The sequence below is a fragment of the Streptomyces sp. NPDC023481 genome (genome assembly GCF_055560195.1).
The window spans coordinates 1-115343 of the sequence record NZ_JBVHJE010000008.1 but is presented as its reverse complement, the minus strand read 5'-3'; the positions used below and the strand labels follow the sequence as shown (position 1 = coordinate 115343).

The 115343-nt window shown below is 71.4% G+C and carries 92 protein-coding genes and 3 pseudogenes (1 of these 95 running past the window's edge); 59 read left to right on the top strand and 36 right to left on the bottom strand.

The window, feature by feature from the left end; genetic code table 11:
* The 6 genes and pseudogenes from ACZ3ZD_RS17910 to ACZ3ZD_RS17885 all read right to left on the bottom strand — a co-directional run.
* On the bottom strand, window positions 1-256 hold the start of the coding sequence (locus ACZ3ZD_RS17910) for an LAETG motif-containing sortase-dependent surface protein (RefSeq protein WP_467398076.1). Its footprint begins 419 nt before the window's first position; only the first 256 of its 675 coding nucleotides appear in the window; its start codon is at window positions 254-256; its stop codon lies off the left edge, out of view.
* Between the two features lie 225 nt (window positions 257-481).
* Entirely contained in the window at window positions 482-889 is a 408-nt protein-coding gene (locus ACZ3ZD_RS17905) for a VOC family protein (protein WP_467398074.1), read from the bottom strand.
* Between the two features lie 1389 nt (window positions 890-2278).
* Window positions 2279-2989, bottom strand: a pseudogene (locus tag ACZ3ZD_RS17900) (hypothetical protein); the annotation flags it as partial.
* Entirely contained in the window at window positions 2971-3711 is a 741-nt protein-coding gene (locus ACZ3ZD_RS17895) for an ABC transporter ATP-binding protein (protein WP_467398071.1), read from the bottom strand. The pseudogene ACZ3ZD_RS17900 and the gene ACZ3ZD_RS17895, both read right to left, overlap by 19 nt.
* Before the next feature lie 189 nt (window positions 3712-3900).
* Window positions 3901-5265 (bottom strand): aspartate aminotransferase family protein, encoded by a 1365-nt coding sequence (locus ACZ3ZD_RS17890; RefSeq protein WP_467398069.1) that lies wholly within the window; start codon window positions 5263-5265, stop codon window positions 3901-3903.
* A gap of 2 nt (window positions 5266-5267) precedes the next feature.
* Window positions 5268-5789 carry an Lrp/AsnC family transcriptional regulator gene (locus tag ACZ3ZD_RS17885; RefSeq protein ID WP_467398067.1) on the bottom strand — a complete coding sequence of 174 codons (522 nt, stop codon included), beginning with the start codon at window positions 5787-5789 and terminating at the stop codon, window positions 5268-5270.
* A 171-nt stretch (window positions 5790-5960) separates the two neighbouring features.
* Between ACZ3ZD_RS17885 and ACZ3ZD_RS17880 the strand changes: the two genes are divergently transcribed.
* Both ACZ3ZD_RS17880 and ACZ3ZD_RS17875 read left to right on the top strand, forming a co-directional pair.
* Window positions 5961-7400: a gamma-aminobutyraldehyde dehydrogenase gene (locus tag ACZ3ZD_RS17880; protein ID WP_467398064.1), complete on the top strand. Its 1440-nt coding sequence runs from the start codon at window positions 5961-5963 to the stop codon at window positions 7398-7400.
* Window positions 7401-7584: 184 nt separating this feature from the next.
* Window positions 7585-8775, top strand: a complete 1191-nt coding sequence (locus ACZ3ZD_RS17875; protein WP_467398062.1) for an ABC transporter substrate-binding protein — start codon at window positions 7585-7587, stop codon at window positions 8773-8775.
* 3 nt (window positions 8776-8778) lie between these two features.
* Here the strand turns inward: ACZ3ZD_RS17875 and ACZ3ZD_RS17870 are convergent, their stop codons facing one another.
* Genes ACZ3ZD_RS17870 through ACZ3ZD_RS17850 form a run of 5 tightly spaced genes read right to left on the bottom strand, consistent with a single transcriptional unit; the run spans window position 8779 to window position 14116 of the window.
* Window positions 8779-9648 (bottom strand): carbohydrate ABC transporter permease, encoded by an 870-nt coding sequence (locus ACZ3ZD_RS17870; RefSeq protein ID WP_467398060.1) that lies wholly within the window; start codon window positions 9646-9648, stop codon window positions 8779-8781.
* A complete protein-coding gene (locus tag ACZ3ZD_RS17865) occupies window positions 9645-10607 on the bottom strand; it encodes a carbohydrate ABC transporter permease (RefSeq protein ID WP_467398058.1) in 963 nt (320 codons plus the stop codon). Before ACZ3ZD_RS17865 ends, ACZ3ZD_RS17870 begins: the two co-directional genes overlap by 4 nt.
* Window positions 10601-11935 (bottom strand): ABC transporter substrate-binding protein, encoded by a 1335-nt coding sequence (locus ACZ3ZD_RS17860; RefSeq protein WP_467398055.1) that lies wholly within the window; start codon window positions 11933-11935, stop codon window positions 10601-10603. The genes ACZ3ZD_RS17865 and ACZ3ZD_RS17860 overlap by 7 nt, the downstream gene beginning before the upstream one ends.
* Window positions 11932-12909, bottom strand: coding sequence for a GNAT family N-acetyltransferase (locus tag ACZ3ZD_RS17855; RefSeq protein ID WP_467398053.1), 978 nt, complete (start codon window positions 12907-12909; stop codon window positions 11932-11934). Before ACZ3ZD_RS17855 ends, ACZ3ZD_RS17860 begins: the two co-directional genes overlap by 4 nt.
* Window positions 12910-12931: 22 nt before the next feature.
* Entirely contained in the window at window positions 12932-14116 is a 1185-nt protein-coding gene (locus tag ACZ3ZD_RS17850; RefSeq protein WP_467398050.1) for an exo-beta-N-acetylmuramidase NamZ family protein, read from the bottom strand.
* 130 nt (window positions 14117-14246) lie between these two features.
* Between ACZ3ZD_RS17850 and ACZ3ZD_RS17845 the strand changes: the two genes are divergently transcribed.
* Window positions 14247-14777: a hypothetical protein gene (locus tag ACZ3ZD_RS17845; protein WP_467398047.1), complete on the top strand. Its 531-nt coding sequence runs from the start codon at window positions 14247-14249 to the stop codon at window positions 14775-14777.
* Between the two features lie 87 nt (window positions 14778-14864).
* On the opposite strand, the gene ACZ3ZD_RS17840 is transcribed toward ACZ3ZD_RS17845, so the two are convergent.
* A complete protein-coding gene (locus ACZ3ZD_RS17840) occupies window positions 14865-16001 on the bottom strand; it encodes a serine hydrolase domain-containing protein (RefSeq protein WP_467398044.1) in 1137 nt (378 codons plus the stop codon).
* Between the two features lie 156 nt (window positions 16002-16157).
* Complete coding sequence (locus ACZ3ZD_RS17835; protein WP_467398042.1) at window positions 16158-16529, bottom strand: winged helix-turn-helix transcriptional regulator; 372 nt, start codon at window positions 16527-16529, stop codon at window positions 16158-16160.
* Between the two features lie 71 nt (window positions 16530-16600).
* Here ACZ3ZD_RS17835 and ACZ3ZD_RS17830 point away from each other — a divergent pair, with 71 nt between their 5' ends.
* Window positions 16601-17197 carry an NADPH-dependent F420 reductase gene (locus tag ACZ3ZD_RS17830; RefSeq protein WP_467398040.1) on the top strand — a complete coding sequence of 199 codons (597 nt, stop codon included), beginning with the start codon at window positions 16601-16603 and terminating at the stop codon, window positions 17195-17197.
* On the opposite strand, the gene ACZ3ZD_RS17825 is transcribed toward ACZ3ZD_RS17830, so the two are convergent.
* Together ACZ3ZD_RS17825 and ACZ3ZD_RS17820 are read right to left on the bottom strand one after the other, a co-directional pair.
* Window positions 17194-17892, bottom strand: a complete 699-nt coding sequence (locus ACZ3ZD_RS17825) for a glycerophosphodiester phosphodiesterase (RefSeq protein ID WP_467398037.1) — start codon at window positions 17890-17892, stop codon at window positions 17194-17196. The two genes, ACZ3ZD_RS17830 and ACZ3ZD_RS17825, sit on opposite strands and share 4 nt — an antisense overlap.
* Before the next feature lie 20 nt (window positions 17893-17912).
* Window positions 17913-19119, bottom strand: a pseudogene (locus ACZ3ZD_RS17820) (adenosine deaminase).
* Window positions 19120-19737: 618 nt separating this feature from the next.
* On the opposite strand from ACZ3ZD_RS17820, the gene ACZ3ZD_RS17815 reads away from it, so the two are divergent.
* The gene (locus ACZ3ZD_RS17815) at window positions 19738-20139 is read left to right on the top strand and encodes a DUF4190 domain-containing protein (protein ID WP_467398035.1); all 402 of its coding nucleotides are present in this window, start codon (window positions 19738-19740) and stop codon (window positions 20137-20139) included.
* 251 nt (window positions 20140-20390) lie between these two features.
* On the opposite strand, the gene ACZ3ZD_RS17810 is transcribed toward ACZ3ZD_RS17815, so the two are convergent.
* Entirely contained in the window at window positions 20391-20948 is a 558-nt protein-coding gene (locus tag ACZ3ZD_RS17810; protein ID WP_467398032.1) for an NADAR family protein, read from the bottom strand.
* A gap of 208 nt (window positions 20949-21156) precedes the next feature.
* Here ACZ3ZD_RS17810 and ACZ3ZD_RS17805 point away from each other — a divergent pair, with 208 nt between their 5' ends.
* From ACZ3ZD_RS17805 to ACZ3ZD_RS17775, 7 genes are all read left to right on the top strand, one after another.
* On the top strand, window positions 21157-22692 hold the full coding sequence (locus ACZ3ZD_RS17805) for a gamma-aminobutyraldehyde dehydrogenase (protein WP_467398030.1): 1536 nt from the start codon (window positions 21157-21159) through the stop codon (window positions 22690-22692).
* A 53-nt stretch (window positions 22693-22745) separates the two neighbouring features.
* The gene (locus ACZ3ZD_RS17800; protein ID WP_467398027.1) at window positions 22746-23993 is read left to right on the top strand and encodes a polyamine ABC transporter substrate-binding protein; all 1248 of its coding nucleotides are present in this window, start codon (window positions 22746-22748) and stop codon (window positions 23991-23993) included.
* Entirely contained in the window at window positions 23990-25150 is a 1161-nt protein-coding gene (locus ACZ3ZD_RS17795; protein ID WP_467398025.1) for an ABC transporter ATP-binding protein, read from the top strand. Before ACZ3ZD_RS17800 ends, ACZ3ZD_RS17795 begins: the two co-directional genes overlap by 4 nt.
* Complete coding sequence (locus ACZ3ZD_RS17790; RefSeq protein ID WP_467398023.1) at window positions 25150-26079, top strand: ABC transporter permease; 930 nt, start codon at window positions 25150-25152, stop codon at window positions 26077-26079. The genes ACZ3ZD_RS17795 and ACZ3ZD_RS17790 overlap by 1 nt, the downstream gene beginning before the upstream one ends.
* Entirely contained in the window at window positions 26080-26880 is an 801-nt protein-coding gene (locus ACZ3ZD_RS17785) for an ABC transporter permease (RefSeq protein WP_467398020.1), read from the top strand.
* A gap of 47 nt (window positions 26881-26927) precedes the next feature.
* Complete coding sequence (locus tag ACZ3ZD_RS17780; RefSeq protein ID WP_467398018.1) at window positions 26928-28358, top strand: NAD(P)/FAD-dependent oxidoreductase; 1431 nt, start codon at window positions 26928-26930, stop codon at window positions 28356-28358.
* 114 nt (window positions 28359-28472) lie between these two features.
* The gene (locus tag ACZ3ZD_RS17775) at window positions 28473-28931 is read left to right on the top strand and encodes a hypothetical protein (RefSeq protein WP_467398015.1); all 459 of its coding nucleotides are present in this window, start codon (window positions 28473-28475) and stop codon (window positions 28929-28931) included.
* 16 nt (window positions 28932-28947) lie between these two features.
* Here ACZ3ZD_RS17775 and ACZ3ZD_RS17770 read toward each other — a convergent pair whose 3' ends face one another.
* Window positions 28948-29508, bottom strand: a complete 561-nt coding sequence (locus ACZ3ZD_RS17770) for a phosphatase PAP2 family protein (protein ID WP_467398440.1) — start codon at window positions 29506-29508, stop codon at window positions 28948-28950.
* A gap of 458 nt (window positions 29509-29966) precedes the next feature.
* Window positions 29967-31301, bottom strand: coding sequence for a 4-aminobutyrate--2-oxoglutarate transaminase (gene gabT / locus ACZ3ZD_RS17765; protein WP_467398013.1), 1335 nt, complete (start codon window positions 31299-31301; stop codon window positions 29967-29969).
* A 291-nt stretch (window positions 31302-31592) separates the two neighbouring features.
* Here gabT and ACZ3ZD_RS17760 point away from each other — a divergent pair, with 291 nt between their 5' ends.
* The 6 genes and pseudogenes from ACZ3ZD_RS17760 to ACZ3ZD_RS17735 form a co-directional block, all read left to right on the top strand.
* Window positions 31593-33731, top strand: coding sequence for an ATP-binding protein (locus ACZ3ZD_RS17760; protein ID WP_467398011.1), 2139 nt, complete (start codon window positions 31593-31595; stop codon window positions 33729-33731).
* A gap of 108 nt (window positions 33732-33839) precedes the next feature.
* A complete protein-coding gene (locus ACZ3ZD_RS17755; RefSeq protein ID WP_467398010.1) occupies window positions 33840-35417 on the top strand; it encodes a PucR family transcriptional regulator in 1578 nt (525 codons plus the stop codon).
* 145 nt (window positions 35418-35562) lie between these two features.
* The gene (locus ACZ3ZD_RS17750; protein ID WP_467398008.1) at window positions 35563-37008 is read left to right on the top strand and encodes an aldehyde dehydrogenase family protein; all 1446 of its coding nucleotides are present in this window, start codon (window positions 35563-35565) and stop codon (window positions 37006-37008) included.
* A gap of 143 nt (window positions 37009-37151) precedes the next feature.
* Complete coding sequence (locus ACZ3ZD_RS17745; RefSeq protein ID WP_467398007.1) at window positions 37152-37427, top strand: hypothetical protein; 276 nt, start codon at window positions 37152-37154, stop codon at window positions 37425-37427.
* A gap of 316 nt (window positions 37428-37743) precedes the next feature.
* Window positions 37744-38439 (top strand): hypothetical protein, encoded by a 696-nt coding sequence (locus ACZ3ZD_RS17740; protein ID WP_467398005.1) that lies wholly within the window; start codon window positions 37744-37746, stop codon window positions 38437-38439.
* 461 nt (window positions 38440-38900) lie between these two features.
* Window positions 38901-39155: pseudogene (locus ACZ3ZD_RS17735) on the top strand (helix-turn-helix domain-containing protein); the annotation flags it as partial.
* A 76-nt stretch (window positions 39156-39231) separates the two neighbouring features.
* On the opposite strand, the gene ACZ3ZD_RS17730 reads toward ACZ3ZD_RS17735, so the two are convergent.
* Complete coding sequence (locus ACZ3ZD_RS17730; protein ID WP_467398004.1) at window positions 39232-42066, bottom strand: glycoside hydrolase family 3 C-terminal domain-containing protein; 2835 nt, start codon at window positions 42064-42066, stop codon at window positions 39232-39234.
* A 322-nt stretch (window positions 42067-42388) separates the two neighbouring features.
* Here ACZ3ZD_RS17730 and ACZ3ZD_RS17725 point away from each other — a divergent pair, with 322 nt between their 5' ends.
* From ACZ3ZD_RS17725 to ACZ3ZD_RS17700, 6 genes are read left to right on the top strand one after another with little or no spacing between them, the layout of a single operon-like run.
* Window positions 42389-44086 carry an extracellular solute-binding protein gene (locus ACZ3ZD_RS17725; RefSeq protein WP_467398003.1) on the top strand — a complete coding sequence of 566 codons (1698 nt, stop codon included), beginning with the start codon at window positions 42389-42391 and terminating at the stop codon, window positions 44084-44086.
* Between the two features lie 27 nt (window positions 44087-44113).
* Entirely contained in the window at window positions 44114-45148 is a 1035-nt protein-coding gene (locus ACZ3ZD_RS17720; RefSeq protein ID WP_467398001.1) for an ABC transporter permease, read from the top strand.
* The gene (locus ACZ3ZD_RS17715) at window positions 45145-46080 is read left to right on the top strand and encodes a carbohydrate ABC transporter permease (RefSeq protein WP_467398000.1); all 936 of its coding nucleotides are present in this window, start codon (window positions 45145-45147) and stop codon (window positions 46078-46080) included. The genes ACZ3ZD_RS17720 and ACZ3ZD_RS17715 overlap by 4 nt, the downstream gene beginning before the upstream one ends.
* Window positions 46077-48056, top strand: coding sequence for a beta-galactosidase (locus ACZ3ZD_RS17710; protein ID WP_467397998.1), 1980 nt, complete (start codon window positions 46077-46079; stop codon window positions 48054-48056). Before ACZ3ZD_RS17715 ends, ACZ3ZD_RS17710 begins: the two co-directional genes overlap by 4 nt.
* The gene (locus ACZ3ZD_RS17705; protein ID WP_467397997.1) at window positions 48053-50248 is read left to right on the top strand and encodes a glycosyl hydrolase family 95 catalytic domain-containing protein; all 2196 of its coding nucleotides are present in this window, start codon (window positions 48053-48055) and stop codon (window positions 50246-50248) included. The genes ACZ3ZD_RS17710 and ACZ3ZD_RS17705 overlap by 4 nt, the downstream gene beginning before the upstream one ends.
* Window positions 50249-50283: 35 nt before the next feature.
* On the top strand, window positions 50284-50997 hold the full coding sequence (locus ACZ3ZD_RS17700; protein WP_467397995.1) for a glycoside hydrolase family 12 protein: 714 nt from the start codon (window positions 50284-50286) through the stop codon (window positions 50995-50997).
* Window positions 50998-51058: 61 nt separating this feature from the next.
* Here ACZ3ZD_RS17700 and ACZ3ZD_RS17695 read toward each other — a convergent pair whose 3' ends face one another.
* Window positions 51059-52072 carry a LacI family DNA-binding transcriptional regulator gene (locus tag ACZ3ZD_RS17695; protein WP_467397994.1) on the bottom strand — a complete coding sequence of 338 codons (1014 nt, stop codon included), beginning with the start codon at window positions 52070-52072 and terminating at the stop codon, window positions 51059-51061.
* A gap of 326 nt (window positions 52073-52398) precedes the next feature.
* Here ACZ3ZD_RS17695 and ACZ3ZD_RS17690 point away from each other — a divergent pair, with 326 nt between their 5' ends.
* From ACZ3ZD_RS17690 to ACZ3ZD_RS17660, 7 genes are all read left to right on the top strand, one after another.
* Window positions 52399-54333, top strand: a complete 1935-nt coding sequence (locus ACZ3ZD_RS17690) for an acyl-CoA dehydrogenase family protein (protein WP_467397992.1) — start codon at window positions 52399-52401, stop codon at window positions 54331-54333.
* Window positions 54334-54571: 238 nt separating this feature from the next.
* A complete protein-coding gene (gene dxr / locus ACZ3ZD_RS17685) occupies window positions 54572-55843 on the top strand; it encodes a 1-deoxy-D-xylulose-5-phosphate reductoisomerase (RefSeq protein WP_467397991.1) in 1272 nt (423 codons plus the stop codon).
* Complete coding sequence (locus tag ACZ3ZD_RS17680) at window positions 55840-57144, top strand: M50 family metallopeptidase (protein WP_467397990.1); 1305 nt, start codon at window positions 55840-55842, stop codon at window positions 57142-57144. Before dxr ends, ACZ3ZD_RS17680 begins: the two co-directional genes overlap by 4 nt.
* 170 nt (window positions 57145-57314) lie before the next feature.
* Window positions 57315-58472: a flavodoxin-dependent (E)-4-hydroxy-3-methylbut-2-enyl-diphosphate synthase gene (ispG, locus tag ACZ3ZD_RS17675; RefSeq protein WP_467397988.1), complete on the top strand. Its 1158-nt coding sequence runs from the start codon at window positions 57315-57317 to the stop codon at window positions 58470-58472.
* A 334-nt stretch (window positions 58473-58806) separates the two neighbouring features.
* Window positions 58807-59655: a GNAT family N-acetyltransferase gene (locus ACZ3ZD_RS17670; RefSeq protein WP_467397986.1), complete on the top strand. Its 849-nt coding sequence runs from the start codon at window positions 58807-58809 to the stop codon at window positions 59653-59655.
* 20 nt (window positions 59656-59675) lie between these two features.
* Window positions 59676-60206, top strand: coding sequence for a GNAT family N-acetyltransferase (locus ACZ3ZD_RS17665; protein ID WP_467397984.1), 531 nt, complete (start codon window positions 59676-59678; stop codon window positions 60204-60206).
* Between the two features lie 73 nt (window positions 60207-60279).
* Complete coding sequence (locus ACZ3ZD_RS17660; protein WP_467397981.1) at window positions 60280-61983, top strand: proline--tRNA ligase; 1704 nt, start codon at window positions 60280-60282, stop codon at window positions 61981-61983.
* A gap of 239 nt (window positions 61984-62222) precedes the next feature.
* Here the strand turns inward: ACZ3ZD_RS17660 and ACZ3ZD_RS17655 are convergent, their stop codons facing one another.
* The 3 genes from ACZ3ZD_RS17655 to ACZ3ZD_RS17645 all read right to left on the bottom strand — a co-directional run bounded on the left by ACZ3ZD_RS17655 (window position 62223) and on the right by ACZ3ZD_RS17645 (window position 64357).
* Window positions 62223-63131, bottom strand: a complete 909-nt coding sequence (locus ACZ3ZD_RS17655) for an aminoglycoside phosphotransferase family protein (RefSeq protein WP_467397979.1) — start codon at window positions 63129-63131, stop codon at window positions 62223-62225.
* Between the two features lie 213 nt (window positions 63132-63344).
* A complete protein-coding gene (locus ACZ3ZD_RS17650) occupies window positions 63345-63827 on the bottom strand; it encodes a ferritin-like domain-containing protein (protein WP_467397977.1) in 483 nt (160 codons plus the stop codon).
* A complete protein-coding gene (locus ACZ3ZD_RS17645; RefSeq protein ID WP_467397974.1) occupies window positions 63824-64357 on the bottom strand; it encodes a hypothetical protein in 534 nt (177 codons plus the stop codon). Before ACZ3ZD_RS17645 ends, ACZ3ZD_RS17650 begins: the two co-directional genes overlap by 4 nt.
* A gap of 254 nt (window positions 64358-64611) precedes the next feature.
* Here ACZ3ZD_RS17645 and rimP point away from each other — a divergent pair, with 254 nt between their 5' ends.
* From rimP to ACZ3ZD_RS17600, 9 genes are all read left to right on the top strand, one after another.
* Window positions 64612-65124 (top strand): ribosome maturation factor RimP, encoded by a 513-nt coding sequence (rimP, locus tag ACZ3ZD_RS17640; protein ID WP_467397972.1) that lies wholly within the window; start codon window positions 64612-64614, stop codon window positions 65122-65124.
* Between the two features lie 2 nt (window positions 65125-65126).
* The gene (gene nusA, locus ACZ3ZD_RS17635) at window positions 65127-66113 is read left to right on the top strand and encodes a transcription termination factor NusA (RefSeq protein WP_467397970.1); all 987 of its coding nucleotides are present in this window, start codon (window positions 65127-65129) and stop codon (window positions 66111-66113) included.
* 89 nt (window positions 66114-66202) lie between these two features.
* On the top strand, window positions 66203-66499 hold the full coding sequence (locus tag ACZ3ZD_RS17630) for a YlxR family protein (protein ID WP_361483065.1): 297 nt from the start codon (window positions 66203-66205) through the stop codon (window positions 66497-66499).
* 144 nt (window positions 66500-66643) lie between these two features.
* On the top strand, window positions 66644-69736 hold the full coding sequence (gene infB, locus ACZ3ZD_RS17625; protein WP_467397966.1) for a translation initiation factor IF-2: 3093 nt from the start codon (window positions 66644-66646) through the stop codon (window positions 69734-69736).
* 193 nt (window positions 69737-69929) lie between these two features.
* On the top strand, window positions 69930-70223 hold the full coding sequence (locus ACZ3ZD_RS17620; RefSeq protein WP_467397963.1) for a DUF503 domain-containing protein: 294 nt from the start codon (window positions 69930-69932) through the stop codon (window positions 70221-70223).
* Window positions 70224-70289: 66 nt separating this feature from the next.
* Window positions 70290-70742, top strand: coding sequence for a 30S ribosome-binding factor RbfA (gene rbfA, locus ACZ3ZD_RS17615; protein ID WP_467397961.1), 453 nt, complete (start codon window positions 70290-70292; stop codon window positions 70740-70742).
* The gene (truB, locus tag ACZ3ZD_RS17610; RefSeq protein WP_467397959.1) at window positions 70739-71644 is read left to right on the top strand and encodes a tRNA pseudouridine(55) synthase TruB; all 906 of its coding nucleotides are present in this window, start codon (window positions 70739-70741) and stop codon (window positions 71642-71644) included. The genes rbfA and truB overlap by 4 nt, the downstream gene beginning before the upstream one ends.
* A 303-nt stretch (window positions 71645-71947) precedes the next feature.
* A complete protein-coding gene (locus ACZ3ZD_RS17605; protein ID WP_467397956.1) occupies window positions 71948-75562 on the top strand; it encodes a trypsin-like peptidase domain-containing protein in 3615 nt (1204 codons plus the stop codon).
* A 130-nt stretch (window positions 75563-75692) separates the two neighbouring features.
* Entirely contained in the window at window positions 75693-76640 is a 948-nt protein-coding gene (locus ACZ3ZD_RS17600; protein WP_467397954.1) for a bifunctional riboflavin kinase/FAD synthetase, read from the top strand.
* Window positions 76641-76758: 118 nt separating this feature from the next.
* On the opposite strand, the gene ACZ3ZD_RS17595 is transcribed toward ACZ3ZD_RS17600, so the two are convergent.
* The 3 genes from ACZ3ZD_RS17595 to eccE all read right to left on the bottom strand — a co-directional run bounded on the left by ACZ3ZD_RS17595 (window position 76759) and on the right by eccE (window position 82325).
* Complete coding sequence (locus tag ACZ3ZD_RS17595) at window positions 76759-79920, bottom strand: SCO5717 family growth-regulating ATPase (RefSeq protein WP_467397951.1); 3162 nt, start codon at window positions 79918-79920, stop codon at window positions 76759-76761.
* A 300-nt stretch (window positions 79921-80220) separates the two neighbouring features.
* Window positions 80221-80970: a hypothetical protein gene (locus ACZ3ZD_RS17590; RefSeq protein WP_467397949.1), complete on the bottom strand. Its 750-nt coding sequence runs from the start codon at window positions 80968-80970 to the stop codon at window positions 80221-80223.
* Window positions 80970-82325, bottom strand: coding sequence for a type VII secretion protein EccE (gene eccE / locus ACZ3ZD_RS17585; RefSeq protein ID WP_467397946.1), 1356 nt, complete (start codon window positions 82323-82325; stop codon window positions 80970-80972). Before eccE ends, ACZ3ZD_RS17590 begins: the two co-directional genes overlap by 1 nt.
* Before the next feature lie 206 nt (window positions 82326-82531).
* Here eccE and eccB point away from each other — a divergent pair, with 206 nt between their 5' ends.
* Both eccB and mycP read left to right on the top strand, forming a co-directional pair.
* On the top strand, window positions 82532-84055 hold the full coding sequence (eccB, locus tag ACZ3ZD_RS17580; RefSeq protein ID WP_467397944.1) for a type VII secretion protein EccB: 1524 nt from the start codon (window positions 82532-82534) through the stop codon (window positions 84053-84055).
* Between the two features lie 24 nt (window positions 84056-84079).
* Complete coding sequence (mycP, locus tag ACZ3ZD_RS17575) at window positions 84080-85357, top strand: type VII secretion-associated serine protease mycosin (protein ID WP_467397941.1); 1278 nt, start codon at window positions 84080-84082, stop codon at window positions 85355-85357.
* A gap of 100 nt (window positions 85358-85457) precedes the next feature.
* Here mycP and ACZ3ZD_RS17570 read toward each other — a convergent pair whose 3' ends face one another.
* The gene (locus tag ACZ3ZD_RS17570) at window positions 85458-85817 is read right to left on the bottom strand and encodes a DUF4333 domain-containing protein (protein WP_467397940.1); all 360 of its coding nucleotides are present in this window, start codon (window positions 85815-85817) and stop codon (window positions 85458-85460) included.
* 320 nt (window positions 85818-86137) lie between these two features.
* On the opposite strand from ACZ3ZD_RS17570, the gene ACZ3ZD_RS17565 reads away from it, so the two are divergent.
* The 3 genes from ACZ3ZD_RS17565 to ACZ3ZD_RS17555 are packed head-to-tail and all read left to right on the top strand — an operon-like array spanning window position 86138 to window position 88312.
* Window positions 86138-86443 (top strand): hypothetical protein, encoded by a 306-nt coding sequence (locus ACZ3ZD_RS17565; RefSeq protein ID WP_467397938.1) that lies wholly within the window; start codon window positions 86138-86140, stop codon window positions 86441-86443.
* 31 nt (window positions 86444-86474) lie between these two features.
* Window positions 86475-87767, top strand: a complete 1293-nt coding sequence (locus ACZ3ZD_RS17560; protein ID WP_467397935.1) for a putative T7SS-secreted protein — start codon at window positions 86475-86477, stop codon at window positions 87765-87767.
* A gap of 32 nt (window positions 87768-87799) precedes the next feature.
* Window positions 87800-88312, top strand: coding sequence for a hypothetical protein (locus ACZ3ZD_RS17555; protein ID WP_467397933.1), 513 nt, complete (start codon window positions 87800-87802; stop codon window positions 88310-88312).
* A 61-nt stretch (window positions 88313-88373) separates the two neighbouring features.
* Here the strand turns inward: ACZ3ZD_RS17555 and ACZ3ZD_RS17550 are convergent, their stop codons facing one another.
* Window positions 88374-89090, bottom strand: coding sequence for a hypothetical protein (locus ACZ3ZD_RS17550; RefSeq protein ID WP_467397931.1), 717 nt, complete (start codon window positions 89088-89090; stop codon window positions 88374-88376).
* Window positions 89091-89750: 660 nt separating this feature from the next.
* Here ACZ3ZD_RS17550 and ACZ3ZD_RS17545 point away from each other — a divergent pair.
* The 5 genes from ACZ3ZD_RS17545 to ACZ3ZD_RS17525 all read left to right on the top strand — a co-directional run bounded on the left by ACZ3ZD_RS17545 (window position 89751) and on the right by ACZ3ZD_RS17525 (window position 94090).
* Window positions 89751-90161 (top strand): hypothetical protein, encoded by a 411-nt coding sequence (locus ACZ3ZD_RS17545; RefSeq protein ID WP_467397928.1) that lies wholly within the window; start codon window positions 89751-89753, stop codon window positions 90159-90161.
* 2 nt (window positions 90162-90163) lie between these two features.
* Window positions 90164-91915: a WXG100 family type VII secretion target gene (locus ACZ3ZD_RS17540; protein WP_467397925.1), complete on the top strand. Its 1752-nt coding sequence runs from the start codon at window positions 90164-90166 to the stop codon at window positions 91913-91915.
* A gap of 90 nt (window positions 91916-92005) precedes the next feature.
* The gene (locus ACZ3ZD_RS17535; RefSeq protein ID WP_467397923.1) at window positions 92006-93244 is read left to right on the top strand and encodes a S8 family serine peptidase; all 1239 of its coding nucleotides are present in this window, start codon (window positions 92006-92008) and stop codon (window positions 93242-93244) included.
* Between the two features lie 126 nt (window positions 93245-93370).
* Complete coding sequence (locus tag ACZ3ZD_RS17530) at window positions 93371-93715, top strand: WXG100 family type VII secretion target (protein WP_467397920.1); 345 nt, start codon at window positions 93371-93373, stop codon at window positions 93713-93715.
* 75 nt (window positions 93716-93790) lie between these two features.
* Window positions 93791-94090: a WXG100 family type VII secretion target gene (locus ACZ3ZD_RS17525; RefSeq protein ID WP_467397917.1), complete on the top strand. Its 300-nt coding sequence runs from the start codon at window positions 93791-93793 to the stop codon at window positions 94088-94090.
* A 188-nt stretch (window positions 94091-94278) separates the two neighbouring features.
* Here ACZ3ZD_RS17525 and ACZ3ZD_RS17520 read toward each other — a convergent pair whose 3' ends face one another.
* The 4 genes from ACZ3ZD_RS17520 to eccCa form a co-directional block, all read right to left on the bottom strand.
* Window positions 94279-94536 (bottom strand): hypothetical protein, encoded by a 258-nt coding sequence (locus tag ACZ3ZD_RS17520; protein ID WP_467397915.1) that lies wholly within the window; start codon window positions 94534-94536, stop codon window positions 94279-94281.
* A gap of 436 nt (window positions 94537-94972) precedes the next feature.
* Window positions 94973-97255 (bottom strand): hypothetical protein, encoded by a 2283-nt coding sequence (locus ACZ3ZD_RS17515; RefSeq protein WP_467397914.1) that lies wholly within the window; start codon window positions 97253-97255, stop codon window positions 94973-94975.
* 4 nt (window positions 97256-97259) lie between these two features.
* The gene (locus ACZ3ZD_RS17510; RefSeq protein WP_467397911.1) at window positions 97260-97709 is read right to left on the bottom strand and encodes a hypothetical protein; all 450 of its coding nucleotides are present in this window, start codon (window positions 97707-97709) and stop codon (window positions 97260-97262) included.
* Between the two features lie 71 nt (window positions 97710-97780).
* Entirely contained in the window at window positions 97781-101752 is a 3972-nt protein-coding gene (eccCa, locus tag ACZ3ZD_RS17505; RefSeq protein ID WP_467397908.1) for a type VII secretion protein EccCa, read from the bottom strand.
* Window positions 101753-102089: 337 nt separating this feature from the next.
* Here eccCa and eccD point away from each other — a divergent pair, with 337 nt between their 5' ends.
* Window positions 102090-103598, top strand: a complete 1509-nt coding sequence (eccD, locus tag ACZ3ZD_RS17500; RefSeq protein ID WP_467398437.1) for a type VII secretion integral membrane protein EccD — start codon at window positions 102090-102092, stop codon at window positions 103596-103598.
* 69 nt (window positions 103599-103667) lie between these two features.
* On the opposite strand, the gene ACZ3ZD_RS17495 is transcribed toward eccD, so the two are convergent.
* Window positions 103668-103961: a DUF397 domain-containing protein gene (locus ACZ3ZD_RS17495; RefSeq protein WP_030992455.1), complete on the bottom strand. Its 294-nt coding sequence runs from the start codon at window positions 103959-103961 to the stop codon at window positions 103668-103670.
* A 266-nt stretch (window positions 103962-104227) separates the two neighbouring features.
* Here ACZ3ZD_RS17495 and rpsO point away from each other — a divergent pair, with 266 nt between their 5' ends.
* The 5 genes from rpsO to ACZ3ZD_RS17470 all read left to right on the top strand — a co-directional run bounded on the left by rpsO (window position 104228) and on the right by ACZ3ZD_RS17470 (window position 109855).
* Complete coding sequence (gene rpsO, locus ACZ3ZD_RS17490; RefSeq protein WP_208034749.1) at window positions 104228-104515, top strand: 30S ribosomal protein S15; 288 nt, start codon at window positions 104228-104230, stop codon at window positions 104513-104515.
* Between the two features lie 501 nt (window positions 104516-105016).
* Window positions 105017-107236 (top strand): polyribonucleotide nucleotidyltransferase, encoded by a 2220-nt coding sequence (locus ACZ3ZD_RS17485; RefSeq protein WP_467397903.1) that lies wholly within the window; start codon window positions 105017-105019, stop codon window positions 107234-107236.
* Window positions 107233-108612 (top strand): M16 family metallopeptidase, encoded by a 1380-nt coding sequence (locus ACZ3ZD_RS17480; protein ID WP_467397901.1) that lies wholly within the window; start codon window positions 107233-107235, stop codon window positions 108610-108612. The genes ACZ3ZD_RS17485 and ACZ3ZD_RS17480 overlap by 4 nt, the downstream gene beginning before the upstream one ends.
* Window positions 108613-108638: 26 nt before the next feature.
* Window positions 108639-109391 (top strand): 4-hydroxy-tetrahydrodipicolinate reductase, encoded by a 753-nt coding sequence (gene dapB, locus ACZ3ZD_RS17475; protein ID WP_467397899.1) that lies wholly within the window; start codon window positions 108639-108641, stop codon window positions 109389-109391.
* Window positions 109392-109402: 11 nt separating this feature from the next.
* Complete coding sequence (locus ACZ3ZD_RS17470; RefSeq protein ID WP_467397897.1) at window positions 109403-109855, top strand: hypothetical protein; 453 nt, start codon at window positions 109403-109405, stop codon at window positions 109853-109855.
* A gap of 415 nt (window positions 109856-110270) precedes the next feature.
* On the opposite strand, the gene ACZ3ZD_RS17465 is transcribed toward ACZ3ZD_RS17470, so the two are convergent.
* Window positions 110271-110825: a hypothetical protein gene (locus tag ACZ3ZD_RS17465; protein ID WP_467397895.1), complete on the bottom strand. Its 555-nt coding sequence runs from the start codon at window positions 110823-110825 to the stop codon at window positions 110271-110273.
* A 90-nt stretch (window positions 110826-110915) separates the two neighbouring features.
* The gene (locus tag ACZ3ZD_RS17460) at window positions 110916-111152 is read right to left on the bottom strand and encodes a hypothetical protein (RefSeq protein ID WP_467397893.1); all 237 of its coding nucleotides are present in this window, start codon (window positions 111150-111152) and stop codon (window positions 110916-110918) included.
* A gap of 175 nt (window positions 111153-111327) precedes the next feature.
* Between ACZ3ZD_RS17460 and thyX the strand changes: the two genes are divergently transcribed.
* Window positions 111328-112077, top strand: coding sequence for an FAD-dependent thymidylate synthase (thyX, locus tag ACZ3ZD_RS17455; RefSeq protein ID WP_467397892.1), 750 nt, complete (start codon window positions 111328-111330; stop codon window positions 112075-112077).
* Between the two features lie 210 nt (window positions 112078-112287).
* Complete coding sequence (gene dapA / locus ACZ3ZD_RS17450; protein ID WP_467397890.1) at window positions 112288-113187, top strand: 4-hydroxy-tetrahydrodipicolinate synthase; 900 nt, start codon at window positions 112288-112290, stop codon at window positions 113185-113187.
* Here dapA and ACZ3ZD_RS17445 read toward each other — a convergent pair whose 3' ends face one another.
* Window positions 113188-113373 (bottom strand): hypothetical protein, encoded by a 186-nt coding sequence (locus tag ACZ3ZD_RS17445; RefSeq protein WP_467397887.1) that lies wholly within the window; start codon window positions 113371-113373, stop codon window positions 113188-113190.
* 41 nt (window positions 113374-113414) lie between these two features.
* Between ACZ3ZD_RS17445 and ACZ3ZD_RS17440 the strand changes: the two genes are divergently transcribed.
* Entirely contained in the window at window positions 113415-115100 is a 1686-nt protein-coding gene (locus ACZ3ZD_RS17440; protein ID WP_467397886.1) for a ribonuclease J, read from the top strand.
* Window positions 115101-115343 lie beyond the last annotated feature (243 nt).

Genomic DNA, 115343 nt, shown 5'->3' with positions numbered 1-115343 from the left:
AGGTGACCTCGACGCCCTTCTTCGAGCCCTTGACCGGCTGCTCGCCGACGTTCGTCTCGACACCGCCGTCGCCCTGGAGGAAGACGCTGACGGTGCCCGGAGTTGCGGAGGCGTCGGTGTCGGTGACGACGATGACACCCTTGGCGCCGTCGCACTTCGCTTCGGCGGAGAAGTCCTTGATGTCGCATGCGAGGGCGGAGCCGGACAGGCCCAGCACCAGCGCCGCCGACCCGGAGGCGACAGCCAGCACGCGCACGGAACGGCGTACGCTACGGCGAGTCTTGGACAACGTTTGTCCTTTTCAGAGAGCAATTGCGGGGGGTGGCGGAGGACTTGCGGCGCCGGATGAGGCGGCGCCCCAGGACCCCCGGGAGGCTCACAGGTTTATAAGTGCCTCGTAAGCAGTGTCAACGCGTCCGCCGTCAACAGCAGTTGACTTTGCCTTCTTATTAACCACCCCGACGTTTGACCGCCCTCCGCGTCAGCCCTGGGCGGCCGCCGGGTCCATCCACATGATCTCCCAGGAGTGGCCGTCGAGGTCGTCGAAGGACCGGCCGTACATGAAGCCGTGGTCCTGGGCCGGGCCGCTCGACGTGCCGCCCGCCGCGATCGCCCTCTCGACCAGTTCGTCCACCTTCTCGCGGCTCTCGGCGCTCAGGCAGAGCAGCACCTCGCTGGTCGTCGTCGCGTCGGCGATCTCCTTCTTGGTGAAGCTCGCGTAGAAGGGCTTCGTCAGGAGCATCGCCACGATGGTGTCGCTGATGACCACCGACGCCGCGTTCTCGTTGCTGAACCGGGGGTTGAGCGAGAAGCCGAGTTCGGTGAAGAACCTCTTCGAGGCGTCGAGGTCGGTCACGGCCAGGTTCACGAAGATCATCTGCTGGTACATGCGGGCTCTCCCGTCCGGGTGGTGTGCGTGGTGCGTGGTGTTCGGGGGTAGACCGGCGGCCCGCGCCGAACTCATCGGCACTCGCACGGGTTTTCGCGGGTTTTTTCGTCAGCGGCTCAGGGGCAGGGCCGACAGCGCGGCGATCACCAGGGTGAGCGGGCCGAACACGGCCAGCAGGGCGGCCGCGCGCAGGACGGCGGCCCCGCGCAGCATCGCGGCGGGGGCGCCGAGGCGGAGCAGCGCGGCCGTGGTGTCGGCGCGGCACTGGCGGGCCTCCACGGCGGCGGTGAGCAGGGTGGCGAGCGTGGAGCCGGCGACGACGAGCGCGCCGAGGGCGGAGAGCGGGCCGAAGGCGGGGGCCGGGCCGCCGCGCAGGGCGGTCAGGGCGTAGCCGGCGGACGCCACCGCGCAGACCACGCCGAGGGGACGGCCGATCCGGGCGGCCTCCGTCATCAGGACCCGCCCCGAGAGCAGCCGCAGCGCCCCCGGGCGGCTGCACTGCAGAAGCCGGCCGCACAGGTGGGTCAGGCCGGGGGAGGCCAGCACGATCCCGGCGGCGGTGAGCAGCCAGCCGAGGAGTACGGCGAGGGAGGGCGCGGGCACGGGCGCGGAACGCCCGGTGTAGGCATGCACGGCCAGCCCGCCGGCGACGAGCGCGACCCCCCACGGCAGGTCGGCGGGGGTCGCGAAAGCGGGCGCGTCCACGACGTCCGGGGCGGAGGTCTCGGTGCCCGCTCCGGTGCCTGGGGCGGAGGTCTCGGTGCCGGCCGGGTTGTCCGGGGTGGTGGGCTCGGTGTTGGTCGCGTTGCCCGCGGCGGTGCGCTCGGTGCTGGTCGCGTTGCCCGGGGTGGAAGTCTCGGCGCCGGACGCCCCGATGCCGCCGTCCCCGTCGACCCGGCCCCACGCCCGGCTCCGCGCCCGCACGGGCAACCCCATCGCCGGGACGGCACGACCGCGCGCGGGGTGCGGGTCGCCTGCGGCTGGTGCGTCGCTGGGGGGTTGCGGTTCCTGCGCGACCGGTGCGCCGTTGGCGGGATGTGGGCCGCCCGTCGCCTGTGCGTCGCTCGCGAGACGCGGATCGCCAGCCGCCCGCGCGCCGCCCGTGGGGTGCGGGTCGGCCTGGGCCACGGCGTCGCTCGCGGACTGCGGGTCGCGCAGGGGCCGTGCGCCGCCCCCGGGAGAGGGATCGCCCGCGTCCAGCGAGCCGCCCGCACCGGCGCTCCCGCTCGGCGAGCCACCCGCACTCGTGGCCACTCCGCCACCGCCACCGCCACCGGCACCCGCGTCCAGCGAGCCACCCGCACCGGCGCTCCCGCTCGGCGAGCCACCCGCACCCGTGGCCACTCCGCCACCGCCACCCGCGTCCAGCGAGCCGCCCGCGCCCCCTCCACCACCCGCACCGGCGCTCCCGCTCGGCGAGCCACCCGGGCGCCCGGCCGGCCCGCGCCCGACACCCGTACCCGCACCGAGCGGGCCGTCCGAGCCCGCGCCCGCGCCCCGTGAGCCACCCCCGCCCCCCGGCCCGCGGCCGAAGCGTGTCCCGAATACTCCCTGCGCCCCGGACGGCTGCCGGGTCGTGGGGTGCTTGGGGTCCTTCGGGCGGAGGTTCAGGGCCACCGTGACCGTGGCCGTGGTGGGGAGGAGGGCGAGCAGGGTCAGGGTGGCCGGGACGGGCAGGGGGCGGTCGGCGGCCAGGGAGCCTGCTGCCGCGCCGTCGAACGGCAGGCCCGTGAGGTCGCCGCGCAGGTGCAGGAAGACCAGCAGGGCGAGCATCGAGCCCAGGGCGGTGGACAGGGCCGTCGTCAGGGCGGAGAAGGCCATGAGGCGGGCCGGGCCCAGGCCCACCGCGGACAGCCCGGGGCGCGGCCGGGTGCCGGGATCGGTGCGGGCCACCGCGACCGCGAGGTACACCGTCGCGGCGAGCGGCAGCACGCACCAGGCCAGCCGCAGCGCGGCGGCGTCCGCGGCCTCGGGGCGGTGGAGGGCGTGGCCGAGGCAGCACAGCAGGAGGAAGCCGGTGCCCGCCGAGGCCCCGGCCACCAGCAGGCGGCGCAGTTGGACGGCGGGCCGGCCGGCGCGGGTCAGACGGAGAGCGAGCACGCGGCCCGGCCTTCCGTGTCGGGGCTGTCCGGCAGGTGCACGGTGTGCACGCGCCGCCCGTCCAGCAGGTGCACCGTGCGGTCGGCGAGGGCGGCGGTGTCGGGGTCGTGCGTGGCGAGGACGACCGTGATGCCGTGCGAGCGGGCCGCCGCGGTGAGCGTGCGCAGGACGTGCGCGCGGTCCGCGCGGTGCAGCGGGGCGGTGGGCTCGTCGGCGAACAGCACCGAGGGCCCCGGGGCGAGCGCCCGGGCGATGGCCACCCGCTGGCGTTCGGCGTGCTGGAGCGCGTGCGGGCGGCTGCGGGCCCGGTCGCCGACGTCCAGGCGCTCCAGCCACTCCAGCGCGGCCACCTTGGCCCGGCGGCGGCCGACGCCGCGCAGCATCAGCGGGAGCGCGGCGTTCTCCCAGACGTTCAGCTCGGGGATCAGGACCGGTTCGGGGTCGATCCAGCCGAAGCGGTCCCGGCGCAGCCGCTCGCGGGCCGCCGGGCCGAGCGTGTGCACGGGGGAGCTGTTGAACCAGACCTCGCCGGAGCGCACCGGCACCAGCCCGGACAGGCAGCGCAGCAGCGTGGTCTTGCCGCTGCCGCGCGGGCCGCCGACGGCGAGGATCTCGCCGTCCCGTACACCGAGCGAGATCCCGGTGAGCCCGGGGGAGCCGTCGCGGTGCGTGAAGTGCAGGGAGCGTGCCCAGAGCACGTCGTTGTCCGGCGGGGCCTCCATGGCGTACACCTCGGTTCTGATCCGTTTTCCCTGGGTCCGTTCCCCCGTCCGGGGGAACGAGAGCTGGGCCGATCGGTCACTGGAACGCTAGGCAGCCGCCCGGGGGAGGCCGGACAGCACACGGCCCCGGGCCGCCGTTCTCACTCGAACGGAGGGCGCCGGGGCCGGGTGGGTCATCCCGTCGGATGGTCAGAGCTTCGTCCACGCCTCCGTGAGGGTGGCCCGCAGGATCTGCTCGATCTCGTCGAAGGTCTCCTGGTTGGAGATCAGCGGCGGGGCGAGCTGGATCACCGGGTCGCCGCGGTCGTCGGCACGGCAGTACAGGCCGTTGTCGAACAGCGCCTTGGAGAGGAAGCCGTACAGGACGCGCTCGGTCTCCTCGTCGTTGAAGGACTCCTTGGTGCTCTTGTCCTTCACCAGCTCGATGCCGTAGAAGAAGCCGTTGCCGCGGACGTCGCCGACGATCGGCAGGTCGTGCAGCTTCTGCAGGGTCGACAGGAACGCGCCCTCGTTGTCCAGGACGTGCTGGGTGAGGTTCTCCCGCTCGAACAGGTCGAGGTTGGCGAGGCCCACCGCGGCCGACACGGGGTGGCCGCCGAAGGTGTAGCCGTGCAGGAAGGTGTTGTCGCCCTTGTAGAACGGCTCGGCGATCCGGTCGGAGACGATGCACGCGCCGATCGGGGAGTAGCCCGAGGTCATGCCCTTGGCGCAGGTGATCATGTCCGGGACGTAGCCGAACTTGTCGCAGGCGAACATCGTGCCGAGGCGGCCGAAGGCGCAGATGACCTCGTCCGACACGAGCAGGACGTCGTACTGGTCGCAGATCTCGCGCACCCGCTGGAAGTAGCCGGGGGGCGGCGGGAAGCAGCCGCCGGCGTTCTGCACCGGCTCCAGGAAGACCGCGGCGACGGTCTCCGGGCCCTCGAAGAGGATCTGCTGCTCGATCTGGTCGGCTGCCCAGCGGCCGAAGGCCTCCGGGTCGTCGCCGTGGATCGGGGCGCGGTAGATGTTGGTGTTCGGGACCTTGTGCGCGCCCGGCACCAGCGGCTCGAAGGGGGCCTTGAGCGCCGGCAGGCCGGTGATCGACAGGGCGCCCTGCGGGGTGCCGTGGTAGGCGACCGCGCGGGAGATGACCTTGTACTTGGTCGGCTTGCCCTGGAGCTTGAAGTACTGCTTGGCGAGCTTCCAGGCGGTCTCCACGGCCTCGCCGCCGCCGGTGGTGAAGAAGACCTTGTTCAGGTCGCCCGGGGCGTGGTCGGCGAGCCGCTCGGCCAGCTCGACGGCCTTCGGGTGGGCGTAGGACCACACCGGGAAGAAGGCCAGCTCCTGGGCCTGCTTGAAGGCGGTCTCGGCGAGTTCCGTGCGGCCGTGACCGGCCTGGACCACGAACAGACCCGCGAGACCGTCCAGGTAGCGCTTGCCCTTGTCGTCGTAGATGTAGGTGCCCTCGCCCCGGACGATGGTCGGGACGGGGGAGTGCTCGTACGAGGACATGCGGGTGAAGTGCATCCACAGGTGGTCGTACGCGGTCTTGCTGAGGTCCTTCTGGCTCACGGTTATCGGGTTCCCCACATGTAGGTCTGCTTCTTCAGCTTCAGGTAGACGAAGCTTTCGGTGGAGCGCACTCCGGGCAGCGCGCGGATGCGTTTGTTGATGACGTCCAGCAGGTGGTCGTCGTCCTCGCAGACGATCTCGGCGAGGATGTCGAACGAGCCCGCGGTCATCACCACGTACTCGACCTCCGACATGTCGGTCAGCGCGTCCGCGATCGACTCGACATCGCCCTCGACGTTGATCCCGACCATCGCCTGCCGGCGGAAGCCCACGGTGAGCGGGTCCGTGACGGCGACGATCTGCATCACGCCCTGGTCCAGCAGCTTCTGCACGCGCTGGCGCACGGCCGCCTCGGACAGGCCGACGGCCTTGCCGATCGCGGCGTAGGGCCGGCGGCCGTCCTCCTGGAGCTGCTGGATGATGGCGAGGGAGACGGCGTCCAGTTGGGGACTGCCGCCGTTCCTGGACTCGCGGGAGGAGTCCCTCTGGTCTGCGCTTCGACTGGCCACGGCCACACTGTGCACGACGTCTCGACAGTTTCGCAAGGCCTGATCGATGAAATTCGTTGTTTACGAGACCTGACCGTGCGGATTTCGCAGAACTGGCGGCGATGGGGGTGTTGAAAACGTGGGTACGGCGACTAGGGTGGGTGTCTCACCGATTGGACAGCAAAGAACCAGATCAGGAGGCCGGCAGTGAGCACCGAGCTGCGTCGTCTGCGCAACTACATCGACGGTGAGTTCCGGGACGCCGCCGACGGACGGACCACCGAGGTGGTCAACCCCGCGACGGGCGAGGCGTACGCGACCGCGCCGCTGTCCGGGCAGGCGGACGTGGACGCCGCGATGGAGGCCGCCGCCCGCGCCTTCCCGGGCTGGCGCGACACCACGCCGGCCGAGCGGCAGAAGGCCCTCCTGAAGATCGCGGACGCCTTCGAGGAGCGAGCCGAGGAGCTGATCGCGGCGGAGGTGGAGAACACCGGCAAGCCGGTCGGGCTCACCCGCTCCGAGGAGATCCCGCCGATGGTCGACCAGATCCGCTTCTTCGCGGGCGCGGCCCGGCTGCTGGAGGGCCGCTCGGCCGGCGAGTACATGGACGGGATGACCTCGATCATCCGCCGCGAGCCGGTCGGCGTCTGTGCCCAGGTCGCCCCGTGGAACTACCCGATGATGATGGCCGTGTGGAAGTTCGCCCCGGCCATCGCCGCGGGCAACACGGTCGTCCTGAAGCCGTCGGACACCACCCCGGCCTCGACCGTCCTCATCGCCGACATCGTCGGCTCGATCCTGCCCAAGGGCGTCTTCAACGTCCTGTGCGGCGACCGTGACACCGGCCGCCTGATGGTCGAGCACGAGATCCCGGCGATGGCCTCCATCACCGGCTCGGTCCGGGCCGGCATCTCGGTCGCCGAGTCCGCCTCCAAGGACATCAAGCGCGTCCACCTGGAGTTGGGCGGCAAGGCCCCGGTCGTGGTCTTCGAGGACACCGACATCGCCAAGGCCGTCGAGGACATCTCGGTGGCGGGCTTCTTCAACGCCGGCCAGGACTGTACGGCCGCGACCCGCGTCCTCGTCCAGGAGTCCATCCACGACGAGTTCGTGGCCGCGCTCGCCAAGGCCGCAGCCGAGACGAAGACCGGGCAGCCGGACGACGAGGACGTCCTCTTCGGCCCGCTGAACAACCCCAACCAGCTCAAGCAGGTCTCCGGCTTCATCGACCGCCTGCCCGCCCACGCCAAGGTCGAGGCGGGCGGCCACCAGGTCGGCGACAAGGGCTACTTCTACGCCCCGACCGTCGTCTCCGGCCTCAAGCAGGACGACGAGATCGTCCAGAACGAGGTCTTCGGCCCGGTCATCACCGTCCAGTCCTTCTCCGACGAGGACCAGGCCGTCCAGTGGGCCAACGGCGTCGAGTACGCCCTGGCGTCCTCGGTGTGGACCAAGGACCACTCCCGCGCGATGCGCATGTCCAAGAAGCTCGACTTCGGCTGCGTGTGGATCAACACCCACATCCCGCTGGTCGCCGAGATGCCCCACGGCGGCTTCAAGAAGTCCGGCTACGGCAAGGACCTGTCGGCGTACGGCTTCGAGGACTACACGCGGATCAAGCACGTGATGACGTCCCTGGACGGCTGACCGCCCGTACCCGGCCCGGCTGGGGCGCGTGGGGACCGGTCACCCGGTTCCCCACGCCCCCTCCGGGCCGGCTGGTCGCCCGGCCGCCCTCCGGGCGGCAGGTCGACAAGGTGTCGGGCCGGCCCGTACGCGCTCGACGCAGCGTCGATTGTCGCCGCACGCGACGGGACGGCACACTTCCCGGGTGCCCCAGACATCCTCCCGGACGACGCTGTCCCGCCGTTCCCTCCTCGCCGCCCTCGGCGGCACCGCCGCGCTCGGTGCCCTGGCCGGCTGCGGGGTGCCCGCCGCCTATGTGGCGCCCGGCGACCGGGCCGTCGCCGACCGGTCCGCCGACGACAAGAAGCTGACCTGGGCGAACTGGCCGCTGTACATCGACACCGACGACGCCGATCCCAACCGGCGGCCCACGCTGGAGGCCTTCGAGAAGCGCACCGGCATCTCCGTCGACTACGTCGAGGAGATCAACGACAACGACGAGTTCTTCGGGAAGATCAGCCCCGCGCTGATGAACCACCAGTCCACCGGCCGCGACCTCATCGTCATCAGCGACTGGATGTGCGCCCGGTACGTCCGCCTGGGCTGGGTGCAGGAGATGGACCGTGCCCGCCAGCCGAACGTGGCCCGGCACCTCGACCCGCTGCTGCGCTCGCCCGCCTTCGACAAGGGCCGCCGCTTCACCGTGCCGTGGCAGTCCGGCATCACCGGCATCGCCTACAACCGCCGCAAGCTCGGCCGCGAGATACGCGCCGTCGCCGACCTGTGGGCACCGGACCTCAAGGGCCGGGTGACCCTGCTGGCCGGCTTGGACGAGGCGTTCGCGCTGCTCATGCAGGGCAACGGCGTGGACATCACCCGCTGGACCCCGGACGACTTCCACCGGATCTGCGAGCAGGTGGAGCGCGAGGTGCGCCGCGGCCAGATCCGCCGCTTCACCGGCAACGACTACACCAAGGACCTCGTCAGCGGGGACGTCCTGGCCTGCCAGGCGTACTCGGGCGACGTCATCCAGCTCCAGGCCGACAACCCCGACATCCGCTTCGTCGTCCCCGAGGAGGGCGCCGAACTGTGGTCGGACTCCCTGATGATCCCGAACCGGGCCGCCCACAAGGCCAACGCCGAGCGCCTGATCGACTTCTACTACGACCCCGCGATCGCCGCCGAGCTGGCCGCCTGGGTCACCTACGTCTGCCCGGTGCCGGCCGCCCGCGAGGTCCTGGCCGCGGCCGGGGACAGGGACACCGCGGCCCTCGCCGACAACCCGCTGATCTTCCCCGACGGCTCCCTGCGCGAACGCCTCGCCGTCGCCCGGGACATCAGGTCCACGGAACGCGTGGAGTTCGCCCGGCGCTGGAACCGGATCGTGGGGCTGTGACCCTCACTTGAGGCCGCTCAGCATGACCCCCCGGATGTAGTGCTTCTGCAGCAGCAGGAAGAGCAGCAGCACCGGCAGGATGCTCAGCACGAGGCCGGCCATGACGACGGGCATGGTGCGGGCCGGGTCGACGTGGTCCTGCAGGAGCTGGATGCCGACCGGCAGCGTCATCACGTCCGGGTTAGCGGTCGAGACGAGCAGCGCCCAGATGTACTCGTTCCAGGCGTCGACGAAGGTCAGCAGGCCGAGCGTCACCACGACCGGCTTGGTCTGCGGGACCACGATCCGCCACCACAGGGCGAACTCCCCGGCCCCGTCGATCCGCGCGGCCTCCAGGACCTCGTCCGGGATCGCCACCATGAACTGGCGCATCAGGAAGATCCCGAACCCGTTGACGAGGAACGGCACGACGAGCGCCACGACGCTGACGGTCAGCCCCGCGCCGCCGCGCCCGAGCAGGTCGTTGCCGCCCGCCAGCGGCCAGTGCACCAGGATCAGGAAGCGCGGGACGAAGAAGAGGAACGGCGGGAACATCATCGTGGCCAGGACCAGCCGGAAGACCAGCTCCCGGCCCGGGAAGCGGAGTTTGGCCAGCGCGTAGCCCGCCAGCGACGACGTCAGCAGGACCGAGCCGGTGATCACGGCGGTGGCGACCACGCTGTTGCGGAAGAGCACCGGCAGGTCCAGCTGGTCGACGGCCGCCCGGTAGTTGGACAGGTCGAACGCCTTCGGCAGGAACCGGTACGGCAGCGTGCCGGCCTCACCGGGCCCCTTGAAGGACGTCATCACCATGTCGAGGAACGGCACCACGGTGAGCACCGCGCCGGCCACGACCACCAGGTACGACAGCCACGGGAAACGGCGGCGCGTCATACGTCCTCCCCTTTGCGCCGGAAGATCCACAACTGGGCCAGGGTGACCGCGAGGACCACCAGGAACAGCACGAAGGCGGCGGCGCTCGCGGCGCCCCAGTCGCCGTAGGAGAAGGCCTGCCGGTACATCTCCAGCGCGGCCACGTCGGTCGCGTCGCCCGGGCCGCCCCTGGTCATCACGATGATCAGCGCGAACGACTGGAGGCCGGTCAGGAACTGGGTGACGCACACGAACAGCAGGGACGGCCGCAGCAGCGGCAGGGTGATCCGGAGGAAGACGGTGACGGGCCCGGCCCCGTCGAGCGCGGCGGCCTCGTGGTACGACCCGGGTACGGCCTTCAGCCCGGCGGTCAGGACGAGGATCGCCGAGCCCAGCGAGGCCCACGCCTGGACGACCACGACCGAGGGCAGCGCGGTGCCGGGGTCCGCGAGGAACGCCACCGAGCCCGCGCCGAGCGCGTTCAGGACGCCGTTGACCAGGCCGCCCGGCTCGTACATGTACTTCCACACGTTGCCGACGGCGACGACGGTCGTCACGATCGGCAGGAAGTACAGCGTGCGCCACAGCCCCTGGAACCGCAGCCGCTCGATGCAGGTGGCCACGAGCAGGGAGCCGGCGAGCGCGAGCGCCACGGTACCGAGGGCGAACAGCAGCGTGTTGGTGAGGACCGGCACCAGGAACGTCGATCCGGCCGAGAACAGGGCCGCGAAGTTGTCCGGGCCGACCGGCTCGATGCCGCCGAGGTCGAAACCGGTCCAGCGGGACATCGACAGCAGCAGCGCGAAGCCGAGCGGCAGGACCAGGAAGACCGCGAAGAACAGCAGGGCCGGTGCCAGGAAGAGGTAGGCGACGACGCTCTGGCGGCGCCCGCGCCGGGCGCGGCCGCCGGTGCCGGGGGCCGCGGGCCGCGCGTCCTGCCCGGTCCGTCCGGTCGGCTCCGGCGCCAGGATGTTCACCACGAGCGCGACACCTCCTGGTCGACCTGGCGGCTGATGGTGCGCAGGGCCTGGTCGACCGACTGCTGACCGGTCCACATCGCCTCGATGTTCGTGCGCAGCACCGACTTGGCCTGCTGCGCGCCCGGCACGTTCGGCTCCGGCACCGCGTACCCGAGCGCGTCCAGGAACGGGCGCAGATTCGGGTCCCGGCCGGTGCCGCCCGCACCCAGCAGGGCCCGCATGTCGTCGGCGCGGCCGGTGAGCGAGCCGACCGACACCTGCAGGGCGCTCATCCGGGTCGCCGTCACACCGTTCACCGTCACCTTCCCGGTGTTCAGCCAGCGCAGGAACTCCCAGGCCTCGCGCGGGTGCCGGCTGGCCGTGTTGACCCCGAGCATGAAACCGGTGCAGAGCGTGGCGGGCCGGTCGCCGGCCCGGGGGACCGGCACCGGCGCGACCCCGACGTCCCGGTAGGCCCGGCCCATCAGCGTCCTCAGGCTGCCCGACCACCAGCCGGCACTGATCACCATGGCGACCTGCCCGGACGCGAACGCCCGGTAGACGTTGACGCCGGGATCGCTCGCCCCCTCGGCCACCAGGCGGTGCTCCAGACCGAACACGGCCCGGCCGGCCGGCGAGTCGATGGCGGTGCCCCGGCCGTCCTCGGAGACGAACGTCCCGCCGGCCGCGTTGAGCAGGGCGAGGGTCTGCCCGACGGTGGTGGAGTCGTCGTACGTCGACAGCCCGAACCCCTGGACCAGCGTGTTGCCGTACCGGTCCCGGCGGGTGGTGCGGTACGCGGTGTCCTCCAGTTCCCGCCAGGTGCGCGGCGGGCCGTCGACGCCGGCCGCGCGCAGCAGCCGCTTGTTGTAGTACAGGGCGTACGTCTGCACCTCCGTCGGATAGCCGTAGACCCGGCCGCCCACCGAGACCGCGCCGACCGCCGCCGGGCCGTAGCCGCGCCGGATCTCCGCGGCGGCCCCGGGCGGTGCGGGCCGCAGGACGCCGGCCCGCACCAGCTGGCCGTTCCACAGGCAGTACGGGTGGAGGATGTCGGCGCCCTGCCCGGCGGCCTGCCGGACCATGAACGTGGTCAGCAGGTCGGAGAACTCGACGGCGACCGGCTCCACCCTGACCCGGTCGTGCGTGGCGTTCCACTCGTCGACCGGGCCCCGCAGCGCCTCCTTCAGCTCCCCGCTCGCGTAGTGGGAGAGCAGGGTGAGGACGATCGGATCCCCGGGCCGCCCGGTGCCCCGGTGCGGTGCGGCGCACCCGGCGGCGAGCAGCGCGGAGGGCAGCGCCAGCGCGAGGTGACGACGGCTCAGGCCGCCGCCGTGGGACGGTCTCATCGGGCGGCCTCCCGGCGCAGCACGCGGAACACCCGGGTCGTACGGAAACCGGCCGCGCGGTACAGGTGGGCCGCGGGGGAGCGCTCGCCGGTCCACAGGAACCACGCGGAGTGCGCGCCGCGCGCCCGCATCCGCTCCAGGACCAGGTGCAGCAGCACCTTGCCGAGCCCGGTGCCGCGCATCTCCTCCAGCACGCCGAACGGGCCGAACCGCTCGTCCGCCGACTCGTACGCGCCGTGCATCGCCCATCCGGCCAGCCGGCCCGAGGGGTCCCGGACGACCACGATCCGGTCGAGCGGCGTCCCCGCGGCCAGGCACGTCCGGATCGCCCGCGCCCAGTCGGCGCCGAAGTGGCCCCCGGCGAGCGCGACGAGGTCCACGAGGTCGTCGTCGGTGGGGGTGGCGAACCGGTGGCCGCTCGCCGTCAGCTCCGCCAGGCGGCGCGCCGCGTCGTCGGGGAGGCGGTAGCCGACCAGGGAGCGGTCCATCGCCGCCGCCTCGTACAGCGTGCGGAAACCCAGCGAGGCGAGGAGCCCGGCCGCCTCCGGGTACGCCTCGGCGTCCAGGCCGGGCAGGACGTAGTGCGGGGTGTACGAGGAGAAGTCCACCCGGGTGCGGCCGTGGCCGTGCAGCCAGTCGAGGGCCTCGGTCAGCAGCCGGCGGCCGAGTCCGCGCCCGCGGGCGGCCGGGTCCACGAAGAAGAACGGGATCCAGCCCTGCTCCGGCTCCAGGTCGGTGCCGGCCATCGGGGTCAGCCGGCGTACCGCGTAGGCGGCGCCGACGACTCGGTCCCCGTCGACGGCGACCCGCAGCCCCTCCGGGTCGAAGTTGGCGTCGAGCAGCACCAGGGAGCGGAAGCGGTCCGCGGTGACGGGGTCGGCCGGCGCGCTCCGGCGCCACGCCTCCACCAGCCGCGGGCCGTCGCCCACGCGGAAGCCACGGATCCCGGCCCGGGATGTCGTGCGAGCGGTCATCGACGGGGTGTCCTTCCCGGTCTCAGGGGTAGAGCAGCGCGTCGTCGCCGGCCCACCGGCCCGGTGGTGCCGGCGGGCCGCACAGCGGCAGCGGGTCCTCGCCCGCGTCGATCGCGCGCCGCAGCCGGTCGGACCCCCACAGCAGGTCGATGAAGTGCCGCTCGCCGGCCTCCGCGGGCCGCAGCCAGGCGAAGTCGTCCCGGTACAGCCGGCGCAGCGTGGCGAGCATCGCGACGGCGGTGCGTACAGGGGAGAAGGCGGCGCGGTCGGTGAGGTGGAGCTGGACCCCGCGCAGCGGCCGGCCGGCGTGCCGGTGAAAGGCCGGTACGAACCGCAGCTCACGGAAGCGCACACCGGGCAGGGCCAGTTCGGCGAGCGCGGGCGCGAACCGGGCGTCCACGTAGGGGGCCCCGACGATCTCGAAGGGCTGTGTGGTGCCCCGGCCCTCGGACAGGTTCGTCCCCTCGAACAGGCAGGTGCCGGGGTAGACGGCGGCCGTGGAGGGTGTCGGCATGTTCGGCGAGGGCGCGACCCACGGCAGACCGGTGGCCTCCGCGGTCGTGTCGCGCCGCCAGCCGGTCGTCTCGACCACGGTCAGTCCGGCCGCGCGCCCGGCGACTTGGGGGACGACGTGGGAGTTGAGCCACCGGGCGAGTTCACCGCAGGTCAGGCCGTGCCGGACGGGGATCGGCGCCCGTCCGACGAAGCTGGCCCACGCCGGGTCGAGCAGCGGGCCCTCGCTGACGAGTCCGCCCAGGGGGTTGGGCCGGTCGGCGACCACGAACCGCACGTCCGTGCGGGCCGCCGACACCATCAGGTCGAACATGGTCCACACGTAGGTGTAGAACCGCGTCCCGACGTCCTGGAGGTCGTACACCAGGGCGTCGACCCCGCTGCCGTTCAGCAGCTTGTCGAGGCGCTCGCCGTCGCGGCGGTAGGTGTCGTGGACGGGCAGCCCGGTGACGGGATCGGTCCGGGCGTCCTCGCTCTCGCCGGCCTGGCCGGTGCCGTGCAGCCCGTGCTCGGGCCCGAACAGGGCGACCAGCCGGGCGCCGGCCTCCAGCAGCGCGGGCGCGGCCGGGCGCAGGTCGGGCAGGACGCCGGTGTGGTTGGTCACCAGCCCGAGCCGTCCGGGCCCGGCGAGCGAGGGGTCCGCGTGCAGCCGTGCGATCCCGGGTGTCACCGCGGCGCGGCCGTCCGTGCCCATGCCCTGCCCCCGTCCGCCGGTACCCAGTCGAAGCGTGGAGGGAATGTACCGACATGTCCGGTAATCCCGCAATGATGACGTGCCGTCACGCAGTTTTGAACATGTTCAATTCCAGGCGTAGGCTCCGTCCATGAACGAAAGAGCCGCCCTGCTCAGGGGCATCCGTGTCTGGCTGGCCCTCTTCGTCGTGTGCCTCGTCCTGAGCGGGGCCACCGCCTTCCCGCTGGTGCACGAAGTGCGCTGGACGGAGGGGGCGTTGCGGGCGCTGTCCGTGCCCGAGTACCTGCCGGGGCTGACTGACTGGATCGCGCGGGTGCGGCAGGGGCTGGACAGCGTCGACACCGCGTACCCCTTCCTCCTGTACGGCACCGACTGGCTGGCCTTCGCGCACCTCGTCATCGCGGTCGCGTTCTACGGCCCGTACCGCGACCCCGTCCGCAACATCTGGGTGGTCGAGTTCGGGATGATCGCCTGCGCCGGCATCGTCCCCCTCGCCCTGGTGTGCGGACCGGTCCGCGGGATCCCGTTCTGGTGGAGCCTGATCGACATGTCCTTCGGCGTCTTCGGGATCGTCCCGCTGTACGTCGTACGCAAGAAGATCAAGCGGCTGGAGGCGCTCGGCGCGCCGACCGCCCCGCCCGCCGTCGCCGTGTCGGGCTGAACCCGGCGTACGGCGCAGCTCCTCGCGGGCGCGGGTGCAGGCCGCGAAGACGATGGTCGCAGTGGCCGGCGCACCGCTCTCCGTGTGTCAGCGGTTGAAGGCGGGGAACGCGAAGCGACGGGCGACGGAGAGGCCGTCGCCCTTCGCGTCCGTCGATTCGACCGAGTAGACCAGGGTGCGGGACAGATTGGGTGTCGCGGCGATCACCGTCGCGTAGCCCGGCCGGCTGCCCGTCTTCCCCCAGATCACCTTGCCGTCGACGTCGAACCGCTCCAGCGCCGCGCCGTACCGCGCCCCGGGCACGTCCGGCAGCGTGAACATCTCCTTCAGCTGCGGCTCGGGCACCACCCGGCCCTCGAACAGCCCCACCAGCAACCGCTCCAGGTCGGCGGTGGTCGAGATGAGATCGCCGGCCGCCCAGCGGTCGGACATGTTCCAGTCGGTCACGTCGACCAGCTTGCCGTCGATCCAGTCGTAGCCCCGGTTGTGCGGCCCGTGGATCCGTGGGTCCGCGCCGGCCGGGAAGGAGCTGTGCCGCATGCCGAGCGGCCGGAAGATCCGCACCGCGGCCTGGTGCGCGTACGAGTCGCCGGTCACCTTCTCGATCAGCATGCCGAGCACGGTGTAGTGGATGTTGCCGTAGCTCTGCTGCGTACCCGGCGGGTACGCCGGGCCCTGCGCGACGGAGGACGCCACGACCTGGCGGGGCGTCAGCGTCTCGAAGCGGTGCGCGTAACCGTCCTCCACGGTGTCGCCGAGGGACGCGCCCGGGCGCAGGCCGCTGGTGTAGTTCAGCAACTGCCGCACGGTGATCGGCGCGAAGTCCTCGCCGAGCAGGCCCGGCAGGTAATGCTGCACGGTGCCGTCCAGGTCGATGCGGCCCTCCGCGGCCAGCTGCAGCACGAGCGACGCGGTCACCACCTTCGTCACCGAACCGGCCCGGAACCGCGCGTCTGGCAGGGCCGGCGCCCCGCTCCGCACGTCGCGCACCCCGGCCGTCCCGCGCCAGGTCCCGTCGCCGCCGACGCGCAGCAGCGCCGCGGTGGCGTCGTGGTCGGGGAGCCCGGCGATCGCGGCGGCGAGGGCCTCGGTGTCGGGGCCCGCCGCGACCGGGGCGGACGCCGGGGCCGCGGGCGCGGCCAACGCGGGAGCGGCCAGCGGGCCGGCGGCCAGCGCGGTGACGACGGCGGTGGTCAGGAGGACGGAACGACGGGTGGGGCGCATGAGGGCTCCTTGCGGACGATCGGGCACCGGAAGACGGTTCGTGATCATCTTCCGGGGCCCGGCGCGGGGTGCGGATCCTCACCGAGGAGGGCGTACGACCCTTGCTCGGCCCCGATCAACCGGCCTCTGAACCCGGGGAGTTGTCCGGAACAGCCCCTACGGGTGAGGCCGGCGGTCGCGGGTGTGGCGCTCCTGCGCGGCCATCACCTCGTCGCCGTGCTCGAACGCCCAGGCACCGAAGGCGTCGATCGGCGCGAGCAACGTCCGGCCCAGCGGGGTCGGTCCGTACTCCACGCGGGGCGGCGAACCGCCGTAGGACCGCCGCTCCACCAGGCCGTTGAACTCCAGCCGGCGCAGGGTCTCGGTCAGCACCTTCTGGCTGATCCCGCCGATCCGCTCCCGCAGCACCCCCGGCCGCAGCGGACCGTCCCTCAGGGCCCACAGCACCACCGGGTTCCAGGTGTTGGCGAGCAGGTCGAAGGCGAGCCGGGCCCGGCAGTCGGCGAGGAAGGCGTGGTCGTCGGTCACGCACCGAATGGTGCCCGAGCGGCTTCCTACTGTCGTGTCCGTATCCAACAGACCCGTGAAGGGGAGACATTGTGCGGATAGGGATTCTCGGCACCGGGGCGATGGCGCGGGCGCTGGGCGAGCAGTGGGAACGGGCCGGGCACACCGTGGTCGCGGGCAGCCGCACGCGGGGTGACGTGCGCGCCGCGGCGGAACACGGCACCGACGCCGTACTACTGGCCGTGCCCCACACGGCGGCCGTGGAACTGGCCACCGGACTCGGCGACGTCCTGCGCGGCCGGGTGCTGATCGACTGCACCAACGCGGTGGGCCCGGGCTTCACCCTGCTCACGGCCGGCGGCCCGGCGATGGCCGAGCGCATCGCCGCCGCCGCGCCCACCGCCCGCGTGGTCAAGGCGTTCAACCTGTGCCACAGCAGCGTCTGGGGGCTCACCCCGCCCGTCTTCGCCGGACGCCCGCTCGCGGTCCCGCTGTGCGGGGACGACGAGCAGGCGCTCACGGTCGTACGACGGCTCGTCCGCGACCTGGGCTGCGTGCCGCTGCACGCCGGGGGGCTGGACCGGGCCGGACTGCTGGAGGCGACGGCCGCGCTGCTGATCGGGCTGTGGGTGGGCGAGGGCGCGGACGCCCAGGCGATCGCACCCCCGCTGGAGCACTCCGGCTGCTAACCGGGCGTCCCGTCCGCGGTGCGCAGGGAGTGCAGGACGTCGACCCGGTTCGTCGTGATCGAGTCGACGCCCAGGTCCAGCAGACGGCTCATGGAGCGGCGGGTGTCCGGGGTCCACACCGACAGCAGGAGGCCGTCGTGGTGGATGCGGGCCGCCAGCTCCCGGGTCACCAGGGGGAAGCGGTAGTTGAGCCAGCGGGGGCGGATCGCGGCCAGTACCGCGGGCCGGGGCGGGGCCAGGGTCGTCCAGGTCAGGGCGATCTCGGCGGCCGGGTCGGCGGTGCGGACGGCGAGCATCGCCTCGGCGTGCGCGCTGTAGTAGACCCGGTCCCGGGCCCCGCTCTGCCGGACCACGTCCAGCGTCCGCTCCACCGTACGGCGGCCGACCGGCCCGCACAGGTCCACCATCACCCTGCTGTCCCCGGTCGCGGCCAGCGCCTCCGCCAGCGTCGGCACCCCGTCCGCCGTGAGCCCGCGCAACTCGTCGGCGGACAGCGCGGCCAGCGGCCGGTCGACGCCCCACAGCCGCCGCAGCGTGTCGTCGTGCAGCAGTACGGGCACGCCGTCACGGGTGAGCCGGACGTCGACCTCGACGGCGTCCGCGCCCCGGTCGAGCGCGGACCGCAGTGAGTCGAGGGTGTTCTCACGGAAACGGTAGGGGTCGCCGCGGTGGGCCACGGCGGTCACGGTCTGCATGGCCCCCATTGTGGTGGGTGTCAGGAGGCGAGCCAGGCGGTGGTGTAGGTGTCGATCTCCGCCGTGATCCGCGCCTTGCCCGCCGGGTCGAGGAAGGAGGCCTCCACCGCGTTCCTCGCCAGGTCCGCCAGGCCCCGCTCGTCCAGGTCCAGCAACCGGGCGGCCACCGCGTACTCGTTGTTCAGGTCGGTGCCGAACATCGGCGGGTCGTCGGAGTTGACCGTGACCAGCACCCCGGCCCGGGCGAACTCTCTGATCGGGTGCTCCTCCAGGGTGCGGACCGCCCGGGTGGCGATGTTGGAGGTCGGGCACACCTCCAGCGGGATGCGGTGCTCGGCGAGGTGGGCGAGCAGCTCGGGGTCCCGCGCCGAGCTTGTGCCGTGCCCGATCCGCTCGGCGCGCAGCTCGGTCAGCGCGTCCCACACCGTCTGCGGGCCGGTGGTCTCCCCGGCGTGCGGGACGGAGCGCAGCCCGGCGGCGATGGCCCGGTCGAAGTACGGCTTGAACTGCGGCCGGGGCACGCCGATCTCCGGCCCGCCGAGCCCGAACGACACCAGGCCCTCCGGGCGGAACCGGTCCTCGGTGGCCAGCCGCGTGGTCTCCTCGGCCGCGTCCAGACCCGCCTCGCCGGGGATGTCGAAGCACCAGCGCAGTACGGTCCCGAACTCGGCCTCCGCCGCCTTGCGGGCGTCCTCGATCGCGTCCATGAACGCCCGCGCGTCGATGCCGCGCCGGGTGGAGGAGAACGGGGTGAGGGTCAGCTCGGCGTACCGCACCTGCTGGCGGGCCATGTCACGGGCCACCTCGTAGGTGAGCAGCCGGACGTCCTCCGGGGTGCGGATCAGGTCCACGACCGACAGGTACACCTCGATGAAGTGCGCGAAGTCGGTGAACGTGAAGTAGTCGACCAGGGCCTCGGGGTCGGTGGGGACCCTGGAGTCGGGGTGGCGGGCGGCCAGTTCCGACACGATGCGGGGGGAGGCGGAGCCGACGTGGTGGACGTGCAGTTCCGCCTTGGGCAGCCCGGCGACGAAGGCGCGCAGATCGCGGTCGGCGGTGCCGGTGGCGGGTACGGAGCTGTCGGTCAAGGGGTCCTCCCCGGGACGGGCGCCCGGGGCGGACACGGTGCGTTGTCCTGCGGTGCGGGCGCGGTGATCGGCTGATCGGTGACGCGGGATCATCGTAGGCCCCGGGCGATCGCGTCCCGCCCTGCCCGTAGCATGACAGGACATCCAGCGAGGGGGCCCTTCCACCATGTCCGACCAGCCGCGCCGGCCCATACCCGCCGACCACGAGGTCCCTGGGCCTCAGGTGTCCCTGTCGAAGGAACAGGCAGGGGTAGGGGGCGGGGGACCGGCGGAGCCGGGGGCGGACCGGGGGCCCGTGCAGCACGCCGTGCCGGATTCCGGCTCCGGCCACGGTCAGGCCGTCCACGACGCCGCTCCGGGCCCTGCCTCCGGCCATGGCCAGGCCGTCCACGACGCCCCTCCGGGCCCTGGCTCCGGCCACGGTCAGGTTCAGGCGCCCGCATCCGGCTCCGTCCACGATCAGCAGACGTTGGTCTCGTGGCCCCCGCCCGTGCCCGCCGACGCCGGTGGCGCGCCCTGGGCCGGCCCGTCCGACGGTTACGCACCCCCGGCCCCCGCACCGACCCCACCACAGCCGAACCCTTTCGCACCCCCGGCCCCCGGGCCCATCGCCCAGCAGCCGAACCCTTTCGCACCCCCGGCCCCCGGGCCCACCGCCCAGCAGCCGAACCCCTTCGCACCGCCCGTCCCGGCGCCGCAGCCGAACCCCTTCGCACCCCCGGCGCATCCCCTGCCCCCGCACGCGGGCACGGAACCGGTGCCTCCGCCGCCCATCGCCCCGGACGGCCCCGGCCAGGTGCCGTACGGCTACCCGGGCACCGCGCCCTCGTACGGCCACCCGGGCCCGCAGCAGACCCCGTACGCGCCCTACCCCGTCGGCACCGGCTACGGCTGGCCGGGTATGCAGGCACCCCCGAGCAACGGCATGGGGACGGCCTCGCTGGTGCTGGGGATCATCTCGGCCGTCGGCTTCATCCTGTGGCCGCTCGCCCTGGTGCTGGGCGTCCTGGCCCTGATCTTCGGCGGGATCGGCCGGGGCAAGGCCCGCCGTGGCGAGGCGACGAACCCGGGCGTGGCCCTGGCCGGCATCATCTGCGGCGCCGCGGGGATCGTCCTGGCGCTGGGCCTGGTGGCCCTGTACATCGCGGTACGCGGCTGAACCGGCGCCGGGCACTCCCGGCACCGCTGCTCCGTAACCGCTGCCGGGGCCGTCCTGCGCCGACCGCAGCGCGGGGGGGGGAGAGAGAGAGAGACCGGCAGCCCAGGCGCGACGGGAAGCACAGGTCGCGACGGCAGCGCAGACGCGGCGGGAAGCACAGGTCGCGACCGGCGACCGCGAACCCTGGCAGCGGGCGCTCCCCCTCAGGACGACCGCAGCCGGCCCCCCGGCAGGACGACCCGCGCCCCGCGCTACCCGCCCCCCAGCCCCTCCCGCGCCGCCATCAGCGCGAAGCCCAGCAGATTCCGCCCCCGCCACCGCTCCGGATCCGCGGCCGCCTCGTCGTCCGCCGGCAGGCCGATGCCCCAGACGCGGTCCACCGGGCTCGCCTCCACCAGAACCCGGTCGCCGGTGCCCCGCAGGAACCGCCCGAGGTCGGCGTGGGCGGTGAACTTGTGCACGCTGCCCTCGGTCACCAGGCGGAACCGCTCCCGCTCCCAGGTCGCCTCGTCGAAGCCCCGCACCAGCCGTCCCGCCGTCTTCGCCTCGGCGGGATGCCTCGCGGCCAGGACTCTCCGCTCCGCCTCCGCGTCCCCGAAGAGCCGGGCCTTGCCGGCCATCATCCAGTGCTCGGCCGTCGCGTACTCCACGCCGTCCACCGTGAACGGTGCGGGCCACCACTGACTCAGGCAGCTCGCGCCGATCCGGCCGTCCGGTCGCGGCCGGTGCCCCCAGAAGTAGAGGTACCTGATCCGGGTCCCCGCCCGGACCTCCCTGATCAGGGACGCCATCCCGTCGATCTTCCCCATGCACGCGAGTCTGGCAGGCACCACTGACACTCCGTCCGCCCTTTTCCGCACCGACTCGACACCTGGTCGACAGATTCCGTCGCGTAACCAAAAGGCAACAACGGAATCACTTGTTCGGACCCCATGCCTCTGCCAGGATCGGCACTCAAATCGAGCTGGAGCTACGCCACCCGCCCCCGGGCCGGGGTGCACGGCGGAGGAGAGCGACATGCAGAACCCGGGCACCGCCACCCCGGAACGATTTCCCGCGCAGGACCGTTTCGCCGAGGGCGCGCAGTTCATCGACGGCCGGCCGGCCAAGGGCACCTCGGGCCGCCGGCACGCCGTGACCGACCCCGCCACCGGCGCGGAGGTGTACACGTACGAGCTGGCCGGCACCGACGACGTCGACGCGGCCGTGGCCGCCGCGCGCGCCGCCTTCCCGGCCTGGGCCGCCGCCACCCCCGGCGAGCGCTCGGACGCCCTGCACCGGTTCGCCGCGGTGCTCGCCGACCGCGCCGAGGACTTCGCCCGCGCGGAGTCGCTCCAGTGCGGCAAGCCGCTGAAGCTCACCCGCGAGTTCGACGTGCCGGGGACCATCGACAACACCGCCTTCTTCGCGGGCGCCGCCCGGCATCTGCAGGGGCAGTCGGCCGGCGAGTACTCGGGCGACCACACGTCGTACATCCGGCGGGAGCCGATCGGTGTCGTCGGGTCCATCGCGCCCTGGAACTATCCCCTTCAGATGGCCGCCTGGAAGATCCTCCCGGCGGTCGCCGCGGGCAACACCGTCGTCCTGAAGCCCGCCGAGCTGACCCCGCTGACCTCGCTGCTGTTCGCCCGGGCCGCCACGGACTCGGGCATCCCGGACGGGGTGATCAACATCGTCACCGGCACCGGGAAGGAGGCCGGTGAGCACCTCGTCGGGCACCCCGACGTCGCCATGACCTCCTTCACGGGCTCCACCGCCGTCGGCAGGCGCGTCGCCGAGATCGCCACCTCCACCGTCAAGCGGCTGCACCTGGAGCTGGGCGGCAAGGCCCCCTTCGTCGTCTTCGACGACGCCGACCTGACGGCCGCCGTGCACGGCGCGGTCGCGGGCGCCCTCATCAACACCGGGCAGGACTGCACGGCCGCCACGCGCGCGTACGTGCAGCGGCCGCTGTACGAGGCGTTCGTGGAGCGGACGGCCGCGCTGATGGAGACGGTCCGGCTCGGCGACCCCTTCGCGCCCGGCACCGATCTCGGTCCGCTGATCTCGCACGCCCAGCGCGACCGGGTCGCCGCCTTCGTGGACCGGGCGCGAGGCTACGCGCGCGTGGTCACCGGCGGCGAGGCTCCCGGGGGCGACCTGAAGGACGGCGCCTACTACCGGCCCACGCTGATCGCCGGCGCGGCCCAGGACAGCGAGATCGTCCAGTCGGAGATCTTCGGTCCCGTACTGGTCGTCCTTCCGTTCGACGGCGATGATGAAGGAATCCGGCTGGCCAACGACACCCCCTACGGCCTCGCCGCCTCCGCGTGGAGCACGAACGTCTACCGCGCCAACCGGGCCACCCGTGAGATCAGGGCGGGCTGCGTCTGGATCAACGACCACATCCCGATCATCAGCGAGATGCCGCACGGCGGTTACCGGGCCTCGGGCTTCGGCAAGGACATGTCGGCCTACTCGTTCGAGGAATACACGCAGGTCAAACACGTCATGTTCGACAACACCGCGGTGGCCGAGAAGGACTGGCACCGCACCGTCTTCGGGGACCGCTAGAGAACGACCAGGCCACCCAGCAGGCCGATCCCTCCCGAAAGGGCACCACGCGCATGGAGCAGTACGAGCCCGACCGCCTCACCCCGCCCCAAGTGGCCGCCATGCGACGCAGTCTGCGCAGCGGCCGGGCCGCCCTCACCCGCCGCTCGCTGCTGCGGGTCACCGCGAGCGGCGCGCTCGCGGCCGGCGGCCTCGGGGCGCTGAGCGGCTGCGGGATCCCCGCGGCGGGCAGAACCCAGGGCGGTACCTCCGCCGAGGACCACTCGGCCCGCGAGAAGGTCGTGAACTTCTCCAACTGGACCGAGTACATCGACGTGGACGCGAGCGGCAAGCGCCACCCCACCCTGGAGACCTTCCACCGGCGGACCGGGATCACGGTCGACTACACCGAGGACATCAACGACAACAACGAGTTCTTCGGCAAGATCAAGCCCCAGCTCGCCGCGGGCCAGGACACCGGCCGGGACATCATCGTCCTCACCGACTGGCTGGCCGCCCGGCTGATCCGCCTCGGCTGGGTGCAGAAGCTCGACCCGTCGAACCTCCCGCACGCCTACGCCAACCTCTCGGCCCAGTTCCGCGACCCCGACTGGGACCCCGGGCGGGCGTACTCGTACCCCTGGCAGGGCATCTCCACCGTGATCGCCTACAACAAGAAGGCGCTCGACGGCATCGAGGTGAGGTCGGTCTCCGACCTGCTCGACAACCCCCGGCTGAAGGGGCGCGTCGGCTTCCTGTCGGAGATGCGGGACTCCGTCGGGATGACCCTGCTCGACATGGGCAAGGACCCGGCGCGGTTCTCCGACGACGACTTCGACGCGGCGATCGCCCGCCTCCAGAAGGCCGTCGACAAGGGCCAGATCCGCCGTTTCACCGGCAACGACTACACCTCCGACCTGACCAAGGGCGACTTCGCGGCCTGCGTGGCCTGGGCGGGCGACGTGGTCCAGCTCAAGGCGGACAGCCCGGACGTCGACTACGTCGTACCGGACAGCGGCTACATGACGTCGACCGACAACATGTGCGTCCCCAACAAGGCACGGCACAAGACGAACGCCGAGCGGCTCATGGACTTCTACTACGAGCCCCCGCAGGCCGCCGCGCTCGCCGCGTACATCAACTACGTGACACCGGTCGACGGCGTGAAGCCCTACCTTGCGAAGATCGACAAGGACGCGGCGGACAACCCGCTGATCGTCCCCGACAAGGCCATGCAGGCGAAGTCCCATGCCTTCCGCTCCCTGAGCCAGAAGGAAGAGACGGCCTACGAAGAGAAGTTCGCGAAGCTCACAGGGGCGTGACGACGATGAAGACGACACCGGACAACAGCGGCGACGTCCGCCTCTCCGGCATCTCCAAGACCTACGGCTCCTTCACCGCCGTACACCCGCTGGACCTGACCGTGCCCGAGGGCTCCTTCTTCGCCCTGCTGGGCGCCTCCGGCTGCGGCAAGACCACCACCCTGCGCATGATCGCCGGCCTGGAGGAACCCTCCTCCGGCACCGTGCGCCTCGGCGACCAGGACGTCACCCACCTGCCGCCGTACAAGCGGCCGGTGAACACGGTCTTCCAGTCCTACGCCCTCTTCCCGCACCTCGACATCTTCGAGAACGTCGCCTTCGGTCTGCGCCGGCGCGGCATCAAGAGCGTGAAGAAGCAGGTCGAGGACATGCTGGAGCTGGTCCAGCTGGGCGAGCAGGCGCGCAAGAAGCCGCACCAGCTCTCCGGCGGCCAGCAGCAGCGGGTCGCCGTGGCCCGCGCGCTGATCAACCACCCGAAGGTGCTCCTGCTGGACGAGCCGCTCGGCGCCCTCGACCTCAAGCTGCGCCGCCAGATGCAGCTGGAGCTCAAGCGCATCCAGACCGAGGTCGGCATCACCTTCGTGCACGTCACGCACGACCAGGAGGAGGCCATGACCATGGCCGACACGGTCGCGGTGATGAACGCGGGCCGCGTCGAGCAGCTCGGCTCCCCGGCCGACCTGTACGAGAACCCGCACACCACGTTCGTCGCGAACTTCCTCGGCACCTCCAACCTCATCGAGGCCGAGGTCGACACGAAGAACGGCGACGACATCGTGCTCAGGGCCGGCGGCGGCAAGCTGGTCCTGCCCGAGGCGCGATGTACGGCGCCGACGACGGCCGGCGGCAAGGTGCTGGTCGGCATCCGCCCCGAGAAGATCTCCCTCACGCACGCCGACGAGTCCGGCGCCATCCCCGAGGGCCGCAACCGCATCACCGGCAGGATCGCCGACGCCAGCTTCATCGGCGTGTCCACGCAGTACGTGATCGACAGCGCGGTGTGCCCCGAGTTCGCGGTCTACGTCCAGAACGTCGAGCGCGACGGCCGGCTGGTCCCCGGCGCCGACGTCGTCCTGCACTGGAGCCCGGCCCACACCTTCGGCCTCGACGCGGACCAGGACATCGACGCGGGCACCGAGGAAGAGGCGGCCGCCTGATGTCGACGCTCACCGAGGCGCCCCCGCCGCTCGCCCCGCCCACCGAGGGGAAGAAGCCCCCGCGCAAGCGCGGCCGGTTCACCCCGTACTGGCTGCTGCTGCCCGGCATGCTCTGGCTGATCGTCTTCTTCGCGCTGCCGATGATCTACCAGGCCTCCACCTCCGTGCAGCAGGGCTCGCTGGAGGAGGGCTACAAGGTCACCTGGCACTTCGCGACCTACTGGAACGCGCTCGCCGAGTACTGGCCGCAGTTCCTGCGGTCGGTGTTCTACGCGGCCGCCGCGACCGTGCTGTGCCTGCTGCTCGGCTATCCGCTGGCCTACCTCATCGCCTTCCGCGCCGGCCGCTGGCGCAACCTGATCATGGTCCTGGTGATCGCGCCGTTCTTCACCAGCTTCCTGATCCGCACCCTGGCCTGGAAGACGATCCTCGCGGACAACGGCCCGGTCGTGCACGCGCTGGGCTCGCTGCACGTCCTGGACCTCACCAACTGGCTCGGCTGGACGGCCGGCGACCGCGTCCTCGCCACCCCGCTCGCGGTGGTGTGCGGGCTGACGTACAACTTCCTGCCGTTCATGATCCTGCCGCTGTACACCTCGCTGGAGCGGATCGACGGACGGCTGCACGAGGCGGCCGGTGACCTCTACGCCAGGCCGTGGACCACCTTCCGCAAGGTCACCTTCCCGCTGTCCATGCCGGGCGTGGTCTCCGGGACGCTGCTCACCTTCATCCCGGCGGCCGGTGACTACGTCAACGCCGAACTCCTCGGCTCCACCGACACCCGCATGATCGGCAACGTCATCCAGACGCAGTTCCTGCGCATCCTGGACTATCCGACGGCCGCGGCCCTGTCCTTCATCCTCATGGCCGCGATCCTGGCCATGGTCACGCTCTACATCCGCCGGTCCGGCACGGAGGATCTGGTCTGAATGCCCTTCGTCAACTGGCTCAAGCGCCGTCTCGTCGTCATCGCCGGACTGCTGACCCTCGGCTATCTCCTGCTGCCGAACGTCATCGTCACGGTGTTCTCGTTCAACAAGCCGAAGGGCCGCTTCAACTACGAGTGGCAGCGGTTCTCCACGGACGCCTGGAAGGACCCGTGCGGCGTCGCCGGCATGTGCGGCTCGCTGTCCCTCAGCCTCCAGATCGCCGTGTGGGCCACGGTCGGCGCCACGATCCTCGGCACGATGATCTCCTTCGCGCTGGTCCGCTACCGCTTCCGCGCCCGCGGCGCCGTCAACTCGCTGATCTTCCTGCCGATGGCGATGCCCGAGGTCGTCATGGCCGCCTCGCTGCTCACCCTGTTCCTCAACATGGGCGCGCAGCTCGGCTTCTGGACGATCCTGATCGCCCACATCATGTTCTGCCTGAGCTTCGTCGTCACCGCGGTCAAGGCGCGCGTGATGTCGATGGACCCGCGCCTGGAGGAGGCCGCCCGGGACCTGTACGCCGGTCCCGTGCAGACCTTCCTGCGGGTCACCCTGCCGATCGCGGCACCCGGGATCGCCGCGGGCGCGCTGCTCTCCTTCGCGCTCTCCTTCGACGACTTCATCATCACCAACTTCAACGCCGGCTCGACCGTCACCTTCCCGATGTTCGTGTGGGGCTCGGCGCAGCGCGGCACGCCCGTGCAGATCAACGTCATCGGTACGGCCATGTTCCTCGTCGCCGTGCTCCTCGTCCTGACCTCGATGGTCGTCAACAACCGCCGCAACAGGCAAAAGGCCTAGCCCTTTTCCGGAACGTCCTCCGTAGGGATCTGTAGGGAGTTGAAATCATGGCCCCAAGCGCCATGAGCCGTGGAAAAGACAACTGGATCGCCTCACTCTCCGAAGCCCAGCCGGTCCCGTACTGGCTGGAAGACCCCGGCAAGCCGCCCGCCGAGCCCGCCCTCACCGGCACCGAGACCTGCGACCTGCTGGTCGTCGGCGGCGGCTACAGCGGACTGTGGACCGCGCTGAACGCCAAGGAGCGCGACCCGCGGCGCGATGTGGTGCTGCTGGAAGGCCGCGAGGTGGGCTGGGCCGCCTCCGGCCGCAACGGCGGCTTCTGCGCCGCCTCCCTCACGCACGGCCTGCCCAACGGCCTGGCCCGCTGGCCGGGCGAGATCCACAAGCTGGAGGAGCTGGGCCGGCGCAACCTCGACGAGATCGAGGCCGCGGTCGCCCGGCACGGCATCGACTGCGACTTCGAACGCACCGGCGAGATCGACGTCGCCACCGCGGCCTACCAGGCCTGGGAACTGCGCGACTGGCACCGGCAGCTGGTGGACAGGGGGCTCGCGGACGGCATCGAGTTCCTGGACGCCGACGCCGTGCGCGAGCAGGTGAACTCGCCCACCTTCGAGGCGGGCCTGTGGGACCGCCGGGGCGTGGCCATGCTGCACCCGGCCAAACTCGCCTGGGGCCTGAAGAAGGCCTGCCTGGAACTCGGGGTGCGGGTGTACGAGCACACCCCCGCCCTCTCCCTGAAGAGCTACGGCGCCGGGATGGCCGTACGCACCCCGTACGGCGCCGTCCGGGCCCGCCGGGTCGCGCTCGGCACCAACATCTTCCCGAGCCTGCTGCGCCGCGTCCGCTCGTACACCGTCCCGGTCTACGACTACGCGCTGATGACCGAGCCCCTGAGCGCCGACCGGCTCGCCTCGATCGGCTGGAAGAACCGGCAGGGCCTCGGGGATTCCGCGAACCAGTTCCACTACTTCCGGCTGTCCGCCGACAACCGCATCCTGTGGGGCGGCTACGACGCCATCTACCCCTACGGCGGCCGGGTCCGCGCCGAGTACGACGACCGGCCCGAGACCTACGCCAAGCTCGCGGGCCACTTCTTCACCTGCTTCCCGCAGTTGGAGGGCGTCCGCTTCACCCACGCCTGGGGCGGCGCGATCGACACCTGCTCCCGCTTCTCGGCGTTCTTCGGCACCGCCCACCAGGGCCGGGTGGCCTACGCCGCGGGCTACACGGGCCTCGGGGTCGGCGCGTCCCGGTTCGGCGCGGACGTGATGCTGGACCTGCTGGACGGGGAGCGCACCGAGCGGACCGAGCTGGAGATGGTCCGCAAGAAGCCGCTGCCGTTCCCGCCGGAGCCGTTCGCCTGGACCGGCATCGCCCTCACCAAGTGGTCCCTGGCCCGCGCGGACGCCCACGGCGGCCGGCGCAACCTGTGGCTGCGCACGATGGACCGGCTGGGGCTCGGCTTCGACAGCTGATGTGAGCCGGTTCACTCCAACGGGGCGGGCGCAGTCGCGTAATGCCCTGCGGAGAACCTCCCTCTCTTCTCCCGGCGCGACCGCGTCACAGGAAGAGGAGAGGGAGGCTCAACGATGACAGGGGCGAAGACAGCGGTCGAATGGCTGGCATCGGTCGCACCGGACCCCGGGGCCTGCCGCTGGGAGTGGGAACGCAATCCCCTCGGGGTCGCCCTGCTGCCCGCCGGCCGGGCGTGGGACGTCCTGATCCTGCCGGGCGACCTGGGCTATCCGACCCTGGACGTGCTCACCCGCGTCCTGGACCGGCTCGGCCCGGTGCTCGTCGACTTCGGCGACAGCCGGGTCGGGTTCTTCGTGCCCCCGGGCACCGCGACCCGCTGGCTCGGCACCGGCATCCGTACCGCCGGGGCCGGCACCTGGATCGTCGTACCGTACCCGGGCCGGGCGACCCGCGGTGTGCGCTGGCTGGTGCCGCCGGACGGCTCGGGCACGCTGACCGACCCGGCGCTGCTGGAACTGGCGATGCACGAGGCCGCCGCGGAGCAGGCCCGGCGCCGGGACGAGGACCGGTAGCGGGCGGACGGTGTGGTCACCCGGGCGTCCGGCGGCCGCTCCGGCCGACGCCCGGCACGAGGGACAGGGCGGTCAGCAGCACGGTGCACAGACACCAGCTGGCCACCACGTCCAGCGGCCAGTGGTAGCCGTGCCGGACCAGACCGTACGACACCCCGAGGACCAGCACCGCGGTGCCGGCCAGCAGCGAGCGGCGGGCGGCGGGGGAGCGGAGCCAGGGGAGCCAGAGCAGGGCCGCCGAGCCGTAGGCGACCGCCGCCGTGGCCGTGTGACCGGAGGGGAAGTAGCCGACGGCCGGGGGCACCACCGGCGTCCCGGGCCGGGCGGTCCAGTCCTTCAGCGGTTCGACGATCGCCGGGACCAGCGCCATCAGCACGGCCGCGGCGAGCGGCGGCAGCCACCACCGCTCGGCCCCGGCGGCCCGGCCCCGCCACAGGACGTGGCCGAGGACGAGCACCAGGACCGGGACGGCGACCTGGATGTTCCCCAGGTCGGACAGGATCTCGGCGAACCGGTCCGGGCGGACCAGGGCCCGGCTCAGCCGGGCGTCCAGGCGCAGCAGCGGGCCGTGCGCCATGACCTGCCAGGTGATCAGCGCGAAGAGGACGGCCGGGAGGGCGAGGAGCGGGGCGCGGCGGACTGCGGTCGACACGGCGCCCAGCTTGGCAGACGTACCCCGGGAGGCGGGGAAGGAGGTCGGCCGCCCCGGAACAGGGGGGGTGGTTCCGGGGCGGCCGTCCGGACCGGAACGTCGCGCGCCCCGGGGGGTTTGGGGCGGCGACCGTCCGATCGGTGAGGAGATCCCGGCGTCAGGCGCCGGTTGTGTGCGCGAGGGCACGACCAGGTCGAAGCTGGGGAGGCCCCGGCCCGGCGTCCGTCCACAGTCCCCTGTGGGCGGGTGTATCTCTCATCTCAGGAGAGAACCTACGGCAGGCCGGGGCGCTTGGGCAGCCGCAACCGGCACCCGCCATCCACCCCGCACACCTTCTTCACACGGCCTGCCGAGGCGCGCTCCGTCGGGCGCGGACCCGCCGCTCAGATGCGCGCGAAGGCCTGCTCGATGATGTCGAGGCCCTCGTTCAGCAGGTCCTCGCCGATGACCAGCGGGGGCAGGAAGCGGAGCACGTTGCCGTAGGTGCCGCAGGTCAGGACCAGCAGGCCCTCGGCGTGGCAGGCCTTGGCGAGCGCGGCGGTGGCCTCCGGGTTCGGCTCCTTGGTGGCGCGGTCCTTGACCAGCTCGACGGCGATCATGGCACCGCGTCCGCGCACGTCGCCGATGATGTCGAACTTCTCGGCCATGGCGGTGAGGCGGCCCTTCATGACCTCCTCGATGCGCTTGGCCTTGCCGTTGAGGTCCAGCTCCTTCATCGTCTCGATGGCACCGAGCGCACCGGCGCAGGCGACGGGGTTGCCGCCGTAGGTGCCGCCGAGACCGCCGGCGTGCGCGGCGTCCATGATCTCCGCGCGCCCGGTGACGGCGGCGAGCGGGAGACCGCCGGCGATGCCCTTGGCGGTGGTGATCAGGTCCGGGACGATCCCCTCGTCCTCGCAGGCGAACCACTGGCCGGTGCGGCAGAAGCCGGACTGGATCTCGTCGGCGACGAAGACGATCCCGTTGTCGTTGGCGAACTTCACGATCTCCGGCAGGAAGCCCTTGGCCGGCTCGATGAAGCCGCCCTCGCCGAGGACCGGCTCGATGATGATCGCGGCCACGTTGTCCGGGCCGACCTGCTTGGTGATCTGGTCGATGGCCTGCTTGGCGGCCTCGGGGCCGGCGTTCTCCGGACCGGTCGGCCAGCGGTAGCCGTAGGCGACCGGGACGCGGTACACCTCGGGCGCGAACGGCCCGAAGCCGTGCTTGTACGGCATGTTCTTCGCCGTCAGCGCCATGGTGAGGTTGGTACGGCCGTGGTAGCCGTGGTCGAACACGACGACGGCCTGCCGCTTGGTGTACGCCCGGGCGATCTTCACGGCGTTCTCGACGGCCTCGGCGCCGGAGTTGAACAGCGCGGACTTCTTGGCGTGGTCACCCGGGGTCAGCTCGGCCAGCGCCTCCGCGACCTCCACGTAGCCCTCGTAGGGGGTGACCATGAAACAGGTGTGGGTGAAGTCGGCGAGCTGGGCGGAGGCCCGGCGCACCACGGCCTCGGCGGAGGCGCCGACGCTCGTCACCGCGATACCGGAACCGAAGTCGATGAGGCGGTTGCCGTCGACGTCCTCGATGATGCCGCCGCCCGCGCGGGTGGTGAACACCGGCAGTACGGAGCCCACGCCCTGCGCGACCACGGCGGTACGGCGGGCCTGCAGCTCCTGCGACTTCGGGCCGGGGATGGCGGTGACGACGCGGCGCTCCTGCGGAAGTGCGGTCATGGGGGGCTCCCTGATGATCTTGCGTACCGGGCGGTCCCGGGCGGTTCCGGGCGGTGCGTTTTCGGACGCATACCTTCTTTTCTCGCAGGCTAAGACCGGTTCCCGGGGGTCGGCATGCTCCATGTGGGCGTTGTCGACGGCCGCCCTTGTCCGCCGTGGACATAGCCCACCCGGGCGGGCCCGGCCCGTTACGGCCACGTAAGCGGTGAACTCCCCTTGCCGGGGCGTTAGATTGACTCGCTGATGACGGACGGAACGGCGGACGGACGCGCTGGTCAGGGGGCAAGGTCGATGGACGGCGACAGCACGCGCATGCCACACGGCACCCACACGAACCCCGTACCACGGCCTGCCGCGCCGCCGGGGGGCGTGGAGATCCCGCCCATGCCGCCCGGGATGCCGCCGGTGCCGCCCGGAGCGCCGCCGAAACCGGACGGCTCCCCCTTCCTCACCTGGCTGCGGACCCCCCGCCCGCAGGCCGCGCCGGGCGTGTGGCGCTTCGGGTACCGCCCCCGGCCCGAGCAGGAGCCCGAGCAGATCCCGGCCCGGCAGCTGATCAGCGGCGCGCTGATCGCCTTCCTCGTGGGCTGGCTGGTGTGGTCCCTGCTGTGGAACGGCTACCTGGGCGGCTGGTGGGTGCTGCCCCTGGAGCTGTTCACGCCCGACTCCTGGCGCCAGGGCAACGACCGCGTCGGCAACGCGCTCCTCTGGTACTCGTACTACACCGTCATCGCCCTCGCCATCGTGCTGGTCGTCGGCCGCCTCGGCCGCTGGGGCGAGGTGTGGCGCCGCTACGGGCCGCCCGCCTGGCGCCCCGCCGCGCCCGTGGCGGCGCCCCCGCCCGCCCCCGACCACGACCCCGCCGAATGGCCCCAGCTGCGGCAGGCCGGGGCGTACGAGGCCGCCGAGCGGCTCGCCGCCGAGGCGAGGGCCGGGCTCATGCGGGACGTGGACCACGCGCGGATCAGCCGGGCCTGGCAGAGCGTACGGTCCGGCCGGCACAGCCTCGCCGGCTTCACCGGCGCCGTGCTCCAGGACGGCGCCGCCGCCTGCCCGCACCCCTCGGGCGACCGCGACCTGCCCGCCCGGTACGCCCGGCACGACCTGCTCACCGGCCAGGTCCGGCTCGGCACCACCGCCGACGACCCCCGCAACCCCTACCACTACCGCGGCGCCGGCCTCGCCCTCGGCCCCGAGCTGCTCGCCACCTCGCTGGTCGCCGTCGGTCCGGCCGGCTCCGGCAAGACCGGCGGCCTGGTCCGGCCGCTCGCCGAGTCCCTGTGCCTGCACGCCCTGGCCGGCCGGGCGGCGGTCGTGGTGGTCGGCGCCGCGGGCGCCGGCCTCGGCCCGGCGGAGGCCTACGACGTCGTCGTCCGCGTCGGCCACCCCGACTCCGCCCACGACCTCGACCTCTACGGCGGCACCACCGACCCCGACGAGGCCGCCGCCATACTCGCCGAGGCCCTCGTCGGCGACCTAGCCGACCCGCACCCGGGCAGCGACAGCCGCCGCTCCACCACCGTCCTCGCCCAGCTGCTCGGCCCCTTCAGCGCCGTCCACGACCGCTTTCCCTCCGTGCCGGAGCTGCGGCAGCTGCTCGACGGCGCCCCCGGCCCGCTGGCCGCGCTGCGCAAGGGGCTGACCGACACCGGGCACGCCTCGCTGCTCAGGGAACTCGACGCCCGGGAGCGGCAGATGGCCCACCCGGGCGACGTCGGCGCCGTCCTCGCCGACCGGATCGCCCTGCTCGACCGGCCCGCCTTCGCCGGCTTCTTCGACACCTCCGGGCAGAGCCGGCCCTTCTCGCTGCGCGCCCTCGACCATCCGGTACGGGTCCGCATCGACCTGCCCCAGCGGGGCCACGCCGACGCCTCCCGGATCCTGGCCCGGCTGGTGCTCGCCCAGTTCACGGCCTCCGTGACGGCACGGGAGGACCGGTCGCTGTTCGCCTGCCTGCTGCTCGACGACGCCACTGGGGTCGTCACGCCGGAGGCCGTGCGCGGCATCCAGCGGCTGCGCAGCGGCAACGCCGGCACGGTGCTCACACTGCGCACCCTGGACGACGTGCCCCGGCCGCTGCGCGGCCCGCTGCTCGGCGCCACGGGCTGCCGGGTGGCGCTGTCCGGGCTCACCCCCTGGGACGGGCAGGACTTCGCCGAGGTGTGGGGCAAGGAGTGGACCGAGACCCGGGACGTCACCGACCGGCAGATCATCGCCGAGACTCCGGCCGGCAAGGCCGTGCACATGCTGCGGCGGGTCATCACCGGGCAGGCGCCCACCGCGCGCGCCGTCACCGTGCGCCAGGTGGAGCGGGAGCGGTGGTCGGCCTCCGAGTTGGCTCACGGGGTGCCGCCGGGGCATGCCGTGGTGTCGTTGACCACCGTGCAGGGCGAGCACGCGCCGCCGTTGCTGGTGGATCTGCGGGGGTGAGCGGCGGGCGGGGGCTCGTACGGTGAGGCAGAATCGGGCTGTGCCGTTCATACACGGCGGCCAAAAGATCACCGGGATCGCCGCGATCTCCCTCACCGTGAAGGCCCCATGCCCCCGACTCTCGCCTCGCTCGTCCACCACTCCGCGCTCAAGCTGGCCGTGCGCGCGGGCGAGGACCGCCTGGACGTACCCGTCCGCTGGGCGCACGTCAGCGAGCTGGCCGACCCCGTGCCCTACATGGAGGGCGGCGAGCTGCTCCTGATCACCGCGCTCAAACTGGACGCGGAGGACCCGGAGGCCATGCGGCGGTACGTACGGCGCCTCGTCGGGGCGGGAGTGGTCGGTCTCGGTTTCGCCGTCGGCGTCAACTACGAGGAGATCCCCGAGGCCCTCGTCGACGCCTGCGCCGAGGAGGGCCTGCCGCTGCTGGAGGTCCCCCGCCGCACCCCCTTCCTCGCCATCAGCAAGGCCGTCTCCGCCGCGATCGCCGCCGACCAGTACCGCGCGGTCACCGCGGGCTTCGCCGTCCAGCGCGAGCTGACCCGGCAGGCGCTGAATGCCGGCCCCGAGGGCGTGCTCGCCGTGCTCGCCACCCAGGTCGACGGCTGGGCGGCGCTGTACGACGCCTCGGGCGCCGTCGTCGCCGCCGCGCCCGACTGGGCCGGCCGCCGCGCCGCCCGGCTCACCGCCGAGGTGGAGCGGCTGCGGGAGCGGCCCGCCCCCGCGTCCTCCGTCGTCGGCGGCCCCGAGCACGAGGACCGGGTGGAGCTGCACAGCCTCGGCACCGGCCGCCGCCCGCGCGCCGCGCTCGCCGTGGGGACGGCCGCCGCGCTCGGCACCGCCGAGCGGTACGCCGTGCACTCGGCCATCGCCCTGCTCACCCTCACCACCGAACGCTCCCGTTCCCTGTACGCGGCCGAACAGCGCCTCGGCACGGCGGTGCTGCGCATGCTCCTGGCGGGCGAGCCCGACCATGCCCGGGCCGTCGCCGGGGACCTGTACGGCGGGCTGCTGGACGCCCCGTTCCGGATGATCGTCGCCGAGTCGGAGCCGGGCGCGCCGGGCGAACCGCTGGGGCAGCTCGCGGAGGCGGTGGAGTCCGCGGCGGCGCGGGCCGGGGAGGCCGTACTGGTCGTTCCGGAGGGGGAGCGGCTGGTGGTGCTGGCCGCCGACGGGGGAGCGGCGGTGGCCGCGTGCGCGGCGTTCGCGGCGTCGCGGGAGGCGGACCGGGCGGTGTCCGAGCAGGGCCGGACGGAGGAGGACGCGCTGGTCGTCGGCCTGTCGGCGCCCGCCGGGCCGATCGCGGCGGCGGCCGCGTACAAGCAGGCCGAGCAGGCGCTGTCGGTGGCGCGGCGGCGTGGCCGGGTGTTCGTGGAGCACGAGCAGCTGGCCGCCGGGTCCGTGCTGCCGCTGCTGGCCGACGACGCGGTGAAGGCCTTCGCCGACGGGCTGCTGCGGGCGCTGCACGAGCATGACGCGACGGGCCGGGGTGACCTGGTCGCCTCGCTGCGCGCGTGGCTGTCACGGCACGGGCAGTGGGACGCGGCCGCTGCCGACCTGGGGGTCCACCGGCACACCCTGCGCTACCGGATGCGGCGCGTCGAGGAGATCCTGGGGCGCAGCCTGGACGACCCGGACGTGCGGATGGAGCTGTGGCTGGCCCTCAAGGCGACCTCCGCCGAGTAGCCCCGCCGGCCGAGTAGTCCAAACAGTAGTGCCCGGTCCGCGCACTGCTACGACTCGGACAAACGCCCCCCGGCGGCCCCCGACCTACCGTGGACCACACAAGCCAAGCAGCACACCCCCAACGCGGAAGGGCCGGGACTCGTACATGACTTCCACCCATGCCTTCTGGCTCGCCGGCCGCCAGGTCACCGGCGAGGACACCTTCGACGTCACCTCCCCGTGGGACGGTCGGCTCGTCGGCAAGGTCGGCGTGCCGACCGATGCCCAGGTCGAGGAGGCCGTGGCCGCCGCGTACGCCGTCCGGGACGAGTTCGCCGCCACCCCGGCGCACGTCCGCGCCGCCGCCCTCGACCACGTCAGCAAGCGGCTGGCCGAGCGCACCGAGGAGATCGCCCGGCTGATCTCCGCCGAGAACGGCAAGCCGGTCAAGTGGGCCCGCGGCGAGGTCGGCCGCGCGGTCTCGGTGTTCCGGTTCGCCGCCGAGGAGGCCCGCCGGTTCAACGGCGGCGAGGCCCAGCGGCTCGACACGGACGCCGGCGGCCAGGGCCGGCTCGCGCTCACCCGCCGCTTCCCGAAGGGGGTCGTGCTCGGCATCGCGCCGTTCAACTTCCCGCTGAACCTGTGCGCCCACAAGGTCGCCCCGGCGATCGCCGCCGGCGCCCCGATCATCCTGAAGCCGGCCCCGGCCACCCCGCTGTCCGGCCTGATCCTCGGTGACCTGCTCGCCGAGACCGACCTGCCGGCCGGGTCGTGGAGCATCCTGCCGGTGCCGAACGACAAGATGCCCGCCCTCGTCCAGGACGAGCGGCTGCCGGTCATCTCCTTCACGGGTTCCGAGAAGGTCGGCTACGCGATCATGGACTCGGTGCCGCGCAAGCACTGCACGCTGGAGCTGGGCGGCAACGGCGCCGCGGTCGTCCTCGGCGACTACGCCTCCGACGCCGACCTGGACTGGGCCGCGACCCGCATCGCGACCTTCTCCAACTACCAGGGCGGCCAGTCCTGCATCTCGGTGCAGCGCGTCATCGCGGACGCCTCCGTCTACGACCGCCTGCTGCCCCGCGTCGTCGCCGCCGTCGAGGCCCAGGTCACCGGCGACCCCACCGACGACAAGACCGACGTCGGCCCGCTGGTCAGCGAGGACGCCGCCCGGCGCGTCGAGGCGTGGGTGAAGGAGGCCGTCGAGGCCGGCGCCACGCTGCTCACCGGCGGCGACCGCGACGGTGCCTCGTACGCGCCGACCGTGCTCACCGACGTACCGGCGGACGCGACGCTCGCCTGCGAGGAGGTCTTCGGACCGGTCCTCACCGTGCAGAAGGTGGACGGCGAGGCCGAGGCGTTCGCCGCGGTCAACGACTCCAAGTACGGCCTCCAGGCGGGCGTGTTCACCCACGACCTCCAGGCCGCCTTCCGCGCCCACCGCGCCCTGGAGGTCGGCGGTGTGGTGATCGGCGACGTCCCGTCCTACCGCGCCGACCAGATGCCGTACGGCGGTGCCAAGCAGTCCGGCGTGGGCCGCGAGGGCGTGCGGTACGCGATGGAGGACTACACCTACGAGCGCGTGCTGGTCCTCACCGGTCTCGCGCTCTGACCTGCCACGGACAGGTCGGAAGACGGAACGGCCGCAGCCCACTGTGCGGGGGCTGCGGCCGTTTCTGTTTCCTCGGCTCTGACCTGTAACGACGCGTCATTTCTGGCTTAATCTCGGAGGCTTACGGGAACACCCCGTTGCTCGTGCAGCCGATCGCGCCCACGGACGTGGCGGATGTCTTCGCCGGGATCGCCACGGGCGCGCCGCAGGGACGTTACCTCGATGTCGCACGCCCCGAGCCGCAGGACTTGGTGGACATGGCCCGGCGAACCGACGACGGGCGCGGCCACGCAGTGAAACGTGTACCGACGTGGTCGTGGGTGCTCGGCGTGGACATGACCGGAGACGTCCTGCTGCCCGGTGAGGGCGCCCGCATCGCGGCGATCACTTTCGACGAGTGGCTCGCGCGGCAGCGGTGAGCGAACGGGCAGAGTCCCCGCCCGGGCCTCGGAGCGCCCAGTCGGCCGGGCACGGCCACCGCTGCACCAGGCTGGCGTACTGCAGTCAGCTTCGCCATCGGCCCCTTCCTCGTCCCTGCGGGAGCCGTCGATCTTCGTTGCACACCGGTGACATCCCCCGAACACCATGGCGACTCAAGACTGAAAGGCTTTGGCCATCGCTCACCACGGAGACGGCCGCAAACGGTGGGGAAACGCCCCGCCAAGGGGAGGCCGACACGATCCGGGGCGATGCAGACCACTGGACAGACCAGCCGTAATACTGGGGGAAATCGACATGCACAAGCGCATCACTTCGCGCATCGCCGCGTCCGCGGCCGCCGCAGCCGTGGCGTTGGGGGCGGCCGCCACGTTGGCGCCCGCCGCCCAGGCAGCCACCCCGGCCGCCCGGACCGCGCACACCTCGCCGTGGCTGTCCGGCGCCGAGCTGCCGCTCGCGTCCACATTCCACTGGAAGGCGGAGCCGAGCACCCGTCAGACCAGCACCGGACCCTGGCAGGCGCTGTATTCCTGCGAATTCAGCGACCCGGAGCAGCTGCACGTCACCTCGGTCACGGGAATGCAGTTCCAGGGCGTGGACCGGCACGTGCAGGCAAGCCAGGCGCTCTTCCACTTCAAGGACAGCGCCACCGCGCGCAAGGCGCTGAGCGCCATCGAGCACGACTACGCCGGGTGCGCCAAGCACCTCAACAGCGGCCACCCGATCGACATCGACTCTGGCAAGCCGGACCACTGGACGCTGACCCGGACCGCGACCCGTGCCGACGGCGCCGCCTACCGCCTGGTCGGCCGCGACTCGGCCGGCAAGCCCGCCTCCGCTCCCGATCTGTCCTCGGACAGCCAGGAGCTCTTCGTCCAGCATGGCGCCACCATCTCCATGCTCGGCCTCTACGCCCTGAACGGGAAGATCGACAACGTCTCCGGAGCCGCGTCGGCGCTGCGTGCCATGTCCTACCGGCTCAGCCACGCCTGATGTCAAAACGGCTCTTCCGTGTCCGGTAGCGACGGCACGGCAGGGCACACCCGGGGTGTGACCGCCGCCAGCGGTCACACCCCGCGGCCCGCACCGACCACCTGCTCGTCGCGGCGTACTGGCGCACCGACTTGAGGGGAGGAGTCCGGTGCGAAGGCGAGATCGTTCCCGACCATCCGGTCGCCGACGGCATGCACTCCGCCGTCGTCCGTGCGGTCGAGCCCGTCGGCGCCCGGGCCGGTTCCACTTCCGCGGACGGCGCCTGTTGCGGCGTCACCGCGTGTTGCAGCCCCACGGAGGAGGCGACGGACCCGTCGACCACCGTGGCGCGGGCCAGGGCCGCTTCGGGATGCGCCTGCCAGAGCTGACCCGCCTCTGCCCGGTTCGTGACGGACGTGAGTGCGCCCCCGGCCGACCTTCCGTTCCAGCGGTCGTTGCAACACCCCAGTTCAAGGGGTGCGATGGACTTCGAGATCCGCAGGGACAGACGTGGTGGGGGCGGCCGTCGACTGACGCGTGAGCGGGAGGTATATCTCCAGCTCATGCAGCAGGGCTACAGCAGCAGAGAGGCGTGCCGCATCGTCGGCATCAACCTGCGGACCGGCAAGCGGTGGCGCAACGGCTGGCACTCTCCGCCGACGGGGAAGCCGAAGCCTCCCATCACCGTGGAGGCTCCGGCTTCCGAGCCGTCGCGGTACCTCCGCGAGGCCGACCGGCCGCCTGCGACCCACAACCGTTGCTGACCGGCAGGAGCGGCCGTAGCCGTTCCCACTCGGCGCTTCTCGCGGGCCCTCAGCCCGAGAAGCCGAGGTGCGCGAGCCGTAGCGGGCCGCGCAGCCGGAGGTGGACGTCGTGGACGCCCTCGGTGACCAGGCGGGCGGTCAGGGTGGTGTACGTGTAGGCGTCCGCAGTGGGGGTGTCCAGGGTGAGGGCCGCCACCACCGGGCCGCCGTCCAGGGCCAGTTCCAGCGTGCCCTCGCCCGCCGCCTCCGCGGTCACCTCGCGCACGCCCGCCCCGAAGTCGCAGGCACGGTAGACCAGTTCGGCCGCCTGGTCCCGGGCCGGGGTCACCGCGTCGCCCGCCGTCCGCGTCCGGTCCACGAGCGCGGCACCGGACTGCTCGTCGAAGTCGGCGCTCGGCAGGCCGCGTTGCAGCACCGCACGGGGCGCCGGGTCCGGACCGTCGAGGTGCACGGTGGTCCGCAGCCGCACGTCCTCGCTGGAGGCGCCCACCAGGAGGTCGTACGGGCCCCGCTCCAGACGCCAGCCGCCCCGTCGTACGTCCCAGAACTCCAGCGCGGTGAGCGGGACTTCGAAGGAGACGGCGGCCGTCTCGCCGGGCGTCAGGGTGATCCGGCGGTGCTCCAGCAGCTCGCGGCGCGGCCGGGGCACCGAGGGGTCCACCGCCCGGCCGTAGAGCTGGACCACCTCGTCCGCCGTCCGCTCTCCGGTGTTCGTGACCGTACAGCTCACCAGCAGCGAGTCGGACCCCACCCGGGTCACCAGACCGGCGTACCGGAAGGACGCGTACGACAGGCCGTGGCCGAACGGGAACAGCGGGGTGCCCTCGAAGTAGAGGTAGGTCTGGCGGCCGCCGATCACGTCGTAGTCGAGCAGGTCGGGCAGGTCGGCGTCGGAGGCGTACCAGGTCTGGGGCAGCCGGCCGGCCGGTGAGACGTCTCCGGCCAGCACCCGGGCCAGGGCCGTGCCCGCCGCCTGGCCGCCGTGCGCGGTCCACAGCGCGGCCGGCACCCGGGCGGTGTCCACCGCGTACGGGTAGGCCGAGACCAGCGCCAGGACGGTGCGCGGGTTGGCGGCGCGGGCCACGCGCAGCAGCCGCTGCTGGTGCTCGGGCAGCAGCAGGGTCGTACGGTCCTCGGTCTCGCGGCCGTTGATGTGCGGGTCGTTGCCCGCCACCACCAGGACGACGTCCGCCGCGGCCGCCGCCCGGGCCACGGCGTCCTCGCCCCGCTCGACCATGACCACCTCGAAGACGTCGCCCGCCTCGGCAACCTTCACCCCGTCGGCGGCGACCCGCACATGGCGGCCCGTGCCCAGATGCCGGAGGAGGTGACCGCCGCGGTGCGGTTCGAGACGGAAGGTCTCCTGGACGACCCAGCCACCGGGCTGGTCGGCGGAGGCGCGCAGGTAGCCGTCCTCGGCGACGGAGAGGTAGCGGCCGTCGGGGGCGCGCAGGGTCAGCACCCCCTCGCCCCAGTCGGCCAGCGCGAACTCGGTGCCGGCCGCGTCGGCGGTCAGCGGCGGCAGATCGGTGCGGCCCGACAGCAGCGCGGGGTCCAGTGCGCCCTCGGCGCCGCGCGCCAGGTCGGGGGCGTCCGCCGCCGGCACGGACAGGTAGGCGCCCGCCGCCGTCCGCAGCCGTACCCGGTCCACGCCCTCCGCGAACTCCACGCCCCGCGCGCCGAACCGCTCGTACAGGCCCTCCAGGGGGGTGGAGCGGTGCAGCAGGGTGCCGCTGTACCAGTCGAGTTTGCACTCGTCGGCGAGCAGGCCGACGACCGCGATCCGGGTGTCCGGGGCGAGCGGCAGCAGGCCGTCGTCGTTCTTCAGCAGCACGATGGCCTGCTCGGCGGCCTCCCGGGCGAGCGCCCGGTGGGCGGGGGTGTCGAACTCACCGGTGGCCGCGTGCGGGTCGTAGCGCGGGTCGAACTCGCCGAGCCGGAAGCGCACGGAGAGCTGGCGGCGGACCGCCGCGTCGAGGTCGGCCTCGGTCAGCAGGCCCTGCTCGACGGCCCCCCGGACCCGCGCGGTGATCAGCGAGGAGTCCGTGCCGTGGTCGGTGAAGCTGTCCACGCCGGCCAGCAGGGCCGCGGCGGTGGCCTCCTCGTGGGTGGCGTAGTAGTGCTCGGCGTCGACCAGGTTGGACGGCGCGCCCGCGTCCGAGCAGACCAGCAGTTCCTCGTCGGTCCAGGTGCGCAGGTGCTCGCGCAGGTAGGGGGAGACGTGGTTGGGGCGGCCGTTGACCAGGTTGTAGGCGGGCATCACCCCGGCCACCGCGCCGGCCTCGACCGTGTCCCGGAAGGCGCGCAGGTCGTACTCGTGCAGCACCCGCGGGCGCACGGAGGCCGACGAGGTGGCCCGGTCGGTCTCGTTGTTGTGCGCCAGCCAGTGCTTGAGCACGGGCGCGGTGCGCCAGTACCGGGGGTGGTCGCCGCGCAGGCCGTGCGTGTACGCCGTGGCGATGGCCGAGGTCAGCTTCGGGTCCTCCGCGTAGCCCTCCTCGTTGCGGCCCCACAGCGGGTGGCGCAGCAGGTTGACCGTCGGCGACCAGACGTTGAGGCCGACCCGCTCGTCCCGGGTGCGCATCGCCCGGATCTCCTTGGACACGGCCTCCCCGATCCGCCGCACCAGGTCCGGGTTCCAGGTCGCGCCCAGGCCGACCGCCTGCGGGAACACGGTCGCCGGGCCCATCCAGGCCACGCCGTGCAGGGCCTCCTGGCCGGTGCGCCAGGCGGCGATGCCGAGCCGCTGCACGGCGGGCGTGTACTGGTGCACGAAGGAGATCTTCTCGTCCAGGGTCAGCCGCGCCAGCAGGTCGTCGACGCGCTTCGCGAACGGCAGGTGCGGATCACGGAACGGCGGGGTGGACGGCGAGTCAACGGTCACGAGTGGTTCCCCTTGCGTGGAGCGGCGCGGCCCTTTCGAAGCGCTTCGATGCTGGTTCGACCGGGGCGCGGTGTCAAGGTCCCCTGCCCGAACGGGAGGGACTCCACCGTTCTCGGACCGGGAGCAACCCACGGCTCCCCGCCCGAGGAATCTTGGGAACGACCCTTGTGCGCCCCCAGGTGTTCACTTAACCTCGCAGCAACATCGAAGCGCTTCGACTGCACTCCTCGCAGACGCGCTTCCGCTCGGCCGGATCCACTGAAGACACCGCAGCCGACGGCCCACCGCCGGGTGTCCTGGTGCGCCATGAAGGGTTGACGCAATGACGCCGAACGCCGCCTCCCCCGCCCCCGCCGGCAGCAGCCGGAGAAGTTTCCTCGCCTCCACCGCGGTCGCCGCCGCGGCGGTCGCGGGCGGGATGCCGCTGCTCTCCGCCTGCGGCGGCGCGGACAACGGCTCGCGGGACGGCACCACCTCGGGAAAGGACGCCAGGAAGATCCTGCCCACCTACGTGGCCAGCGACGTGGTGAAGCCGGACATCCCGTCCAGGAACGGCTCGGCCATGGGCTTCACGGCCAAGCTCGACGTCGAGACCCTCAAGCCCTCGGTGCCCAGGAAGCTCGGCAAGGGCGGCAGGATCACCGTCATGGCGCCGTTCTGGGGCTCGCCGCCGAAGCAGGGCAACCCCTACTACACGTCGATGAACGACCTGATCGGCGTCGACGTCCAGTGGCGCAACCAGGACGGCAACACCTACGACCAGAAGCTCGGCGCGGTCCTGGCCTCCAGCGACGTACCGGACGTGGTCGTCGTCCCCGGCTGGAACATGATGGGCAAGATACCCAGCGCCATCATCAGCAAGTTCGCCGACCTCGGCCCGTACCTGTCCGGGGACAAGGTCAAGGAGTACCCGAACCTCGCGGCGATCCCGTCGGGTGCCTGGCAGCGTTCCATCTTCGGCGGCAGGCTGATGGGCCTGCCGATGCCCGCCCCCACCGTGGGGAACATCGTGCCCCTCTACCGCCAGGACATATTCGACAAGGAGGGCTACGAGGTCCCGCGCTCCGCCGACGAGTTCATGGCGCTGTGCAAGGACATCACCAACGCCCGGGCCAAGCGGTGGGCCTGCGGTGACATGAAGTGGACCGCGATGAACACCTTCGGGGTGCTCGGGGGCGGGGAGAAGCCGCTCGCCTGGAACATGGTCGACGGCAAGCTGATCAACCGCATCGAGACCCCGGAGTACCTGGAAGCCATCGAGTGGACGCGCAAGCTGTTCGCGGCCGGTTACGTCCACCCGGACTTCCGGATGGGCAAGAGCCAGACCACCGACCCCGCACCCAAGTTCGCGGCCGGCGAGTTCCTCATCTGGAACAACGACATCTCCAACTGGTACGGCCAGCAGGCCTCCCAGGCCACCCAGAACCCCGACTTCAAGGTCTGGGGCATGGACATCTGGAACCACGACGGCGGGGATCCGTCGCTGTTCGCCGTCAACCCGGCCGGCATCTTCGCCTTCGTCAACAAGAAGGCCTCCGAGTCCGTCGTCCACGACGTCCTGGCGGTCGCCAACGTCACCGCGGCGCCGTACGGCACCAAGGAGTGGATGATGACGAACTACGGCGTCGAGGGCACCCACTACACGATCAAGAACGGCGTCCCCGTCAAGAACGACCAGGGCAACAACGAGGTCGTCAACGCCTACGTCATGGTGGCGAGCCCCGCCCCGACCATCGCCCACCCGGACATGCCGGACTACACCAAGGGCATGGTCGCGTGGCAGCAGCGGATGGGCGGCTTCACCAGGAAGTCGTCCTTCTGGGGTCTGCAGATCACCGAGCCCTCCCGCTACACCAACCTCTCCAACGACTTCGAGCAGTTGGAGGACGACATCATCCGCGGGCACAAGAAGATCGGCGACATGCAGCAGGCCGTCTCCGACTGGAAGAGCAAGGGCGGCGACAAGCTGCGCGACTGGTACAGGAAGCTTCTCGACGAGAACGGTCCGGCGGCGAGCTGACCCGGCTCCGAGGCAAGGAGAACAGCCGTGTCCCACAGCACGGTGCCTCGGAGCGGTGCCGAGGCCAGCACCCCGGTGAAGACCCCGGTGACGTCCGCCGGCACCACCGGCGCCCGGGAGGAACGACGCTCGCGGAAGCTGGGCTTCCGGCTCAGGTTCAGACGCGACCGCCTGCTGATCCTCATGACGGTACCGGCCCTCGTGCTGGTCCTGGTCTTCAACTACCTGCCGATCCTCGGCAACGTCGTCGCCTTCCAGGACTACGACCCCTACATCAGCGACAACGGCATCGTCTCCATCCTGCACAGCCCGTTCGTGGGCCTGGAGAACTTCCAGCGGATGTTCGAGGACCCGGCGTTCTGGAACGCGGTCGAGAACACCCTGGTGCTGTTCCTCGTCCAGCTCCTGCTGTTCTTCCCGATCCCCGTCCTGCTCGCGCTGCTCATCAACAGCGTGGTCAGGCCCCGGGTGCGGGCGGTCGCGCAGGCCGTGCTCTACCTGCCGCACTTCTTCTCCTGGGTGCTGGTCATCGCCGTCTTCCAGCAGATGTTCGGCGGCGCCGGGATGCTCTCCCAACTGCTGCGGCAGCACGGGTACGACGGCCTCGACATCATGACCGACCCGAACACCTTCCCGTTCCTGATCACCGCGCAGAGCGTGTGGAAGGACGCCGGGTGGGGGATCATCGTCTTCCTCGCCGCGCTGGCCTCGGTGCCGACCGACCTGTACGAGGCCGCCGCGATGGACGGCGCCGGCCGCTGGCGCCGCATGTGGCACGTCACGCTGCCCGCCCTGCGCCCGGTGATCGCGCTCCTCCTCGTGCTGCGCGTCGGTGACGCCCTGACCGTCGGGTTCGAACAGATCCTGCTGCAACGCGACGGCGTCGGCACGAACGCGGGCGAGGTCCTCGACACCTTCGTGTGGTGGAACGGCGTCCGCAACCAGGACTTCGGCTACGCGGCCGCCGCCGGTCTGATCAAGGGCGTGGTCAGCATCGGCCTCGTCCTCGCCGCGAACAAGGTGGCCCATCTCATGGGCGAGCAGGGGGTGTACAAGAAGTGACCGCCGTCATCGACGAACCGGTGGCCGGGCCGCACCGGTGGGCCGCGCCGCCCCGCCCGGCGTGGGAGGAGGAGCCCTCCCGGGCGGGCCTCGCGGGAAAGGGCATCGCCCTGTCGTTCGCCTGCCTGGCCGTCGTCTTCCCGCTGTGGATCGTGATCGTCACCAGTCTCTCCTCGCGCAGCACCATCGACCGGGCGGGCGGCCTGGTGATCGTGCCCAGGGGCGTCACCTTCGTCGCCTACCGGGAGCTGCTGAGCGGCGGCCAGGTCACCCGCGCCGCGGTCATCAGCATCCTCGTCACCCTGGTCGGCACGGTGTTCTCGATGACGGTGTCCGTCCTGTGCGCCTACGGCCTGTCCCGCACCGGCTCGCTCGGCCACCGCTGGATCCTGATGGGGCTGCTGGCGACGATGTTCTTCAGCGCCGGCCTCATCCCCACCTACCTGCTGGTGCAGTCCCTCGGGCTGACCGACAGCTATCTCGCGCTGATCCTGCCGAGCGCGGTGAGCGTCTTCAACATCCTGGTGCTGCGCGGCTTCTTCATGGGCATCTCGCCGGAACTCGTCGACAGCGCGCGCATCGACGGGGCCGGGGACCTGCGGATCCTCTGGCAGATCGTCATGCCGCTGTCCCGGGCGGTCCTCGCGGTGATCACACTGTTCTACGCCGTCGGGTACTGGAGCGCATGGTTCAACGCCTCGCTCTACCTGAACGACCAGGACATGATGCCGTTGCAGAACGTCATGATCCAGCTGGTGCAGAAACAGGAGGCACCGGTCGGCCTCGGCCAGGCCATCAGGACCGGCCAGCTGTCGGGCCTCGCCATCCAGATGGCCGTCATGGTGATGGCCCTGCTGCCCGTCGCCGTGCTGTCGCCGTTCGTCCAGAAGCACTTCAGGAAGGGGATGCTGACGGGGGCGGTGAAGGGATGACCCGCACGCGACCGAGCCTCGCCGACGCCACCCGGGGCCGTGTCCTCTTCGGCGGCGACTACAACCCCGAGCAGTGGCCGGAGGAGACCTGGCAGGACGACGTCCGGCTGATGAAGGACGCCGGCGTCAACTCCGTCACGCTGGGCGTCTTCTCCTGGGCCCGGCTCGAACCGGAGCCGGGCGCCCGCGACTTCGGCTGGCTGGACCGGCTGATGGACCTGATGCACGCCCACGGCATCGGTGTCGTCCTGGCCACGCCCACCAGCTCCCCGCCGCCCTGGATGGGACGGCTGCACCCGGACACCCTGCCCCGGGACGCCGACGGCCGCATCGAGTGGTGGGGCGGCCGGCAGCACTTCTCGCACTCCAGCGCCACCTACCGCCGGTACGCCGCCGCGATCACCGAGGACCTGGCCGCCCGCTACGCCGGCCACCCGGCCCTCACCCTGTGGCACATCAACAACGAGTACTGCACCTTCGACTACGGCGACGAGGCCGCCGCCGCCTTCCGTGAATGGCTGCGCGCGCGGTACGGCACCCTGGACGCCCTCAACGCGGCCTGGGGCACCGCCTTCTGGAGCCAGGGCTACGACACCTGGGACGGCGTCCTGCCCCCGCGCCACGCCCACTACCTGAAGAACCCCGGCCAGGTGCTGGACTTCCGGCGGTTCACCTCCGACATGCTGCTGGAGTGCTACACCGCCGAGCGGGACATCGTCCGCCGGCACACCCCCCACATCCCGGTCACCACCAACTTCATGCCGCTGTGGGTGGGCCAGGACGGCTGGCGCTGGGCCGAGGAGGAGGACGTCGTCTCCGTCGACCTGTATCCCGATCCGCGCGACCCGCTGGGCGGGCAGCGCGGGGCGCTGGTGCAGGACCTCACCCGCTCGCAGGCGCGCGGACCGTGGCTGCTGATGGAACAGGCCGCCGGGCCGGTCAACTGGCGGGGCGTGAACCACCCCAAGCCGCGCGGACTCAACCGCCTGTGGTCCCTCCAGGCCGTCGCCCGAGGCGCCGACGCCGTCTGCTACTTCCAGTGGCGCCAGTCCCGGCAGGGCGCCGAGAAGTTCCACTCCGGGATGGTCGGCCACGCGGGCGAGGAGGGCCGCACCTTCCAGGAGGTCAAGCGGCTGGGCGCCGAACTCGCCGGCCTGGCGCCCGAGGTGACGGGCACGCGGATCACCGCCGACATCGCGGTGCTGCACGACTGGCACTCCTGGTGGGCCGGCGACCACGAGGGCAGGCTGTCGACGCGGGTCGACCTGCCCGAGGTGCTCACCGCCTGGCACCGGGCCCTGTGGGAGGCCCACCTCACCACCGACTTCGCCCACCCGGAACACGACCTGTCCGGCTACCGGCTCGTCGTCGCCCCCCAGCTGTACCTGCTCACCGACGCCGCCATCGCCAACCTCCTCGCCTACGTCCAGGGCGGCGGCACCCTCGTCTGCGGCTTCCACACCGGTGTCGCCGACGAGGACGACCGGGTGCGGGCCGGCGGTATGGACGCCCGGCTGCGCGAGCTGTTCGGCATCCGCACCCTGCACGAGTGGTGGCCGCTGGAGGCGGGGGAGACCGTGGCGTGCGAGGGGTTCGACGGCACGCTGTGGTCGGAGGAGATCGAGCCGGAGCCCGGCGCCGCCGAGGCCGTGCCGTACCGGGGCGGTGAGCTGGACGGCCTGCCCGCCGTGCTGCGCCGGGGCCGCGCCTGGTACCTCTCCACGCTGCCCGAACCGGCGGCCCTGCGCTCCCTGCTGGCCGGCATCGCCGCCGGGGCGGGGGTGCGGCCGGTGCTGGAGGGGCTCCCGGCGGGCGTGGAGGCGGTGCGCCGCGGTGCGCTGCTGTTCCTGCTCAACCACGGGCGGGAGCCGGTCACCGTGCCGGTGCCGGGCACCCACCGTGAGCTGCTCGCCGGCATGGAGGTCACGGACGCGGTCACGCTCGGCCGGTACGGCGTGGCGGTGCTGCGGCCATGAGCGGTACGCCCGTGCACGGCACCTGGGAGCCGGCCCCGGCCGCCCGCTGGGAGGACGCCTTCCTGAGCGGGAACGGCCACCACGGCGCCCTTGTGTTCGGAGATCCGAACGATGAGCGGGTGGTCGTCACCCACCACACCCTGGTCCGCCCCAACGGCGGCGAGCACGCACGGCCGCCCCGGCTGGCCGCCGCCCTCCCCGCGGTGCAGGACCGGCTGCTCGCCGGCGACCTCACCGCCGCCGAGAGCCTCACCGACGGCCGCCCGCTGCAGTGGGTGCAGCCCTTCCACCCCGCCTTCCAGGTCCGCGTGCGCCGGAGCGCGGACGACGGCCGGTACGTCCGCCGGGCCCTGGACTTCACCAGCGGCGAGGCCACGGCGGTCCACGGCGAGGCCCGCGGCCGGGTCTTCGTCTCCCGCGCGGACGACGTGATCGTGCACGAGGTCACCGGCGGCGGCGACCTCGAGATCCGCCTGGACCACCGGCTGCCCGGCGCCCCGGCCGGTCTCCGCGTCGGCCACGGCACGCTGCTCACCCCCGAGGGTGCCCTGCTGAGCCTGCGCGCCCGCTACCCGGACAGCGACCGCGCCTACACCGGCGTGCCCCTGGTCGCCGTCAGCGGCGGCCGGAGCGAACTCGCCCCGCCCGGCGTCCGCGTCACCGGCGCCCGCTCGGTGCTGCTGCTCACCCGGGTGCGCCGGCACACCGGCGAGACGGACGTGGTCGCCGAGACCCGGCTGCTCCAGGACCTGCTCGACGGCACCGACCGGCCCTACGAGAGCCTCCTCGCCCGGCACCTGGACCGGCACCGCCCCGCCTACCTGCGGGTCGGCCTCGACCTCGGCGCCGACCCGGCCGAACGCGCCCTGCCCGGTTCCGCGCTGCTGACCCGCCCGGACAGCCCGGCCCTGCTGGAGCGGCTCTTCGCCGCAGGCCGTTACCACCTGCTCTCCAGCAGCGGCCTCAACCCGCCCCGGCTCACCGGACTGTGGACCGGCGACTGGGACACCGCCTGGTCGGGCGCGTTCACCACGAACGCCAACCTCAACCTCCAGACCGCCGCCGCGCCCGCCGCCGCCCTGCCCGAGGTCACCGAGGCCCTGGCCGCGCTGGTCGAGCGGCAGCTGCCGGACTGGCGGGCCAACGCCCGCGCGATCTTCGGCACCCGGGGCGTGGTCGCGCCCAGCCACACCGACGGTGAGTCCGGGTACACCTACCACTTCGACCGCGCCTACCCCCACCAGCTGTGGACCGCCGGCGCCGACTGGCTGCTCAAACCCCTGGTGGACCACGACGAGATCCGCGGCGAACAGGACCCGCGCACCGCCGCCGCCCTCGCCGAGGCGGCCCTCTTCCAGGAGGACTTCCTCACCCGCACCGACGCCGACGGCCACCTGGTCGTCGTCCCCTCCTACTCGCCCGAGAACCGCCCCGCGGGCGGCAGCTGGGGTGCGCTCAACGCGGCCATGGACCTCTCCGCCGCCCGCCACACCCTGCTCACCGCCTCCCGCTACCACCCCGAACACGCCGAGCGCTGGCGCGCGTTGGCCGACCGGCTGCCCCCCCACCGGATCAACGCCGACGGCGCCCTCGCGGAATGGGCCTGGCCCGGCCTGGAGGACACCTACGAGCACCGCCACCTCAGCCACCTCTACGGCGTCTGGCCCCTGGAGGAGATCACCCCGTACGACACACCGCGCCTGGCCGCCGCCGCCCACCGGGCGCTCGCCCTGCGCGGCGCCGAGAACGACTCCGCCCACGGCCATCTGCACCAGGCCCTGGTCGCCGCCCGCCTGCGGGACCGGGACCACGCCGCACGGGCCCTGCGCCGGGTCCTGGGCGGCGACTTCTTCCACGCCTCCCTGATGAGCGCCCACTACCCGCGGCGGGACGTCTACAACGCGGACGCCGCGCACACCCTGCCCGGCGTGCTCATCGAAATGCTCGTGCAGTCCACCCCGGACCGGCTGGTCCTGCTGCCCGCCGTCCCGGACGGCTGGCCGCGCGGAGAACTGCGCGGGGTGCGCACCCGGTTCGGCGCCGAGGTCGACCTCGCCTGGGACCCGGACGGCGCCCGGGCCGTCGTACGGCCGGGCCGCACCCGCCGCGTCGAACTGCGGACTTCCTCCGGCGCCGAACCGCTCGACCTCGTCGCCGGAGAAGACCGCGTCCTCACCCTGGGGACGCGGTGACCGGAACAACTCCCCCCACCCATGGAAGGGACACCATGGCAGCAAGCACACTCGCCAGGGTCGCCAAGGCCCTGCTCGCCCCCGCCCTCGCCCTCGGCGCCACCGTCGGCCTCGCCTCGGCGCCCGCCTCCGCCGCGGTCTGGAACTCCTGCGACCAGTGGGGCAGCACCAGCCTGAACGGCTACACGCTCTACAACAACATCTGGGGCTCCGGCGCGGGCAGCCAGTGCATCTGGGCCAACTCCGGCACCAACTGGGGCGTCTGGGCGAACCACCCCGCCACCGGCGGGATCAAGGCCTACCCCAACGCCACGAAGGCGATCAACAAGCCGATCACCTCGCTGTCCTCGCTGACCAGCACCTACAACGTCAGCGTCCCGTCGTCCGGCGCGTACAACACGTCGTACGACATCTGGGACACCGCCCACCGGTACGAGATCATGCTCTGGGTCAACAAGACCGGGGCCGTCGGCCCGCTCGGCACCTCGCAGGGCACGGTCACCGTCGGCGGCGCCACCTGGACCGTCTACAAGGGCACCAACGGCTCCAACGACGTCTTCTCCTTCATCCGCAGCTCCAACTCCAGTTCGGGCACGGTGAACATCCTGCAGATCCTGAAGTGGATCAAGGACACCAAGGGCTGGTTCGGCAACGTCACCCTCGGCGACGTCCAGTTCGGCTACGAGATCACGTCGTCCTCGGGCGGCCTGAACTTCACCACCAACAACCTGACCGTCAGCGGAAGCTGAGCACAGGGGCCGGTTCCCCCCGGGGGGCCGGCCCCGTACGCGGGACAGCGGGAGCGGGATGTCAGGACGCGGCCGGTGCCGGGCCCGAACTCGCCCGGACCGTCAGACCGGGCGCGAGCAGCACGACCTCGTCGCCGCCCCGCCCCTCCAGCTTGGCCACCAGGCGCTCCACGGCGTGCCGGCCCATCTCCTGGGCGGGGATGGCGGCCGAGGTCAGCCGCACCGAGGCCTGCACGGCGACCTGGTCCGGGCAGATCGCGACCACGGACACGTCCTCGGGCACCGCCCGGCCCTGCTGACGCAGCAGCGCGAGCAGCGGCTCCACCGCCGACTCGTTCTGGACCACGAACCCGGTCGTGCCCGGCCGCTCGTCGAAGACCCGGGCCAGGGTGAGCGCCATCGCGTCGTACCCGCCCTCGCACGGCCGGTGCAGCAGTCCGAGACCCCGCTCGCGGGCCCGGGAGCGCAGCCCGTCGAGGGTGCGCTCGGCGAAGCCGGTGTGCCGCTCGTAGACCGCCGGGGCCTCGCCGATGACAGCGATGTCACGGTGGCCCAGCTCCGCGAGGTGCTCCACGCACAGCGCGCCGGTCGCCGCCCAGTCCAGGTCCACGCAGGTCAGACCGGTGGTGTCGGCGGGCAGCCCGATGAGCACGGAGGGCTGGTCGGTCCCCCGCAGCAGCGGCAGCCGCTCGTCCTCCAGCTCGACGTCCATCACGATCATCGCGTCGGCCAGCCCGCTGCCGGTGACCCGGCGCACCGCGTCGGGGCCCTCCTCGCCGGTGAGCAGCAGGACGTCGTAGCCGTGCGTGCGGGCCGTGGTGGCCACCGCGATGGCGATCTCCATCATCACCGGCACGTACATGTCGGTGCGCAACGGGATCATCAGCGCGATGATGTTCGACCGTTTGCCGGCCAGGGCGCGGGCGCCCGCGTTCGGGTGGTAACCCAGCTCCCGGATGCTCTGCTCGACCCGCTGCCGGGTGGTGACGGAGATGGACCGCTTGCCGCTGAGGACGTAACTCACCGTGCTCGCCGAGACTCCGGCGTGCTGGGCGACCTCGGCAAGGGTGACCATGCAGCTCTCCAAGCTCTGTGAAGCGCTTCGACACTGCGCGTATCCGAAACGGCGGATTGAGGGTGTTGAGCGACACTATCGCCAGCGGGGGCGGGGTGTCCAGAGGCTGTCGAAGCGCTTCGACAGCGGGCGGGCGAGAAACGGCGGGAGAGGGGAGCGGGGGACACGTCCCATGACGTCCCCCCGGCCACCCGTTCGGCCCAAGTCTCCCGTACCGGGACCCCGAGGGGTGGTGAGGTCGGCCCGTTTCGGGTACCAACGATCCAGTAGCACTGGTCGGTAGCGAACGGTCCCAGACGTCCTCTCTGCGACGAGGTGAGCCTCCCATGACCGCCACCACCCCACGCACCACCGTCACCGAGCGCGAGGCCCGGCGGGTGGCGGAGGCCGCCCGGGAACAGGACTGGCGCAAGCCCAGCTTCGCCAAGGAACTGTTCCTCGGGCGCTTCCGGCTCGACCTCATCCACCCCAGCCCGCTGCCCGATGAGGAGTCCGTCCGGCGCGGCGAGGAGTTCCTCGCGAAACTGCGCGCCTTCTGCGAGACGGAGATCGACTCCGCCCGCATCGAGCGCGAGGCCCGCATCCCCGACGAGGTCGTGGCCGGCCTGAAGGAACTCGGCGCCCTCGGCATGAAGATCGACCCGAAGTACGGCGGTCTCGGCCTCACCCAGCTCTACTACAACAAGGCCCTCGCCCTGGTCGGCTCCGTCAGCCCCGCCGTCGGCGCGCTGCTCTCCGCCCACCAGTCGATCGGCGTCCCGCAGCCGCTGAAGCTGTTCGGCACCCAGGAGCAGAAGGACGCCTTTCTGCCCCGCTGCGCCCGCACGGACATCTCCGCGTTCCTGCTCACCGAGCCGGACGTGGGCTCCGACCCGGCCCGCCTGGCCACCACGGCCGTACCCGAGGGCGACGACTACGTCCTCGACGGCGTGAAGCTGTGGACCACCAACGGCGTGGTCGCCGACCTGCTCGTCGTCATGGCCCGGGTGCCGAAGTCCGAGGGGCACAAGGGCGGCATCACCGCGTTCGTCGTGGAGGCCACCGCCGAGGGCGTCACCGTCGAGAACCGCAACGCCTTCATGGGGCTGCGCGGCATCGAGAACGGCGTCACCCGATTCCACCGGGTCCGGGTCCCCGCCGCGAACCGCATCGGTCCCGAGGGCGCGGGCCTGAAGATCGCGCTGACCACGCTGAACACCGGGCGTCTGTCGCTGCCCGCGATGTGCGCGGGCTCCGGCAAGTGGTGCCTGAAGATAGCCCGCGAGTGGTCGGCGGAGCGCGAGCAGTGGGGCAAGCCGGTCGCGCTGCACGAGGCCGTCGGCTCCAAGATCAGCTTCATCGCGGCCACCACCTTCGCGCTGGAGGCCGTCGTCGACCTGGCCTCGCAGATGGCCGACGAGGACCGCAACGACATCCGCATCGAGGCCGCCCTCGCCAAGCTCTACGGCTCCGAGATGGCCTGGACGATGGCCGACGAGCTGGTCCAGATCCGCGGCGGCCGCGGCTACGAGACGGCCGAGTCGCTGCGGGAGCGCGGCGAACGCCCGGTCCCGGCCGAGCAGATGCTGCGCGACCTGCGCATCAACCGCATCTTCGAGGGCTCCACGGAGATCATGCACCTGCTGATCGCCCGGGAGGCCGTCGACGCCCACCTCTCGGTCGCCGGCGACCTCATCGACCCCGACAAGCCGCTGTCCGCCAAGGCCAGGGCGGGCGCGAACGCGGGCGTCTTCTACGCCAAGTGGCTGCCGAAGCTGGTCGCCGGGCCGGGTCAGCTGCCCACGGCGTACGGCGACTTCAAGCACGGCATCGACCTCTCCGGGCACCTGCGCTACGTCGAGCGCACGGCCCGCAAGCTGGCACGGTCCACCTTCTACGCCATGTCCCGCTGGCAGGGCCGGATGGAGACCAAGCAGGGCTTCCTCGGCCGGATCGTGGACATCGGCGCCGAGCTGTTCGCGATGAGCGCGGCCTGCGTCCGCGCCGAGCGGCTGTGGCGGGAGGGCGAGCACGGCCGCGAGGCCTACCAGCTCGCCGACGCCTTCTGCCGCCAGTCCCGCATCCGGGTGGACGAACTCTTCGGCCGGCTGTGGACCAACACCGACGACCTGGACCGCAAGGTGGTCAGGGGGGTCCTCGCCGGCGCCTACACCTGGCTGGAGGAGGGCGTCCTCGACCCGTCGGGCGAGGGACCGTGGATCGCCGACGCGACCCCCGGCCCCTCGGCCCGCGAGAACGCCCGCCGTCCCTACGGCGGTTAGCGGTACGTGGCGCCCAGGGCTGGCAGTACGTGTCGCCCGGGTCCCGTGTCGTCCAGGAGCCGGTGGCGGCCTTGCCGCCGTTCGCCTTGGCCAGGGCCGCCGTGTCCTTGTCGTTGTTCCAGACGTAGGCACGGCGGTCCCGGTACGGATCTTCACGGTGGCTCCACAACGCCCGGAGAGGCACCCGGCCGAGGGACGCGCTGTCCGAGCCGTCACCGCTTACGGCCACAATGGGGGGATGACCGACAGTCCCGCCCGTCCGGCACCCCTCGCCGACCCGCACCTCGTCTACGACCCCGCACCCGGGGACGGCCCCAAGGACGTGGTGATCCTCGGCTCCACCGGATCCATCGGCACCCAGGCCATCGACCTCGTGCTGCGCAACCCCGACCGCTTCCGGGTCACCGCCCTCTCCGCGAACGGCTCCCGGGTGGCCCTCCTCGCCGAACAGGCCCGCCGGCTACGGGTGCGGACCGTCGCCGTCGCCCGCGAGGACGTCGTACCCGCGCTGCGCGAGGCGCTCGCCGCCGAGTACGGCGGCGGGGAACCGCTGCCCGAGATCCTCGCCGGACCCGACGCGGCCACCCAGGTCGCCGCCTCCGCCTGCCACACCGTGCTCAACGGCATCACCGGCTCCATCGGGCTCGCCCCGACCCTCGCCGCCCTGGAGGCGGGCCGCACCCTCGCGCTCGCCAACAAGGAATCGCTGATCGTCGGAGGCCCGCTGGTCACGGCCCTCGCGAAGCCCGGCCAGATCATCCCGGTCGACTCCGAGCACGCGGCCCTCTTCCAGGCGCTCGCCGCCGGCACCCGCGCCGACGTCCGCAAGCTCGTCGTCACCGCCTCCGGCGGCCCCTTCCGCGGCCGGACCCGGGACGAGCTGGCCCACGTCGGCGTGGCCGACGCCCTCGCCCACCCCACCTGGGCGATGGGCCCGGTGATCACGATCAACTCCGCGACCCTGGTCAACAAGGGCCTGGAGGTCATCGAGGCACACCTGCTCTACGACATTCCCTTCGACCGGATTGAGGTGGTCGTGCATCCGCAGTCGTATGTCCACTCGATGGTCGAGTTCACCGACGGTTCCACGATCGCCCACGCGACGCCCCCCGACATGGGCGGCCCCATCGCGATCGGTCTGGGCTGGCCCGAACGTGTTCCCGACGCGGCGCCGGCGTTCGACTGGAGCAAGGCCTCCACCTGGGAGTTCTTCCCTCTGGACAACGAGGCCTTCCCCTCCGTGGAGCTCGCCCGGCACGTCGGGCGGCTCGCGGGCACGGCCCCGGCGGTGTTCAATGCGGCCAACGAGGAGTGCGTCGCGGCCTTCCTGAGCGGCGCTCTGCCCTTCAACGGCATCATGGAGAACGTCACCCGGGTGGTCGAGGAGCACGGCACCCCGGTGGCGGGAACCCCACTCACCGTGTCGGACGTCCTCGAAGCGGAGACCTGGGCGCGGGCCCGGGCCCGCGAACTCACAGCCACGACGGCGACCGCGGAGGCGCGTGCATGACGACCTTGATGTTCATCCTCGGCATAGTGGTCTTCGCGGTGGGCCTGCTCGTCTCGATCGCGTGGCACGAGCTGGGGCACCTGTCCACGGCCAAGCTCTTCGGCATCCGCGTCCCGCAGTACATGGTCGGCTTCGGCCCGACCATCTGGTCGCGGAAGAAGGGCGAGACCGAGTACGGCATCAAGGCGGTCCCGCTCGGCGGCTACATCCGCATGATCGGGATGTTCCCGCCCGACGACTCCGGCCGGGTCACCGCCCGCTCCACCTCCCCGTGGCGCGGCATGATCGAGGACGCCCGCTCGGCGGCCTTCGAGGAGCTCCAGCCGGGTGACGAGACGCGCATGTTCTACACGCGCACCCCGTGGAAGCGGGTCATCGTCATGTTCGCGGGCCCCTTCATGAACCTGGTGCTGGCGATCGCCCTGTTCCTCACCGTGCTGATGGGCTTCGGGATCCAGCAGCAGACCACCACCGTCGCCTCCGTCTCGCCCTGCGTCATCGCGCAGAGCGAGAACCGCGACACCTGCAAGAAGACCGACCCGGCCTCCCCGGCCGAGGCCGCCGGCATGAAGAAGCGCGACAGGATCGTCTCCTTCGACGGCAAGCCGACCAAGGACTGGAACACCCTGTCGGACCTCATCCGGGTCAGCGCCGGCAAGACCGTGCCGATCGTCGTCGAGCGGGACGGCAGGCAGCTCACCCTGCACGCGAAGATCGCCACCAACATGGTCGCCAAGAAGAACCACGGCGGCGGTTACGTCGAGGGCCAGTACGTCAAGGCCGGCTTCCTCGGCTTCAGCTCCGCCACCGGTGTCGTCAGGCAGGACTTCGGCGACTCCGTGACCTGGATGACCGACCGCGTCGGCGACGCCGTCGACTCCCTCGTCGCCCTGCCCGGCAAGATCCCGGCCCTGTGGGACGCCGCCTTCGGCGACGGCCCGCGCGAACCGGACTCCCCGATGGGCATCGTCGGCGCGGCCCGGGTCACCGGCGAGATCGCCACCCTGGACATCCCCGCCTCGCAGCAGCTGGCGATGTTCGTCTTCGTCCTCGCCGGCTTCAACCTCTCCCTGTTCCTGTTCAACATGCTCCCGCTGCTCCCGCTCGACGGCGGCCACATCGCGGGCGCCCTGTGGGAGTCCCTGCGCCGGAACCTGGCCCGCGTGCTGCGCCGCCCGGACCCCGGCCCGTTCGACGTGGCGAAGCTGATGCCGGTGGCCTACGTGGTGGCCGGGATCTTCGTCTGCTTCACCGTCCTGGTGCTCATCGCCGACGTCGTCAACCCGGTCAAAATCTCCTAGCCACCCGTCGTTCACGGCGGCCCGGAACCCCCGCGGTCCCGGGCCGCCCCCCAACGGGTGGGTTTCCGGGTGGGATGTGCCCGCGCCGAGGCCGGTGCCGTAATCTCGAAGCCCGGGACCCGCCGTTCACGGGACCGGACCTTGATCCACGACTTGGGGTTGCACAGCAGATGACTGCGATTTCTCTCGGCATGCCGTCCGTTCCGACCAAGCTCGCCGAGCGCCGCAAGAGCCGGCAGATCCAGGTCGGAAGCGTGGCGGTCGGTGGAGACGCGCCCGTCTCGGTCCAGTCGATGACCACGACCCGTACGTCCGACATCGGCGCGACGCTCCAGCAGATCGCCGAGCTGACCGCCTCCGGCTGCCAGATCGTCCGGGTGGCCTGCCCCACCCAGGACGACGCCGACGCCCTCGCCACCATCGCGAAGAAGTCCCAGATCCCGGTGATCGCGGACATCCACTTCCAGCCCAAGTACGTCTTCGCCGCCATCGAGGCCGGCTGCGCCGCCGTCCGCGTCAACCCCGGCAACATCAAGCAGTTCGACGACAAGGTCAAGGAGATCGCGCGGGCCGCCAAGGACCACGGCACCCCGATCCGCATCGGCGTCAACGCCGGCTCCCTCGACCGGCGCCTGCTCCAGAAGTACGGCAAGGCCACCCCCGAGGCCCTGGTCGAGTCGGCCCTGTGGGAGGCGTCCCTCTTCGAGGAGCACGACTTCCGGGACATCAAGATCTCGGTCAAGCACAACGACCCGGTCGTCATGATCGAGGCCTACCGCCAGCTCGCCGAGAGCTGCGACTACCCCCTCCACCTCGGCGTCACCGAGGCCGGCCCCGCCTTCCAGGGCACCATCAAGTCCGCCGTCGCCTTCGGCGCCCTGCTCTCCCAGGGCATCGGCGACACCATCCGGGTCTCCCTGAGCGCCCCGCCCGTCGAGGAGGTCAAGGTCGGCCTCCAGATCCTCCAGTCCCTCGGCCTGCGCCAGCGCGGCCTGGAGATCGTCTCCTGCCCGTCCTGCGGCCGCGCCCAGGTCGACGTCTACAAGCTCGCCGAAGAGGTCACGGCGGGCCTGACGGGCATGGAGGTCCCCCTCCGCGTCGCCGTCATGGGCTGCGTCGTCAACGGCCCCGGTGAGGCCCGCGAGGCCGACCTCGGCGTCGCCTCCGGCAACGGCAAGGGCCAGATCTTCGTCAAGGGCGAGGTCATCAAGACCGTCCCCGAGTCCAAGATCGTGGAGACCCTCATCGAGGAGGCCATGAAGCTGGCCGAGCAGATGGAGGCCGAGGGCGCGGAGTCGGGCGAGCCGTCGGTGTCCGTCGCGGGCTGACACACTCCGCTTCCCCGGGTCCCGTCACCGTCCGGTGGCGGGATCCGGCCGTATCTCCGCCCGGACCGACTGGCCCGGCCGCCTCGGCGCGACGCCCCACCTGTCGGCGAGCGCCCCCACCGGCAGCAGCCCGGCTGCGGCTACCGCGCCGCCCCCCAGGGCCGGCCGGGCCACGGCTACCCGGCCGCCCCCGCGGTGGCGCTGTCACGCGGGCACGCACGAGGCGCCGTTCCCCGGGTTCGCCCGGTCGGGGGTGTGACCGTCTCCGAAGCGCTCCACAACACCGCGAGGTACAGTTCCGGGACCAGCAGAACCCCAGGGTGAGGCCCCGCACGTGTTGACCCAGACCACCTCACGGGTGCTCGAACCGAGCGACCTTGACGCCGCGCTCGCCGTCCTCGACCGCGAGCCGGTGGCGAACGCCTTCGTGACCTCCCGGGTGCAGGTCGCGGGCCTGGACCCCTGGCGGCTCGGCGGCGAGATGTGGGGCTGGTACGAGGACGGCATGCTGACGTCGCTGTGCTACGCGGGCGCGAACCTCGTCCCCATCTGTGCCACCCCGCGCGCGGTCCGCGCCTTCGCGGACCGGGCGCGAAGGGCCGGCCGCCGCTGCTCCTCCATCGTCGGGCCCGCCGAGTCCACCGGCGCGCTGTGGCGGCTGCTGGAGCCCCGCTGGGGGCCCGCCCGCGAGGTCCGCGCGCACCAGCCGCTGATGATCGCCGACCGGATGCCGGCCGGTGTCGAGCCGGACCCGTACGTCCGCCGCGTCCGCAAGGACGAGATGGAGACGATCATGCCGGCGTGCGTGGCGATGTTCACCGAGGAGGTCGGCGTCTCCCCGATGGCCGGCGACGGCGGCCTGCTCTACCAGGCCCGGGTCGCCGAACTCGTCGGCGCCGGCCGTTCCTTCGCCCGCCTCGACGAGCACGGCAAGGTCGTCTTCAAGGCGGAGATCGGCGCCGCGACCCGGCACGCCTGCCAGATCCAGGGCGTCTGGGTGGCCCCCGAGTACCGGGGCAGGGGCCTCGCGGCCCCCGGCATGGCGGCGGTGCTGCGCTACGCCCTGGCGGACTTCGCCCCGGTGGTCAGTCTGTACGTGAACGACTTCAACACGGCCGCGCGCCGGACGTACCGCAGGGTGGGCTTCCAAGAGGTGGGAGCCTTCATGAGCGTGCTGTTCTGAGAGCCCTGTACGCTCCCGGCATGGACCTCGTGATCGGCCCCCTGGACCTCACCGCCCACGTGGACGAGGCCCTGGCCGTCCAGGCCCTCGCCTTCGGGCTGGGGCCGGACGAAGTCGCCGTACGCCGGCAGATCGTCCAGCGGCACATGCAGTACCAGGGCGCGCGGGCGCTCGGCGCCACCAGCCGGGGACGGCTGGTCGGATTCGTCTACGGCATGCCCAACAGCCGTACCCACTGGTGGTCCACCGTGGTCGAGCCGTACCTGCGGGCCAACGGCAACGACGGCTGGCTGGACGACTCCTTCGTCATCACCGAGCTGCACGTCCACCCCGGCCACCAGAACCGCGGTATCGGCCGGCGGCTGATCACGGCCATCACCGACACCGCCGCCGAGCCCCGCTCGATCCTCTCCGCGATCGACACCGACAGCCCCGCCCGGGGCCTCTACCACTCCCTTGGCTACACCGACCTCGCCCGCCAGGTGCACTTCCCGAGCGCGATGCGGCCGTACGCCGTGATGGGCGCCCCGCTGCCGCTGCGCAGGCGCTAACCGATTACCACCGGCACGGGCGGCACGGCTAACCTCCATGCCATCACCTTTACCCGGCAGGAGTACGAGAACCATGGCCAACGCACCGGTCCAGCGCATGTCCCAGTTGATGGCGAAGACGCTGCGCGACGACCCGGCGGACGCCGAGGTCCTCAGCCACAAGCTCCTCGTCCGCGCCGGCTACGTCCGCCGCACGGCCGCGGGCATCTGGAGCTGGCTGCCCCTCGGCAAGAAGGTCCTCGCCAACGTGGAGCGGATCGTCCGTGAGGAGATGGACGCCATCGGCGCCCAGGAGGTCACGCTCCCCGCCCTGCTGCCCCGCGAGCCGTACGAGGCCACCGGCCGCTGGGACGAGTACGGCCAGGAGCTGTTCCGGCTCAAGGACCGCAAGGGCGGCGACTACCTCCTCGGCCCCACCCACGAGGAGATCTTCACCCTGCTGGTCAAGGACCAGTGCACGTCCTACAAGGACCTGCCGGTGGTGCTCTACCAGATCCAGACCAAGTTCCGCGACGAGGCCCGCCCCCGCGCCGGCATCCTGCGCGGCCGCGAGTTCCTCATGAAGGACTCGTACTCCTTCGACACCGAGGACGAGGGCCTGGCCCGCTCCTACGCCCTGCACCGCGAGGCCTACCAGCGCATCTTCGAACGCCTCGGCCTCGACTACCGCATCTGCGCGGCCACCGCCGGCGCCATGGGCGGCTCCAGGTCCGAGGAGTTCCTCGCCCCCGCCGAGGCCGGCGAGGACACCTTCGCCGACTGCCCGAACTGCGACTTCGCCGCCAACACGGAGGCGATCACGTACGAGCTGAAGCCGGTCGACGGCTCCGCCGTGCCCGCGCTGGAGGAGATCCCCACCCCGGACACCCCGACCATCGAGACGCTGGCCGCCTCGCTCGGCGTCCCGGCCTCCGCAACGCTGAAGAACCTGCTGGTCAAGGTGGACGGCGAGATCGTCGCCGTGGGCGTGCCCGGTGACCGCGAGGTGGACATGGACAAGGTCGAGGCGCACTTCGCCCCGGCGGCCGTCGAGATGGTCACCGAGGCCGACTTCGCCGAGCGCTCCGACCTGGTCCGCGGCTACGTCGGACCGCAGGGCCTGGGCGAGAAGGTCACCTACATCGCCGACCCGCGCGTGGCCCCCGGCACCTCCTGGATCACCGGCGCCAACAAGGAGCACACGCACGCCCGGAACGTCGTGGCCGGCCGGGACTTCGAGGTCGACGCGTACGTGGACGTCGTCGTCGTGCAGGACGGCGACCCCTGCCCCCGGTGCGGCACCGGTCTGAAGCTGGACCGCGCCATCGAGATCGGCCACATCTTCCAGCTGGGCCGCAAGTACACCGACGCCCTCAAGCTGGACGTCCTCGGCCAGAACGGCAAGCCGGTCCGCGTCACCATGGGCTCCTACGGCATCGGTGTCTCCCGTGCCGTGGCCGCGCTCGCCGAGCAGACCGCCGACGACAAGGGCCTGGTGTGGTCCAAGGAGGTCGCCCCGGCCGACGTGCACGTCGTCGCCGCCGGCAAGGCGCTCCAGACCGAGCTGGCCCTCGACGTCGCCGGGAAGCTCGCCGCCGCCGGTGTCCGCGTCCTGGTGGACGACCGGGCCGGGGTGTCCCCGGGCGTGAAGTTCACCGACGCCGAGCTGATCGGCGTCCCCCAGATCCTGGTGGCGGGCCGCCGCTCGGGCGAGGGCGTGCTGGAGCTGAAGGACCGCAGGACCGGCGAGCGCGAGGAGCTGTCGATCGAGGACGCGATCGCCCGCCTCACGGCCTGACGACGCGGGCGGCGCTCACGACCGTGGGCGCCGCCACGCCTCGCGGGAGAGCGTCCAGTACTCCCGGTCGTGCACGTGACGCGGACAACGGCGCCGCAGCGGGCCCGCGCCCCGGCGACGGCGACCCCGCGGCGCTCCGTCCGGCACCGCCGGTCCAGGGCGGGGGCACGTGCTTCCCGGACGTGAGACACGCCCGCACGGGCCCGGTGGCCCAGGTGTCCGAGGCCGCCGACCCCCGCCTACAGCCAGCTCGCGAACTCCAGCAGCAGCTCCGCGTCCTGTTCGCGGCCGACCCGCCGGGCCCGTACCCCCGACTCCACCGCGCGGAACAGGGTCCAGCCGCGCAGCCGCTCCTGTTCCACCTCCAGCGACTCCGCGAGCCGCTTGATGCGGCGCCGCGTGGTGGCCGGCCCGGACGGAGTGGCGATCAGGTCCTCGACCCGGTCCCGCACCAGCCGGGCCAGGTCGAAGGCGCTCTCGCCGACCACCGGGTCCGGGCCCACCGCGAGCCAGGGCATCCGCTCCCCGCCGAGCACCTTGCTCTGCCGGAACGTGCCGTGCAGCAGCAACCGCTCCGGCGGCGCCGCCAGCAGCTCCTCGCGGGCGGCCAGCGCCGACTCCACCAGGGGCGCCGCCTCCGGGTCGGTCCCGGCGCTCGCGCGCATCGCCGCCGCCTGCCGTCCGGTGCGCTCGGCGACGGTCTCGAAGGTGTGCCCGGCCGGCGGCTCCACCCACAGCCGGCGCAGCGTCCCCGCCGCCTCCAGCAGCGCCTTCGCCTCCGGCAGCGACCGGACCGACACCTCCGGGTGCAGCCGCTCCAGCAGCAGCACCCCGTCCTCCGCGTCGTCCTCGGCGCCGTCCAGCAGCTGTACGGCGCCCAGGCCGCCCCAGTGCGCCAGCGCCGCCCGCTCGCTCTCCGGGCGGGCCCGCGGCGGCGCCAGCTTCAGCACGGCCGGGGTGCCGTCCGGCCGCCGCACCAGCACCACCAGGCTGCTGCGCCCGCCGGGCACCTGCACCCGCTCCACGGTCAACTCGCGCCGGTCGACGGCCCGCTCGGCCACCGCGGGCAGCCGCGCCAGCCAGTCGTCCCCGGCCGGTGCCGTCTCACCGAGCGCCCGCACCAGGCGCTGCGGTGCTTCGAAAGCCATGCGCGAGTCGTTCCTTCCTGTCGCGTGCTGCCGGACCGGCCGTTCTCGTCGTACGCGCCCCGCCGGGGGCCGGCGCGTCACCGGCGCCGAGGGCGAGGGAGCCGTGCCGGCCGCGCCCGTCTGCCCGCCGGAGCGCTCGGCGAGACCTGGGAAGGCTACGCTCTCGCCGCTCCGGCACCCGCGCACCTCCCGCCGCCGAGCTGTCCGCGGCGGCTAGCGCGCCGCCGATGCGGAGGGCGAGGGAGCCGTGCCGGCCGCGCCCGTCTGCCCGCCGGAGCGCTCGGCGAGACCTGGGAAGGCTACGCTCTTCCCGTTCCAGCGCACCGCCCGGACCGCGGCCTCCCGCAGGGCCCCGGCCGCGTCGGCCCGGCGCCCGCCGCCGGCCGCCCGGACCAGGTCCGAGTACACCCCGGCCACCCGCTCCTCCAGCCACGCGGCCAGCCGCAGCGCCGCCGCTCCGTCCTGGACCGGGAACGGCAGCGCGTAGGCGGCGCTCGCGGCGACCGGTGTGCCGCCCAGGTCGCGCACGACACGGACCAGCCCGTCCCGGCGCGCCCGGTGCGCGTCGTAGGCCGCCCGTGCCTCGGCCCGCCGCCGCTCCTCGACGCGCCCGCCGACGACGCCGTACCCGTACACCGCCGCGTGCTCCGCCGCCAGCGCCGCCTGCAGCGCCGTCAGCTCCGTCCCGTCGCTCACCTGGCTCCCTCCGTCAGCAGGTACGCGTGCGCGGCCCCGGCGGCCGCGACCGACGCCAGCAGCCGCGCCAGCTCGCCCGGCACGTCCAGCAGCTCCTTGGCGCGCCGGTCGGCGAGGGCCCGCTCGGCGGCGGCCAGCCCCGCGACGGCGTCCTTCTCGGCGGCCGGCACGGCGACGGCGGACGACGACGCCGTGGCGGACGACGACGCCGTGCCGGCCGCGGTGGCCGTGGCCGTCGCGGTCGCAGTCGCGCCCTCCGCGAAGGCCGCCGCGTGCGCCGCGACCTGGGCCCGCAGCGGACGCAACCGCTCCGCCAGCCCGGGATGCGCGGCGAGCACCGCGTCGTAGTGCCCCAGCAGCCCCCGGCTGTCCCGGGCCGCACGCGCGCGTGCCCGCGCGGTGACCGACGGCCCGGTGCCGTCGTCGGAACCGCCCGAGCAGCCCACGAGGAGCGTGGCCCCGGCGGCCGAGGCGAGCAGGGATCTTCTGCGCGGCCCCGAGGGGATGCGCGACGAAGGGGGGTACGGCACGGCTGACGTCCTCGGGGAGCTCGTACGAACACACGGGCGGGACCCGGCCCGCCGGTGATCACGGTACCCGCGCACCCGCTTGCTTCATGTCACCGGCTCACACAGCCCGCTCCACGGTCACGTGCGGTGATGACATGCGCCTCCGTCGCGTGCCCACTCTTGGAGGGGACAGCAACACCCTCCGCGACCGGATACCCTTTGACCAGACACGCGACCCATCCCACAACAGCACACGCGGCCGAGGAGTCACCCGGATGAGCACCACCCAGAGCGAGAGGCTGCGAGAGCTGCTCGAACCGCTCGTCACCTCCCAGGGGCTGGATCTCGAAGAGATCGCCGTGGACTCCGTCGGACGCAAGCGGGTGCTGCGCGTGGTGGTCGACTCCGACACCGGAGCCGACCTGGACGCCATCGCCGATGTGAGCCGCGCGCTCTCGGCGAAGCTGGACGAGACCAACGCGATGGGCGACGCGGCGTACGACCTGGAGGTCGGAACCCCCGGCGCGGAGCGCCTCCTCACCGAGCACCGGCACTACGTGCGCGCCACCGACCGGCTCGTGCGGTTCCAGCTCACCGAGGGCGGCGAACTGGTCGCCCGGATCCTGAAGGTCGACGACGACGGTCTCGACGTCGAGGTCCCCGGGGTCAAGGGCCGCAGGGCGACCACCCGCAGGCTCGGCTTCCCGGAGATCGACAGGGCGCGCGTGCAGGTCGAGTTCAACCGCAAGGACAGCACGAAGGACATGAAGGAAGAGGAGGAGGCGTAGCCGTGGACATCGACATGAGCGCCCTGCGGGGCTTGGTGCGGGAGAAGGAGATCTCCTTCGACCTGCTGGTCGAGGCGATCGAGTCGGCCCTCCTCATCGCCTACCACCGCACCGAGGGAAGCCGCCGACACGCGCGCGTGGAGCTCAACCGGGAGACCGGGCATGTGACCGTGTGGGCGAAGGAGGACCCCGAGGACCTCGCCGAGGGCCAGGAGGCCCGCGAGTTCGACGACACTCCGTCCGGCTTCGGCCGTATCGCCGCGACCACCGCGAAGCAGGTCATCCTGCAGCGGCTGCGCGACGCCGAGGACGACGCGACGCTCGGCGAGTACGCCGGCCGCGAGGGCGACATCGTCACCGGCGTGGTCCAGCAGGGCCGCGACCCGAAGAACGTGCTCGTGGACATCGGCAAGCTGGAGGCCATCCTGCCGGTGCAGGAGCAGGTGCCCGGCGAGACCTACCAGCACGGCATGCGCCTCCGGTCGTACGTCGTGCGGGTGGCCAAGGGTGTCCGCGGACCCTCCGTGACCCTCTCCCGGACCCACCCCAACCTGGTGAAGAAGCTCTTCGCCCTGGAGGTGCCGGAGATCGCCGACGGCTCGGTGGAGATCGCCGCGATCGCCCGTGAGGCCGGTCACCGTACGAAGATCGCCGTACGGTCCACCCGTTCGGGCCTGAACGCCAAGGGCGCCTGCATCGGCCCCATGGGCGGCCGGGTGCGCAACGTGATGGGCGAGCTGAACGGTGAGAAGATCGACATCGTCGACTGGTCGGACGACCCGGCGGAGATGGTCGCGAACGCCCTGTCACCCGCTCGGGTGAGCAAGGTGGAGGTCGTGGACATGGCCGCCCGCTCCGCGCGGGTGACCGTGCCGGACTACCAGCTGTCGCTGGCGATCGGCAAGGAGGGCCAGAACGCCCGTCTCGCCGCCCGCCTCACCGGCTGGCGGATCGACATCCGGCCCGACACCGAGCAGGCCGGGGAATAGATCCAGGCCGTGCGACGCTGAGATCACGACAACAGCCGTTCGATTTTTGCCCCGAAGGGGTGAGGTCGGTACGGGGAGGTAGACTTACTGTGTCTGGCCGGACGCACACCCGAGCATGCCCTGAACGCACCTGTGTGGGGTGCCGGGAGCGGGCGGCCAAGAACGATCTCCTGCGGATCGTGAGAATCGAGGACGCGTGCGCCCCCGATCCTCGCGGTACGCTGCCCGGCCGGGGTGCATACGTGCACCCCGCCCTGGTCTGTCTCGACCAGGCGGTACGCCGCCGGGCGTTCCCGCGGGCACTGCGCGTCCCGGGACCGCTCGACACAAAGGCGTTGCGCCGATACGTCGAGCAGACAACAGTTGCCGAGCAGGCAACGCCGTAAGACGAGCCGTACGGAACCCCGTGCGGCCTGGTACCTCGCGAGTCGAAAGCAGGTCGAGATTGCGATGAGCACTCGATGAGTACGCGATGAGTACGCCCATGAACTAGCGACGGTCCGGCTTCACCCGGACCTCAAAGGAGCGAAGTGGCTAAGGTCCGGGTCTACGAACTCGCCAAGGAGTTCGGTGTCGAGAGCAAGGTCGTCATGGCCAAGCTCCAGGAACTCGGTGAATTCGTCCGTTCGGCGTCTTCGACCATCGAAGCGCCGGTTGTACGCAAGCTGACCGACGCCTTCCAGGGCGGTGGCAACGGCAAGTCCGCCGGCAAGCCCGCCCCGCGCAAGGCCGCCCCCAAGCCCGCCGCGCCCGCCCCGGCGCAGGCGGCCCGTCCGGCTGCCCCGGCCCCCAGGCCGGCTGCCCCCAAGCCCGCGACGGAGCCCGCTGCCCAGCAGCCGGCCGCCCCGTCGGCCCCCTCGGCGCCCGCGCCGGCCGCTCCCGGCCCGCGTCCGGTGCCGGGTCCCAAGCCCGCGCCGCGCCCGGCCCCGGCCGCCCCGGAGTTCACCGCTCCGCCGGCCGCCCCGGCCGCGCAGACGCCGCAGACCCCGCAGGCTCCGGCCGCCCAGGGTCCGCGTCCCGGTGGGGCCCGTCCCGGCGCCCCGAAGCCCGGTGGCCGTCCGGCCGGCTCCGGCCAGGGCCAGTCGGCCCGTCCGGGCCAGGGTGCTCCGCGCCCCGGTGGCCAGTCCGCGCGTCCCGGCGCCCGTCCGGCCGGTCCGCGCCCGGGTAACAACCCCTTCACCTCCGGTGGCAACGCCGGTATGGCCCGCCCGCAGTCGCCGCGCCCGCAGGGCGGTGCGCGTCCCGGTCCCGGCGGCGCCCCCGGCGCCGGTCCCCGTCCGCAGGCGCCCGGCGCCCAGGGCGGCGGTCCGCGTCCGCAGGCTCCCGGCGGTCCCCGCCCGACCCCGGGCTCGATGCCGCGTCCGCAGGGCGGTCCCCGTCCCGGCGGCGGCCCCGGCGGCCCGCGTCCCAACCCGGGCATGATGCCGCAGCGTCCCGCCGCGGGCCCGCGTCCCGGTGGCGGCCCCGGTGGCCGTGGTCCCGGTGCCGGCGGTCGTCCCGGTGGCGGCGGCGGTCGTCCGGGCGGCGGCGGCTTCGCCGGTCGTCCCGGTGGCGGTGGCGGCGGCTTCGCCGGTCGTCCCGCGGGTCCCGGTGGCGGTGGCGGCGGCTTCGCCGGCCGTCCGGGTGGTCCCGGCGGTGGCGGCGGTGGCCGTCCCGGCTTCGGCGGTCGTCCGGGTGGTCCCGGTGGCCGTGGTGGCACGCAGGGCGCCTTCGGCCGTCCCGGCGGTCCCGCGCGCCGCGGTCGCAAGTCGAAGCGGCAGAGGCGCCAGGAGTACGAGGCCATGCAGGCCCCGAGCGTCGGCGGCGTGATGCTGCCGCGCGGCAACGGCGAGACCATCCGTCTCTCCCGCGGCGCGTCGCTCACCGACTTCGCGGAGAAGATCAACGCCAACCCGGCGTCCCTCGTCGCGGTCATGATGAACCTCGGCGAGATGGTCACGGCCACGCAGTCCGTCTCCGACGAGACCCTGCAGCTCCTCGCCGACGAGATGAACTACACGGTTCAGATCGTCAGCCCCGAGGAGGAGGACCGCGAGCTGCTCGAGTCCTTCGACATCGAGTTCGGCGAGGACGAGGGCTCCGAGGAGGACCTGGTCGTCCGTCCGCCGGTGGTGACCGTCATGGGTCACGTCGACCACGGTAAGACCCGACTGCTCGACGCGATCCGCAAGACGAACGTCATCGCGGGCGAGGCCGGCGGCATCACCCAGCACATCGGTGCCTACCAGGTCGCGACCGAGGTCAACGACGAAGAGCGCAAGATCACCTTCATCGACACCCCGGGTCACGAGGCGTTCACCGCCATGCGTGCCCGTGGTGCGAAGTCGACCGACATCGCGATCCTGGTCGTCGCGGCCAACGACGGCGTCATGCCGCAGACGGTCGAGGCGCTCAACCACGCCAAGGCGGCCGACGTCCCGATCGTCGTCGCGGTCAACAAGATCGACGTCGAGGGCGCCGACCCGACCAAGGTGCGCGGTCAGCTGACCGAGTACGGCCTGGTGGCCGAGGAGTACGGCGGCGACACCATGTTCGTCGACATCTCCGCCAAGCAGGGTCTGCACATCGACTCGCTGCTGGAGGCCGTGATCCTCACGGCCGACGCCTCGCTCGACCTGCGGGCCAACCCGAACCAGGACGCGCAGGGCATCTCGATCGAGTCCCGTCTCGATCGCGGCCGCGGTGCCGTGGCGACGGTCCTCGTCCAGCGAGGCACCCTGCGGGTCGGCGACACGATGGTGGTGGGCGACGCCTACGGCCGCGTGCGCGCCATGCTCGACGACAACGGCAACAACGTCGCCGAGGCGGGCCCGTCGACCCCGGTCCAGGTCCTGGGCCTGACCAACGTCCCGGGTGCGGGCGACAACTTCCTGGTGGTCGACGAGGACCGTACGGCCCGTCAGATCGCCGAGAAGCGCGCCGCCCGCGAGCGGAACGCGGCCTTCGCCAAGCGCACGCGCCGTGTCTCGCTGGAGGACCTGGACAAGGTGCTCAAGGCCGGCGAGGTCCAGCAGCTGAACCTGATCATCAAGGGTGACGCTTCTGGTTCCGTCGAGGCCCTGGAGTCCTCCCTGCTCCAGCTGGACGTCGGCGAAGAGGTCGACATCCGCGTCCTGCACCGCGGTGTCGGTGCGGTCACGGAGTCCGACATCGACCTGGCGATGGGTTCCGACGCCATCGTGATCGGCTTCAACGTCCGCGCGGCCGGCCGCGCGGCGCAGATGGCCGAGCGCGAGGGTGTGGACGTCCGGTACTACTCGGTCATCTACCAGGCGATCGAGGAGATCGAGGCGGCCCTCAAGGGCATGCTCAAGCCGGAGTACGAAGAGGTCGAGCTGGGTACGGCGGAGATCCGCGAGGTCTTCAAGTCGTCCAAGCTGGGCAACATCGCCGGTGTCCTCATCCGCTCCGGCGAGGTGCGCCGCAACACCAAGGCCCGACTCGTCCGCGACGGCAAGGTGGTCGCGGAGAACCTCAACATCGAGGGCCTGCGTCGCTTCAAGGACGACGTCACCGAGATCCGCGAAGGCTACGAGGGCGGTATCAACCTCGGCAACTTCAACGACATCAAGGTCGACGACGTCATCGCGACGTACGAGATGCGGGAGAAGCCCCGGTCGTAACCCGACCGACGGTGTTCCAGGGCTGGCCGGCGGCATACGTGCCGCCGGCCAGCCCGGCCGTTGTCGGGGGCCCCGCCCCCGGCCCCGAAACCCTGTCGAGCCACCGGCGGGCACGCGGTACCGTTCTTGATGTCCCCGGCCACACGGCCCCGGGGCCATCGATCCCGTACCGGCGGGTGAACCGGTTACACACATGTACGTGGGGACTCTGTCCTTCGACCTGCTTCTCGGCGACGTCCACTCGCTGAAGGAGAAGCGCTCCGTCGTCCGCCCGATCGTCGCCGAACTCCAGCGGAAGTACGCCGTGAGCGCGGCCGAGGTGGACCACGCGGACCTCCACCGGCGGTCGGTCATCGGCCTCGCCGTGGTCTCCGGCGACGCGGCGCACGTCACCGACGTACTCGACCGGTGCGAACGGCTGGTCGCGGGCCGCCCCGAGGTGGAACTGCTGTCCGTGCGACGGCGCTTCCACGGCGACGACGACTGACCGCTTCCACGGCGGCGACGACTGACCACGAAACGCAAGCAAGAAGAAAGAACGGGAGACGGACCAGTGGCCGACAACGCGCGGGCTAAAAGGCTGGCGGACCTCATCCGGGAGGTGGTGGCCCAGAAGCTGCAGCGCGGGATCAAGGACCCGCGGCTCGGCTCACACGTCACCATCACGGACACCCGGGTCACGGGTGACCTGCGGGAGGCGACCGTCTTCTACACGGTCTACGGCGACGACGAGGAGCGGCAGGCCGCCGCGGCGGGCCTGGAGAGCGCCAAGGGCGTCCTCCGCTCGGCCGTGGGCGCGGCCGCCGGTGTGAAGTTCACACCGACCCTCACCTTCGTGGCGGACGCCCTGCCCGACACCGCCCGGACCATCGAGGACCTCCTCGACAAGGCTCGCCAGTCCGACGAGAAGGTGCGCGAGGTGTCCACGGGCGCCACGTACGCCGGTGACGCGGACCCGTACCGCAAGCCGGGCGAGGACGACGAGACGGACGACACCGCCGAATGACCAGCAAGCCCACCCCGCCCGACGGCCTCGTCATCGTCGACAAGCCGTCGGGTTTCACCTCGCACGACGTGGTCGCCAAGATGCGCGGGATCGCCAGGACCCGCCGCGTCGGCCACGCCGGCACCCTCGATCCCATGGCGACCGGCGTCCTGGTCCTCGGGGTCGAACGCGCCACCAAGCTCCTCGGGCACCTCGCGCTCACGGAGAAGGAGTACCTGGGCACCATCCGCCTGGGCCAGACCACCCTCACCGACGACGCCGAGGGCGAGATCACCTCGTCCACCGCCGCCGCCAAGGTGACCCGGGACGCCATCGACGCCGGTATCGCCAAGCTCTCCGGTGACATCATGCAGGTGCCGTCCAAGGTCAGCGCCATCAAGATCGACGGCGTACGGTCGTACAAGCGGGCCCGTGAGGGCGAGGACTTCGAGATCCCCGCCCGGCCGGTGACCATCTCCTCCTTCACGGTGTACGACGTCCGGGACGCGGTCGCCGAGGACGGCACGCCCGTGCTCGACCTGATCGTGTCGGTGGTCTGCTCCTCCGGCACCTACATCCGCGCCCTCGCCCGCGACCTGGGCGCCGACCTCGGCGTCGGCGGCCACCTCACCGCGCTGCGCCGGACGCGCGTCGGGCCGTACAAGCTGGACGCGGCCAGGACGCTGGACCAGCTCCAGCAGGAACTGACGGTGATGCCCATCGCCGAGGCCGCCGCCGCGGCGTTCCCCCGCTGGGAGGTCGACGCCAAACGGTCCCGGCTCCTGCTGAACGGCGTCCGCCTGGAGATCCCCGAGGAGTACGCGGGCGCCGGCCCCGTAGCCGTCTACGACCCCGAGGGCCGCTTCCTCGCCCTGGTCGAGGAACAGCGGGGCAAGGCAAAGAGCGTGGCCGTCTTCGCCTGAACGACCCGCCGCGCCAGCAGTCGCCCTTGGCGCGCCGCCGAGCCGCCGCCGGGCCCGCGCCGTCTGCCGTGGAGCGGTGGCCGGACACACCCCCGTGCCCGGCCACCGCTCCACGGGTCCCCCTCGGTTCCCCCACCCCTAGGGTTATCCAGCAGCCACCGCCTATTCACCCGACCGGGCAGGCGCTCGGAGTGAAGTGGGGGAGCGGAAGGGGGCGCGTTCGCTGGGTGATCTGTTCCGCCGATCATCGCGCGCCTACCGTCGAGGAGAGGGCACGGGGAACGCGGCGGGGAGGTACGGCGTATGGCGGGACGGGGCCCGCGCACCGGAGGCGGACGCCGGGAGCAGGAACGGACGTCCGGGGAGCAGCCGTACGGCCAGTGCACGCACGCGTACGGGGACGGCGCCGGCGGACTCGGCGTGGACGACGCGGCCCGGGCCGGCGGTGCCGACGCCGACACCGCCCTCGTACGGATCCGGGACCTGGCCGGGCGCCCGCGCGGGTACGGCTTCCTCGCCGACCACCAGGGCACCCTGCTCACCAGCCACGAGGCCGTCGACGGCCTGCCCCGGCTGGCGCTGCACGCCCCCGGGGACCGCACGTGCGTGGTCACCGCCGACGCGGTCACCCCGCTGCCCGCGCTGGACCTCGCCCTGGTGCGCACCGAGGGCCTCGGCGTGGACCCGCTGCCGCTGACCGTGCGGGAGCGCGTCGCCGCCGGCACCTACGTCCAGGTCGCCGCCGGCTGCTGGCGGGAGGCGCGGGTGCTGGCCGCCACCGAGGCCACGTACACCGCCACCGACGGCTTCCACCTGCTGGACGACGTGCTGGAACTCGCCATCGGCACGGCCGGCCGGGACGCGCTCAGGCTCGGCGGCGGCGCGGCCGGCGGGCCGGTACTGGACGCCGGTACCGGCGCCGTACTGGGCGTCCTCGGCACCGCGCTGCGCACCGCCCAGCGGGACGCCGGCTTCGCGGTGCCGCTGCGGCCCGCCGACGGCGCCCTCGCCGACCTGCTCGCCCGCAACGCGGCCACCGTGCCCGCCTACGGCGCCGACCTCAACCTCGCCGGCATCCTCCAGCTGACCACCACCTCCGTGGCCCAGGACGGCCCCCCGGACGCCCTCACCGGCCACCCGTGCGCCATCGAACCACTCGAACGCGCGGACATCGTCCGGGAGTTGGCCGCCTTCACGGCCGGCGACCGGCCCGTGCTCGGCCTCGTCGGCGCCCCCGGCAGCGGCCGTACGACGGAACTCGCGGCGCTCGCCGCCCGCCGCGCCCGAGGCGAGCGGCCCGCCCCCACGCTGTGGCTGCGCGGCGCCGACCTGGAGGACACCGACGACTCGGTGGCCGACGCCGCCCGGCGCGCCCTGGAACGCGCCGCCCGGATCGTCGCCGCGTCCCGCCGTGTGCGGCCCGAGGACCTCGGCGACATCAGTCCCGAACACCTGGCCCAGCGCGCCGCCCGGGCCGGCCGCCCGCTCCTGCTCCTCCTCGACGGCCCCGAGGAGATGCCCCCCGTCCTCGCCCACCGCCTGGCCGCCTGGACCCGGGGCACGGCCACCTGGCTCGGCGAGACCGGCGCCCGCCTGGCGGTGGCCTGCCGGGAGGAACACTGGGAGCACACCGGCAACGCGTTCCCCAGGGCCCTCCTCCACACCCCGGACACCCCGGTGCCCCCGGCGCGCGATCCGGCCGACGAGGGAGCTTCCTACCCCGCTTCCCCGGCACCCACGGACCCCCTTCCCCCCTGTGTGCGGATCGGGGACTTCGGTGTGGACGAGGGCCGGTCGGCACGGCGTCGGTACGGAATCCCGGACGGGGTGCTGGCCGAGCGGGACGAACGGCATCCGCTGGTGCTGCGGCTGCTGGCGGAGGTGCGGGCAGCCGTACCCGACGCCCCCGCCGCCGACCCCGTCGACCGGGACGACGTGTTCGCGGCCTACCTCGACCTGATGTGCCTGCGCGTCGCGGTCCGCCTCGCCGCGGCCGGCGGCCTGCGCGGTACGGCCGTACGCCGGCTGGCGGCGCGCGTGGCCGGGCAGGTGCACGAGGCCGCTCGGCGCAGCCTCGGTCCGGGCCAGGGCGAGCTGGACCGGGAGTCGTTCGAGGCGGTGTTCCCGTGGGGACCCGCCCCGGCCCGGCTCGGCGGCGGTACCGGCTGGGCCTCCGCCGTCCTCACCGAGGGCCTCCTGGTGCCCGCCGGCGGCGGCTACCGCTTCGCCCACGAGGAACTGGCCGACTGGATCCAGGGCATGCACCTGGACCTGGACGAGGCCCTGCGCGCCCTGGTGCACCACCCCGACGAGCCGCACGACGGCGACCACCCGGTCCCGGTGCCCCACCACCGCGTCGGCCCGGTCGTGCAGGCCCTGCTCCTCGTCGCCCGCCAACAGGGCCCCCGGCAACTGGCCGAGAAGCTGAAGGAGTTGGTGGAGGCGCTGGACCGCGACACCGGCTCCTGGTGGGCCGCCCGGCTGCTCGCCCGTACCCTGCAGCAGGTCCCGGACGCCACGCCGTACACCGAGGTGCTGCGCCTGCTCGCCGACCGCGTCGTCGCCTGGCGGCGCGCCGGGCGGACCGTACCGGCCGACTTCCGCCCCGCCCTGTGGACCGCCCTGCCCGCTCCCGACGCCGAGCGCCTGGACCTGCTGCGCCGGCTCGTGCTGGCCGACCCGGCGCCGCCCACCACCGGGGACCGCTACCTGGACGCCGTGGCCGGCCTGCTCGCCACCGCCCCCGACGTCGTACGGCCCCTGCTCACCTGCTGGTTCACCGACGAGCGGCCGCTGCCCGCGACCCCGCACGCCACCGTGGCCACCGCCGCGCAGGCCCTGCTGCACACGCACCGGCACGGCGCCCTGGACGACCTCACCGAGGTGCTGGTGGCCTGCGCGCACCGGCGCGCCGACGAACTGCTCGCCGTCCTCGCCGAGGACGAGCCGTCGGCCCTCTGCCGGGCGGTCGACCGCTGGGCGCACGACGAACGCCCCGCCCGCCGGGTGGCGGCGGTGGCGTACGGCCTGCGCGCCGCCCCGCACGTCCGCTCGGACACGGACCGCGACCTCCTGCGCCGCACCGCCCTCACCCTGCTCACCCGCCCCGCCGACTGCACCCTGCACGGCGGCGCCCTGGCCCTGCTGGTCCGCGACCCGCACACCCGCGACCCCTACCTGCCCGCCGCCCTGCGCCACTTCGCCGCCGGCGACCCCCAGTTCCCGCCGAGCGCACTGGCCCCGGCCCTGACCACGCACCCGGAACCGGTCCTGGAGGCCTTCCGCACCCGCCTGAGCGCGCCCGACGCCGGCACCCCGGAGACGGCGGCGGTCCTGCACGGCCTCGTCGAGGTCACCACCCCCGCCCTCGCCCCCCGCGTCGCCGCCCTCCTGCGAGGCGCGGTACGGCTGCGTCCGGAGACCACCGGGCACATCGCCGGCCACCTCGACCGCCGCCTCGAACAGGGCCCCACCGCACGCCCGGTCCTGCTGCCCCTGGTCACCGGCCTGCTCCACGACGGCCCCGACCAGCTCCGCGCGGCCCTCGCCACCGTCCTCGCCGCCCCCGGCACGCCCGTCTCCCGCCCGCTCCGCCGCGAGCTGCTGGAGTTCCTGCTGGCGCGGGAGCAGGACCCGGCCGTCCTGGACGCCGTCCTGCACGCGGCGGTGGAACCCGGGCGCGACTGCGCGGACGAGGTCCGCGGCCTCGTCCACCGCACCGGTCTGCTGCTCGTCCGCACACCCGAGGGCGCCACCCGTTTCGACCGCGGCCTGGTCGAGCTGGGCCGGCAGGCGCCCGGATTCGCCGCCCGCATGGCCCGCTGGCTGACCGAGGCCCCGGACGACTGGGCCGCCGTCGTCGGACCCAGCACCCGGCGCATGATCGAGAACCTCGCGGGCGTACGGGTACCGGCCTGACCCGCGCCGGGAACGTGCGCCCGGTCACAGCCTCCATGCCGATGCCGGCCCGGGCCACCCGGCATGGCACCCTTAGACCTGCACAACGAGGTCAGGACAGACACGGACAAGGGTTCGAGGAGCGGTCACAGTGCAGCGCTGGCGTGGCTTGGAGGACATCCCCGAGGACTGGGGGCGCAGCGTCGTCACCATCGGTTCCTACGACGGCGTCCACCGCGGCCACCAGCTGATCATCCGGCACGCCGTCGACCGCGCCCGCGAACTGGGCGTCCCGGCCGTCGTCGTCACCTTCGACCCGCACCCCAGCGAGGTCGTCCGCCCCGGCAGCCACCCGCCGCTGCTCGCCCCGCATCACCGCCGTGCCGAACTGATGGCCGAGCTGGGCGTCGACGCGGTCCTCATCCTCCCCTTCACCACCGAGTTCTCGAAGCTGTCGCCCGCCGACTTCGTGGTGAAGGTCCTGGTGGACAAGCTGCACGCGAGGGCGGTCGTGGAGGGCCCGAACTTCCGCTTCGGCCACAAGGCGGCGGGGAACGTCGAGTTCCTCACCGCGCAGGGCAAGGTGTACGACTTCGAGGTCGAGGTCGTCGACCTGTACGTCACCGGCGAGGCGGGCGGCGGCGAGCCGTTCTCCTCCACGCTGACCCGCCGCCTGGTCGCCGAGGGGGATGTCGCCGGCGCCCGCGAGATCCTGGGCCGCCCGCACCGGGTGGAGGGTGTCGTCGTCCGCGGCGCCCAGCGCGGCCGCGAGCTGGGCTTCCCGACCGCCAATGTCGAGACGCTCCCGCACACCGCGATCCCCGCCGACGGCGTGTACGCCGGTTATCTGCACGCCCAGGGCGAGATCATGCCGGCCGCGATCTCCGTCGGCACGAACCCGCAGTTCGACGGCACCGAGCGCACGGTGGAGGCGTACGCCATCGACCGCGTCGGCCTCGATCTGTACGGCCTGCACGTCGCCGTCGACTTCCTCGCCTACGTGCGCGGTCAGGCGAAGTTCGACACGCTGGAGGATCTGCTGGAGCAGATGGCGGCGGACGTGAAGCGGTGCCGGGAGATCGTGGCGGCGGAGGGGTAGACCCGTGGACCTCGCGGAGTAGTGAGGCGCGAGGAGTGGGGCGCGAAGCCCGAAGGGCGGCCGGTGCGATGAGCACCGGCCGCCCTTCTCCGTTGTCCGGCCTCCGTACTCCGAGGCCCTACTGCTGGGGCGGCGCCTGCGGGGGCTGCGGCTGACCGGGCTGGGGCTGGGGCTGCCCGGGCTGCGGATAGCCCTGCTGCTGCGGGTACGGCTGCTGCTGTGCGGGGGCACCGTACGGCTGACCCGGCGCCTGCGGGTAGGGCTGCCCCGGGGCCTGCGGATACGGCCCACCGGGGTACGGCTGACCAGGGGCCTGCGGGTACGGCTGGCCCGCCCCCTGCGCGTACGGCTGACCCGGCGTCGCCTGGCCCGGCATCGGCGGGGCGGCCACCGGAGGCGGGTTGCCGTCACTCGTCCACAGCCCGTGCGCCTGCTGGTGGCGGGTGAAGTCCTCGGCGATCAGCGCGGCGAGGTTGAAGTACGCCTCGCGCGTCTTCGGCCGCATCATGTCGAGGTCGACCTCGGCACCGGCGGCCAGGTGCTCGTCGAAGGGCACGACGACGACCCCGCGGGTACGGGTCTCGAAGTGCGCCACGATGTCCTCGACCTTGATCATCTTGCCGGTCTCGCGCACCCCGGAGATCACGGTCAGCGACCGCGACACCAGGTCGGCGTACCCGTGCGCCGACAGCCAGTCCAGCGTCGTACTGGCGCTGCTCGCGCCGTCCACGGACGGCGTGGAGATGATGATGAGCTGGTCGGCGAGGTCCAGCACCCCGCGCATGGCGCTGTACAGCAGTCCGGTGCCGGAGTCGGTCAGGATGACCGGGTACTGCCGGCCGAGCACGTCGATCGCGCGCCGGTAGTCCTCGTCGTTGAACGTGGTCGAGACGGCCGGGTCCACGTCGTTGGCGATGATCTCCAGGCCGGAGGGGGCCTGGGAGGTGAACCGCCGGATGTCCATGTACGAGTTGAGGTACGGGATGGCCTGGACCAGGTCACGGATGGTGGCCCCGGTCTCCCGGCGCACCCGCCGCCCGAGCGTACCGGCGTCCGGGTTGGCGTCGATGGCGAGGATCTTGTCCTGCCGCTCGGTGGCGAGGGTGGAGCCCAGCGCGGTGGTCGTCGTGGTCTTCCCGACGCCGCCCTTGAGGCTGATGACCGCGATCCGGTAGCAGGACAGCACCGGCGTACGGATCAGCTCCAGCTTGCGCTGCCGCTCGGCCTCCTCCTTCTTCCCGCCGAGCTTGAACCGGCCGCCCACCGCCGCGGGCCGCCCGCTCTTCGCCTTCTGCCTCTTGTTGTTGAGCAGCCGGTCCGACGACAGCTCCACGGCGGCGGTGTAACCGAGCGGCGCGGCACCGGGGTTGGTCGGCTGCCGCTGATCATGCTGCACGGCCTGCGGCCACGCGGCACCGGAACGGGGATCGACGGGAGCCGGCTGGGCCTGGGCCTGGGGGGAGGCCGGGTCGGGGGCCTGCGGGGACTGGGGGAAGCCGTAGCCGCTGGGCGTGTTGGGGGCCGGCTGGGGCGCCGGGGGCTGCGGGAAGCCGTAACCGGCGGGCTGCGCCGGGGGGTTGTGCGGAAAACCGTAACCAGCCGGCGGGGTGGGGCCGTTGGGCCCCGTCTGGTGGGGCACGGGGTTGGCCTGACCGGCCTGGTGCCACGCGGCGGGCGCGGGCTGCGGTGCCTGGGGCTGGAACGCCGGCTGCTGCCCAGGCACACCGACGGGACCCTGGGCGGCGGCCGACTGAGCCTGCTCACCGGGGGCGGGGCCGGGGTGCTGGGGCGTGGGCTGGTGCGGAGCGGGCTGCGGTCCGGGCTGTTGAGGGGTGGTCGGCTGGGTGCCGGGGTGCTGCGGCGTGGTCGGCTGCGGGCCGGGCTGTACGGGCCACTGGGCGGCGGGGGCCGGGGCAGCGGGCTGGTACGACGGCGGCAGCGGGGGCAGCCCGTTCGGCGCCCCGGGCGGCGGGGCCCAGCCGGGCTGGGGTGCCGGGGGAGCGGGGGATACGGCGGGCGGCCCGGCCTGGGGAGCCGGGGGGTGGGGGAAGCCGTAGCCACCGGGGTGTGCCGGGGGGTTGGGGGCGCCGGGCTGTGCCGGGGCGGTGGGGGTGCCGGGCTGAGGGGCGGCGGCCTCCGGGGTACCGGCCGGCGGGAAGCCGTAGCCGGCGGGCTGTGCCGAGGCGGGCAGGCCGGCCTCGGGGGTGCCGGCCGGCGGGAAGCCGTAGCCGGACTGGGCGGCGGCGGGCTGGGGCACGCCGGCCTCCGGGGTGCCGACCGGCGGGAAGCCGTAGCCGCCGGGGTGCGCAGGGGCGGCCTGGGGGGCGTCCGGCTGCTGGACGGCGTTGTCGGAGGCACGGTCGGCCGGGGTGCCGTCTTCGGACGTGTCCGGCTGCGGCACACTGCCCTCCGCCGAGGCGTCCGCAACGGCCTCAGCGGCACCTTCCGGGGCATCGGAACGCACGGCGTCGGCGCCACCGACCTCCGCAACCGCATCCCCGGCGTCGCCGGAGCCGTCGGCACCAGGCGTGTCCGCCTCGTCGGCGACCACCTGCTCATCCCCGTCGGCCACCGCCCCCGCGCCGACGTCCTGCGGCCCGGCACCGGCCGCAGATGATTCTCCGGCGGAACCCTCCGGGACCGCATCCGGAGCCGCCTCCGCAACCGCCCCCGTACCCTCGTCACCCACCGCAGCCGGGCCCTCAGCGGAGCTGTCGTCGCCCTCGGCCGGGACCGGGACCGGCGTCTCGCTGGATGCCGTGCGGTCGGCGATCTCGGCCATCTGGCGCTTCAGGGCGACGGCGGAGAACCGCATGGTCGCTCCGCTCTCCAGGTCCCCGTTGTCCGTCTCCGGCTCGGCCACGGAGGGGGCGGCAGGCTCGGGCTGCTGCGGCTCGAAGCCGTCGGGCAGCCGCGGCACAGGAACCGGCTCACCGGCAGGCGGCGCGGGCTGTGCGGGCGGGGGAGCGTACGGGGTGCCCTGTGGCGGGGTGGCAGGCGGTGGCGGAGTCGGCCCCGCTACAGGAGAGTTCGCGGGGAACGGCACGCCCGGAGCGGCGGGAGCGGTGGAAGCCCCCGAGTCGCCGGCGCCCCCGGTGAAGCCGCCCGCGCCCCCCACACCGCCCGGGCCCCCGGCCGTACCGGACGCGTTCTGGGTGTACCAGGCGGGAGGAGCGTAGTCGATGGTGAACTCGCCGGTGGTCTCGACGGCCTCCGCGTCGGGCTGGTCATCGCCGGGTGTGTCCCAGCCCCCGCGCATCCCGTCCCGATCGCTGCTCACAGTTCCTCCTGGTGTGGTCGAGCACCCTCATGCCGTGCCGGGGCGACCATGTCGTGTCGTACCGAGTCGTCCGTAGTCGTTCGGGCGGTCCGATGCACCGAACCAACCCCAGGACACCGACGCCCGGCTCACGGGTCCTGCCATCGCGCCCGCTCCCAGCCTAATCACCAAGAGCCACACCTCGGCAGGCCCGTCCACCTCTCCGCGCCCGCCCACCAGGTCACCGCGGGCCCGGAAACGCCCCGCCCGGCCCGCGATGCCGCCACGACAGCCCGAACAAAAGGGGCAGAGAAGGGCAGTTCAGTCCATGCGCCGAGGTGTGCCCAACAATCCGATCTCGGCGTCAGTGGGTTGGGTCAGCACATACTGCCGGTCACGGTCGGTGCACCAGAGGGTGACACCGTCGGGCAGCGCCGGCAGCGACTCCACCTCGGTCCGCGACAGCCCCATGGTGCGCCCGAGTTCGGCAGCCTCGTCCGGCGAGACCCGCTGGATACCGGCGAGCCGCGCCTGCCGCAGCAACCGGGGCGCGACCGGGCTGAGATACGGCAGCAGGGTCAGCACCGACTGCCACGGCCCGGACACCACCCGCCCGCGAGGCGGCCGCATACCGCAGTCCCGCACCACCAGCACCGGCGTCCCCGCGGACGCACCCTGCGGCGGCACCCGCCCCACGTCGTACACGGACAACCCGTTCTGCCCGCCACCCATGGCATGCACCATCTGCATCCACGCCTGCGGCCGCCCGGTCTCCACAGCAACCCGGGCCCCGGTGGCAGCGGACCGCAAGGCCAACACCTGCGCCGTCCACAGACCACCGATCAGCACCACGTCATACGGGGTAGGCCGATTAATCCCCAACACGGCCGGCTGACCCTCGGCGTCGACACCGGCCACCACACCGTCGTCGCCTATGGGCAGCGTCAGCGTGTCCGCTTGTTCCACAGGCAGCGCGTGCCGCGGATGGCGGGGGCCCAGCAGGCCGAAGCCGGTGCGCAGCCGTTCGCCGAGGCCCGGAGCCGAAGGGACATGTGTTGTCGGCGTGGTCATCAGCGGGCACCTCCGAGCGGCAGGGTGGCCAGAACGCCGGGAAGCTGTTCCCGGTCCAGGCGCGCGAGCTCGGCCCGTGCCTGCTGCGCGGCACTCTCCAGATCGCGCCGTGCGTCGGTGAGTTCCTGCTTGCTGCGACCGGTGATCCGCACATGGCCGGTGATCACCACGTCCTGCTGCTCGCCCTTGGCCAGGGTCAGGCTGAACGTCGTCGCCAGCGCGGGAACCGCGGTCAGCCGGGCAACGAGCTCGGCCAGCGAGCCGCCGGATCCGCCGAGCTGAGGCCAGCGACGCACCCAGTAGGTGGTGTGCCGACGGTTGTCGCAGCGCCAGCTGCGGCTCGACTCCTCGGTCCGGCGCTGCGGCGCCTCGCCCCGCCCCGCCTGGGCCGTCACCATCGGGTTGGCACACGCGGACGTGGCGATCGCAGCCGTCAGCTCCTCCTCGGTGAGCACGTTCGCCCGGAAGCCGGCACCGGTCAGCCGGCTCGACAGGTGCACGGCGGAGCGCGCCAGGCACTTCTGCGCCCCCAGCAGCCCGCCGCCGCGCGCGGCCACCGCTTCCGGGCACAGCTCGGGGTCGAGCTTCAGCGCGATCCAGGTGATGCGGACCGCCGGGGAGCCGGTCTGGGCCTGCAGCGGTGCGTAGTTGCTGACCACGACCGACTGCTGGGGCAGGTGTAGTGCGGGCGCGGGCTGGGTGTGTACCACGACCTGCGCCGACTCCAGCCGGATGCCGTCGACTTCGAGGACATCCCGGACCAGAGCTATGGGCAGTGGCCGTCGGCCGTGCTCGGCACGCAGCGCGTCGACGTCCGACTCCACTTGGAGCACGGCGGTCAGGAAGCCCCCGTCACCCACCATTCCGATCGGCCGCTGATCGCGGTCGTCGCCGCGATTGTGGCTGAACGTGCGCAGGGCCGGGTCGCACTCCACGGCCGGCGCGAAGCCGGAGTCGGTGCCCGGCGGCACCGGCGCCGCCCGCCGTATGCGGGCGCGCATGGCCAGCAGGGTGCAGAGCCATTCCGGCAGGGAGCGCCCGCGGCGCCTTATGACGGCGAGCGCCAGGAGGACCACGGCGAAGGGGGTGGCGGCGATCAGCCCGCCCGTGCCGAGCAACCACCCGCACAGCACGAGCGCGCCCGCGATCTCCAGCAGCACCAGCCGCTGCACTGCGAACGAACCGCCGCGGCCCGAACGGGACTCAAGCCGCGGCGTGTAAGCACCCTGGTAGGGCGTGGGCGCCTGCTCTGTGTTGCCCTGCCGGGAGGAAGAGCCGCGGGCACCCGGCCGGCGTACGCCACCCGATCGTGACCCTGATTGCGATCGCGACCGGGCCCGCGTTGCGGAAGCCATCACTTAAAAACCCCCGAACTCTCCTGAAAACCCTTGCGCTCCGGTCCCTTCAAGCCCTGAGCACCCTACCCGTGCCACCAGCACGTCCACGCAACAGGCATAGTAGGGGCCGGGTCTGACAGTCGAGGCACCAGAGGCAACCGAGGGCGGGGGACGGATCTTCACAGGTCCCCCACGGCTCCGCAACGGGGAGAGAGCGGACACAGATGGCATCACGGCGGGACGAACTCAACGCCTACACCTTCGCGAAGCGCCGCACGCTCGCGTCCTTCCTGCAGCCTTCCCCGTCCGGCTCCGAGGAGGGCGCTCCCAAGCCGCTGGGCGCGCTGGTTCCCGGCCTCGTCGTCGGTGTCGTGATTCTCGCGGTGTTCGGCGCGGTCGGCATGTTCAGCCCCACGGCACCCAAGGGCTGGGACACACCTGAAGAACACGTCATCGTCGCCAGCAAGTCGACCACCCGGTACGTCGTCCTGGAGACGGGCAAGCAGAAGCAGCTGCACCCGGTGCTCAACATGGCCTCGGCCAAACTGCTCCTGGACCCCGGCAAGGCCAGCGTCATCACCGTGGACGAGAAGATCCTCGACAGCGGCAAGCCCCCGCACGGTGCCACCATCGGCATCCCGTACGCCCCCGATCGCCTGCCCTCCCCGGACGAGGCCGAGGCCGCCAAGCGCTGGGCGGTCTGCGAGCGGCCCGGGGACGGCGGCCGAGCCATACAGAAGGCGGCGTTCGTCCTCGCGGAAAAGGAATGGTCCAAAACGGAGGGGCCCGACAAGCTCACCCGCGGCGACCTGATGTACGTCGTCGGGCCGGACGGCAAGAGCCAGTACGTCGTCGACGCGCGAGGCACCGCCTACCCGATCGCCGATTCGGGTGACAAGGAACTCCTCAAGGCCCTCGACACCCGGGGCCGCGCCCCGCAGCGCGTCTCCCAGCAGTGGCTCGCCACCCTGCACAAGGGGAGCGAGATCGCCATCCCGAAGATCGATGGCGCCCCCGGTACCAAGGCAGGGGCCGGGATCATGCCCGCCCAGTACGACAAGGTAGGCGAGGTCATCAAGGCGTACGACGGGCAGGTGCTGCGGTACTACGTCGTCCTGCGGGGGAAGGTGGCCCGTGTCTCCGAGTTCACGGCCACGCTCCTGCTCAACAGCGGCCAGCTGCTCAACGTGGGCCAGGCAGGCGAGGCTCAGCAGGTCAGCCCCGGCGCCGTCGCCGACAGCACGACCTTCGACGAAGACAAGATCTGGCCGGCGTACAGGCCGAGGACGGTGAACGACGGCTCCAGTGCCACCAGTGGCCGCAACACGGTCTGCAACGTCCTGCGGTCCGTCGGCGGCAAGGGGAAGACCACCCTGTCCACCTGGGTCGGCAAGGACTTCCCCGCCCAGCTCCCCACCGGTTCCTCCAGCGCCTACGTCACCCCCGGCTCCGGCCAGCTCTACCGGCAGTTCCAGGGGACGGCAACCAAGGCCGGCGGCGTCTTCCTGGTCACCGACACAGGCCTGCGCTACGCCCTGCAGTCCAACAGCGACAGCGCCACCGAGGACAAGGGCATCGGCACCTCCGCGAAGAAGCGCAAGGAGGAGCTGGCCGAGGCCAGGATCGCCCAGACCCGCCTCGGTTACGAGAAGCTGACGCCCACGCCCATTCCGCTGGAATGGTCGACTTTCCTGCCGACGGGCCCGCGTCTGTCGGAGGCGGCGGCACGACAGCCGCAGGGTTCGTAGCGGGCCCCGGAGGAGAGCGAACTCATGCTGAAGGCAAGGACGTCGGGGGTCGCGGCGCGTACGGCCCTCGTGGCCGGCGCGGTGGCCCTCACCGCGACGACGACCGTGATCGCCCTGCCCGCTGCCCCGGCCCGGGCGGACGTCGGCCAGTGCACCTTCCCGTCGAAACCGTACGCGGGCCGGCCGTGGGCGCTCCAGCGCGTCAATCTGGACGAGTTGTGGGCGCAGTCCAGAGGCCAGAACGTCCAAGTGGCCGTGATCGACACCGGAGTGGACGTCAAGAACCCGCAGCTGACCAAGGCCGTGAACGTGGCGAAGGGCAGGAACCTGCTCCCCGGTGAGAACCGCAAGGGCGAGAAGATAGACCGCGGAAACAAGTCGGGCACCACCGACACGGTTGGCCACGGCACCCGCGTGGCGGGCATCATCGCGGCCCGCCCGGCGAAGGGCACGGGCTTCGTGGGCCTGGCCCCGGATGCCACGATCATCCCGATCAAGCAGAACGACGCGGAGGGCGACGGTACGGCGGACACGCTGGCCGATGCGATCAGGTACGCGGTCCAGGCGGGCGCCGACGTCATCAACATCTCCCAGGACACCTCCGAGCCGCTCGACCCGAAGGACTCGACCCTGAAAGACGCCGTCGACTACGCCCTGGGCCGAAAGGTCGTCGTCGTGGCCTCGGCCGGCAACGACGGCCTGGGCGGCAACGTCAAGGCCACGTACCCGGCGTCGTACGAGGGCGTCCTGGCCGTGGCGGCCTCCGACCGCAACAACGAACGGGCGGCCTTCTCGCAGTCCGGAGACTTCGTGGGCGTCGCGGCGCCCGGCGTCGACATGATCTCCACGGTCCCTGGCAACGGCCACTGCTCGGACAACGGTACGAGTTTCTCGGCGCCGTATGTGGCGGGCGTCGCCGCCCTGTTGAAGTCCAAGTACCCGGACTGGACGGCCCAGGAGGTCGTCGCCCAGATCGAACAGACCGCGGAGCGCTCGATTCCAGGACATGACAAGCTGGTCGGGTGGGGTGTCGTAGACCCTGTGAAGGCCCTCACGGACGTGGACCCGACGCGTCCCCTCCAGTCCCCCCGTCCCGAGGACGGCATGGTCAAGGGCGAGGCGCCGTCGGTAACCCCCCTGCACTTCGGTGAGACGGCCGAGGAACGCGACAGCCGACTGGCGACCTACACGGTCGTCGGCGGCCTGGTCCTGGTGGCCGGGTTGGCCGGCACGGCCGTGGCGGTCCGGGATGCCCGCCGCAGGCGCGGCGGACGGGCACACGGCGGCCCCCGGACATCCTGACCGCGGGGCTCTCGTACTCGCGTCGGGGACACGCAAAGGCGGCGGCACCATCGGGGGACCGCCGCCGTAAGCCCTACCGCTCCACCCGCGCCACAGCCAGTCAGTTCGCGGGCGGAGATGCCTTGTCGTCGGCCTTGATGTCGAAGTTGACCTGCTGACCCTTCACGGAGGAGACGGTCACCGTCACCCCCAGTGTGCTGCCGTCGTCCGCCGTGAGAGTGCAACGGGTGGTGGTCCCGACCTTGCCCACGAGGTCCTCCGGACAGGTGATGTGCGGCTTCGGACGGCCCGTCTGGGCGGCGAGCTTCTCGGAAACCGTGGTCGCCAGTTTGTCCGCAGACAGCGTCGGCTTCGGCTTCGGCTTCTCCACGGTGACCGAGCCTGAGCAGCCGACGAGCACCACACCGGCGGCAACGGCCGCAAGGCCCCAGGCTGTTGCGGACAGGCGGGCTGTGGTCATTGTGGGCTCCATTGCAGATGATCAAAGAGAACGCCCGAAGCATACCGGCAAGCTATCCGGCCTGCCGATGGAGAGGCTCCATGAATTCTTCACCATGACTTCCGACATTCTTCACTGCTTCGCGCGGCGGGCGCACCGGCTTTCGTATCTCGTCGGAACGCACGGCGTATGAGTGTCCGGGGCGGTGCCCCTGCCCGGCAGGTGTTGTGTGGGGGCGGTGAGCTGTGGTTTAGCAGGGTGGAGTTGGTGCTAGCGTGGCCTGGTCATTCGCCAATACACGCGTGTTCAGGCGGCGTTGGTAGCAAAAGGATGGGTATCTCGTGTCGGCTGATCTGGGAGTGGGGCCCGGCGTCCTCAAGAAAGGCGCTTCGGACATTCTGGAACTCCTCACGCCGGTCGAGAAGGTGGACATGAAGGAGCCGTCCGAGCAAGGTGATGCGCTCGGAGATGATTCGGCGGCCTCGACATTGGTCACGTTCTGCGCCACCTGGGAGTTGGGAGCCGAGTTCCTCGCCGACTGCGCGGCGACCCTGGCGGGCGGACTGAACTCGGCGAACAACGACTATGCGGAGACGGACGCCGCCATCCGCGACGCGGTGAACTCGGTCAAGTCGGACTTGAGTTGAAGACTGGGTTAGAGACAGGAAAACCGAATCCATGGCAACCGAGCTGGGGTCGACGACCGACCCCAAGGAGCTCATCCCGGGAGACCCCGGGAAACTGACCGCGCTCGCCACCACCTTCACCGGCTGGTCCGCGAAGTTCGACAAGATCGGTGACGGTCTGCGCGACCTGAAGATCTCGGGCTGGAAGGGCGAGGCCAGTGAGGCCTTCTGGCCCACCTTGGCCAAGGAGCGAGCCAACTGGTACCGCGCCTCCGACGCGATGTCGGGAGCGGCAACGGCGATCACCTCGTACTCCTCCACGCTGGGCTGGGCGCAGAAGCAGGCCTCGACGGCGATCGAGCAGTGGAAGTCCGGGGATCACGAGGCGGCGGAAGCGACGCTGAACGCCGCGCGCAAGCAGCTCAAGCCCGAACTGGAGAAGCTGACCAAGAAGCTCGACGACCTCGCTGGCGGTGCCGCGCACAGCCCCGGCTGGCTCGCGGACGCCAGACAGCGGGTTGACGACTGGAAGTGGATCCAGGATCACGGGATCGGCAAGACCACACAGAACCGCTGGAAGTGGGAGACGGAACATTGGTTGCCGAAGGGCGACGGCTTCCACCGCACTGACAAGGTCTGGGGTAAGGACGAGGACGGCAACTGGTTCGTCCGGGACAAGCCTGCCCAACCGGGTGAGGAAGAGGAAGCCGCACCGGGCAGGAAGACCAACCTGACGGTCAAGCTGGCCGAGTGGCAGGGCGGCGCCAGTGCGTGGTCCGGCGGCGCCAACGGTGAGACGTCCTTCTTGGGCGACGGCAAGATGAAAGGCTCGCTCGGCGTCTCCGCGCTCGGAGTCGACGGAACGGCGGGCGCGAGCATCACCAACGGTCAGCTGCAGGCCGGAGTGTCGGGAAGTGCGTACCTGGCACAGGCTTCCGCGAACGGCAGCGTGGGGTACGGCATGGCCTCGGGGCAGGCGGAGGCGAAGGCCTATGCCGGTGCCGAGGCATCCGCCACGGTGGGTGCAGGCAAGGACGGGCTGCACGCCGGAGCGGAGGCGTTCGCCGGAGCCAAGGCCACCGGGTCGGCCTCCGCCGACGTCGGCGGTGTCGGCGCCGGTGTCAGTGGCGAGGCCTGGGCGGGCTTGGGTGCCTCCGCCAAAGCAGACCTCGGAATGAAGGACGGCAAGTTCACCATTGGCGGCGAACTCGGGGCCGGCTTGGGCGTCGGCGGCAAGGTCTCTTTCGACGTCACCGTCGATCCGGGCAAGATGGTCGACTCGGCCGGCGACGCGGCCGACTGGGTCGGAGACACCTGGGACGACACGGTCGGTAGCTGGCTCTAGGCTGAACTGGCCCATCAAGGAAGTGAGTCACCATGACGGCCACGTTGCCGGTCAAGATCTCGTTCTCGTTGCCGGAGGGCTGGGAGGCCGCGCCGCCGGACGAGGTGGGAGCGCCCGGCGTCGCCTTCGTCGCGCTCCACCCCGCCTCAGTCGACGGGTTCACCGCGAACATCACCATTGCCGGGCGGATGCGCAACGACAGTGCCACCATGTGGCAGATCGCCGACGAGTCGGTGCAGCGGTTGGAGCAAGCAGGGACCGTTGAGGTCCTCAAGAAGGCCGAAGTGGGAACCCCGGACATCCCGGGCCTCACGGACTCGCCGGGAGTCGCGCAGAACCTGCGCCTCCACACCACCCTGAGGGGTGAGCCGCTGGAACTGCTCCAGAGCCAGGTGTACCTCGGCATGGAGGACGTCAGGAATCCGGCGAAGCGCGCGGTCATCGAATTCGTCCTCACCGCGAAGCCGACGCAGCTTCCGCAGGTGATCGACGACTTCAAGGCCTTCCTTCGGACGGTGCGTCCCGCCGAGGAAAGCGCCGCCTGAGCGGCAGAGTGCTCCTTTCCCCGATGACCACCGGCCTCGGGGAAAGGAGCACGGTCATTACTCAGGCGGCAGCCCAGGCATCCTCCGGGATCCTGTCCAGGACGTCGCACAGGTAGTTCAACTTCTCCTCGACGAGCTGCGGGGACAGGGTGCCCCGACACCATGTGAACAGTTCGTTGTCACGCAGCTGGAGTGGGGACTTCTCGGTTCCGCGATCTGACAGCAGATAGGGCACCACTGCGCGACCCAGAACGTTTCGGACGAATTCCTCGTCCTCCGTGACGACCCGAAAGCCCCGATCGAATTCCGGCACACCGATCTGCGTCTTGGGCCTCCGGTCGAACAGCCTGTCCAGCAGCCTAGGCGGGAGTATCTGGGTGAACGGCCCCGAGCCGGGCGCGGTGACGATGAACACCGCCTCGATGGTGGGCTGTTTGCGTTCCCCCACGTCAGCGCCCGACGAGACGTTCATGAAGCGGTACTCGAAGCACTCGAAGGCGCGACCGCGGAATTCTCCCGTGGTGTGGTGCCAGGTGCGCAGATTACTCCCGCGACCAGGAAAGGGGCGAATGCCACAGTATTGGTCGATCCGCCCCTGTGTGCGAGGCTCGTACGTCCAGCCGCGTTCCGGAGCGATCCGGGCAAGCTGTGCGTAATCCTCCCGGGTGCGCGCGTCCTTTTTGCGCCCGCGCGCGGACACGGTGAACACCAGGGTGAACATGCCCGCGATGAAGGCGAACAGCAGCACCAATACCAGGATCCCAGCCCATTGCTCCATGACCCCAGATTACGGCGGGCCTGGGTGCTCCCGTGAATCTGGCCTTTCGCTTCAGGGAGGGCTACGCGGGACTGCCCTCGTAGCCGGGTCGGTCGAAGGGGCGCCCACGCCCACCTTGTGGCTGACGCAGCGGACAGGCTGCTTGCCTTCGCCGACCCGGGTGCGAGGCTCGCCCCCACTCCGGGCGTCGGCAACACCCTGCGGATCGTGCTCGGCGCCCTGGTCGCGGTCGTGTGGCCGGCGCCGAGGGGCGTGGCCTGCCAGGTGACGCCTTTCGGACGAAGTCGCCGGAGCTCGGCACCGACGGTGCGTGGAGATTTGATGTAGATCACACGAGCGTGACGCGTGCACGTTTTCAGGTGTGTCCATCGTTGGCTGACGAGGCGGTGACACACGAAGTTGTCGCGTGCGCGCTCGCTCGTCACAAACCGGCGATCCCCGGCGAAGTGCAGCACCTGGGGTGGCGGCGATACCGAGCCAACACACCTGCCTGGTTGGACGGGTTGGGCGAGTTGACTAGAGTGGTAAACGCGTTGTGAGGCGCGACTCGCTTTGCGATCGTACGGCGAGTGGTTGGTCGGCCTCCGGTTTCGGATCGGCCGATGGATGTACGGGGAAACGGGGAGGAGCGTCGTGCTTCCGTCAGACATGGTGGGGGGCGTGTCGGCGACCAGGGCGGCGAACCTGGAGGCCAGTGGCGCTGCGCTGGACAAGTTCGTTGGCCAAGTGGACAAGGTGCTCGGCGCCCTCGAAGGGTCCGCCGGCAACCCGGCGAAAGTCGGCGCACAGACGATCAAGGCTTCGTCTCTGACGTCGGGTGGGGAGAGCGAGTTTCCTGAGGCGCACGGTCTGTACAAGCAGTACACCCGGGTCCATCACGAGCTGACGACCCTGTCCAGGACCCTGCACCTGCAGATCGAGGCGATCGGCATCGCGGTCACCGGTGCGCACAGGGGCTTCGACAATCTCGAAGAGGAGCAGCGGCAGCGGTTCTGGGCGATCCAGACGCAAGTCAAGCAACTGCACGACACGCAGCGCGGCAACGACGAGCGAACCGGTACGGGGTACTGACGATGGCAGACAAGAAGCATGCGGAAGACCTGCATCGCGTCTCGCAACAGAACTCGATGGCCGACGTCGTCAGAGATGTCGAAGACGGTTCGCTCCCGTTCCTCGGCATGGCACGCCCGGTAGTCGAAGCCACCTCTTTCGGGCGGGCCGTCGCCGCCAGAACGGACTTCGACAAGCGCGATCTCGACCTCAACAAGATGATCGACCTGGTCGAGACGACCGACCCGGAGGACCTCGAGTCCTCCGGCAAGGCCCTGTGGGATGCGCGCGATGCCATCAAGAAGGCCGCCGACGACCTCAAGGCCAACATCGATCAGGTTCATTGGGTCGGAGCATCGGGCGAGGCCTTCCGCGGCTGGGGTGAGAACCTCGTCACCAACACGCACCACCTGAGCGAGTTCGCCGGAGCGGCGGGCGACCAGATCACCGCTGCCGCGGTGGGTCTCGCGGCCGTGCGCGGTGCCATGCCGCCTCGTGACACCAGAGCGGACCCGAAGCGGCCCGAGAAGTTCACCGAGGCCGAGAAGACCGCGAACGCGAAGGACTACGCCGCCGCTGTCAAGGTGGAGAAGAACCGCCAGGAGGCGATCAACCAGATGAACCGGTTGTCGTCGTACTACGCGGTCTCGGAAGAGGTCCTGGCGTCCCTGCCGGCGAAGGACCAGACACCGAACTTCACGTCGATGCCCGACGTGGGCGTGCCCCATCCGCGGCCCGACGACTGGTATGGGGTCGACCGTCCGACGGCCACTGCTGGCTCGCATACGACTAGCGGAACGGCACCGGCCATCAATCAACACACGACCGTGGTGGGGGCGAACCATGGCGCCCACCACGTCACCGGCGAGACCGCTCCGTCCCATGCCCCGACGGCGCCTAACACGCACACGGTTCCGCTCCCCCAAGAGCCGCCCATCGGTACGAACATCGACAGCACCGGCACGCTGCCTCCACCTACGACTCCGCACACGACCGGTCAAACTCCGCCGATCACGGGCACGCCTCCAATGGGCGGGGATCAGTCCGATCCCCTGGGCGGAGCCGGCTACCGGGTCCCGTTGCCCAGTCCGACATCGGGCCGAAGCCAGAGTGGTTCGTCTGGGTACCGTACCCGCCCTCCCTTCGCTCAAGGGAGGGCGGGTACGGCCGGGCTGACCAATCCCCAGGGCCCCGGACGCACCGCGGCACAAGGCCCCATGGAACAGACGGGACGTGCCACGTCGACGGGACAGCCCGCAGGCAGGGGCACCGCGACCCCGATGGGTCGTGCGGTCGCCGGTGGTACGCCGCGGCCCGGCGGCTCGGCGGCACAGCGTGGGAACGCCACACCGGCCACCGGCGCCGGCCGTTCCAACGGAGTCGTGGGGGGACGCCCCAAGGCCACTGGCAGTCCGGTCAAGGGTGGGGCGAGGATTCCCCGCGGCACGGTCGTCGGGGCCGAGGGACAGGCCAATACGCAGTCCAAGGCCGGTCGGCTCGGTCAGCGTGGTGTCTTCGGTGCGCCCGAGTCCGCGGCGCAGGGCGCGAAGCCGACCGGTTCGACCGGCTCTCGTCCCCCTGCGGATACGCCCGAGGCCGTCACAGCCAGGCCGACTGGGCGGAACTCTGGCGCGGCAGCCCAGCGGAACGGGATGACGCGGGGTGGCGCCGGTCTTGTACGCAGTACCGACCGGAAGCGAAAGCCTGAGGATGTGGACGAAGAGCAGCATGTGCCCGACAAGCCCCGGCGTGACGTGCCGCCGGTGACGAACTGACCGCGAGCGAGGACACGGAAGACCATGAAGTCAGGGATGAGCCGACGAGCCGAGCGGACTGGGCTCCACGGGACGCATAGCGGTAGACGAGTGCGTGCCCTGGGTGCCGTCGTCGGCGCCCTGGCGGTCGTGACCGTCGGATTTGCTCCTAGTGCTGTTGCGGACGATGTCCAAGCGAAGCAGTGGTACATGGGGCCGATGCAGGCCGAGCAGATGTGGAAGGTCAGCACAGGGAAGGGTGTCAAGGTCGCCCTCATCGACACGGGTGTGAACGCGGGCACTCCGTCGCTCAAGGGCCAGGTTCTGACCAGCGAGACCCCGAGGTCAGTCGCATACCGCTCGACGGACGACTACGTAGGCCATGGGACGACCATGGCGGAGCTGATCGCTGGTACGGGAGCCGGTGGCGGCCTGAAGGGTCTGGCGCCGGGCGCGAAAATCGTCCCGTACCGGGTCGAACTCAAAGGTCTGAAGGGCGGGGCGGAAGAGAAGAAGAAGACTCCTGACCCTGCAGCCGCGATCAGGGCGGCAGCCGACACGGACGCGAAGATCATCAACATGTCGTTCGGAAATGCGGCGGCCTTCCCCGAAGTGGAAGAGGCCGTCAAGTACGCCGCCTCGAAGGGCAAGCTGCTGATCGCCGCAGTCGGTAACCAGGGGGGAGAGTCGGGGAACTACATCGGATACCCGGCCGCATTCCACTACGTAGTCGGTGTGGCGGCGTCCGATGAATCCGGCACGGTCTCCAAGTTCTCCTCGTCCGGGAACTACGTAGACTTTGCGGCACCAGGCCAGGACTTTCCCGGTTGGTGCGACGCCTCCTTCCACTCGTACTGCGACAACATGAACGGTACGAGTTCGGCAGCGGCGATCACCTCGGCGTCCGCGGCGTTGATCTGGTCGGCGCATCCCGACTGGACGGTGAACCAGGTAACCCGCGCTCTGGTCGACACGGCCGGCCGTAAGTGGGCCAAGAACGACCCGAGCAAGTACCTCGGCTACGGCACCATTCGCCCCCGCCTGGTTCTAGCGAACCCCAATTACAACCCTGGCCCTGCGAACGTCGATCCGCTCGCCAAGGAGAACGGCGGAGACCTGCTGGCCAAGTCCGCAACTTCCTCCGCGCCGTCTACCTCCCCCTCCTCCTCCGCATCAACCCCGTCACAAGCCACGGAAAAGGGTTCGACCGGCGGGACTTCGGCGACAGGATCGAGTGCGGAGTCGTCCAAGGACGACAAGTCCCTCTGGGTCGTGCTCGGCGCCGTGGCAGCGGTCGTCGTGGTCGGCGGTGGGGGCGTGGCCGTCGCGCGGGCCAAGCGTGCCAGGTGACGTCCTCAGCCGGCTGCAACCCTGTGCTTTTCGCATAGGGCGTGCAGTACGAGCTCACCGCCGTGGCGCCGTGCGCGGCTGCGGTCGAGACAGTTGGACCAAGAGACAGACACAGAAAGGGCTGAGATGGCCGACAACAAGCAGAAGCTCGAAGATGCCTCAGTAATCCACCTGCAGAAGCAGATGCTGGAGAAGTACGAGGGGATCCGCAAGCGGGTGCACGGGCTGCAGGGCGTGATCGACGGCCTGGAGGGCCAGTGGCACGGTATCGGCCGTGCCGCCTTCGACTCCAAGCAGTACGAGATCAACCAGTCGCTGCAGGCCATCGGCGGCATCCTCGGTGACGTCATCGAGGCCATGACCGCGACGCGCAACATCAAGGACAGCAAGGAAGACGAGGTCCGCGCGGCCGTCAACAAGATCGACGTCCGGGACGGTGCTCCCGCCGCGTCTCCTCTGAGCTCCTACTGATCCGAGCGGTACCCAGGACTTCTGCCGACACCCGGCGCATCCACAGATACACATCAGTGAGACGAGGTAACAGGTATGGCCAACAACGCTGACGGCCTGTCAGTCACTTATGACGGTCTCGACGTCGCGGCGACCAAGATCGGCAATGAGGCGAGCGAGCTCGAGCGAGACCTCGGGGAGCTGCGGCGGCTGGTCGTGAGTAGCCTGCAGTACTGGGAGGGCCAGGCCCAGGACACCTTCAACGAGAAGCTGAACCGCTGGGACAAGGAGGCGAACGACATCCACCAGGCACTGGCCGGCATCGGCCACGTCGTCGCCCAGTCCGGCGGTACGTACATGGAAGGCGACAAGAAGGCGGCCAGCTACTTCCGGTAGGCCGAGTCTCGCCGAAAACAACTCCAGGGTGGGCGCGCGCGGGAGGCGCCCACCCTGCTGTTGCGTCGGGCCCCAGGATGCCGGGCAGAGAGACGAGAGGCGCTGCTGAATGGTGCCGTCTGCGGAGCTGTTCTCCTGGTGGCTGAATCAACTCAGCTGGCGTACCTCTTGCCGCTTACCGAGTTCGATCACGGATCGGGCACCGCAGTCGGCAGGTCGGCTTGCGAGGCGCAGCCTGCTTCCCGGGCGACCGCGCGGGAGACGGAGTTGAGGATCGCCATACGGTCTTGGTCGACACTGTCCCCATGCAATGTGGCGCCACTGGACGAAAGTTCTGCTTTCACATAATCCGTGTCGCCGATATAAGCGTTTTTGGATACTGCTCTGGTGGGGCAATGGAAGAACAGGTCAGCGCCGCTGGAGCCCACTTGGGCGTACAGTCCCACAGGGAATCTGACCTTGTTTCCGTTGACTTGTTTGTCGGAAGGTGCAGGGTAAGTCTCGGATGCCGAGAAGCGCATCTCGAGTAGGGGCTTCCCGCTCTCGTTACCAGTTTTGTACACCCAGCACGCCGTGCGCTCGCGATACTCGTCGTGCAGGTGCCTGACTGCGTTTCGTACGGTAAACGTGCGAGGCCTTCCAGTCTCAGTGGCACCCGTCGATTCGTCAAACCGGTCAGTGCCGGCCAAGTGTTGCAACGCTTGCCTGGCGGAAGCGTCGAGTGCTCCGTCGCAAACCTCGCTCGCAGTCGACCCCGACGCCTTCTCCTGCTCTTGCTCAGCGTTACGGCTGCAGCCCCCGACAAGCAGCGCTGCAGCCGTAAGCGATAGAGCCGTCCTGTATCCACCGTTCCTTGCGCTTCGCGGCACGCTACACCCCTGCTTAGTCCTTGTAGGGAGGCCGACCACGGTAGTCGTTCTCGTGGGAGCCGGTGCCCAGGTAGCTGCTCTTTGTTTCTTCGACCCATTGCTGCTGGTCAGCGACAGTCCTGGCGCTTGGGTGGTCCTTGAAGTACGCGTCGTAGGTCGAACCGAGATCATCAACCCCGCGGGCGTAGAATTCACGGCTCGTCATCTGTGACGGGACCAGTGGGTCGGATTCTGCGTCATCCGTTGCTTTGTCGATCTCGTGTCCGAGTAGCGTATTGGCCGCGTTGGTGATCGTGTCCGCAGCGACAGGAGCGATGACGACCGCGGCAGCCGTTGAACCGGGGAGCGGAATGGAGGCGACGCCGCCTGCGACCACTGCTCCGACCAGTAGCTTCTTCCAGTCGCCCGATCGCCCCAGGGCCTTGTTGGCTTCCTCTGAGTTTTCGCCGTACGTCGTTGCTGCCTGTTCAACGCGGGAATTGTCCAGGATGCCGCGGGCTTCCGCTCCTACCGACATGATGTCCCGAGCCTGGTCCATGTGCGCATCGCTGGTTGGCGGATGAGCGTCGAGCATGCTCAAGGTATACACATGCTGGGCTGCTGTTACGGCCTTGTGTGAGTTCTCGTCCTGGCCGAGCACGCTCAGGAAATCGATGGCTCCCTGATTTCCGAAGTGGGCGCGGTCGGCATATCGGGCAGGGAAGTCCAGCGCATCCTTGCTGTGGTCCCCGATACCGGAAAGTTCGTAGTCGATGTCATCGATGTACGCACCGGCCATCTTACCCAGGCTGTCCGCCAACTCGGGCTGATCATGCAGCATCTTCGGGCCGTCTTCTCCACCGTAGAGGTAGGCGACTTGTTCCATGACACCTGCCGTCGCCGCGGTGCGACAGTCGCCCGCCGCGACGTCCTTCGGGGAGGCGTCGGCAGAGTAGCCGGTCGTGGCCGCCTCTAACGCGCGGCCGAGTGAGTTGCGCGCTGCGACGTAGTCGTGGTTGCCCTCCATGGCCGCGTCGGACACCCAGACCCGTTCCTTCGTCAGGTATTTCAGGTGCTCGTTGACCTCGGCGCTCTTGTCGACTGTGTCACCGCTGCCAGCGGGCTGGGCGAAGAACTGCGTCGATGCATCCGGGTTATGACCGAGCGCCTCCAGGAATCCGGTCATGGGGTCGCGGCCGCGATCGTTCTTGTAGCCCCAGTAGTTGAGGTCGCCGTCGTTGAAGTTGTTGACCCAGGCGTTGATGCCCTGGCCGTTCATCTTCTTGTCGTATGCGAGGAGCTTGTCGCCGTAGTCATTGAGGAACTGGTCGTCGTAGTCACCGAAGCGCATGAGGTTACTCATGACCGCGTAACCCGTCGGGTTGCTCGCGTCGTCGATTCCTAGCTGGTCAGGGCCCAGACGGATCATCTGCTGTTCCCAGCTCTGCATCTTGTCGCTGTCCGAGAGGGTGGCTTGACCGATGACCATTCCGAGGTTCTTCTGCAGCTGTTTGGCTTGCTTGGCGCGGTCGGGGTCGTACGTTCCCTGGTAGGGATCGGCGATCCCGGCCCAGAAGGTGAGCACCCTCCTCGGGCCGACCTGCGTGGCAAACTCCTCTGCGAACAGAGGATCGTTCTTGTACTTGGCCAAGGCGGAGTTGAGCGAGGCGAGCTCTGTGCTCGTTACATCGTGCGGATTCTTCGCGAGGATCTTGGCCATCCGGTCGGCGTCCGCGACCGCCTTGGCAGCCTGGTCCCGGTTCTCGTAGTGGGCGCCGGAGAAGCCGTACTTGGCCTGGTCGACGAGAAGTCGGAGCGCCTTGGCCGCAGTACTGTCGCTCTCGGTCGCCTTGTTAAGGATGCGCTGAATCTCGTTGCGTAGGTTCTCGACGTCTTGCTGGCTGACCGGGCTTGCCCCGCCACTTGGGTCGGAAGCCCAGTCAGGACGAGGATTGCCGGCGACGGTGAAGGTCCCACCGCCGGTGTCGATCACGGTGCAGTACCTGTACGGGGTGCGTTCGAGGATCTCGTTCAGCTGGTTGCGGTAGTCGATCAGTTCGCCGCGGGTGTCCTTGAGGATCTTCGTGATGGAGTCCGCCTGCGTGTGGGCGTCCGCGAACTCCTCGGCGGTCTTACCGATGAACTCCCGGCTGACCTGTGCGTTGACACCAGCCCAGTCCGCCTCGTCAGCACGCTTCTTCAAGTTGCTCTGGGCATCCTCTTTCAGCGTCGCCAGGTTCTTGGTCATCTCCTCCCAGTCAGTGATGGCCTCACCGAGCTGCGAGAAGTTCCCGTGCCGCAAAGCATCGAGATCCATGGCGTCAGATGCCCTTCCGCTCGTCGAAACCCTGGTCGAGCTGGGAGATGCTGCTGAGAGTGCCGGCGATGTAGGACTCGTCGGCGGCGTGCTGGTTCTTGGTATAGCGGAGATGGTTGGAGATGTGGGCGCAGGCGTCGAGGAGGGTCTGCACCTGGTCCACCCAGCGCTCGGCTACATGATCTAGAGCGGCCCCGATGGCGAACCCCTCGCTCTTGAGCCCTCCGGCCGCCTTGATGGATGACATACGGGCGTGGTCGCTGAACCGGTTGAAGTCCTGGAACAGCTCGTGGGCAGAGGAACCGATCGCAGCGAGGTCCTTCTGGTGCACGGTGAGATCACCGCGCGAACTCTCGCCGCCTCCGCCGTCGGGAGTTACATGGTTGAGCCGCATGTGTACGGACTGGTTCTGTGCTGCCTCGGCCTTCAGCTGCTCCCACTCGTCCCACGCCATGCGTAGCTCCTCCCGTCTCTCCGCTCCGGCCAAGAAGCGGGATCTCGTCAGGTCAGCAGTGTCTACGTGCCTCAGTTCTCCACATCCATCAACCCCACCTGCACCATCGGCTTCCCCCGCTTCCGGGACACGAAGACCCCCCGCCCCGCCGGCATCGGCCGCGGCCGGACCCCGCCGAGTAGATCGCCCTCTGCCGGGTCGCCCGCGAGGACCACGCCCTGGGCGCCGAGTTCCTTGATGCGCTGCATGAAGGACTCGTAACCGGCACGCCCCGCGCCGGCTGTGGACCGGGCGATGATGAAGCGGACGCCGACGTCCCGGGCGAACGGCAGCAATTCCGTCAGTCCCGCCAGCGGGTTGCCGCTCGACGTGGACACGAGGTCGTAGTCGTCGATGATGACGTACACCGTGGGCCCCCGCCACCAGCTGCGGTTGCGCAGCTGCTCCGGGGTGACGTCGGCGGTCGGGGTGCGGCGCTGCATCAAGTCGGCCAGAGCGTCCATGTGGTGCTGCATCTGGTTCGACATGGGGATGTACTCGGCCAGGTGCGTGTCCGGGGTCACCCCGAGCAGTGAGCGGCGGTTGTCGACGACGAAGAGCTTGCAGGAGTTGCCGTCGTACCGCTCGGCCAGCCGCTTGATGATCAGCTTGAGCAGGTTGGACTTACCGGACTCGCTCTCTCCGAACACCAGGAAGAACGGGTCCTGGTCGAAGTCGACGAACACCGGCTCCAGGTTGTCCTCGTCGAGGGCGAAGGAGATGCCGCGGCTGGGGAAGCGGTCGCCCGGCGGAAGCTCGGCCGCCGGGAACTCTCGGGGAAGCAGACGCACTTCGGGGGCGCCGGGCTCCTGCCAGTGGCGGGCGACCTCGGCCGCGAGGGCGGTCGTCGCCTCCGACAGGTCCGTGTCGGAGGAGAGGCCGTCGATGCGCGGGACCGCCGCCATGAAGTGCTGCTTCTGCGGGGTCTGACCGCGTCCCGGAACCCCGGTGGGCACGTTCGCAGCGACCTTGCGGTCGATCTCGGAGTCCATGGGGTCACCCAGCCGCAGTTCGAGGCGGTTCATCAGGTGGTCCTTGAGGTTCGCGCGGACCTCCATCGAGCGCGAGGCGGTGAGGATCAGGTGGATGCCGTAGCCCAGGCCTCGGGCGGCGATGTCCAGGACCATCGGTTCCAGGGCCTCGTAGTCCGTACGGAAGTTGCCCCAGCCGTCGATGACCAGGAACACGTCACCCCACGGCTGGTCGGTCACCGAGATGTCCCCCCGCGCGCGGCGTGTGCGGAACTCCGCGATGGAGGAGATGCCCGCCGAACGGAAGTACTCCTCGCGCCGGGTCATGACGCCGTACACCTCGGCCGCCGTACGCCGGACCTTTTCCGGGTCCAGTCGTGAGGCGACACCACCCACGTGCGGCAGACCGGCCACCGAGGCCATACCGCCACCACCGAAGTCCAGGCCGTAGAACTGCACCTCCCGTGGGGTGTGCGTCAGCGCGAACGACGCGATGATCGAGCGCACCAGCGTCGACTTGCCGGACTGCGGCCCCCCGATGATCTGCATGTGGCCGGCCGCGCCGCCGAAGTCCAGCCACAGCGGGTCCCGCCGCTGCTCGTACGGCTTGTCGATGAGCCCGGTCGGGACGACGAGTCGGCCCGCGCCCTCGTAGCCCGGCTGGGTCATGCCGCGGGCGGGCACCGGGGCGAGTCCCGGTAGCAGGGCGTCGAGCGATGGCGGGCTGTCCAGCGGGGGCAGCCACACCTGGTGGGCGGCAGGACCCTGGGCCTCAAGGCGCCGCACGATCACGTCGAGCACGGTGTCGGCGAGAGCGTCGTCCTGCCGCTCACCGGCCTCCTCCTGCCGCTGTTGCGGGATCGGCGCGTACTGCACCGGGACCTCGGCCGCGGTGAAGAGGACCGGCCTGCGGTCGACGGGAAGGGGGCCGCCGAACGCCGTGGCCTGCTGCGAGCTGGTGCGGTACACCCCCGAGACGTACGCCGCCTTGAAGCGGACCATCTCGTCCGTGCCGTACTTCAGGAAGCCGGAGCCGGGCACGTTGGGCAGCTCGTAGGCGTCCGGGACGCCGAGCGCGGCGCGCGACTCGGCCGCCGAGAACGTCCGTAGACCGATGCGGTACGACAGATAGGTCTCCAGGCCCCTGAGCCGGCCCTCCTCCAAGCGCTGCGAGGCCAGCAGCAGGTGCACACCCAGCGAACGGCCGATACGGCCGATCTGCACGAACATCTCGATGAAGTCCGGCTTCGCCGTCAACAGCTCGCTGAACTCGTCGATCACCAGGACGAGGGACGGGATCGGCTGCAGCGGCGCACCCGCCGCGCGCGCCTTCTCGTAGTCGTGAATGTTGGCGTAGTTGCCCGCGTCGCGGAGCATCTCCTGGCGGCGGTTCAGCTCACCGCGGATGGAGTCGCCCATCCGGTCGACCAGGGTCAGGTCGTCCGCCAGGTTGGTGATGACGGCCGCCACGTGCGGCATCTGCGACATGCCGGCGAAGGTCGCACCGCCCTTGAAGTCCGCGAGGACGAAGTTCAGCGTCTCCGAGGAGTGGGTCACGGCCAGACCGAGGACCAGCGTGCGCAGCAGCTCCGACTTGCCGGAACCGGTCGCACCGACACACAGGCCGTGCGGGCCCATGCCCTCCTGCGCCGCCTCCTTGAGGTCGAGCATCACGGGCCGGCCGTCCTCGCCGACACCGATCGGTACGCGGAGCCGTTCCGACTGCGAGCGGGGGCGCCACGTGCGTTTCGGGTCGACCGAGGCGGCGTCCCCCAGGTTCAGGAGATCCGTGAACTCCAGGTTCGCGAGCAGCGGTTCATCGTCGTCGCCACCCGACGCCATGCGCAGGGGGGCCAGTTGACGCGCGAGTGCCTCCGCCGCCTCGTACGACAGGACGTCTGGCGTCCCCTCGTAGACCAGGCCGTGGGCCGACTCCAGGCGCAGTTCCCTGGGGTGTACGACGACCGAGAGGTCGCCGCGGCCGATGGTGAGTTCGCCCGGCACGATCTCCAGGACCGTCACGCCCTGCAGGCCCTCGGGGTTGGCCAGCAAGGAGGTAGGCGGCAGCGAGACGCCGTCGAGGACGATCACCAGATGCGGCTGCTCGGACACCGGTGCCCCGCCGGGGTGGAACCGCGGGCGGCCCTCCAGCCGGGAGGCGAGCCGGTCCTCCAGTTCCACGGGGTCGGTGCCGATCAGACGCACGCTGCCGGCGCCGTCGGCCACGCCCGGGGCCTGCACGTGCGGCAGCCACTTGGTCCACTCCCACTCGGGCGTCGACTCACGCGCGGTGACGACGGCGATGACGAGGTCCTCGGGGGAGTGCAGCGAAGCAAGGGAGGCGGTGACGGCGCGGGCGGTGCCGCGCACGGTGCCCGGCTCGCCGCTGATCGTCACGTGGTAGAAGGCGCGCAGCGACACCGCCATCGGCAGGTCGTCGAGGGTGCTGTGTGTGGCCACGAAGCGCTGCATGGCGCCCGCGGTCAGCGGCTCCAGTTCATCCACCGGGGCGGTCTGCGGCGGGATCAGGGGAGTCGCCAGGGCCTGCGGGCCGAGGCCTACGCGTACCTGTCCGAAGTCCTCGTCGCCGGTGCGGCGTTCCCACACCCGGCTGCCCTCGGCAACCAGCGCCCACAGTTGCTCCGGCGAAGGGTGCAGGTAGTACTGGGTGTCACGCTGGGACTTCGCCGTCTCCAGGGCGGCGCGCCGGGTCTGGGACAGGTAGCGCAGGTAGTCACGGCGCAGGTCGGCCATCTGCCCCTGGTTGCCGCGGCGGTAGCGGACGAGCATCGAGATGCCCATGGCGACGGTCGAGGCCACCATCACCAGGCCCATGATCTTCATGAAGGGCTGGGCCTGCGGGTTGAAGAAGAACACCACGGATCCGCCCATGCCCAGCATGGGCAGGAGCTGCATCAGTGCGCTTTCCTGCTGACCGCGCGGTAGTTCCGGCGGAGCTTGCAGTACGACCTCGTCCGTGGGCACTTCCTTCGGCAGTGCCCGCGGTGGGCGCTTGACGACGATGTGGCTCACTACGCACCAATTCCCTTGCCGGACCGAGATGTTTCGTCCGCCGCCCCGTGTCAGGCGAACGTCGATCGCGAACCGCGATCCTACTGACAACCACGGACATCGACGGGCGGTAGGGTGCCGGTGAAGCGCGTGAGCAGTTGCGAATCGTTCTGGGAGAACTCGGGCAATCCGCAACGGTTCGAAGCAAGCGCCACTCGCGAAGCCCGGCCAGGACCACTCGGTCGACCGGTGCCGCGGGCGGGCGCCGCACGACTTACACAGCATCTTTACGGGCGGAAGGGTGCGCGGTGGCACCGAACGCCGCCCCACCACCGACGAGGGGGAACAGCAGGTGAGTATGACGGCCTCCGCGCCGGTCGGCGCGACCGGTGGACCGGGCACCGGAGCCCCTTCCGGGGCGGGCATGGGATTCGGCTTCTGCCGCGTCACCATCGTGGCGCCCGACAGCCGCATTGACGTGGCGCTGCCCGACGACGTACCGGTCGCCGACCTGTACCCCGAGATCCTGCGTCTGTCCCGGCAGAGCCCCGCCGAGGGCGCGCCGGTCGGCTATCACCTCGTACGACGTGACGGCACCGTCCTGGACGGCGCCCGGTCCTTCACCGCCCAGCGCATCCTCGACGGCGAATTGCTCACCCTGCGCCCATTCGCCGAGTCGCTGCCCCCAGCAGTCCTCGATGACGTCTCGGAGGCTGTGGCCGCCGCTGTCACCCGCGACCGCACCCTGTGGAGCGGCGACCTCACCCGGGCCGCCGGACTCGTCGCGGGCGGCATCCTGCCCGCGCTGCTCGCGTTCGTGGCATGGAGCTCCCAGGTCCGGCACGACATGCACGGCCTGCAAGGCATCATCGCGGGTGTCTGCGGCATTCTGCTCGTCACCATCGCGTGTGTACGCGCGCGCGTGTACGACGACCGGGGCTCCGCGGTCGCGCTGGGACTCGGTGCCCTGCCGAACGTCGCAGTGGCCGGCTCCGGGCTGCTGACGCTCTCCGGCGGCGAGGGAATCGGACGCCTGCAGTTCCTGCTCGCCTGTACGACCGTCCTCGTCGCCTCCCTGGTGCTGACCCTGGTGTCACCGGGCGGTGACGGGCCCTTCGTTGCGTTCGTCTTCGCCTCTGCCACCGGTCTGATCACGACCTTCATCGCGATCCTCACCGACCTGAGGCCCATCGAGACGGCGGCCGTCTGCGCCCCGCTCTCCGTCGTGGCGCTGGCCTTCCTCCCCGGTCTGTCCATGCGCTTCGCGCGGTTGCCCATCGGCTTCGAACCGCCCAACCCCTCCCGCGGCGACTACGACACCGGCGAGCCCGCCCTGCAGGAGCCCGTGGACGCCGAGCGTGTCGCCGCCCGGGCCCGGCGCGGCCACGAACTCCTCGTCGGACTGGTAGGCGGCTGCGCCGTCGTCGCGGTGGGCGCGTCGATCGTGCTCGGCTTCTCCAACAACACCTGGGCCCAGCTGCTGGCATTCGCCACCGGCGTGGCGATGCTCATGCGGGCGCACCTGTTCCGCTACACCGCGCAGGTCGGCGCGACCCTGGCCGCGGGCCTCGCCGCGAACGTCTTCCTCGGTCTCGGGCTGGCCCTGAACCCGCCGCGTGGGTACCTGATCGACGCCGTCCGGGGCGACACCGCCGCCCTCGACATCCGCAGTGTCTGGCTCGCCGCGGCCGTCGCCGCGGCCACCGCCCTGGTCACCGCGATCGCCCTGATCACCCCGCGACGCGGTGTCACCCCCTTCTGGGGGCGGCTCCTGGAGATCGCGGAGAGCTTCGTCCTGCTCACGCTGATCCCGCTGGCCCTGGCCGTGTTCGACGTGTACGCGCAGGCGCGGGCGATGACCAGCTAGGCACCGCCGACGCGCAGGCGACACGGGAAAGGGCGGCACGCACGCGTGCCGCCCTTTCCCGTCCGCACCTCACTGCACGTCCAACCCCCCGTTATGAGCCATAGGCTTCAGATCGAACTCCCCGTCCCGAGCCCCCAGCACGAACGCCCGCCACTCCGCCTCGGTGTAGCGCAGCACGGTGTCCGGGTCGAGGGAGGACCGCATCGCCACCGCCCCGTCCGGCAGGTACGCGATCTCGACGCGCTCCTCGTGCTCCTCCGTGCCCGGGGCGCAGTGCCACTCGACGCCCGAGATGTCGAGCGCGTACAGCTCGTCGCGCTCCCGCTCCTTGCGCGCCTTGATCTCCGCTTCGGTTTCCGCCATCGTGCAGCGATCCCTTCCCGAGGTAGCTACGGTCCGGCGCTCACCCTAGTGGCCCAGGCCACCCCCTCAGGGGGGTTCCGCGACCGGGAGTAAGGCGCCCGCCGCCGCCTGGTACCCTGAGTGACGGCCGTTTGTGTACGCACCCCCGGAACCACCGTGTTCTGGAGGCCGCGCCCAGCGGATCCCCGCCTCCCGAGTAACGGAAGCTCCCCCGAGATGTGGACCGGGGGCACTCGGTGGCAATCAACAGACTATGAGGAGTACGCGTGTCGCTCGACGCCGCTACGAAGAAGCAGATCATCGCCGAGTTCGGTGCCAAGGAGGGTGACACCGGCTCCCCCGAGGTCCAGGTCGCCCTGCTCTCCCGTCGGATCTCCGACCTGACGGAGCACCTCAAGACCCACAAGCACGACCACCACTCCCGTCGTGGCCTGCTGATCCTCGTCGGTCAGCGCCGTCGCCTGCTGCAGTACCTGGCGAAGAAGGACATCCAGCGCTTCCGTGCGCTGGTCGACCGCCTCGGCATCCGCCGCGGTGCGGCGGGCGCGAAGTAAGTCGCCGTGAGGGGAGCGGTTCCCGGAAGCACCCGGGAGCCGCTCCTTTTGCCGTATGCGGGGCCCCGCCGCGCACACGGAATTCCCCGTCGCGCGTGCGGAGACGTGCGGACTGTCACTCACGCTTTGTAGTGTGGTAGCACAACGGAATACGCACGACGCAACATGCACGACGCAACATGCACCACGTAGAACGCACGACACGGAACGCACGGCACGGTACGACGTACGACACGTAACGTCGTACGGGACAGAACGACGTACGACACGGACCGACGCACGGCACAGAACGCCGTGCGACACGGAACGTCGTACGGCACAGAACGAGGAGGAGCGCATCCAGCCGCCGCCGGTCCTCGGTAGTGGCCCCCGGGGGGAAGCGAGCCCCGGGTGCTTCGATCGAAGACCGGCCCGCACCGCACGGAGCGCTTCTCCGCCACCGTCCCCCTGCCACACGGGCAGCCAAGGGACAAAAGACGATAAGTAACGGAGAAAACGCTAGTGGAGAACGAGACCCACTACGCCGAGGCCGTCATCGACAACGGCCCCTTCGGCACCCGCACCATCCGCTTCGAGACGGGCCGCCTGGCCAAGCAGGCCGCCGGCTCCGCCGTGGCCTACCTGGACGACGACACCATGGTGCTGTCGGCCACCACCGCCTCGAAGAACCCCAAGGACCAGCTCGACTTCTTCCCGCTGACGGTGGACGTCGAGGAGCGGATGTACGCCGCCGGCAAGATCCCCGGCAGCTTCTTCCGCCGTGAGGGCCGGCCGTCCGAGGACGCCATCCTCACCTGCCGCCTCATCGACCGCCCGCTGCGCCCGTCCTTCAAGAAGGGCCTGCGCAACGAGATCCAGGTCGTCGCCACGATCATGGCGCTCAACCCCGACCACCTGTACGACGTCGTGGCGATCAACGCCGCGTCCGCGTCGACGCAGCTGGCCGGCCTGCCCTTCTCCGGCCCGATCGGCGGCGTCCGCGTCGCGCTGATCCGCGGCCAGTGGGTCGCCTTCCCGACCCACACCGAGCTGGAGGACGCCGTCTTCGACATGGTCGTCGCCGGCCGTGTGCTGGAGGACGGCGACGTCGCGATCATGATGGTCGAGGCCGAGGCCACCGAGAAGACCATCAAGCTGGTCGAGGGCGGCTCCGAGGCGCCGACCGAGGAGGTCGTCGCCGCCGGTCTGGAGGCCGCGAAGCCCTTCATCAAGGTGCTGTGCCGCGCCCAGGCCGACCTCGCCGCCAAGGCCGCCAAGCCGACCGGCGAGTTCCCGATCTTCCTGGACTACCAGGACGACGTCCTGGAGGCCCTGACCGCCGCCGTCCGCCCCGAGCTGGCCCAGGCGCTCACCATCGCCGGCAAGCAGGAGCGCGAGGCCGAGCTGGACCGCGTCAAGGGTCTGGCCGCCGAGAAGCTCCTGCCGGAGTTCGAGGGCCGCGAGAAGGAGATCTCCGCCGCGTACCGCTCGCTCACCAAGCAGCTGGTCCGCGAGCGCGTGATCAAGGAGAAGAAGCGCATCGACGGCCGCGGTGTCACCGACATCCGCACCCTGGCCGCCGAGGTCGAGGCCATCCCGCGGGTGCACGGCTCCGCGGTGTTCGAGCGTGGCGAGACCCAGATCCTGGGCGTCACCACCCTCAACATGCTCCGCATGGAGCAGCAGCTGGACACCCTCTCCCCGGTGACCCGCAAGCGCTACATGCACAACTACAACTTCCCGCCGTACTCCACCGGTGAGACCGGCCGCGTCGGCTCCCCGAAGCGCCGCGAGATCGGCCACGGCGCCCTCGCCGAGCGCGCCCTCGTGCCGGTGCTGCCGACGCGCGAGGAGTTCCCCTACGCGATCCGCCAGGTCTCCGAGGCGCTGAGCTCCAACGGCTCGACGTCCATGGGTTCGGTCTGCGCCTCCACCATGTCGCTGCTGAACGCCGGTGTGCCGCTGAAGGCCCCGGTCGCCGGTATCGCCATGGGCCTGATCTCCCAGGAGATCGACGGCGAGACGCACTACGTCACCCTCACCGACATCCTCGGTGCGGAGGACGCCTTCGGCGACATGGACTTCAAGGTCGCCGGCACGAAGGACTTCGTGACCGCCCTCCAGCTCGACACCAAGCTGGACGGCATCCCGGCCTCCGTCCTGGCCGCGGCCCTCAAGCAGGCCCGCGACGCCCGTCTGCACATCCTCGACGTGATGATGGAGGCCATCGACCGGCCCGACGAGATGAGCCCGCACGCCCCGCGGATCATCACCGTCAAGATCCCGGTCGACAAGATCGGCGAGGTCATCGGCCCCAAGGGCAAGATGATCAACCAGATCCAGGAGGACACGGGCGCCGAGATCACCATCGAGGACGACGGCACGATCTACATCGGTGCCGCCGACGGTCCCTCGGCGGAGGCCGCCCGCGCCACGATCAACGGCATCGCCAACCCGACGATGCCCGAGGTCGGCGAGCGCTACCTGGGTACGGTCGTGAAGACCACCACCTTCGGCGCGTTCGTCTCCCTGCTGCCCGGCAAGGACGGTCTGCTGCACATCTCGCAGATCCGCAAGCTCGCCGGCGGCAAGCGCGTGGAGAACGTCGAGGACGTCCTCGGCGTGGGCCAGAAGGTCCAGGTCGAGATCGCCGAGATCGACTCCCGCGGCAAGCTCTCCCTCATCCCGGTGATCGAGGGCGAGGACGGCGACGACGAGGCGAAGGACGACGCCGAGCAGTGACGTCCCGTAGCTCGAAGGCGACGGCCCGCACCTCTTCGGAGGCGCGGGCCGTCGCCCGTACCCAAACCCTGATCAAGGGCACCGCCGGCATCGGCACGGTACGCAAGACCACCCTCCCGGGCGGCCTGCGCATCGTCACCGAGACACTGCCCTCGGTCCGCTCCGCCACCTTCGGCATCTGGGCGCACGTCGGCTCCCGCGACGAGACCCCGGCCCTGAACGGCGCCACCCACTACCTGGAACACCTGCTCTTCAAGGGCACCGCACGCAGGTCCGCGCTGGACATCTCCGCCGCCCTCGACGCGGTCGGCGGCGAGATGAACGCGTTCACGGCCAAGGAGTACACGTGCTACTACGCGCGCGTGCTCGACACCGACCTGCCCCTGGCCATCGACGTCGTCTGCGACATGCTGACCGGCTCGCTGATCCTCGAAGAGGACGTCGACGTCGAGCGCGGCGCGATCCTCGAAGAGATCGCCATGACCGAGGACGACCCCGGCGACTGTGTGCACGACCTGTTCGCGCACACCATGTTCGGCGACAGCGCCCTCGGCCGTCCGGTCCTCGGCACGGTCGACACGGTCAACGCCCTCACCGCCGACCGCATCCGCCGCTTCTACAAGAAGCACTACGATCCGACCCACCTCGTGGTCGCCTGCGCCGGCAACATCGACCACAACAAGGTCGTACGACAGGTCCGCGCGGCCTTCGGGAAGGCGGGCGCCCTCGGGAATCCGGCCGCACGACCCATCGCCCCGCGCGACGGCCGCCGTACGATCCGCACCTCCGGCAAGGTCGAGCTGCTGGCTCGCAAGACCGAGCAGGCGCACGTCATCCTCGGCATGCCCGGGCTCGCCCGCGCCGACGACCGCCGCTGGGCCATGGGCGTGCTCAACACCGCCCTCGGCGGCGGCATGTCCTCCCGGCTCTTCCAGGAGGTCCGGGAGAAGCGCGGCCTGGCCTACAGCGTGTACTCGTACACGTCCGGCTTCGCCGACTGCGGCCTGTTCGGCGTCTACGCCGGCTGCCGGCCCAGCCAGGTGCACGACGTGCTGCGGATCTGCCGCGACGAACTCGACCACGTCGCGCAGAACGGCCTGTCCGACGACGAGATCGCCCGCGCCATCGGCCAGCTGAGGGGCTCCACGGTGCTGGGCCTCGAGGACACCGGCGCGCTGATGAACCGTATCGGCAAGAGCGAGCTGTGCTGGGGCGAGCAGATGTCCGTGGACGACATGCTGGCGAAGATAGCCGCGGTCACCCCGGACGAGGTCCGCTCCGTCGCCCGCGACATCCTGGGACAGCGCCCGTCGCTGTCGGTCATCGGCCCGCTCAAGGACAAGCAGGCCTCCCGGCTGCACGACGCGGTCGCCTGAAACACCACCGGTTAGGAAACAGGAACATGAGCAAGCTGCGCGTGGCGGTCCTCGGTGCCGGGGGCCGGATCGGGTCCGAGGCGGTCAAGGCGGTCGAGGCCGCGGAGGACATGGAGCTGGTCGCCACCCTCGGCCGCGGCGACAAGCTGGAGACGCTGGCGGAGACCGGCGCCCAGGTCGCCGTCGAGCTGACCACCCCGGCCTCGGTCATGGGCAACCTCGACTTCTGCGTGCGCCACGGCATCCACGCGGTCGTCGGTACGACGGGCTGGACCGACGAGCGCCTCGCGCAGCTGAAGGGCTGGCTGGCCCAGTCCCCGGAGACCGGCGTGCTCATCGCGCCGAACTTCTCCATCGGGGCCGTGCTGACGATGAAGTTCGCCCAGATCGCGGCGCCCTACTTCGAGTCGGTCGAGGTGGTCGAGCTGCACCACCCGAACAAGGTGGACGCCCCCTCCGGCACCGCCACGCGCACCGCCCAGCTCATCGCCGAGGCCCGCCGGGCGGCCGGCACGGCACCCGCGCCGGACGCCACGGCCACGGCCCTGGACGGCGCCCGCGGCGCGGACGTCGACGGGGTGCCGGTGCACGCCGTCCGGCTGCGCGGCCTCCTGGCGCACCAGGAGGTCCTGCTCGGCGGCGAGGGCGAGACCCTCACCGTCCGGCACGACTCCCTCCACCACAGCAGCTTCATGCCGGGCATCCTGCTCGGCGCCCGCCGCGTGGTGACCACTCCGGGCCTCACCTTCGGCCTGGAGCACTTCCTGGACCTGAGCTGACAGCCACTGCCATGCGCGCGAAGATCACCTACCTCGTCACGGCCGCCGTCCTGGTCTTCTACTTCGTCCTGGTCGGCAGCCGCGGCGTGATGCTCATCCAGTACGGCTCGCTGCTCACCGTCACCTTCGGGGTGGCGGTGCTGATCCTGCCGGTCATCGGCCTGTGGTTCCTGTGGAAGAACACCCAGTTCGTCCGCCGGGCCAACGCCCTCGCCGCGCAGCTGGACGCCGAGGGCGGCCTGCCGGTGGACGAGCTGACCCGCCTGCCCAGCGGCCGCATCGACCGCGACTCGGCCGACGAGGTCTTCGCCAAGCGCAAGGCCGAGACGGAGGCGTCCCCCGACGACTGGCGCTGCTGGTTCCGCCTGGCCGTCGCCTACCACGACGCCCACGACACCCCACGCGCCCGCAAGGCGATGCAGCGAGCGATAGCCCTGCACGCCGGCAAGAACCCCGGGCCCTGACGCCGCCGCCCGGACATCGCGAGGACACCAGGCCCCGGCCCCGGCCGAAAACAGGGCCGCTCCCTTGCGGAGAGCCCGCCGCCCTACGCCGGCAGGTGCCACACCGCTCAGCTCGCAGACCAGCACGACAGACCCGGCGCTCGGCCTCGGGCCGCGCAGAGTGGCTGACGAGGCGAGGTCACTCCGGTGTACCGAGAGGTCCGACACCGAGGGACCTGAGCTGGTCGCCGACCGACGCCCGGTTCGAGGATCCCTCGGCCCCGTCCGGCAGCGTCGGGTCGGCGAGGCCGAGGCCATCCCGGCCCGGCCCGCTGAGAAGTCCGGCTCCAGCCGAGCCCACCAGAAGTTCCGCGCACCGTCGAACCCGCCCAGAGGCGCCCCGCTGGCACCGCAGCGGACCGCGGCGCGCCCCCCGTCAGCCGCGCGCGTTCTCCGCAGCCCAGGCCTCCACCGCGTCCGCCGCTCGGTCGAAGGCGAGCGGGCGGCCGAGGAAGTCCAGGCTGTGGGTGGTGAGCAGCGGTGGGGCGTCCTCGGGCCGCCGGTCCTCGCGGACGAGCACCAGTGCCTGCCCCTGCACCGTCCGCGGCAGCCCCAGCCAGCGCACCGGCTGCTGCACCGTCCGCGCCGAGCCCACCCGCGCCCACGGCACCGTACGCGTCACCAGCAGGCCGGTCCGGCGCAGCCCGCGCCCGCTCACCCACACCCCCATGCGCAGCAGCCGCAGCGCGCCGGCCACGATCAGCAGCCCGACGCCGAGGACCACCCCGGCGGTGGACAGCGAGCCGGTCAGCGCGATGAGCACCGCGGCGAGCAGGGCGAAGGAGGCCAGCAACAGCACCAGCGCGGCCACCCCCACCCGCCAGGGGCCGGGCCGGTAGGGGCGCCGCCAGCGGTCGGGGTCGTCGTACGGCAGGGCACTCTCGACCGCCGTGTCGAAGGCGGGGTCGGCCGTCAGGAAGGGCAGGGGCACGGCTGGTCCTCACTCGGTCCTCGCTGGGCTGTGCCGTGAGGCTATCCGGCCGTGTTCCCGCCCACCAGCCTGGAGCGTCCGGAAGAGTGCTCAGTGCCCCTGGGACGCCTGGGACTCCTGAACCGGCGTGCCGGACGGCGTGGAAAGCGCCGGCGTGCCCAGGACCAGAGCGCCGGCCAGCCCGGCGACGATGGTCAGTCCCAGCAGCCAGCGCCCGGCTATCTCGCCGAAGGACGCCCGCCGGCGGGGCGGGGGAGTGACATTACTGCGGAACCTTTCCGCCTCGGCCAGGAAGGCGAAGGGTACGGGCTCGCGCCGACGGAACATCGTGGGTGCCGCTCCTCTCAGGGTGGGTGATCGAACACACGGACCTCACCGATACAGACGCACGAGTGACCCAAAAGGTGCCCATGTCCGAAAAAATCTCGGCTGCGTCCTGGGGGTGAGGTGGTGCCCAGGGCCCGCCGGGTGCCCCCGTAAGGTGGTCGCAACCACAGAAGTAATGGGAAGGACCCCCACCCCCGTGACCACCCCCGAGTCGCTCACGTTCCGCAGTGACGTCACCGTCGAGCTGGTGAAGTCCAGCGCTTCGGACGCCGACGTGCTCTTCGCCGCCCGCGTCTCCACCGCCGGCGAGCAGTCCCTGGCCGAGCTGAAGAAGGACCCCGAGCGCTCCAAGGGCCTGATCAACTTCCTGATGCGCGACCGGCACGGCAGCCCGTTCGAGCACAACTCGATGACGTTCTTCATCAGCGCCCCGATCTTCGTCTTCCGCGAGTTCATGCGGCACCGCGTCGGCTGGTCGTACAACGAGGAGTCCGGCCGCTACCGCGAGCTGGAGCCCGTCTTCTACGTCCCCGGCACCGACCGCAAGCTCGTCCAGGAGGGCCGCCCGGGCAAGTACGTCTTCGTCGAGGGCACCCCGGCCCAGCACGAGGCCGTGAGCAGCACCCTGCGGGAGTCGTACGAGCAGGCGTACGCCGCCTACCAGAAGATGCTCGCCGAGGGCGTCGCCCGCGAGGTCGCCCGCGCCGCGCTCCCCGTCGGCCTCTTCTCCTCGATGTACGCCACCTGCAACGCCCGCTCCCTGATGCACTTCCTCGGCCTGCGCACCCAGCACGAGCTGGCCAAGGTGCCGTCCTTCCCGCAGCGGGAGATCGAGATGGTGGGGGAGAGGATGGAGGCGCAGTGGGCCGAGCTCATGCCGCTGACGCACGCCGCCTTCAACGCCAACGGGCGCGTGGCACCGTAGCGAAGCCTTGTTCCTCTCCCGGAACGGATGTACGGATCAGCCAGGCGAAGTGTCCGTATTGCGGCATTCCGAGAAGTTCATCTAGCCTGATCAAACGGACCCGGCACTGCTTGAACCCCCGAGCAGGCAGTGCCGGGCTCCTTCTTTGTCCGGACTTTCCCGACACCCCACGGGCACACCCCGCAGCGAGCACCGAGTAGCGTGTTACCCATGGCTCCGACCTCGACTCCGCAGACCCCCTTCGGGCGGGTCCTCACCGCCATGGTCACGCCCTTCACGGCGGACGGCGCACTCGACCTCGACGGCGCGCAGCGACTCGCCACCCACCTGGTGGACGCAGGCAACGACGGCCTGATCGTCAACGGCACCACCGGCGAGTCCCCCACGACCAGCGACGCGGAGAAATCGGACCTGGTACGAGCCGTCCTGGAGGCCGTCGGCGACCGCGCCCACGTCATCGCCGGGGTCGGAACCAACGACACGCACCACAGCATCGAGCTGGCCCGCGAGGCCGAGCGTATCGGCGCCCACGGCCTGCTGGTCGTCACGCCGTACTACAACAAGCCCCCGCAGGAGGGCCTGTACCGGCACTTCACGGCCGTCGCCGACGCCACCGGCCTGCCGGTCATGCTGTACGACATCCCCGGCCGCAGCGGCGTCCCGATCAGCACCGAGACCCTCGTCCGGCTCGCCGAGCACCCCCGGATCGTCGCCAACAAGGACGCCAAGGGCGACCTCGGCCGCGCCGGCTGGGCCATCGCCCGGTCCGGCCTCGCCTGGTACTCCGGCGACGACATGCTCAACCTCCCGCTGCTCTCCGTGGGCGCGGTCGGCTTCGTCTCGGTCGTCGGCCACCTCGTCACCCCCGACCTGCGCGCCCTCGTGGACGCGTACACCTCCGGTGACGTCGTCAAGGCCACCGAGATCCACCAGAAGCTGCTCCCCGTCTACACCGGCATGTTCCGCACCCAGGGCGTCATGACCACCAAGGCGGCCCTCGCCCTCCAGGGGCTGCCCGCCGGACCCCTGCGCTTGCCGATGGTGGAGTGCTCGCCCGAGGAGATCGCGCAGCTCAAGATCGATCTTGCTGCCGGCGGGGTACAGCTCTGACTACAGACTTGGCACCACACGGGCTTCACAACTGAAGAGCAACAGGCAGAACAACAGCACAAACAACAGCACAAACAACAGCACAAACAACAGCACAAACAACAGCACAAACAACAGCACAGGCGGGCCACCGGTGCCCGCACCCCACAACGACAACTGCTTCCGCACGAACGTCATGCGCGCCACGTGCCCTACCGGTACGTGGCGCGCGTGGTGAGGAGAGTCTTTTGAGTCATCCGCATCCTGAACTCGGCTCGCCCCCGCCGCTCCCCGAGGGTGGCCTGCGGGTCACCCCGCTCGGCGGCCTCGGCGAGATCGGCCGCAACATGACGGTCTTCGAGTACGGCGGCCGCCTGCTGATCGTCGACTGCGGAGTGCTCTTCCCCGAGGAGGAGCAGCCCGGAATCGACCTGATCCTGCCGGACTTCTCGTCCATCCGGGACCGCCTCGACGACATCGAGGGCATCGTCCTCACGCACGGCCACGAGGACCACATCGGCGGTGTTCCCTTCCTGCTCCGCGAGAAGCCGGACATCCCGCTGATCGGCTCCAAGCTGACGCTCGCCCTCATCGAGGCCAAGCTCCAGGAGCACCGGATCCGTCCGTACACCCTGGAGGTGGCGGAGGGGAACCGCGAGCGCGTCGGCCCCTTCGACTGCGAGTTCATCGCCGTCAACCACTCCATCCCGGACGCCCTGGCCGTCGCCATCCGCACGCCCGCCGGCATGGTGGTGCACACCGGCGACTTCAAGATGGACCAGCTCCCGCTGGACAACCGCCTCACCGACCTGCACGCCTTCGCGCGGCTGAGCGAGGAGGGCATCGACCTCCTCCTCGCCGACTCCACGAACGCCGAGGTCCCGGGCTTCGTCCCGCCCGAGCGCGACATCTCCAACGTGCTGCGGCAGGTCTTCGCCGGCGCCCGCAAGCGGATCATCGTGGCGAGCTTCGCCAGCCACGTCCACCGCATCCAGCAGATCCTGGACGCGGCCCACGAGTACGGCCGCCGGGTCGCCTTCGTCGGCCGCTCCATGGTCCGCAACATGGGCATCGCCCGGGACCTGGGCTATCTGCGGGTCCCGCCGGGGCTGGTGGTGGACGTCCGGACGCTGGACGACCTGCCCGACCACGAGGTGGTCCTGGTCTGCACGGGCTCCCAGGGCGAGCCGATGGCGGCCCTGTCCCGCATGGCCAACCGCGACCACCAGATCCGCATCGTCGACGGTGACACGGTCATCCTCGCCTCCTCGCTGATCCCCGGGAACGAGAACGCGGTCTACCGCGTGATCAACGGCCTGACCCGCTGGGGCGCCGACGTCGTCCACAAGGGCAACGCCAAGGTGCACGTCTCCGGCCACGCGTCCGCGGGCGAGCTGCTGTACTTCTACAACATCTGCCGCCCGAAGAACCTGATGCCGGTCCACGGCGAATGGCGCCACCTGCGGGCCAACGCCGAACTGGGCGCCCTCACCGGCGTCCCGCACGACCGGATCGTCATCGCCGAGGACGGCGTGGCGGTCGACCTGGTCGAGGGCAAGGCCAAGATCTCCGGCAAGGTCCAGGCCGGTTACGTCTACGTCGACGGGCTCTCGGTCGGCGACGTCGGCGAGCCGGCGCTCAAGGACCGCAAGATCCTCGGCGACGAGGGCATCATCTCGGTCTTCGTGGTCATGGACGCCTCCACCGGCAAGATCACCGGCGGCCCGCACGTCCAGGCGCGCGGCTCCGGCATCGAGGACTCGGCCTTCGCCGACGTCCTCCCGAAGATCACAGAGGTGCTGGAGCGGTCCGCGCAGGACGGTGTGGTGGAGCCCCACCAGCTCCAGCAGCTCATCCGCCGGACCCTCGGCAAGTGGGTCTCGGACACCTATCGCCGCAGGCCGATGATCCTGCCTGTGGTCGTGGAGGTCTGACGACCCGTCGGTCACGACCAGGAGCGGGGCGCCCCGATTTGCATCGGGGCGCCCCGCTCCAGTACGTTTACGGCTCCGCCCACCCGGGAACCCCAGCACTTCACGTGCTGGACATGGTCGCCCGGAGCGGGTGGGAAAACCGGCTCAGAACTTCTGATAAAGTCGGAACCGCCGGAAAGGGAAACGCGGAAGCGGGAACCTGGAAAGCACCGAGGAAATCGGATCGAGAAAAGATCTGATAGA

Coding starts and splice junctions, on each gene's coding strand:
- ACZ3ZD_RS17700 (WP_467397995.1), top strand. CDS start 50,284: ATGGCAGCAAGCACACTCGCCAGGGTCGCCAAGGCCCTGCTCGCCCCC.
- ACZ3ZD_RS17855 (WP_467398053.1), bottom strand. CDS start 12,909: ATGACCGCTCGCACGACATCCCGGGCCGGGATCCGTGGCTTCCGCGTG.
- ACZ3ZD_RS17560 (WP_467397935.1), top strand. CDS start 86,475: ATGGCAACCGAGCTGGGGTCGACGACCGACCCCAAGGAGCTCATCCCG.
- ispG (WP_467397988.1), top strand. CDS start 57,315: ATGACTGCGATTTCTCTCGGCATGCCGTCCGTTCCGACCAAGCTCGCC.
- eccE (WP_467397946.1), bottom strand. CDS start 82,325: ATGGCTTCCGCAACGCGGGCCCGGTCGCGATCGCAATCAGGGTCACGA.
- ACZ3ZD_RS17705 (WP_467397997.1), top strand. CDS start 48,053: ATGAGCGGTACGCCCGTGCACGGCACCTGGGAGCCGGCCCCGGCCGCC.
- gabT (WP_467398013.1), bottom strand. CDS start 31,301: ATGACCGCACTTCCGCAGGAGCGCCGCGTCGTCACCGCCATCCCCGGC.
- eccD (WP_467398437.1), top strand. CDS start 102,090: ATGACGGCCTCCGCGCCGGTCGGCGCGACCGGTGGACCGGGCACCGGA.
- ACZ3ZD_RS17740 (WP_467398005.1), top strand. CDS start 37,744: ATGCACAAGCGCATCACTTCGCGCATCGCCGCGTCCGCGGCCGCCGCA.
- ACZ3ZD_RS17530 (WP_467397920.1), top strand. CDS start 93,371: ATGGCCGACAACAAGCAGAAGCTCGAAGATGCCTCAGTAATCCACCTG.
- ACZ3ZD_RS17755 (WP_467398010.1), top strand. CDS start 33,840: ATGCCCCCGACTCTCGCCTCGCTCGTCCACCACTCCGCGCTCAAGCTG.
- ACZ3ZD_RS17780 (WP_467398018.1), top strand. CDS start 26,928: ATGGCCCCAAGCGCCATGAGCCGTGGAAAAGACAACTGGATCGCCTCA.
- ACZ3ZD_RS17805 (WP_467398030.1), top strand. CDS start 21,157: ATGCAGAACCCGGGCACCGCCACCCCGGAACGATTTCCCGCGCAGGAC.
- ACZ3ZD_RS17770 (WP_467398440.1), bottom strand. CDS start 29,508: ATGGCGCACGGCCCGCTGCTGCGCCTGGACGCCCGGCTGAGCCGGGCC.
- ACZ3ZD_RS17895 (WP_467398071.1), bottom strand. CDS start 3,711: ATGGAGGCCCCGCCGGACAACGACGTGCTCTGGGCACGCTCCCTGCAC.
- ACZ3ZD_RS17840 (WP_467398044.1), bottom strand. CDS start 16,001: ATGCGCCCCACCCGTCGTTCCGTCCTCCTGACCACCGCCGTCGTCACC.
- ACZ3ZD_RS17540 (WP_467397925.1), top strand. CDS start 90,164: ATGGCAGACAAGAAGCATGCGGAAGACCTGCATCGCGTCTCGCAACAG.
- ACZ3ZD_RS17850 (WP_467398050.1), bottom strand. CDS start 14,116: ATGGGCACGGACGGCCGCGCCGCGGTGACACCCGGGATCGCACGGCTG.
- ACZ3ZD_RS17790 (WP_467398023.1), top strand. CDS start 25,150: ATGTCGACGCTCACCGAGGCGCCCCCGCCGCTCGCCCCGCCCACCGAG.
- ACZ3ZD_RS17800 (WP_467398027.1), top strand. CDS start 22,746: ATGGAGCAGTACGAGCCCGACCGCCTCACCCCGCCCCAAGTGGCCGCC.
- thyX (WP_467397892.1), top strand. CDS start 111,328: ATGGGAAGGACCCCCACCCCCGTGACCACCCCCGAGTCGCTCACGTTC.
- ACZ3ZD_RS17460 (WP_467397893.1), bottom strand. CDS start 111,152: ATGTTCCGTCGGCGCGAGCCCGTACCCTTCGCCTTCCTGGCCGAGGCG.
- ACZ3ZD_RS17590 (WP_467397949.1), bottom strand. CDS start 80,970: ATGACCACGCCGACAACACATGTCCCTTCGGCTCCGGGCCTCGGCGAA.
- ACZ3ZD_RS17870 (WP_467398060.1), bottom strand. CDS start 9,648: ATGACGCGCCGCCGTTTCCCGTGGCTGTCGTACCTGGTGGTCGTGGCC.
- ACZ3ZD_RS17690 (WP_467397992.1), top strand. CDS start 52,399: ATGACCGCCACCACCCCACGCACCACCGTCACCGAGCGCGAGGCCCGG.
- ACZ3ZD_RS17860 (WP_467398055.1), bottom strand. CDS start 11,935: ATGAGACCGTCCCACGGCGGCGGCCTGAGCCGTCGTCACCTCGCGCTG.
- truB (WP_467397959.1), top strand. CDS start 70,739: ATGACCAGCAAGCCCACCCCGCCCGACGGCCTCGTCATCGTCGACAAG.
- ACZ3ZD_RS17825 (WP_467398037.1), bottom strand. CDS start 17,892: ATGCAGACCGTGACCGCCGTGGCCCACCGCGGCGACCCCTACCGTTTC.
- eccB (WP_467397944.1), top strand. CDS start 82,532: ATGGCATCACGGCGGGACGAACTCAACGCCTACACCTTCGCGAAGCGC.
- ACZ3ZD_RS17845 (WP_467398047.1), top strand. CDS start 14,247: ATGAACGAAAGAGCCGCCCTGCTCAGGGGCATCCGTGTCTGGCTGGCC.
- ACZ3ZD_RS17750 (WP_467398008.1), top strand. CDS start 35,563: ATGACTTCCACCCATGCCTTCTGGCTCGCCGGCCGCCAGGTCACCGGC.
- ACZ3ZD_RS17665 (WP_467397984.1), top strand. CDS start 59,676: ATGGACCTCGTGATCGGCCCCCTGGACCTCACCGCCCACGTGGACGAG.
- ACZ3ZD_RS17775 (WP_467398015.1), top strand. CDS start 28,473: ATGACAGGGGCGAAGACAGCGGTCGAATGGCTGGCATCGGTCGCACCG.
- ACZ3ZD_RS17695 (WP_467397994.1), bottom strand. CDS start 52,072: ATGGTCACCCTTGCCGAGGTCGCCCAGCACGCCGGAGTCTCGGCGAGC.
- mycP (WP_467397941.1), top strand. CDS start 84,080: ATGCTGAAGGCAAGGACGTCGGGGGTCGCGGCGCGTACGGCCCTCGTG.
- ACZ3ZD_RS17710 (WP_467397998.1), top strand. CDS start 46,077: ATGACCCGCACGCGACCGAGCCTCGCCGACGCCACCCGGGGCCGTGTC.
- ACZ3ZD_RS17555 (WP_467397933.1), top strand. CDS start 87,800: ATGACGGCCACGTTGCCGGTCAAGATCTCGTTCTCGTTGCCGGAGGGC.
- ACZ3ZD_RS17495 (WP_030992455.1), bottom strand. CDS start 103,961: ATGGCGGAAACCGAAGCGGAGATCAAGGCGCGCAAGGAGCGGGAGCGC.
- ACZ3ZD_RS17680 (WP_467397990.1), top strand. CDS start 55,840: ATGACGACCTTGATGTTCATCCTCGGCATAGTGGTCTTCGCGGTGGGC.
- ACZ3ZD_RS17550 (WP_467397931.1), bottom strand. CDS start 89,090: ATGGAGCAATGGGCTGGGATCCTGGTATTGGTGCTGCTGTTCGCCTTC.
- ACZ3ZD_RS17525 (WP_467397917.1), top strand. CDS start 93,791: ATGGCCAACAACGCTGACGGCCTGTCAGTCACTTATGACGGTCTCGAC.
- dxr (WP_467397991.1), top strand. CDS start 54,572: ATGACCGACAGTCCCGCCCGTCCGGCACCCCTCGCCGACCCGCACCTC.
- ACZ3ZD_RS17470 (WP_467397897.1), top strand. CDS start 109,403: ATGCGCGCGAAGATCACCTACCTCGTCACGGCCGCCGTCCTGGTCTTC.
- ACZ3ZD_RS17655 (WP_467397979.1), bottom strand. CDS start 63,131: ATGGCTTTCGAAGCACCGCAGCGCCTGGTGCGGGCGCTCGGTGAGACG.
- ACZ3ZD_RS17515 (WP_467397914.1), bottom strand. CDS start 97,255: ATGGATCTCGATGCTTTGCGGCACGGGAACTTCTCGCAGCTCGGTGAG.
- rimP (WP_467397972.1), top strand. CDS start 64,612: ATGAGCACCACCCAGAGCGAGAGGCTGCGAGAGCTGCTCGAACCGCTC.
- ACZ3ZD_RS17905 (WP_467398074.1), bottom strand. CDS start 889: ATGTACCAGCAGATGATCTTCGTGAACCTGGCCGTGACCGACCTCGAC.
- ACZ3ZD_RS17660 (WP_467397981.1), top strand. CDS start 60,280: ATGGCCAACGCACCGGTCCAGCGCATGTCCCAGTTGATGGCGAAGACG.
- ACZ3ZD_RS17760 (WP_467398011.1), top strand. CDS start 31,593: ATGGACGGCGACAGCACGCGCATGCCACACGGCACCCACACGAACCCC.
- ACZ3ZD_RS17725 (WP_467398003.1), top strand. CDS start 42,389: ATGACGCCGAACGCCGCCTCCCCCGCCCCCGCCGGCAGCAGCCGGAGA.
- ACZ3ZD_RS17510 (WP_467397911.1), bottom strand. CDS start 97,709: ATGGCGTGGGACGAGTGGGAGCAGCTGAAGGCCGAGGCAGCACAGAAC.
- ACZ3ZD_RS17810 (WP_467398032.1), bottom strand. CDS start 20,948: ATGGGGAAGATCGACGGGATGGCGTCCCTGATCAGGGAGGTCCGGGCG.
- ACZ3ZD_RS17620 (WP_467397963.1), top strand. CDS start 69,930: ATGTACGTGGGGACTCTGTCCTTCGACCTGCTTCTCGGCGACGTCCAC.
- ACZ3ZD_RS17605 (WP_467397956.1), top strand. CDS start 71,948: ATGGCGGGACGGGGCCCGCGCACCGGAGGCGGACGCCGGGAGCAGGAA.
- dapA (WP_467397890.1), top strand. CDS start 112,288: ATGGCTCCGACCTCGACTCCGCAGACCCCCTTCGGGCGGGTCCTCACC.
- ACZ3ZD_RS17570 (WP_467397940.1), bottom strand. CDS start 85,817: ATGACCACAGCCCGCCTGTCCGCAACAGCCTGGGGCCTTGCGGCCGTT.
- ACZ3ZD_RS17785 (WP_467398020.1), top strand. CDS start 26,080: ATGCCCTTCGTCAACTGGCTCAAGCGCCGTCTCGTCGTCATCGCCGGA.
- dapB (WP_467397899.1), top strand. CDS start 108,639: ATGAGCAAGCTGCGCGTGGCGGTCCTCGGTGCCGGGGGCCGGATCGGG.